Source organism: Stenotrophomonas sp. KH_036_B (genome assembly GCF_057839485.1).
Genome location: NZ_CM174491.1, coordinates 1 through 115,343 on the forward strand (window position 1 = coordinate 1; position 115,343 = coordinate 115,343).

The 115,343-nt window shown below is 67.0% G+C and carries 86 protein-coding genes (1 of these 86 running past the window's edge); 59 read left to right on the forward strand and 27 right to left on the reverse strand.

Annotation, left to right across the window (positions count from 1 at the left end):
- The 17 genes from dnaA (at position 1) to AC3ITN_RS00085 (ending at position 19,767) form a co-directional block, all read left to right on the forward strand.
- On the forward strand, positions 1–1,332 hold the full coding sequence (gene dnaA, locus AC3ITN_RS00005) for a chromosomal replication initiator protein DnaA (RefSeq protein ID WP_313345046.1): 1,332 nt from the start codon (positions 1–3) through the stop codon (positions 1,330–1,332).
- Positions 1,333–1,622: 290 nt separating this feature from the next.
- Entirely contained in the window at positions 1,623–2,723 is a 1,101-nt protein-coding gene (gene dnaN, locus AC3ITN_RS00010) for a DNA polymerase III subunit beta (RefSeq protein ID WP_313345049.1), read from the forward strand.
- 951 nt (positions 2,724–3,674) lie between these two features.
- Positions 3,675–4,772 carry a DNA replication/repair protein RecF gene (gene recF, locus AC3ITN_RS00015; protein ID WP_489391622.1) on the forward strand — a complete coding sequence of 366 codons (1,098 nt, stop codon included), beginning with the start codon at positions 3,675–3,677 and terminating at the stop codon, positions 4,770–4,772.
- A gap of 112 nt (positions 4,773–4,884) precedes the next feature.
- Positions 4,885–7,344 (forward strand): DNA topoisomerase (ATP-hydrolyzing) subunit B, encoded by a 2,460-nt coding sequence (gyrB, locus tag AC3ITN_RS00020; protein WP_313345055.1) that lies wholly within the window; start codon positions 4,885–4,887, stop codon positions 7,342–7,344.
- Between the two features lie 73 nt (positions 7,345–7,417).
- Entirely contained in the window at positions 7,418–8,257 is an 840-nt protein-coding gene (locus AC3ITN_RS00025; protein WP_313345058.1) for a CPBP family intramembrane glutamic endopeptidase, read from the forward strand.
- 69 nt (positions 8,258–8,326) lie between these two features.
- A complete protein-coding gene (locus AC3ITN_RS00030) occupies positions 8,327–9,133 on the forward strand; it encodes a M48 family metallopeptidase (protein ID WP_313345061.1) in 807 nt (268 codons plus the stop codon).
- 132 nt (positions 9,134–9,265) lie between these two features.
- Positions 9,266–10,462, forward strand: a complete 1,197-nt coding sequence (locus tag AC3ITN_RS00035; protein WP_489391623.1) for a tetratricopeptide repeat protein — start codon at positions 9,266–9,268, stop codon at positions 10,460–10,462.
- A 145-nt stretch (positions 10,463–10,607) separates the two neighbouring features.
- On the forward strand, positions 10,608–11,276 hold the full coding sequence (locus AC3ITN_RS00040; RefSeq protein WP_489391624.1) for an energy transducer TonB: 669 nt from the start codon (positions 10,608–10,610) through the stop codon (positions 11,274–11,276).
- 86 nt (positions 11,277–11,362) lie between these two features.
- Positions 11,363–12,124, forward strand: a complete 762-nt coding sequence (gene exbB / locus AC3ITN_RS00045; RefSeq protein ID WP_313345067.1) for a TonB-system energizer ExbB — start codon at positions 11,363–11,365, stop codon at positions 12,122–12,124.
- A gap of 57 nt (positions 12,125–12,181) precedes the next feature.
- The gene (locus AC3ITN_RS00050; RefSeq protein ID WP_313345070.1) at positions 12,182–12,607 is read left to right on the forward strand and encodes an ExbD/TolR family protein; all 426 of its coding nucleotides are present in this window, start codon (positions 12,182–12,184) and stop codon (positions 12,605–12,607) included.
- Between the two features lie 3 nt (positions 12,608–12,610).
- Complete coding sequence (locus tag AC3ITN_RS00055; protein WP_313345073.1) at positions 12,611–13,027, forward strand: ExbD/TolR family protein; 417 nt, start codon at positions 12,611–12,613, stop codon at positions 13,025–13,027.
- Positions 13,028–13,126: 99 nt separating this feature from the next.
- Entirely contained in the window at positions 13,127–14,596 is a 1,470-nt protein-coding gene (gene cls / locus AC3ITN_RS00060) for a cardiolipin synthase (RefSeq protein ID WP_313345076.1), read from the forward strand.
- A gap of 69 nt (positions 14,597–14,665) precedes the next feature.
- Positions 14,666–14,935, forward strand: coding sequence for a hypothetical protein (locus AC3ITN_RS00065; RefSeq protein ID WP_489392972.1), 270 nt, complete (start codon positions 14,666–14,668; stop codon positions 14,933–14,935).
- A gap of 4 nt (positions 14,936–14,939) precedes the next feature.
- Entirely contained in the window at positions 14,940–15,683 is a 744-nt protein-coding gene (locus tag AC3ITN_RS00070) for a pyridoxine 5'-phosphate synthase (RefSeq protein ID WP_489391625.1), read from the forward strand.
- Between the two features lie 447 nt (positions 15,684–16,130).
- Entirely contained in the window at positions 16,131–17,222 is a 1,092-nt protein-coding gene (locus tag AC3ITN_RS00075; RefSeq protein WP_489391626.1) for a PA0069 family radical SAM protein, read from the forward strand.
- A gap of 345 nt (positions 17,223–17,567) precedes the next feature.
- A complete protein-coding gene (locus AC3ITN_RS00080; RefSeq protein ID WP_489391627.1) occupies positions 17,568–18,086 on the forward strand; it encodes a hypothetical protein in 519 nt (172 codons plus the stop codon).
- Positions 18,087–19,425: 1,339 nt separating this feature from the next.
- Positions 19,426–19,767 (forward strand): hypothetical protein, encoded by a 342-nt coding sequence (locus AC3ITN_RS00085; protein WP_489391628.1) that lies wholly within the window; start codon positions 19,426–19,428, stop codon positions 19,765–19,767.
- A gap of 1,006 nt (positions 19,768–20,773) precedes the next feature.
- Here AC3ITN_RS00085 and AC3ITN_RS00090 read toward each other — a convergent pair.
- Complete coding sequence (locus tag AC3ITN_RS00090; RefSeq protein ID WP_489391629.1) at positions 20,774–22,387, reverse strand: hypothetical protein; 1,614 nt, start codon at positions 22,385–22,387, stop codon at positions 20,774–20,776.
- 91 nt (positions 22,388–22,478) lie between these two features.
- Positions 22,479–23,075, reverse strand: coding sequence for a hypothetical protein (locus AC3ITN_RS00095; RefSeq protein WP_489391630.1), 597 nt, complete (start codon positions 23,073–23,075; stop codon positions 22,479–22,481).
- A 305-nt stretch (positions 23,076–23,380) separates the two neighbouring features.
- Between AC3ITN_RS00095 and AC3ITN_RS00100 the strand changes: the two genes are divergently transcribed.
- Positions 23,381–24,445 (forward strand): hypothetical protein, encoded by a 1,065-nt coding sequence (locus tag AC3ITN_RS00100; RefSeq protein WP_489391631.1) that lies wholly within the window; start codon positions 23,381–23,383, stop codon positions 24,443–24,445.
- 245 nt (positions 24,446–24,690) lie between these two features.
- Positions 24,691–25,182, forward strand: coding sequence for a hypothetical protein (locus tag AC3ITN_RS00105; RefSeq protein WP_489391632.1), 492 nt, complete (start codon positions 24,691–24,693; stop codon positions 25,180–25,182).
- Here the strand turns inward: AC3ITN_RS00105 and AC3ITN_RS00110 are convergent.
- The 5 genes from AC3ITN_RS00110 to AC3ITN_RS00130 all read right to left on the reverse strand — a co-directional run bounded on the left by AC3ITN_RS00110 (position 25,170) and on the right by AC3ITN_RS00130 (position 30,280).
- A complete protein-coding gene (locus AC3ITN_RS00110) occupies positions 25,170–25,355 on the reverse strand; it encodes a hypothetical protein (protein WP_489391633.1) in 186 nt (61 codons plus the stop codon). The two genes, AC3ITN_RS00105 and AC3ITN_RS00110, sit on opposite strands and share 13 nt — an antisense overlap.
- Positions 25,356–25,377: 22 nt before the next feature.
- On the reverse strand, positions 25,378–26,283 hold the full coding sequence (locus AC3ITN_RS00115) for an Abi family protein (protein ID WP_489391634.1): 906 nt from the start codon (positions 26,281–26,283) through the stop codon (positions 25,378–25,380).
- Positions 26,284–26,992: 709 nt separating this feature from the next.
- Positions 26,993–27,703 carry a 2OG-Fe(II) oxygenase gene (locus AC3ITN_RS00120; protein ID WP_489391635.1) on the reverse strand — a complete coding sequence of 237 codons (711 nt, stop codon included), beginning with the start codon at positions 27,701–27,703 and terminating at the stop codon, positions 26,993–26,995.
- 203 nt (positions 27,704–27,906) lie between these two features.
- Complete coding sequence (locus AC3ITN_RS00125) at positions 27,907–28,923, reverse strand: class 1 fructose-bisphosphatase (RefSeq protein ID WP_489391636.1); 1,017 nt, start codon at positions 28,921–28,923, stop codon at positions 27,907–27,909.
- A 154-nt stretch (positions 28,924–29,077) separates the two neighbouring features.
- Positions 29,078–30,280: an amino acid aminotransferase gene (locus AC3ITN_RS00130; protein ID WP_489391637.1), complete on the reverse strand. Its 1,203-nt coding sequence runs from the start codon at positions 30,278–30,280 to the stop codon at positions 29,078–29,080.
- 149 nt (positions 30,281–30,429) lie between these two features.
- Here AC3ITN_RS00130 and AC3ITN_RS00135 point away from each other — a divergent pair, with 149 nt between their 5' ends.
- Positions 30,430–32,565, forward strand: a complete 2,136-nt coding sequence (locus tag AC3ITN_RS00135) for a TonB-dependent receptor family protein (protein ID WP_489391638.1) — start codon at positions 30,430–30,432, stop codon at positions 32,563–32,565.
- Positions 32,566–32,684: 119 nt separating this feature from the next.
- Here AC3ITN_RS00135 and AC3ITN_RS00140 read toward each other — a convergent pair whose 3' ends face one another.
- Positions 32,685–33,029 carry a hypothetical protein gene (locus AC3ITN_RS00140; protein WP_489391639.1) on the reverse strand — a complete coding sequence of 115 codons (345 nt, stop codon included), beginning with the start codon at positions 33,027–33,029 and terminating at the stop codon, positions 32,685–32,687.
- Between the two features lie 164 nt (positions 33,030–33,193).
- On the opposite strand from AC3ITN_RS00140, the gene AC3ITN_RS00145 reads away from it, so the two are divergent.
- From AC3ITN_RS00145 to ligD, 3 genes are all read left to right on the forward strand, one after another.
- Entirely contained in the window at positions 33,194–33,592 is a 399-nt protein-coding gene (locus AC3ITN_RS00145; RefSeq protein WP_313345122.1) for a hypothetical protein, read from the forward strand.
- Positions 33,593–33,698: 106 nt separating this feature from the next.
- Complete coding sequence (gene ku, locus AC3ITN_RS00150) at positions 33,699–34,652, forward strand: non-homologous end joining protein Ku (protein ID WP_489391640.1); 954 nt, start codon at positions 33,699–33,701, stop codon at positions 34,650–34,652.
- A 6-nt stretch (positions 34,653–34,658) separates the two neighbouring features.
- Positions 34,659–37,196, forward strand: coding sequence for a DNA ligase D (gene ligD / locus AC3ITN_RS00155; RefSeq protein WP_489391641.1), 2,538 nt, complete (start codon positions 34,659–34,661; stop codon positions 37,194–37,196).
- A gap of 99 nt (positions 37,197–37,295) precedes the next feature.
- Here the strand turns inward: ligD and AC3ITN_RS00160 are convergent, their stop codons facing one another.
- The 3 genes from AC3ITN_RS00160 to AC3ITN_RS00170 are packed head-to-tail and all read right to left on the reverse strand — an operon-like array spanning position 37,296 to position 39,362.
- Positions 37,296–37,682 carry a hypothetical protein gene (locus tag AC3ITN_RS00160; RefSeq protein ID WP_489391642.1) on the reverse strand — a complete coding sequence of 129 codons (387 nt, stop codon included), beginning with the start codon at positions 37,680–37,682 and terminating at the stop codon, positions 37,296–37,298.
- 38 nt (positions 37,683–37,720) lie between these two features.
- On the reverse strand, positions 37,721–38,359 hold the full coding sequence (gene eda, locus AC3ITN_RS00165) for a bifunctional 4-hydroxy-2-oxoglutarate aldolase/2-dehydro-3-deoxy-phosphogluconate aldolase (protein WP_489391643.1): 639 nt from the start codon (positions 38,357–38,359) through the stop codon (positions 37,721–37,723).
- Positions 38,346–39,362 carry a sugar kinase gene (locus AC3ITN_RS00170; protein ID WP_489391644.1) on the reverse strand — a complete coding sequence of 339 codons (1,017 nt, stop codon included), beginning with the start codon at positions 39,360–39,362 and terminating at the stop codon, positions 38,346–38,348. The genes eda and AC3ITN_RS00170 overlap by 14 nt, the downstream gene beginning before the upstream one ends.
- Positions 39,363–39,632: 270 nt before the next feature.
- Here AC3ITN_RS00170 and AC3ITN_RS00175 point away from each other — a divergent pair, with 270 nt between their 5' ends.
- Together AC3ITN_RS00175 and AC3ITN_RS00180 are read left to right on the forward strand one after the other, a co-directional pair.
- A complete protein-coding gene (locus tag AC3ITN_RS00175) occupies positions 39,633–42,392 on the forward strand; it encodes a TonB-dependent receptor (protein ID WP_489391645.1) in 2,760 nt (919 codons plus the stop codon).
- Positions 42,393–42,597: 205 nt separating this feature from the next.
- Positions 42,598–46,410: a LamG-like jellyroll fold domain-containing protein gene (locus AC3ITN_RS00180; protein ID WP_489391646.1), complete on the forward strand. Its 3,813-nt coding sequence runs from the start codon at positions 42,598–42,600 to the stop codon at positions 46,408–46,410.
- A 25-nt stretch (positions 46,411–46,435) separates the two neighbouring features.
- On the opposite strand, the gene AC3ITN_RS00185 is transcribed toward AC3ITN_RS00180, so the two are convergent.
- From AC3ITN_RS00185 to AC3ITN_RS00205, 5 genes are all read right to left on the reverse strand, one after another.
- On the reverse strand, positions 46,436–47,275 hold the full coding sequence (locus AC3ITN_RS00185; protein ID WP_489391647.1) for a PhzF family phenazine biosynthesis protein: 840 nt from the start codon (positions 47,273–47,275) through the stop codon (positions 46,436–46,438).
- Between the two features lie 35 nt (positions 47,276–47,310).
- Positions 47,311–47,724, reverse strand: a complete 414-nt coding sequence (locus AC3ITN_RS00190) for a hypothetical protein (protein WP_489391648.1) — start codon at positions 47,722–47,724, stop codon at positions 47,311–47,313.
- A gap of 160 nt (positions 47,725–47,884) precedes the next feature.
- The gene (locus AC3ITN_RS00195; RefSeq protein ID WP_489391649.1) at positions 47,885–48,475 is read right to left on the reverse strand and encodes a cysteine dioxygenase family protein; all 591 of its coding nucleotides are present in this window, start codon (positions 48,473–48,475) and stop codon (positions 47,885–47,887) included.
- A 175-nt stretch (positions 48,476–48,650) separates the two neighbouring features.
- Positions 48,651–50,273: a carboxylesterase/lipase family protein gene (locus AC3ITN_RS00200; protein WP_489391650.1), complete on the reverse strand. Its 1,623-nt coding sequence runs from the start codon at positions 50,271–50,273 to the stop codon at positions 48,651–48,653.
- The gene (locus AC3ITN_RS00205) at positions 50,270–51,247 is read right to left on the reverse strand and encodes an alpha/beta hydrolase (RefSeq protein WP_489391651.1); all 978 of its coding nucleotides are present in this window, start codon (positions 51,245–51,247) and stop codon (positions 50,270–50,272) included. Before AC3ITN_RS00205 ends, AC3ITN_RS00200 begins: the two co-directional genes overlap by 4 nt.
- A gap of 165 nt (positions 51,248–51,412) precedes the next feature.
- On the opposite strand from AC3ITN_RS00205, the gene AC3ITN_RS00210 reads away from it, so the two are divergent.
- The 9 genes from AC3ITN_RS00210 (at position 51,413) to AC3ITN_RS00250 (ending at position 61,076) form a co-directional block, all read left to right on the forward strand.
- Positions 51,413–52,234, forward strand: coding sequence for a 2-keto-4-pentenoate hydratase (locus AC3ITN_RS00210; protein WP_313345158.1), 822 nt, complete (start codon positions 51,413–51,415; stop codon positions 52,232–52,234).
- 38 nt (positions 52,235–52,272) lie between these two features.
- Positions 52,273–53,277: a TRAP transporter substrate-binding protein gene (locus AC3ITN_RS00215; protein ID WP_489391652.1), complete on the forward strand. Its 1,005-nt coding sequence runs from the start codon at positions 52,273–52,275 to the stop codon at positions 53,275–53,277.
- A gap of 12 nt (positions 53,278–53,289) precedes the next feature.
- Positions 53,290–53,823: a TRAP transporter small permease gene (locus AC3ITN_RS00220; protein ID WP_313345163.1), complete on the forward strand. Its 534-nt coding sequence runs from the start codon at positions 53,290–53,292 to the stop codon at positions 53,821–53,823.
- Between the two features lie 3 nt (positions 53,824–53,826).
- On the forward strand, positions 53,827–55,110 hold the full coding sequence (locus AC3ITN_RS00225; RefSeq protein ID WP_313345166.1) for a TRAP transporter large permease: 1,284 nt from the start codon (positions 53,827–53,829) through the stop codon (positions 55,108–55,110).
- Between the two features lie 82 nt (positions 55,111–55,192).
- Positions 55,193–56,776, forward strand: coding sequence for a family 43 glycosylhydrolase (locus AC3ITN_RS00230; protein ID WP_489391653.1), 1,584 nt, complete (start codon positions 55,193–55,195; stop codon positions 56,774–56,776).
- A gap of 40 nt (positions 56,777–56,816) precedes the next feature.
- Positions 56,817–57,875 carry a LacI family DNA-binding transcriptional regulator gene (locus AC3ITN_RS00235; RefSeq protein WP_313345168.1) on the forward strand — a complete coding sequence of 353 codons (1,059 nt, stop codon included), beginning with the start codon at positions 56,817–56,819 and terminating at the stop codon, positions 57,873–57,875.
- A gap of 284 nt (positions 57,876–58,159) precedes the next feature.
- Positions 58,160–59,008 carry a 5-dehydro-4-deoxy-D-glucuronate isomerase gene (gene kduI / locus AC3ITN_RS00240; protein WP_313345171.1) on the forward strand — a complete coding sequence of 283 codons (849 nt, stop codon included), beginning with the start codon at positions 58,160–58,162 and terminating at the stop codon, positions 59,006–59,008.
- Between the two features lie 66 nt (positions 59,009–59,074).
- Positions 59,075–59,830: a 2-dehydro-3-deoxy-D-gluconate 5-dehydrogenase KduD gene (kduD, locus tag AC3ITN_RS00245; protein ID WP_313345174.1), complete on the forward strand. Its 756-nt coding sequence runs from the start codon at positions 59,075–59,077 to the stop codon at positions 59,828–59,830.
- Between the two features lie 139 nt (positions 59,831–59,969).
- On the forward strand, positions 59,970–61,076 hold the full coding sequence (locus AC3ITN_RS00250; protein WP_489391654.1) for a GDSL-type esterase/lipase family protein: 1,107 nt from the start codon (positions 59,970–59,972) through the stop codon (positions 61,074–61,076).
- A 117-nt stretch (positions 61,077–61,193) separates the two neighbouring features.
- Here the strand turns inward: AC3ITN_RS00250 and phhA are convergent, their stop codons facing one another.
- On the reverse strand, positions 61,194–62,090 hold the full coding sequence (phhA, locus tag AC3ITN_RS00255; RefSeq protein ID WP_313345180.1) for a phenylalanine 4-monooxygenase: 897 nt from the start codon (positions 62,088–62,090) through the stop codon (positions 61,194–61,196).
- A 127-nt stretch (positions 62,091–62,217) separates the two neighbouring features.
- Here phhA and AC3ITN_RS00260 point away from each other — a divergent pair, with 127 nt between their 5' ends.
- Positions 62,218–62,700, forward strand: coding sequence for an Lrp/AsnC family transcriptional regulator (locus AC3ITN_RS00260; protein ID WP_313345182.1), 483 nt, complete (start codon positions 62,218–62,220; stop codon positions 62,698–62,700).
- Positions 62,701–62,775: 75 nt separating this feature from the next.
- On the opposite strand, the gene AC3ITN_RS00265 is transcribed toward AC3ITN_RS00260, so the two are convergent.
- Positions 62,776–63,774: a patatin-like phospholipase family protein gene (locus AC3ITN_RS00265; protein WP_313345184.1), complete on the reverse strand. Its 999-nt coding sequence runs from the start codon at positions 63,772–63,774 to the stop codon at positions 62,776–62,778.
- Positions 63,775–64,035: 261 nt separating this feature from the next.
- On the opposite strand from AC3ITN_RS00265, the gene AC3ITN_RS00270 reads away from it, so the two are divergent.
- A complete protein-coding gene (locus AC3ITN_RS00270) occupies positions 64,036–66,303 on the forward strand; it encodes a TonB-dependent receptor (RefSeq protein ID WP_489391655.1) in 2,268 nt (755 codons plus the stop codon).
- Positions 66,304–66,393: 90 nt separating this feature from the next.
- Here AC3ITN_RS00270 and AC3ITN_RS00275 read toward each other — a convergent pair whose 3' ends face one another.
- The gene (locus tag AC3ITN_RS00275; RefSeq protein ID WP_489391656.1) at positions 66,394–67,236 is read right to left on the reverse strand and encodes an acid phosphatase; all 843 of its coding nucleotides are present in this window, start codon (positions 67,234–67,236) and stop codon (positions 66,394–66,396) included.
- A 307-nt stretch (positions 67,237–67,543) separates the two neighbouring features.
- Here AC3ITN_RS00275 and AC3ITN_RS00280 point away from each other — a divergent pair, with 307 nt between their 5' ends.
- Both AC3ITN_RS00280 and AC3ITN_RS00285 read left to right on the forward strand, forming a co-directional pair.
- Positions 67,544–68,425 (forward strand): lipase family protein, encoded by an 882-nt coding sequence (locus AC3ITN_RS00280; RefSeq protein ID WP_313345193.1) that lies wholly within the window; start codon positions 67,544–67,546, stop codon positions 68,423–68,425.
- A gap of 10 nt (positions 68,426–68,435) precedes the next feature.
- Positions 68,436–69,644, forward strand: coding sequence for a DUF4785 domain-containing protein (locus AC3ITN_RS00285; protein WP_489391657.1), 1,209 nt, complete (start codon positions 68,436–68,438; stop codon positions 69,642–69,644).
- Positions 69,645–69,680: 36 nt separating this feature from the next.
- On the opposite strand, the gene AC3ITN_RS00290 is transcribed toward AC3ITN_RS00285, so the two are convergent.
- Positions 69,681–70,502 (reverse strand): ABC transporter ATP-binding protein, encoded by an 822-nt coding sequence (locus AC3ITN_RS00290; protein ID WP_489391658.1) that lies wholly within the window; start codon positions 70,500–70,502, stop codon positions 69,681–69,683.
- A 151-nt stretch (positions 70,503–70,653) separates the two neighbouring features.
- On the opposite strand from AC3ITN_RS00290, the gene AC3ITN_RS00295 reads away from it, so the two are divergent.
- The 9 genes from AC3ITN_RS00295 to AC3ITN_RS00335 all read left to right on the forward strand — a co-directional run bounded on the left by AC3ITN_RS00295 (position 70,654) and on the right by AC3ITN_RS00335 (position 91,763).
- Positions 70,654–71,856: a DesA family fatty acid desaturase gene (locus AC3ITN_RS00295; protein WP_313345201.1), complete on the forward strand. Its 1,203-nt coding sequence runs from the start codon at positions 70,654–70,656 to the stop codon at positions 71,854–71,856.
- 42 nt (positions 71,857–71,898) lie between these two features.
- Positions 71,899–72,228, forward strand: coding sequence for an EF-hand domain-containing protein (locus AC3ITN_RS00300; RefSeq protein ID WP_489391659.1), 330 nt, complete (start codon positions 71,899–71,901; stop codon positions 72,226–72,228).
- A 237-nt stretch (positions 72,229–72,465) separates the two neighbouring features.
- Entirely contained in the window at positions 72,466–74,187 is a 1,722-nt protein-coding gene (locus AC3ITN_RS00305) for a ShlB/FhaC/HecB family hemolysin secretion/activation protein (protein WP_489391660.1), read from the forward strand.
- An 84-nt stretch (positions 74,188–74,271) separates the two neighbouring features.
- Complete coding sequence (locus tag AC3ITN_RS00310) at positions 74,272–85,062, forward strand: hemagglutinin repeat-containing protein (RefSeq protein WP_489391661.1); 10,791 nt, start codon at positions 74,272–74,274, stop codon at positions 85,060–85,062.
- A gap of 126 nt (positions 85,063–85,188) precedes the next feature.
- Complete coding sequence (locus AC3ITN_RS00315) at positions 85,189–85,605, forward strand: hypothetical protein (protein ID WP_489391662.1); 417 nt, start codon at positions 85,189–85,191, stop codon at positions 85,603–85,605.
- A 113-nt stretch (positions 85,606–85,718) separates the two neighbouring features.
- Positions 85,719–86,531 (forward strand): bifunctional DNA-formamidopyrimidine glycosylase/DNA-(apurinic or apyrimidinic site) lyase, encoded by an 813-nt coding sequence (mutM, locus tag AC3ITN_RS00320; RefSeq protein ID WP_489391663.1) that lies wholly within the window; start codon positions 85,719–85,721, stop codon positions 86,529–86,531.
- A gap of 66 nt (positions 86,532–86,597) precedes the next feature.
- Complete coding sequence (locus AC3ITN_RS00325) at positions 86,598–87,164, forward strand: ECF-type sigma factor (RefSeq protein ID WP_313345218.1); 567 nt, start codon at positions 86,598–86,600, stop codon at positions 87,162–87,164.
- A 75-nt stretch (positions 87,165–87,239) separates the two neighbouring features.
- Positions 87,240–90,113, forward strand: a complete 2,874-nt coding sequence (locus tag AC3ITN_RS00330) for a protein kinase domain-containing protein (RefSeq protein WP_489391664.1) — start codon at positions 87,240–87,242, stop codon at positions 90,111–90,113.
- 48 nt (positions 90,114–90,161) lie between these two features.
- The gene (locus AC3ITN_RS00335) at positions 90,162–91,763 is read left to right on the forward strand and encodes an OpgD/OpgG family glucan biosynthesis protein (RefSeq protein WP_489391665.1); all 1,602 of its coding nucleotides are present in this window, start codon (positions 90,162–90,164) and stop codon (positions 91,761–91,763) included.
- On the opposite strand, the gene AC3ITN_RS00340 is transcribed toward AC3ITN_RS00335, so the two are convergent.
- Entirely contained in the window at positions 91,764–92,384 is a 621-nt protein-coding gene (locus AC3ITN_RS00340) for a thymidine kinase (RefSeq protein WP_313345228.1), read from the reverse strand.
- Between the two features lie 170 nt (positions 92,385–92,554).
- Here AC3ITN_RS00340 and AC3ITN_RS00345 point away from each other — a divergent pair, with 170 nt between their 5' ends.
- Both AC3ITN_RS00345 and AC3ITN_RS00350 read left to right on the forward strand, forming a co-directional pair.
- A complete protein-coding gene (locus tag AC3ITN_RS00345; RefSeq protein WP_489391666.1) occupies positions 92,555–94,531 on the forward strand; it encodes a UvrD-helicase domain-containing protein in 1,977 nt (658 codons plus the stop codon).
- A gap of 170 nt (positions 94,532–94,701) precedes the next feature.
- Entirely contained in the window at positions 94,702–95,244 is a 543-nt protein-coding gene (locus AC3ITN_RS00350; protein WP_313345234.1) for a GNAT family N-acetyltransferase, read from the forward strand.
- A 153-nt stretch (positions 95,245–95,397) separates the two neighbouring features.
- Here AC3ITN_RS00350 and AC3ITN_RS00355 read toward each other — a convergent pair whose 3' ends face one another.
- Positions 95,398–96,060, reverse strand: coding sequence for a YceH family protein (locus AC3ITN_RS00355; protein WP_489391667.1), 663 nt, complete (start codon positions 96,058–96,060; stop codon positions 95,398–95,400).
- A 112-nt stretch (positions 96,061–96,172) separates the two neighbouring features.
- On the opposite strand from AC3ITN_RS00355, the gene AC3ITN_RS00360 reads away from it, so the two are divergent.
- From AC3ITN_RS00360 to plsB, 5 genes are all read left to right on the forward strand, one after another.
- Positions 96,173–97,096, forward strand: a complete 924-nt coding sequence (locus AC3ITN_RS00360) for a 5'-nucleotidase, lipoprotein e(P4) family (protein ID WP_489391668.1) — start codon at positions 96,173–96,175, stop codon at positions 97,094–97,096.
- Positions 97,093–97,812: an orotidine-5'-phosphate decarboxylase gene (pyrF, locus tag AC3ITN_RS00365; protein WP_489391669.1), complete on the forward strand. Its 720-nt coding sequence runs from the start codon at positions 97,093–97,095 to the stop codon at positions 97,810–97,812. The genes AC3ITN_RS00360 and pyrF overlap by 4 nt, the downstream gene beginning before the upstream one ends.
- A gap of 217 nt (positions 97,813–98,029) precedes the next feature.
- Entirely contained in the window at positions 98,030–98,851 is an 822-nt protein-coding gene (locus AC3ITN_RS00370) for a S1 family peptidase (protein WP_489391670.1), read from the forward strand.
- Positions 98,852–98,977: 126 nt separating this feature from the next.
- On the forward strand, positions 98,978–99,964 hold the full coding sequence (locus AC3ITN_RS00375) for a hypothetical protein (protein WP_489391671.1): 987 nt from the start codon (positions 98,978–98,980) through the stop codon (positions 99,962–99,964).
- Entirely contained in the window at positions 99,964–102,663 is a 2,700-nt protein-coding gene (plsB, locus tag AC3ITN_RS00380) for a glycerol-3-phosphate 1-O-acyltransferase PlsB (protein ID WP_489391672.1), read from the forward strand. The genes AC3ITN_RS00375 and plsB overlap by 1 nt, the downstream gene beginning before the upstream one ends.
- 202 nt (positions 102,664–102,865) lie before the next feature.
- Here the strand turns inward: plsB and AC3ITN_RS00385 are convergent, their stop codons facing one another.
- Complete coding sequence (locus AC3ITN_RS00385) at positions 102,866–103,069, reverse strand: YdcH family protein (protein WP_313342433.1); 204 nt, start codon at positions 103,067–103,069, stop codon at positions 102,866–102,868.
- A gap of 95 nt (positions 103,070–103,164) precedes the next feature.
- Here AC3ITN_RS00385 and ttcA point away from each other — a divergent pair, with 95 nt between their 5' ends.
- The 3 genes from ttcA (at position 103,165) to AC3ITN_RS00400 (ending at position 105,926) form a co-directional block, all read left to right on the forward strand.
- A complete protein-coding gene (gene ttcA, locus AC3ITN_RS00390) occupies positions 103,165–104,064 on the forward strand; it encodes a tRNA 2-thiocytidine(32) synthetase TtcA (protein WP_489391673.1) in 900 nt (299 codons plus the stop codon).
- Between the two features lie 50 nt (positions 104,065–104,114).
- Positions 104,115–105,020: a recombination-associated protein RdgC gene (locus tag AC3ITN_RS00395; RefSeq protein ID WP_489391674.1), complete on the forward strand. Its 906-nt coding sequence runs from the start codon at positions 104,115–104,117 to the stop codon at positions 105,018–105,020.
- A gap of 129 nt (positions 105,021–105,149) precedes the next feature.
- Entirely contained in the window at positions 105,150–105,926 is a 777-nt protein-coding gene (locus AC3ITN_RS00400; RefSeq protein ID WP_313342424.1) for a M48 family metallopeptidase, read from the forward strand.
- 279 nt (positions 105,927–106,205) lie between these two features.
- On the opposite strand, the gene AC3ITN_RS00405 is transcribed toward AC3ITN_RS00400, so the two are convergent.
- Positions 106,206–107,084, reverse strand: a complete 879-nt coding sequence (locus tag AC3ITN_RS00405; protein ID WP_313342421.1) for a methylglyoxal synthase — start codon at positions 107,082–107,084, stop codon at positions 106,206–106,208.
- A 131-nt stretch (positions 107,085–107,215) separates the two neighbouring features.
- On the opposite strand from AC3ITN_RS00405, the gene AC3ITN_RS00410 reads away from it, so the two are divergent.
- Complete coding sequence (locus AC3ITN_RS00410; protein WP_313342419.1) at positions 107,216–107,530, forward strand: hypothetical protein; 315 nt, start codon at positions 107,216–107,218, stop codon at positions 107,528–107,530.
- A 276-nt stretch (positions 107,531–107,806) separates the two neighbouring features.
- Here the strand turns inward: AC3ITN_RS00410 and AC3ITN_RS00415 are convergent, their stop codons facing one another.
- The 3 genes from AC3ITN_RS00415 to AC3ITN_RS00425 all read right to left on the reverse strand — a co-directional run bounded on the left by AC3ITN_RS00415 (position 107,807) and on the right by AC3ITN_RS00425 (position 114,254).
- Positions 107,807–109,252, reverse strand: coding sequence for an FAD-dependent oxidoreductase (locus AC3ITN_RS00415; protein ID WP_489391675.1), 1,446 nt, complete (start codon positions 109,250–109,252; stop codon positions 107,807–107,809).
- A gap of 19 nt (positions 109,253–109,271) precedes the next feature.
- Positions 109,272–113,726, reverse strand: a complete 4,455-nt coding sequence (gene gltB / locus AC3ITN_RS00420; RefSeq protein ID WP_489391676.1) for a glutamate synthase large subunit — start codon at positions 113,724–113,726, stop codon at positions 109,272–109,274.
- Between the two features lie 165 nt (positions 113,727–113,891).
- Complete coding sequence (locus AC3ITN_RS00425; protein WP_489392973.1) at positions 113,892–114,254, reverse strand: I78 family peptidase inhibitor; 363 nt, start codon at positions 114,252–114,254, stop codon at positions 113,892–113,894.
- A 186-nt stretch (positions 114,255–114,440) separates the two neighbouring features.
- Between AC3ITN_RS00425 and AC3ITN_RS00430 the strand changes: the two genes are divergently transcribed.
- Positions 114,441–115,343: the 5' portion of a DNA topoisomerase IB gene (locus tag AC3ITN_RS00430; RefSeq protein ID WP_489391677.1), read on the forward strand. Its footprint extends 159 nt past the window's final position; the window shows 903 of its 1,062 coding nt (coding positions 1–903); its start codon is at positions 114,441–114,443; its stop codon lies off the right edge, out of view.

Sequence of the window (115,343 nt, forward strand, 5' to 3'; positions counted from 1 at the left end):
ATGGATGCCTGGTCCCGTTGTCTCGAACGCCTTGAAGCGGAGTTCCCGCCCGAGGATGTTCACACCTGGTTGAAGCCGCTGCAGGCTGATCTGCGCGCGGACAGCCTGGTGCTTTATGCACCAAACGCCTTCATCGTCGACCAGGTGCGCGAGCTGTACCTGCCGCGCATCAAGGAACTGATGGCGCATTTCGCCGGTTTCGGCGACGTATTCCTTGAAATCGGCTCGCGCCCCCGGGCCGTGGAGGCGCAGATTGCGCCGAATTCGGGCCATTCCGCGCCGGCCGTGGCCGAGCCGCTGGTGCCGTTCGCCGGCAACCTGGATTCCCACTACACCTTCGCCAACTTCGTGGAAGGCCGCAGCAACCAGCTCGGTCTGGCCGCGGCGTTCCAGGCGGCCCAGAAGCCCGGCGACCGTTCGCACAATCCGCTGCTGCTGTACGGCGGCACCGGTCTGGGCAAGACCCACCTGATGTTCGCGGCCGGCAATGCGATGCGCCAGGCCAATCCGGCCGCCAAGGTGCTGTACCTGCGCTCGGAACAGTTCTTCAGCGCCATGATCCGTGCGTTGCAGGAAAAGACCATGGATCAGTTCAAGCGCCAGTTCCAGCAGGTGGACGCGCTGCTGATCGATGACATCCAGTTCTTCGCCGGCAAGGATCGGACCCAGGAAGAGTTCTTCCACACGTTCAATGCCCTGTTCGACGGCAAGCAGCAGATCATCCTGACCTGCGACCGGTACCCGCGCGAAGTGGAGGGCCTGGAAGCACGCCTGAAGTCGCGGCTGGCCTGGGGTCTGTCGGTGGCCATCGAGCCGCCGGACTTCGAGACCCGCGCCGCCATCGTGCTGGCCAAGGCGCGCGAGCGCGGTGCCGAGATTCCCGACGATGTGGCGTTTCTGATTGCCAAGAAGATGCGCTCCAATGTCCGCGACCTCGAGGGCGCGCTGAATACCCTGACCGCGCGGGCCAATTTCACCGGCCGTGCGATCACCACCGACTTCGCCCAGGAAACCCTGCGCGACCTGCTGCGCGCCCAGCAGCAGGCGATCAGCATTCCCAACATCCAGAAAACCGTGGCCGACTACTACGGGCTGCAGATCAAGGATCTGCTGTCCAAGCGCCGGACCCGTTCGCTGGCCCGTCCGCGCCAGGTCGCCATGGCGCTGACCAAGGAACTGACCGAGCACAGCCTGCCGGAGATCGGCGACGCCTTTGCCGGTCGCGACCACACCACGGTGCTGCATGCGTGCCGGCAGATCCGGACGTTGATGGAGACCGACGGCAAGTTGCGGGAAGACTGGGACAAGTTGATCCGGAAGTTGAGTGAGTGAGGTGGAGCGCATGATGCATGCACACCACACGGGCGTCATCGCATAAAACGGTGCAAAATCCCGGTGTAAGCGAGGGACAGCCTGTGGATAAGAACGCCGTTTGAAATCGCGGTAAATTTATCCACAGCTTTCCCCACCCCTTGGGGGGTAGTAGTGCAGAGGGTTTCACGTCTGAAAACCTGTTTGTTTTCAGATGTTTAGCTGAGTTTTCCAGCGAATCTGGCCCTACCATCACCACCAAGCTTTTGATTTATTCCACATCTTTTTAAAGCATAGGGGCACGGAACCACATGCGTTTCACACTGCAGCGCGAAGCCTTTCTCAAGCCGTTGGCACAAGTCGTCAACGTGGTCGAACGCCGCCAGACCCTGCCGGTTCTGGCTAATTTCCTGGTCCAGGTGAAGGACGGCCAGCTCTCGCTGACCGGTACCGACCTGGAAGTGGAGATGGTGTCGCGGATCGCGGTGGAAGATGCCCAAGATGGCGAGACCACCATCCCGGCCCGCAAGCTATTCGAGATCATCCGCGCCCTGCCCGATGGCAGCCGGATCACCGTCTCGCAGAGCGGCGACAAGATCACCGTCCAGGCCGGCCGCAGCCGCTTCACCCTGGCAACGCTGCCGGCGAACGACTTCCCGTCGGTTGACGAAGTCGAAGCCACCGAGCGCGTGGCGATCGGCGAGGCCACCCTGAAGGAGCTGATCGAGCGCACCGCGTTCGCGATGGCCCAGCAGGACGTGCGTTACTACCTCAACGGCCTGCTGTTCGATCTTCGCGGTGATGCCCTGCGTACCGTCGCCACCGACGGCCACCGCCTGGCGCTGTGCGAAACCGAGCTGGAAAAGGCCAGTGGCGCCAAGCGCCAGATCATCGTGCCCCGCAAGGGTGTGACCGAACTGCAGCGTCTGCTGGAAAGCGGCGATCGCGAGATCGAACTGGAAGTGGGCCGAAGCCACGTGCGGGTCAAGCGCGACGATGTGACCTTCACCTCCAAGCTGATCGACGGCCGTTTCCCGGACTACGAGGCCGTGATTCCGATCGGTGCCGACCGCGAAGTGAAGGTGGATCGCGAAGCGCTGCGTGCGTCGCTGCAGCGCGCTGCGATTCTGTCGAACGAGAAGTACCGCGGCATCCGCGTCGAGGTGTCGCCGGGCAACCTCAAGATCAGCGCGCACAACCCGGAGCAGGAAGAAGCCCAGGAAGAGATCGAGGCCGACACCACCGTCAGCGATCTGGCCATCGGCTTCAACGTCAACTACCTGCTGGACGCGCTGTCTGCCCTGCGCGATGAGCACGTGGTAATCCAGCTGCGTGATTCGAACTCCTCCGCCCTGGTCCGTGAGGCCAGCAGCGAGAAGTCGCGCCATGTGGTGATGCCGCTGCGTCTCTGACCTGTACGTCGGTTCCACGTGGAACCTGACCAAAAAGAACCCGGCTTAACCGCCGGGTTTTTTTTTGGTTCCACGTGGAGCATTGGCTGTGTCGGCGCGGTAGAGCCACGCCCTACGTGGCTGGTCTTCGCTCTTGCATCCTGCACACCTGACGAACGGCGTCGGCAGGTGTAAACGTCGGGTGGTTTGCGGATCACCGATGTGATCGCGATCCTGGACGGTTGTGCCGCGCCGTGCGCGGTGTCCAGCCATGGGCAGGACCTACGACCTGCTACGTGGCCATCTGGATTTGGATGAATCAACCTCCTGAAAGCCGGCCGCGGTCGGCTCCTGTTTTTGACGCCCCGCATGCCCCGAATCACAGCTCTAAGCTTTTAAAAACTGTATATAAATCTAAAGCTAGGTGGTGGTGGTAGAGCCAGATTTGGTTGAAAAGTACCTTAAGTGTTTGAATAATAAAGCTTATATGACCTCGAAACCCCCGGTAAAAAGAGCCCTGAGCCTGGGGTTGAACCTGTGGATATCTTTTAGAGGGGTCCAGGTGGCTCTTTTTATCCACAGACTGCACAGAGGTTGTGCATAAGTCATACATGCCCCCTGTGGACAGCAGACGGCGCACCCGTTCAGTCGCTTCAAATCTGCACGGCCCGTACCAAGACGCGGTTTCAGATTTCAAGAAATTCAGCCCGTGCTCTGATCCAGCCCGCTCACCCGGCTACTCGGATCGCGCCAGATTTCTTGAAATCTGCAGGGCTGCAGCCCTGCCCGGCTACCAGATTTGAAGGAATTCACACCGTTCCGCAGTGCGTTTTTCTCCACGTGGAACATCCCGACGCCGTCTCCATGACTGCTCCGCCCGCAGTGCGCTGGGCCACGGCAATCCAGACGATGCAGTAAGCTGATCGACTGGCTCCCCACTGCAAGTGCCTTCGCTGGCCTCGATCGATCTGCATGCACATCCGCCGTCTTTCCCTTCACCAGATCCGCCGCTTCGACCACGTGGAACTGGCACCGCAACCCGGTATCAACCTGATAACCGGTGACAACGGCGCCGGTAAAACGAGTGTGTTGGAGGCATTGCACGTGATGGCCTATGGCCGCAGCTTCCGCGGACGGGTACGGGATGGCCTGGTGCGGCAGGGCGCGGAGGCCCTGGAGGTGTTTGTCGAATGGGATGAGCAGCGCACAGGTGCGGAAAGCCCCACGCGGCGCAAAGCCGGGCTTCGGCATAGCGGCCAGGACTGGAAGGGACGGCTGGACGGGGAAGATGTCGCCCAGTTGGGCAATCTCTGTGCCGCGTTGGCGGTGGTCACGTTCGAGCCGGGCAGCCATGCACTGGTGAGTGGCGGCGGTGAACCCCGTCGGCGCTTCCTTGATTGGGGTTTGTTCCACGTGGAACCAGACTTCCTTGGGCTTTGGCGTCGCTATTCCCGCGCCCTGAAGCAGCGCAACGCGCTCCTCAAGCAAGGCGGGCATCCACATGCGCTGGATGCGTGGGACCGCGAGCTCGCGGAGGCCGGCGAACCCCTGAACAGCCGCCGTCAGCACTATCTGGAGCGGCTGCAGGACCGAACCGTCGCGCTGGCACAGCAATTGGCGCCTACGCTGGGCATCCAATCGCTCACCCTGAGCCCGGGCTGGCGCAAGCAGGAGGTTTCACTGGCGGACGCGCTGCTGCTGGCGCGCGACCGCGACCGGCTGGCCGGCTATACCTCCGTGGGCCCGCACCGGGCGGACTGGAGTGTGGGTTTCGCCGCCATCCCGGGCCGCGACGCTCTCTCGCGTGGCCAGGCCAAGCTCACCGCCCTCGCCTGCCTGCTGGCCCAAGCGGAGGATTACGCCGAACAACGCGGCGAATGGCCGGTGATCGCGCTGGATGACCTGGCCTCCGAGCTGGACCGCACCCACCAGGCCCGCGTACTGGACCGATTGCGGGCTGGCCCGGCGCAGATCTTCATCACTGCAACAGAAACCCCGGCCGCGTTGTGCGACCGCACCGATATCACCCGGTTCCACGTGGAACATGGCCATGTCCAGCTTGTGCCATAGTGGCTTCAGGGCCCAACGCGCCCGGCTGGTATAATTGCTGTTGCAACCCCTTATCCATCGGCGCCCCGCCCCCCGGGCGGCGGCCCGAACTGCGGAGCCTATGGCAAGCGCAATGACTGAAGAACAGAACACCCCGGCAACGAGCGGCAACTACGACGCCAACAGCATCACCGCCCTGGAAGGTTTGGAGGCGGTCCGCAAGCGTCCTGGTATGTACATCGGTGACGTCCATGACGGTACCGGTCTGCACCACATGGTGTTCGAGGTCGTCGACAACTCCATCGATGAGGCCCTGGCCGGTCACGCCGACAACGTTTCGGTGACGATCCACGCCGATGGTTCGGTGTCGGTGTCGGACAACGGCCGTGGCATCCCGACCGGCAAGCATGAGCAGATGAGCGGCAAGCTCGGCCGCGAAGTGTCCGCCGCGGAAGTCGTGATGACGGTCCTGCATGCGGGCGGCAAGTTCGACGACAACAGCTACAAGGTTTCCGGCGGTCTGCACGGCGTCGGCGTCAGCGTGGTCAACGCCCTGTCGCAGAAGCTGGTGCTGGACATCTATCAGGGCGGTTTCCACTACCAGCAGGAATACGGCGACGGTGCGGCGCTGGTCCCGCTGAAGCAGGTCGAGCCCAGCACCAAGCGCGGTACCACCCTGCGCTTCTGGCCGTCGGTGAAGGCATTCCACGACAACGTCGAGTTCCACTACGACATCCTGGCGCGCCGCCTGCGCGAGCTGTCGTTCCTCAACTCCGGCGTCAAGATCGTTCTCAGCGACGAGCGTGGCGATGGCCGTCGCGATGATTTCCACTACGAAGGCGGCATCCGCAGCTTCGTGGAGCATCTGGCGCAGCTGAAGACCCCGCTGCACCCGAACGTCATCTCGGTCACCGGCGAGTCCAACGGCATCACCGTGGACGTGGCGCTGCAGTGGACCGATTCCTACCAGGAAACGATGTACTGCTTCACCAACAACATCCCGCAGAAGGACGGCGGCACCCACCTTGCCGGCTTCCGCGGTGCGTTGACCCGTGTGCTCAACAACTACATCGAGCAGAACGGCATCGCCAAGCAGGCCAAGATCAACCTCACCGGTGATGACATGCGCGAAGGCATGATCGCGGTGCTGTCGGTCAAGGTGCCCGACCCCAGCTTCTCCAGCCAGACCAAGGAAAAGCTGGTCAGCTCGGATGTGCGCCCGGCCGTGGAAAGCGCGTTCGGCCAGCGCCTGGAAGAATTCCTGCAGGAAAACCCCAACGAAGCCAAGGCCATCGCCGGCAAGATCGTCGACGCCGCGCGTGCACGCGAAGCCGCGCGCAAGGCCCGCGACCTGACCCGCCGAAAGGGCGCGCTGGACATTGCCGGCCTGCCCGGCAAGCTGGCCGACTGCCAGGAAAAGGATCCGGCACTGTCCGAGCTGTTCATCGTCGAGGGTGACTCGGCAGGTGGCTCGGCCAAGCAGGGCCGCAACCGCAAGAACCAGGCGGTGCTGCCGCTGCGCGGCAAGATCCTCAATGTGGAACGCGCCCGCTTCGACCGCATGCTGGCGTCGGATCAGGTCGGTACGCTGATCACCGCGCTCGGTACCGGCATTGGTCGCGACGAGTACAACCCGGACAAGCTGCGCTACCACCGCATCATCATCATGACCGACGCCGACGTCGACGGCGCGCACATCCGGACGCTGCTGTTGACCTTCTTCTACCGGCAGATGCCGGAGCTGATCGAGCGTGGCCACGTCTATATCGGCCTGCCGCCGCTGTACAAGATCAAGCAGGGCAAGCAGGAGCTGTACCTCAAGGACGACCCGGCGCTGGATGCCTACCTGGCCAGCAACGCCGTGGAGAACGCCTCGCTGATTCCGGCCGACAACGAGCCGGCCATCGAAGGGGTGGCCCTGGAAAAGCTGCTGCTCGCCTACGCTTCTGCGCAGGAATCGATCGGTCGCAACACCCATCGCTACGATCGCCAGCTGCTCGAAGCGCTGGTCGATTTCACCCCGATGGACCTGGAGCACCTGCGCAAGGCCGGCGCCGATGAAGGCCTGGCCGCACTGGCAACCCGCCTCAACCGGGGCAGCCTGGGTTCGCCGCGTTTCAGCCTGGAGCTGCAGGAACCCAACGACCAGCGTCCGGCCGCCGTGCTGGTGACGCGTCGCCACATGGGCGAAGAGCTGATCCAGGTGCTGCCGCTGTCGGCGTTCGAGACCGGCGAACTGCGTGCCCTGCACCAGTCCTCACTGCTGCTGCATGGCCTGGTTCGCGACGGTGCGAAGATCGTGCGCGGCGCCAAGTCCGCGGAGATCGCCAGCTTCACCGACGCCCGCAACTGGCTGCTCGATGAAGCCAAGAAGGGTCGCCAGATCCAGCGCTTCAAGGGCCTGGGTGAAATGAATCCGGAGCAGCTGTGGGACACCACCGTGAATCCCGATACGCGCCGCCTGCTGCAGGTTCGGATCGAAGATGCCGTGGCCGCCGACCAGATCTTCAGCACCCTGATGGGCGATGTGGTCGAACCGCGCCGTGAGTTCATCGAAGACAACGCGCTGCGGGTCGCCAACCTGGATATCTGACACAATCGGCACAGGGCCGGCCGGTTGCGACCTGCAACCGGCCCGGCCGCCGCCTTTTGCTGCCAGGAACCCGATGTCCGCTATTGCCCCGGCGTCCTCGACGCCTCCGCTGCCTCCCGCCCTGCCGCAGCCTCCGCGCCGCAAGCCCGGCTCTCCGGTGGCCGGTTTCCTGATTGACCTCGGTATCGCAACCCTCACCCTGCTCGCCCTGAGCATGGTCGGTGGGTTGTTCTGGGGCATGTACCGCGCGGTGGTGGTCGCTCGCGAAGGCGGCGTCTCGCTGGACGAAGGCCTGGTCCAGCAGGTGGGCCAGCCCGGTGCACTCGCACAGATCCTGCTGGCCCTGTTCGCCACGGGCGGCGCAGCGCTGCTGCTCTACTTCACGCGTCGGCGCGCCGATGCCGCCGAACGCAGCGCCTCGGTGCAGGCCGCACGGCGGCCGTCCACCTGGGGCTGGACCTTGGTGGTCGCCACCGCCGTGGTGATCGGCAGCAACCTGATCGCGTGGCTGGCCAAACAGGCCGGGGTTGAACCGGTGCCCACCAACCTGGCCCTGATGGAACAGGCCATGGCGCGTTTTCCCTGGTTCCTGGCGCTGTTCGCCGTGGTGCTGGCGCCCGCCTACGAAGAACTCCTGTTCCGCCGCGTGCTGTTCGGCCGCCTGTGGCAGGCCGGCCGCCCTTGGCTGGGCATGCTGCTCAGCAGCCTGGCCTTCGCCCTCGTGCATGAGGTACCTGGTACCAGCGCCAATGGTCCGTGGGAAATTGCCCAGCTGTGGCTGGTCTATGGCGGCATGGGCGCGGCGTTCGCCTGGCTGTACCGGCGCACCGGTACCCTGTGGGCGCCGATCGCCGCGCATGCCCTGAACAACGCCATCGCCTTGGGTGCGCTGGTTTTCCTTGGGGTGCACTGACCATGTCGGCTTGACGAAACCTTACGTCCAACCCCGCCACACTGCAGACATGAACACGGAGTCCCCGCCTTGAAACCCTTGCTGCTCGGACTTGCCATCACGCTGCTGGTCAGCGCCTGCGCCACCACCACCTCGCCCACCGGGCGCCGGCAGATGGTGGGCGGCGTCTCACAGACCGAGCTGGATCAGCTGGGCGCACAGGCGTTCGCGGAGACCAAGCAGAAGGAAAAGATCAGCACCGATGGCCGCCAGAACGGCTACGTGCAATGCGTTGTGAATGCATTGGTGGCCCAGTTGCCATCTCAGTACCGCGGCGTACGGTGGGAGACGGCGGTGTTCGTCGATCCCGAACCGAACGCCTTCGCCCTGCCCGGCGGCAAGGTCGGGGTGAACACCGGCATCTTCACCGTCGCCAAGAACCAGGACCAGCTGGCCGCCGTGATCGGGCATGAGATCGGGCATGTCATCTCGCGCCACCACGAGGAACGCCTGACCCGCCAGATGGGCGCGCAGACCGGGCTGGCCGTGCTGGGGGCGCTCGCGGGCGCCGCCTACGGCGAGGGCGCAGCCAGCACCGTCAGCCAGTTCGGCGGTGCCGGCGCGCAGGCCGCCTTCCTGCTGCCCGGTTCGCGCACCCAGGAGAGCGAGGCCGACGTGGTCGGGCAGCGGCTGATGGCCGAGGCCGGCTTCGACCCCGCCCAGGCGGTCAATCTCTGGCAGAACATGATGGCCGCCAGTGGCGGTCGTTCGCCGCAATGGCTGTCCACCCACCCCGATCCTGCCAACCGGATCCGGGAACTGCAGCGGGATGCTCCCTCTCTTGGCGGTGTATTCCAGCAGGCCCAAGCGGCCGGCAGGCGCCCCAAGTGCGGCTGATTCGACTAAAGGATGCTGTGATGCAGCATCGGAAACGATTTCTCATGCCACCGGTTTCTGATACGTTTGGCGGCTCAGATTTTTCTGACAGTCCGTTTTGACCCCGCCGCGGCGGTTCGATCGAGGTGAAAGATGATTTTCAGCAACCACAAGCAAGCCGTGCTTACCGTTCTCATCGCGACCGCCCTCGGTGGCGTTGTGGTCACTGATGCCGTTGCCCAGACCCGTGAGCGCAGCAGCGAGCGTCGCGGAGGCAAGGAGGCGAAGGCCGAGGTGATGTTCCCGGATGCCACCCGCGCAGAGCCGAACATCAAGGCGTCGCCGAAGCTGGGCAAGCAGCTGCAGAAACTGATCGACAGCTACAACGATCAGAAGTTCCCGGAGACCCGCGCCCTGGCCGATGAAATCCTGGCCAACAGCGCCGCGAACGCCTACGACAAGTCGCTGGCCGCCCAGCTGGCTGCGCAGGCCGCCTACGGCGACGACGACACTGCAGCCGCCAAGAAGTACCTGCAGCAGGTGCTGGAACTGGGCGGCCTGGACAACAACGGCCATTACCAGTCGATGCTGATGCTGGGCCAGCTGCAGATCCAGGACGACCAGACCACCGAAGGCTTGGCGACGCTGGACAAATATTTCGCCGAAACCAAGTCGACCAAGCCGGAACAGCTGATCATCAAGGGCCAGGCCCTGTACCAGCTGGAGCGGTACCAGGACGCGATCCCGGTGTTGAAGCAGGCCATCACTGCTGCCGGCGCCGACGCCAAGGACAGCTGGCGCCAGCTGTTGATGGCCGCCATGTCCGAAGCTGGCCAGACTGGTGAAGCTGTCGCGGAAGCCGAAGCCATCGCCAAGCGCAGCCCGGACGACAAGAAGGCCCAGATGAACCTGGCCAGCATGTACATGCAGGCCGACCAGATGGACAAGGCCGCTGCGGTGATGGACACGCTGTACAAGAGCGGCAAGTTGACCGACGAGCGCGAGTACAAGCAGCTCTACTCGATCTACGCCAACACCGAGAACAAGGAAAAGGAAGTCATTGCCGTTATCAATGACGGGCTGCAGAAGGGCATCCTGAAGCCGGACTACCAGGTGTACCTGGCCCAGGCCCAGGCGTACTACTACTCCGAGCCGCAGCAGGCAGACAAAGCAATTGAAGCGTGGAAGCTCGCTGCCCCGCTTTCCAAGGACGGTGAAACCTACTTGAACCTGGCACGCGTTTTGCATGCCGAGGGTCGGATTCCGGAGGCCAAGGAAGCGGCCCGCCAGGCCAAGGCCAAGGGTGTGAAGAATCCGAAAGATGCGGACAAAATCATCAACCTGAAGTAAGTAGGAATAACGCCTGAACGCCTGCGACAATCGTGCGCAGGCGCTCAGGATTGGTATAAGCTTGGAGGTTCCTGCGGTGTCATGCACCGCTGATCATGGGCTACCTGTCCTCGGGTACCCGGCCCCACTAATGAGCTCTTGGCGCATGACGGAACAACTAGTCGTTCACAGGTACGAACAACGCGATGACACCGGCCTCAGCTGGCCGCGCATCGTGGGTATCGCCTTTGTAATCGCATTGCATCTCGCCGCCCTGATGCTGCTTCTGATCCCGGCCGTGGCCCCCAAGGCCGCTACGGAGAAAGAACGCAACATCATGGTGACCCTGGTCGACGCTCCGCCGCCGCCCCCACCGCCGCCGCCGCCGCCGCCGCCGACTGAAACGCCGCCGCCGCCGGTCAAGAACCTCTCGCCGCCGAAGCCGTCGCCCGTTCCGCCGCCGCCGCAGGCGCCGGTGATCGATGTGCCGGAACCGCGTCCGAACGACATCGTCACGCCGCCGTCTCCGCCGAGTCCGCCGCAGCCGCCGAGTTCGATCGAGGCCAGCGTCGATATCTCGTCGAAGAACATGAACCCCCCGCGTTACCCGCCGGCCGCATTCCGCGCAGGTATCCAGGGTGAAGTCATCCTGATCATTGATGTCGATGCCAACGGCAACGTCACCAATGTGTCGGTCGAACGGTCCAGCCGTAACCGTGACCTCGACCGCGCCGCGATGGAAGCAGCTCGCAAGTGGAGCTTCCGTTCTGCGGAGTCGGGCGGGAAGAAGGTCGCAGGTCGCGTTCGCGTCCCGGTCAACTTTGCGCTGAACTGACAGTGGTCGGTGGCCCGCCGGCCACCTCCCTGCCGGTTATTTACTAGCAACACTAATTATCACCACACACAACAAAGGTAAGCGTCATGCTGCAGGAACTCTTCATCGCCGCTGCTGCCGGGGGCAACTCTGGGAACGCCCTCTCGCAGATGGGCTTCGAACACCTTCTCCACGAAATGACCACCAAGCCGGGTGACTTCGCGGTTTCCTGGGTCGTGCTGCTGACCCTGGTCATCATGTCGGCCATGTCCTGGTACTGGACTGTCATCAACATCTTCCGTGCTACCCGCCTGAAGAGCGCTGCCGACAAGGTCGTGAGCCTGTTCTGGGATACCCCGAACGCCCAGGACGCCATCCGTGCGATGGAAGAACAGCCGGCTTCCGAGCCGTTCTCGAAGATCGCTCTGGACGCTGCCCAGGCGGCTGCCCACCACCAGCGTGCCGAAGGCGGTGCCACCGGTGGCCTGGGTGAGAGCCTGAGCCGTTCGGAATTCGTCGACCGCGCCCTGCGTCAGGCCGTGACCCGCGAAAGCAACAACCTGCAGTCGGGCATGACCCTGCTGGCCACCGTCGGTGCAACCGCTCCGTTCGTCGGTCTGCTCGGTACCGTGTGGGGCATCTACGGCGCGCTGATCAAGATCGGTGCCACCGGTTCCGCCTCGATCGACGCCGTTGCCGGCCCGGTGGGTGAAGCACTGATCATGACCGCCATCGGTCTGTTCGTGGCTATCCCGGCCGTGTTCGCCTTCAACTTCTTCAGCAAGATCAACAGCGCCACGATCAGCAAGTTCGATACGTTCGCTCACGACCTGCACGACTTCTTCGCTACCGGTTCGCGCGTCCGCTAATTGCGACGCGCTGTACCCAGCGAGAACGTAGTCAACACGATCTAGACGGAGCCCGTTATGGCTTTCAGTAGTGGTAACAGCGGCGGCCCCATGGCCGACATCAACGTTACGCCCCTCGTGGACGTGATGCTGGTGCTGCTGATCATCTTCATCATCACGGCGCCCCTGATGTCCCACAAGGTCAAGGTCGATCTGCCCGAGGCCAACCTGGTGCAGAACCCGGAAGATGCGGCCGATCGCAAGGGCCCCATCACCCTCGCGGTGAAGGAAGACGGCTCGATTTACTGGAACGACGAAGAGATCGACAAGCAGACTCTCGAGTCGCGCCTGGCGACCGCCGCCCAGCAGACCCCCCAGCCCCCGCTCAATCTGCGTGGTGACCGCACCACCAAGATGCGTGTCATCAACGAGATGACCAAGATTGCGCAGGAGCAGGGCATGCTCGACGTTGGCTTCGTTGCCACCAAAGAGAAGGGGCAGTAAGCCATGGCATTCAGTTCTGGTGGTGGCAAAGGCCCCATGGCCGACATCAACGTGACGCCCCTCGTGGACGTGATGCTGGTGCTGTTGATCATCTTCATCGTTACCGCGCCGATCATGACGTACCCGATCGCCGTGGACCTGCCGCAGCGCGTGCTCAACCCACCGCCGCAGCTGGTCGAACCGCCGCCGCCGATCGAGCTGCGGATCGACGCCAGCAACCAGGTGACCTGGAACAACAGCCCGATCGCAACGGGCGAACTCCAGCAGCGCATGGAGCAGGAAGTGCAGCGTGACCCGACCAACCAGCCGGAACTGCGCATCGACGCAAGCCCGGACTCCGAGTACGACGTGATGGCCAAGGTACTGGCCGCCGCGAAGAATGCTCAGATGAAGAAGATCGGGTTCCAGCAGCAACAGTAATACGCAAGACCAAGTCATGACGCGACTGGAAAACGCCCCTGGAAACAGGGGCGTTTTTTTTGCACGCAACGGACGCATGTGTCCGGCTATCATCCGCGCATGCTCGCCACTTACCCCGCGCTCGCCGACTGGCTCCACTGGCTGGATGCCGTTCCGCACCTGCGCCCGCTGCTCATTGCCGCCTACGTGCTGTACCTGCTGTGGCTGACCGGCTGGATCATGCTGCAGAAGCGCGAACCGGTGGCCACGCTCAGCTGGATCCTGTCGCTGGCCGCCCTGCCCTACCTGGGGCTCTTCATCTATTACCTGCTGGGCCCGCAGAAGGTGAAACGGCAGCGGCTGCGCCGCGGGCGCGCCCGCTCCGGCATGGAGCACTACAGCAGCGTGTGCCCGCCCGATGCCGACTGCACCGAGCTGGCCAAGATCGCCCAGGCCACCACCGGCCTGTCGCCCAGTTCGGCCACCGAAGTGGAGTGGCTGGTCGACGGGGCGCAGACCTATGCCGCGCTGCTGGCCGCCGTGGCCGAGGCACGCGACCACCTGCACGTGGAGTACTACATCTTCAACCCGGACCATGCGGGCACCGCCTTGCGCGATGCGCTGGTCGAGCGTGCCCGTGCGGGCGTGCGCGTACGCCTGCTGCTGGATGCGGTGGGTTCCTCGGCCATCCGCAAGCGCTTCCTGCAGCCGTTGCTCGACGCCGGTGGCGAAGTCGCGTGGTTCCATCCACGCCAGCTGCTCAAGCCGTTCAAGCGGCCCTGGTTGAACATGCGCACCCACCGCAAGCTGGTGGTCATCGATGGCCGCGTGGCCTTCACCGGCGGCATCAACATTACCGACGAGGAAGACGAGAGCCGCAACGCCGACGCGTACCGCGACCTGCACATGCGGCTCAAAGGCCACGTGGTGCGCAGCCTGCAGCTGGTCTTCATCGAAGACTGGATCTACGCCACCGGCGAGCCGAAGGATCGCTTCGCCATTGCCCAGCTGTGGCCCAACGACATGCCCAGCCGCCAGGACGGTTCGATCAACGCACAGGTGCTGGTATCCGGGCCGGATTCGTCCTGGGAGACCATCCACCGCCTGCAGGTGGCGGCCATCCATGAGGCGCGTGAACGCGTCTGGCTGGTGACGCCCTACTTCGTGCCAGGCGAGGCGGCGCGCATGGCGCTGACCTCGGCCGCGCTGGGCGGGCTGGACGTGCGCCTGCTGGTGCCGAAGATGAGCGACTCGTGGTTCGTCACCCAGGCCGCGCGCTCGTACTTCGACGAGCTGCTCCAATCCGGGGTGAAGATCTACGAATACGGCCCGCGCATGCTGCATACCAAGGCCTTCATCGCCGACGGCGATGTGTGCATCGCCGGCAGCGCCAACTTCGACCACCGCAGCTTCCGGCTCAATTTCGAGTTGTCGATGATGATCAGCGACCCGGGCCGCGTGGCCGCGCTGGAGAAGATCCTGGCCGCCGAGTTCGCCGCTTCCACCCCGGTTCGCAACGACCGCGGGCGCTCGCTCTGGCTGCACCGCGTACCCGAGGCCTTTGCCCGCCTGGCCTCGCCGCTACTGTAGCCACCGCCACGTGGAACCGGAGTGGGTGGCGGCGCTACACTGGCCCGGTCAAAACGGGGAGTCATGACAATGTATTGGCTGTTCCTGCTGCTGGCGATCGGCTGCTTCGCCTTCGCCATCAAAACACCGTCCACCGGCATCATGATGCTCTCGCTGCTGGGCGCCCTGCTGTTCTTCCTGGCCTGGGTGCGTGGCCGCTACGTGGCCCAGTTCGGCGACGCGCAGAGCGGCATGCCGAGTGACATCCACAGCGTCATCGACCCCACCGAACTGCGCCGGCTGCGCGAGCAGGCCCAGGCCCGCCGTGACGCCCAGCGCGATGAGAGCGATATCCCGTAAGGCCATGACCCAGCTCAGCGTCAACGTGAACAAGATCGCCGTCCTGCGCAATTCGCGCGGCGGCAGCGACCCGGACGTCCTGCAGGCCGCGCGCGCCTGCCTGGACGCCGGCGCACACGGCATCACCGTGCACCCGCGCCCGGACCGCCGGCATATCCACGCCGAGGACGTCCTTGCGCTGTCGGCGCTGACCCGCGCACGCGGCGTTGAATTCAATATCGAAGGCAATCCCTTCGCGCCGCCGCGCCCGGGTTACCCCGGCCTGCTGCCGCTGTGCGCGCAGACCCGTCCGGCCCAGGCGACGCTGGTACCGGATGGCGATGGCCAGCTCACCTCCGATCACGGCGTCGACTTCAGCCGGGACGCCGAGCGCCTGCGCCCGCTGATTGCCGAGCTGAAGTCCTACGGCTGCCGCGTGAGCTTGTTCGTCGACGCCGGCAACCCGGACCTGGCCCAGGCCGCCGCCATCGGCGCCGACCGCATCGAGCTCTACACCGGCCCCTACGCCGAGGCGCACGCCGCCGGCGACGCCACGGTCATGCTCGCGCTGTTCGCCGACGCCGCCCGACGCGCCCAAGCCGCCGGCCTGGGCGTCAACGCCGGCCATGACCTCTCGCAGGACAACCTGCGCGACTTCCTGCAGACCGTGCCCGACGTGCTGGAAGTGTCCATCGGCCACGCCCTGATCAGCGAAGCCCTGTACGCCGGCCTGGACACGACGGTCAAGGCCTACCTGGCCCTGCTCTGAAGGGCACATGCCGGTCATCTAAAACCTGTCCCCGAGTACCCCGGTAGTGCCGGCCGCTGGCCGGCTCCCGGACACCGCCAGTCAACCATCCCCCCGACCGTAGTGCCGGCCGCTGGCCGGCTCCCGGATACCGCCAGTCAACCCCATACCGCCATAGTTCCGGTGGATCGAACCGCTTGGCTCTGCCCGGCCCGTCTCCGCGCACATTCCCCTGCCGATCAATGTTCGTGCCTTAAAGGGACCCCCCAACCACGCCCAACCCGCGCCTGTGGATAACCCTGGGGAACAAACCCCAACGATTCAGCCAGAACCTAACAGGGGCGCGCATTCCGCTTCCCTCCCCGCCTGTGGTTAGTAATACTACTAACCCATGCACACCCAGCCCACAGCAATCCTCGCCCCGCCAAGGTCTCAGCCCCTGAGACACCCCAGCGATAGCCTTTGACGATGGGTATCGCGATCAAGGGCCGAGGCTCCACCACACACCTGGCGGGCCGCTTCGAGGTCACCGTCAGCGAAGCCATGGACGACGGCTGGGAACCCGACGACAGCGAAGAATTCGCCACCCCTCGCCTGCGCACCGAGGTGCGCGCCGAAACCGCGCGCAGCATCATCAGCCGCAACAAGTCCCCGGACGTGGGCTTCAGCCAATCGGTCAACCCGTATCGCGGCTGCGAGCACGGCTGCTCGTACTGCTTCGCCCGTCCGTCGCACGCCTACCTCAACCTCTCGCCGGGCCTGGACTTCGAAACCAAGCTGTTCGCCAAGACCAACGCCCCACAGCTCCTGCGCAAGGAATTCTCGCGCCCCGCGTACGTGCCGCTGCCCATCGCGCTCGGTATCAACACCGACGCCTACCAGCCGATCGAGCGCAAGCTCAAACTCACCCGGCAGTTGATCGAAGTGATGCTGGAAACCCAGCACCCGTTCTCCCTGATCACCAAGAACGCCTTGGTCGAGCGCGACATCGACCTGCTCGCCCCGCTGGCGGAAAAGAACCTGGTCAGCGTGCACTTCTCGGTGACCTCGCTGGACCCGCACCTGTCGGCGAAGCTGGAGCCGCGCGCGTCCGCACCACACGCACGCCTGCGCGCCATGCGCCGCCTGCACGACGCCGGCATCCCCGTGGGCGTGATGGTCGCGCCGGTGATTCCCTGGATCAACGACGCCGAACTGGAAGCCGTACTCGAGGCCGCCCACGATTCGGGTGCAACCACCGCCGGCTACGTCCTGCTGAGGCTCCCACTGGAAGTGGCGCCGCTGTTCCGCGACTGGCTCGACACCCACCATCCGGACCGCGCCGCGCATGTCATGAGCACCATCAACCAGCTGCGCGGTGGCAAGGACTACAACAGCGAATTCGGCACCCGCATGCGCGGCGAAGGCGTGTACGCCGACCTGCTCTCCAACCGTTTCAGGCTGGCCCGCAAGCGCATCGGCTTCGACGCGCAGAACAGCCACTGGCCGAAGCTGGATTGCACGAAGTTCCTGCGGCCACTCCCGCCGCGCGAGGATTCGCCGCAGGGGTCGTTGTTCTGAGGGGGGGCGCGCGCGAACGCGTTCAAAGCATGCAACCACGCAACACAAGCAATCACGCAATGACGCAACGCGCGACTGGGTAGAGCGGACTGTTAGTCCGCTGCTCCTCGCGCCCAACCCGCACCCCCCGGCGCTTCGCGCCAGCGGACTAACAGTCCGCTCTACCCCGTCGGGGTGGAGATATCCCAATCACTGGTGAGCGTCCCGGCCCCCATGCAAACGCATGGCCTGACCCTCGATAGCCAGAACAGCCTCTGGACATACAACCGAACTTTCCTCAACAATCCGATTGGGCTTCGATGATCGGTGCCCTGGCCCGGCACTGGCTGCATCAGGAGGATGTACGTGTCTCCAGGAACCGGCAAAGCAAGTTCGACCTTTTTGACCAGCACCGCGCAGTCGAGAACAGTGAACACGCCGTTCCCCCTTGCCGCGCTTGCAGCAATGACTCTATTGGCAACAGCAGGTTGCAATCATCCAACGTCCAAGAGCGATGGCTTCCCCGCCTTCGTGGCCGACGGACACATCAACGTGTTCGCGACGACCTCGAAGCCCGGTGCTCCACTCTGTACATCGAACGATCCTGCCCTGGCCAGAGCGCTCCTGACGTACCTGGAGAAGCGATACCCTTCAGGTTGGCACGCGGCGTCGCCCGTCAGTTACGCGCCTTTGTACCGCATCACGCTTGGTTCCAGCGAGATCCTGATCCTCAAGGGTGGACTGGTAGTTCAGCAGCGCCAAAACGGTCGGTTTCTTCTGATGGCACACGGAGGTGGCCTGCAGGATGCGGAGAGCATCGTGCAACTTGCGTGTGGTGATAAGCAACCCACCGTCAACACCTGGCGCTTCGCGCCAGCGGACTAACAGTCCGCTCTACCCCGTCGTGCGATAGCCGGTGCCTGAGGATTCTCCGATAGACCAGCACGAGCGGACCCTACGGAGCGCATGCCGAACTACCGCCCGCCCCCTGGGCTGGCATCTACAATTGCTGGACACTGTGATTCACGCGGGGCTCCATTTCACGCGGCCACTGGCAAGGCAGGGCGAGAGCAACAACTGGGATCACGCCTGCATGAGCTCGGAGTCGATTCGACGGTCGAGAGAGCAGGTCAACGAGTTCGATAAGGTTCGAAGGTCCAGATGCGAGTGCCCAAAATGAGAAGAAAAGCGCGGAGAGTGGCTTCACTGGTCTTTTTGATCCCTGTTGGAGCTCAAGCCAACCCATCGGCCAAGGAACTCCTTGAGTGCATCACGGTGGATAAGGTGGAAATAGTGACGTCACCCTTGGGAAATTTGACGCAAGTTGAGCACGCCCAATGGGTGGCTACCTCTGGGCATCAGCTTCAACCGGGCCCACATCGTGCACTGATCATTAGACAGTTCTCTGAAGATGAGGGAATCGCCGATTCCCAAGAATTCACAAAGTTGACCCTCTACCTGAATGATGGCGACTTGAGTGGAGCGAGGCCAGTCGTTCTGAATGGAAACTTCTCCAGTGGATGGTCTGGCTTCTCATACAAGGCTGACGCATGGGTGGCAAAGAACATATCCATACGTCTGGAGTCGAACGCAGAATCAAGCAATATTGAGGTAACCGGAACAGTAAACGCCAATAACGCCTTCCGAGGTAACACCCGGTCCTTTCAGGTGCATCTGAAGTGCGAGCCGAGGCAGCTTCCGCTAAAAGAACTCACACCTTGGCAAGGCGGCAGGGGGAGACTGGAACGTGCCTTCTCTCCATGACACCGACGATTCCTGAGGCAAGGAAGGATCACGGCACCCTGCAGTAGGTCCATTACTGGTAGGCAGGTAACGCAGCAGCTTGCGCCAGGCTTCTTCCAACGTGCAGTCTCCGACTTGAGTTCACCTCCGAGAGGCCGTAGATCGCAGGCGGTACCCGCAACCCCAGGCGCTTCGCCCCAGCGGACTAACAGTCCGGTCTACCCGTCGAGGTTGCATTCTTGTGGCGTTGCGCCAGATCGCAGCACGCACTGCGACCCCAGGCGTGTGGGCCTCGATGGCCATCTAAGCCACTGGACATACAGCAGCAAGGTACCCAACAATCCGACTCGGTACCGGTGATCGGTGCGCTGGCCCAGGACGGCCAATATAAGGACATGCAGATGAAAGGGTGCATCTGGAAAAGGCCGCAATGAGGGATCGAGCGCGGGCGGCGACGATCTGTCATCGAATGGTTACGGCTGTGATCGTCATGGTATCGATAGCTGGCTGCGCGCTGCTGGGTGGCGACCGCATGTTCCGCGTGTCTGGCGTGATTCCAGTCGACGCCTCGAATACTGAGCAATGCAGCCTTGAGCAGATGTCCGCCAACGGACATTCCCTTTCCACGCAGCGTGTCGATCGCAGCTTCTCAACCAATACCATGATCGTCGTGGGTCGCCATCCGCATAGCGTCTACTTCATTGCACGATGCACGAACGGCCGCACGTACCAATCGAAAACCGTCGAGGTCAGTAGCGTTGGTAGATCGGCTGGGCCGATTGATCTCGGCACGCTTGCCACTCAGTATGAGCGTCATCCATGAGGTGGGACCACATGGCGGACGTCGCCAAAGCGGTGCTGATCAAAGTTGTGTTCCTGGTCATGTGCATGGGAGGCATAACGGTCATCTGGAACCTGCCAAGTCCGATCTCGGACCTCTCGATCCTTTTCGGCCTTGCTTGGGTCGTCATTACGTCCAAAGTCCTGAGGTGGTTCGTGATCCGCATTGGTTGGTCAACCGCGGAGCGCGAGGGAGGCCGACGTTAGCCATGTTGTAGGCATCCCGGAGACTCACCCGCGGCATGCCATCCCTCGCAGGACAGCAGAACATCCTCCTGGGTCGCAATGCATACCCGCGCGCCGCGAGATGATACGGTGCGTCCAACCTGTTGCGGATGGCCGTCCATGATGAAGCAACACCTCACACGCTACGCCATGCTTCTCCTGTCCATTGTCGCAGTCGCAGGCTGCGCGTCCAGCGGGAGAGAGCGCGCCAGCAGCGCACCATTGCTGACTCGATCACCGACCGCGGAAGGGCATGACGCGATATCCCTGACAGGGCTGCTCCATGGTCGCGTTGTCGACAGCAACGGATGCTTCGTACTGCGAGGCAATGGCGGGGATCGGGCCGTGGTGTTCCCCCCACGGTTCTCCCTTGACCGCACGCGTGGAATCATCAGGGATGAGGCATCTGGTCGATCATTGAAACTCGGCAGGCGTTCTTCGTACGGAGGTGGCAATACCTCGCGCGAGGAGGTCGACGCAGAGGGGCCTGCCATTCCCGCGAGTTGCCCGGGGAGCTGGGTGCGAATTGATGAACTGGAAGGCCGTCCGAGCTAACCGCCCACACAGTCCTTTGTGCGACACCAACACTGGCTTCTGTACGGACCAGCCCCGCCCCGAGCGACGGGGTAGAGCGGACTGTTAGTCCGCTGCTCGCCGCGACCAATCGTCAACATCAGGCGCCACCCCGTCAGCGGACTAACAGTCCACTCTACCGAGTCAGCGGACTAACAGTCCGCTCTACTCCCTTGCCCCCGCCGCAGCGATCACGGATACATCGGGAATATCCACGTCCTGGGCACCGAACTCCACCGGTAGTGCCGCACCTGGAGTCGTGCGATGGGGCGGCCAGTGGCGATCTCCGTACGAATCGGGATCTTGCTGTTCTCCCAGGCCAGCGGCACCTCGGCGAGCCGGGTCGGTTGTGCGGGTTTCAGCGGAGCGACAATGAGCTGCTCCGAGGGCATCTCGTTACCGTCTTCATCCAGCGGAACCACCACGCTGTACAGGCCGGTCTTCTCCTTCCATGTCTGCCTGCCCTGCACGAGCGTGGCACGATGCGCCGCCGGCCACAGTACCGTCGCATCCGGGTTGAGCGTTGAATGCTCACCCGCCGCCAGCGTCTCGGACGTATCGAAGGCGTAGACCTCGGCGTCCACCAACATGCGCACGGCCTCAATCTGACCCAGCAGCGCACGCGGTGCCCCCAGCGGCAGATGGAACGGGAAGTTCAGCTCGTTCTGTGCGGCCGAGTATTTTTCCGGGAAGAACAGCGTCCGCGTCACCGTCTGCGCCTCCAGCCCGGCAATGGGCGCACCGCGCGCATCCAGCAGCTCCACACCGTGCAGGCGGGACATCAGCACAGGCTCATGCTGCACACGCCGCGCACCCGGACGCACCGCTGCGGCGGCGCGGGCGCCGATGGCGAGCCATCGACCGTTGCCGTCCTCTGCGGGAATCCACAGCGAGCCCATGTAAGGCTCCAGTGCGGGCAACGCGCCGGCACCCACCATGTACTGCTCCAGCTCACCCAACGCTGCCGACTGCTGCGTGTACGCTGAAGCGTCTGGCGAAGGGTTGCTGAAAGGAGGGTGTTGCAGCTGGTGGTTGATCTGCTCGACGTACCCCACATAGCTCTGCAGGTCCTCGGCCATGTGCAGCATGAGGTCATGGCGCGTGTCGGCCAGATGTACACGGTGCAGGGACGCCGGCGCCGTCCTGGTCGCCGCGTGGCTTACTTCCATCCGCAGTTCGATCGGCATGCCGTCTGCGCGCTGCACCACCAGCCGTCCTTCGCCTTGGACGCCAGTCGCTGCCATGGTCATGTCCATCAACACCGCCGTGGGCGTTACCTCAAGCACACGCAGCTTCGCCTTGAAGCTCGCGTAAGGCTCGATGCGCTGCCAGCTGTTGATGCTGTCGCCCACGGCGACGGTTCGTGGCAGCGCCACCGGGCGCAGCCCGGGTGCCTGGTAACCGGCCAGCAACATCTCCGCCTCAGCCGGCGTCTTCTTCGCCAAGGCTGACCACGCCTTCTGATCCACGGCCCGCAACGGGCCGGACTCCCCCTCCTGCGTTACCTGCGCGACGAATCCGTCCTGCAGCACATCGAGGAGCCTGTCGTCCTTGCCGGGCTCGAGATCCAGCAGATAGTGCGACTTGCCTGCTGCATCCACCCGCTGCATCCAGAGCGGGGCCAGCAGCACCTGAGCCGCGCCGCGCGGCGATGCTTGCAGCGTGGCGCGATAGTAGCCCGATTGCGAAACTTCATCGCCCGCGTCCAAGCCGCTGCTGATCGCGTGGCGAACGTAGTACACCGACGCATCGTCATGGCCTGATTCCTCCGCTGCCGACACTCCGGCAATCAGGAGCAACGCCATTACGGCGATCGTATGGAAACGTACCGGTAGATCCATCTGCCTTGCCATCCTCACCACATCAACAACCAGGCAGTGTAGCAATGCAGCTTTCCTACGCGTCCTGGTTGCTGGCCGCCATTCTCACATACACATCCGGTACCGCCTTCAGGAACTCGCCCACCCGCCCGAGCTGTATCTCAAGGTCGTCAGGAACGGTGGTGCCAGCTCCCAGCAGTGCCGCCTCGCAGCGTTGCAGGAAGGCCTCATCCAGGCGGCTATCGGACTCCAGCAACACCGTGACCGTCGCTTGCTCGGCCCATGCCAACGGCGCGAGCGCGAACTGCATGCTGCCCAGTGCGGACAGCGGCGCGTAGTCGCCGCCCGGCAACAGCAGCGAGACCTCCTGCGGCTTCACCTCCTTCAACGTCTGCGGACGATGCAGTGCCCACGCCTGCATGCGGTGGCGGCCCGGCACAGGGGCTACAGTTCCATTCACTGCAGCGGCCAGTGTTGCCAGCCCTGCATCCACCTCCATCCCGTAGGGCGCCAACTCGCGCGGGTCCAGCTCCAACCACAGCTGGATCATGCCCACCCCCGGCCCGCTGGCACGCGCTACGCCCGCAGCCGCCAATACGGGAAGCAGGATCGACCGCACCGCGTCTTCCAGCTGCGAAGCGCTGCGTGTGGCGCTGGTGAGGGTAAGGAACACCGTGGGTGCGATGGCGTCTTCCGGCGGTAGCAACGCAGGCGGCGCTGCGGTGATCGGCTCCGCCCTGCTCTGCGTGCAGGCAGAGACCAAGAGAGCGCTGGCAAGGCCTGCAAGCAGGCGACGGCGATTGGGCAGGGGTGTTTCATGCATCGGTAAAGGATACCGGCCCACACGTCTGCTGCCGACGTCATCCGGCCCGCAACGCATACATCAGGTGAAAACGCGTGTCTCACCGATTTCACGCCCGCTCGCGCAGCCTCTCATGGCCAGCTGCAGTTGCAGCGTCCAAGTAGAGCGCATATTCCATGAGCAGCCGAATTGATTACCCCGACCGAGGCCCACTAGGGCCCGACATCGCCGTAGTAACCGAAACCTCCGTCATTGAACCCGCACCGGAGAGCGCGGTGTCGTGGGGCGCGATCCTGGCCGGTGCCGTGGCCGCCGCCGCGCTGTCGCTCATCCTGTTGATTCTGGGGGTCGGGCTGGGCCTGTCCTCGGTGTCGCCGTGGTCCTTCGAGGGCGTCTCCAAAGAAACCTTCGGCTGGGGCAGCATTGTCTGGTTGACGCTTACCGCGTTGGCGGCGTCCGGCCTCGGTGGCTATCTCGCCGGGCGACTGCGCACCAAGTGGACCCGTCTCCATGGCGACGAAACCTACTTCCGCGATACGGCCCACGGGTTCGTGTCGTGGGCAGTGGCCACGCTGCTTACCGCAGGCCTGCTGACGTCGGCCATCGGTGGCGTGCTGGGTACGGGCGTCAAAGCAGCCGGCGCCACCGCAGGCGCGGCGGCAACCACCGCAGGTGCCGCGACGGCAGGTGCAGGGGCAGCCGCCATGGGCACCGAAGAGGGCGATCTGAACTACTGGGTGGATTCGCTGTTCCGCAGCGCCTCCACCCCGGTCGATGCACCGCCGCCGCCGGCCGATCCTGCTGCACCGGTGGATCCCTCGGCGATGGTCGCCGGCGCAGGTCCACGCACCGCGCCGCCGCCGCGGCCGATGCCGCCGCAGGGCCCGATGCCGGGCCGTGGTCCGGGCGGTGATCGTCGCGAAGTGCGCGCCGAGATCAACCGCATCATCGTCACCAGCCTGCAGTCGGAAGGCCTCAATCCGGCCGACAAGCAGTACCTGGCACAGGTGGTCGCCCGTGAGACGGGCATGAGCCAGGCTGAGGCAGAGGCACGCGTCACCGACATCCAGACGCGCATGCGTGCCGCCCTGGAAGACGCGAAGAACAAGGCCAAGCAGGTGGCGGACGATGCCCGCAAGGCCACCGCCTACGCCGCGCTGTGGCTGTTCATCACGCTGCTGATCGGTGCGTTCTTCGCCAGCCTGAGTGCCACCTGGGGCGGCCGTCGCCGTGACCTGTAATTCCACCCACTACCAAGGAGACCAGCCATGAAGACCTTGCTGCTTTGGGCGCTTGGCGTTCCGATTCCGCTGTTGATCCTGTACGCGATCTTCTTCTGAGCATCGCAGCTACGTAAACCATCAGGCCGCCAACAGGCGGCCTGATGCGTTGAGCGTCATACCTGGGCAGTAGACTTGTCCTACCTGGGAGGCGGAGATCGCGCTCCCGGGACGCCGAAGCCCACATGCAAACGGAATGCCCTTCAATGACCATGACCCCACGGATGCCGCATCGTCGCGGCGCTCGAGTGACGACCCTGACCGCTCTGCTGTTTGCCGCACTGGCCGCCCCGGCGGCGCACGCACTTGACGCCGCGCAATGGCAGGCCGTCGCACCTTCGGTCCAGGCTGCGCTGGAGTGCCGGGCCAAGCCTGATACCGCCGCGAAGGCGTGGAAGGTCCTGCCCCGTGACGCGTCCGGTGGAATCAAGACGATTACGCCGCCTGCGCCCTTTGCGGTGTTCGGTTTGCCGGTACGGGAGGTATCCATCTTCATCGACCCGGATGGCGAACTGGGCGAAAGCTACACCGCCGAGATCGGCGCTGGTGCGGCTGCTGTACGCAAGGCAGCGAAGCTCAACGCGGAGGGTGGGCGTACCACCGCGATGGGCGAGCTCATGCTGAGCGACGACGGCGCCGCGAAGCTGACCTGCACGGTCGCGGGCACGTACGATGAAAGTGACTATCAGGAAAACTGATTCTGGAACGAACTGGCGACTGTGCTTTCAGCACCATCATCAAGGTCGCCTTTGCATTGCATCTTGAGCAGGGCTTGGAGCAACTGTCCAGGATCGTTGTGAAGTCCACCGACGAAATGATCGACATGCATCGTGCCAGGGACATCGTTCGCAGGCGTGTAAGGAAGTTGCATACGTGACCAGCCGATTGATCGTCTAGCCTCGCCATAGACGATGGGAATCCCAGCCTTCCGAGGTGCCTAAGCTACTTATGCGCGCACTACTGATCAAACCGGTGCTCAAATGTGTTTCTACGCGATCACGCCAGACCACGTGATCTGCCGTCGTGAGTACCAGGAGCCTGCGAAGGAGCAGCAGAAGGAAGAAGCAGCGGCCCGTTGGGAAAGTTGCCTCTCGCTCGGACCATCCTGCTGAGCGCGGCCGCACTGCACTGACACCGAGTTCCTTGTTCCACAGACGACCATGATGCGCAACTACGTTGCGTGCAACGCTGGTGACGTGAAGCCAGTTCTCAAACACAGGCGGGGCAAGTTCAACGGCGCGGGAAATTGACTTCTGCTCTGCCCCTCGGAGCGCTTTGTAGAACCGCGATAGCGATCCCAGTGACATGACTTCCGTAGCCATCCAGATCGGCACGTTTGGGAATTGTGGCTGGGTGTACTTGTCCTTGTAGTGGCGAATGAAGGTCTCCTTGGACCGTTCCACTTCCTTGCACACGCCTTCAAGCCACTCACGATGCTGTTGTGCAGAGAAAGAAAAATTGTCCTGGTCCAGGTGACCGAACGCGCCATGGGCATGCGAAAAGTGATACGTGAGCAAGGTCCGCGTGGCCACTTCAATGTGCCCCACCGCCTCCATCACCAGGTCTCTAAGTACCCTGTCGAATTCATAAAGACCGACGGCCTCCTCAAAGGTGGCATCGCTCCGAAAGTGATCACTACCGACAAGTCGCTGTGGATAGAGATAGCCCATTAGCCGGTAGTACCCCACTCTCTGGAGAAAGTGATCGGCATGGGCTGGGTCAGCAATGCCAAGGCCGCGGGACTGTAGTTGCTCCAGCTGGGCGTGGAAGGAGAGCGGTTGCTTGCAGTACTTGGTCATCCTGACACACCAGCGAGCGGCCAAAAAAAAACCCGCCAATTTGAGCATGGCGCGAAATTCGCGTCAGAGGCGTGGCGGGTGTGTTGGCCGAAGTGTAATGGGAGCATTACAGACGTGCAAGCAACGATATGTCGGCAATGGAACGTCAGCAACGAAGGGTAGTCTGGCCATGTCATGGGGCGCCTGAAAAGGCACGGAGCACAACGGGCGTGTGTCAATTCACTTACATAAATGGGACCGCACCGATCGGCTCCAAAAAGCCAGAAATGTGGCCTCGCGCGTCTGGCCAGCCAATCAACTTTTGGGGCGGCCGCGAGCTTGGAGCCATGATGTTGCAGCTGTGCATAAACGCTCACATCAATGAAAGCATGCCCTATAAGACGATGGCGGCCACCTATGGCATTGGTCTCAACTTCTGCCAGAAAACAGCATCAGAGACAGTCGCTACCGGGAGGTTGTTGATGATTCGAGGTTAGTCATTTCCAACACGGCTAGCGTTATTGGTCGAGGTGCCAGACATGGGGCATCCAGTAATTTGGCTAAACGGAGTATTTGAGCTCCGTCGACAACCTTGCCGACGAGTCTGGAGCAAGACAAAGCGATTGTTTCTGTTGAGTTTTCGGATTCGGTAGAGCGGGCCTAGTGTTTGTCGTCTACAGCCCCGCACCATCCAGAAATCTGCTCTCAAATGAGCGCTAACCCACACATCTCACCGACCCCCATACAGCTTCTCCGCGCTCTGGAACAGGATCCAACTTGTCGCAATGAACTTGTCCCCACCCTGTGGCCGATTCCCCCGGTGGGTGTGCGTGAATGCGGTGGGGGCGATCAGCAGGCTGCCGGTGCGCGGGGCGATCCTGCGGTCCTGGAACAGGAACTCGGTTTCGCCGGCCTCGAATTCATCATTGAGGTAGAGCGTCCACAGCAGGTGCCGGTGCAGGGTCTCGCCGGCCGGGTCGCGCGGGTACAGCTCGCAGTGCCAGTAGGGATAGCCGCCCTCGCCTGCCGCGTACCACTGCAGGTTGATGGCGCCCGGACGCAGGCAGGTGCGGGCCAGTTCGGACAGGGCGCTGTCGTCCATGCCGGGGAAATCCTCGGCCTTCAGGCGGCGTGCGCTGCCATCGTTGTCTTGTACCTGCAACATCAGCGGGGAGATCAGCGCCTGTGGATAACGGCGTAGATAAGTCAAAACGCCGCTGAATACTGCCTGCTGCAGCTGGATTTCCGCCTGACGCCACTCGGGGCGGCCGCTGATGCGGAGATCCTTGCTGTGCTTGAGTTCCGGGAATACACCGCTGCCTACTTCGCCGGGCTGCAACTGTGCGCTGGCGCGCATCTGGGCCAAGAGGGTGGCGCAGGTTTCGACGGGTAGTGCGTTGTGGATTACTTCTATGAAGTCGAGCGGTGTTTCGGCCGTCATGGGGTCATCCGTGGGCGTTTGAGCCCGATGGTGACCGCTGGGAGGACCGATGTCACCCCGTTGCCATGTGTGGCAACGGGGATGTCTGGAGGTGTGCCGTGCGTTGCGGAACGCGACAGCGGACTAACAGTCCGCTCTACCCAGTCGGCGACGTTCCCAGTCGGCGACGTCCCGGTGGTGGTGCGCCAGTCGCCGACACCCGGCTACGCCTGCGCGGTGTCGTGCTCGCGGTGGTAGCGGGTGGCTTCGGCTACTTCGTTGCGGGAGCCGAGGAAGACCGGTACGCGCTGGTGCAGCTGGTCGGGCTGGATGTCCAGGATGCGCTCGCGGCCGGTGGTGGCGGCGCCGCCGGCCTGTTCCACCAGCAGGCCCATGGGGTTGGCTTCGTACATCAGGCGCAGCTTGCCGGCCTTGGACGGGTCTTTCTTGTCCCACGGGTAGATGAAGATGCCGCCGCGGGTGAGGATGCGGTGCACGTCGGCGACCATGCTGGCGATCCAGCGCATGTTGAAGTTCTTGCCGCGCGCGCCTTCCTTGCCGTCCAGCAGGTCCTGCACGTAACCCTGCATCGGGGCGTCCCAGTGGCGCTGGTTGGACATGTTGATGGCAAATTCCTGGGTGTCCGCCGGGATCTGCATGTTCGGCGTGGTCAGCACGAACTCGCCCTTTTCGCGGTCCAGGGTGAAGGCGTGGGTGCCGTGGCCCACGGTGAGCACCATCTGGGTGCTGGGCCCGTAGATGCAGTAACCGGCAGCCACCTGGCTGGTGCCCGGCTGCAGGAAGCTGGCGTCGTTGGGCTGTTCGGTGCCCGGCGGGCAGCGCAGGACGGAGAAGATGGTGCCGACCGAGACGTTCACGTCGATGTTGGAGCTGCCATCGAGGGGATCGAACAGCAGCAGGAAGTCGCCGCGCGGGTAGGTGTCCGGCACGGGCTGGCAGTGGTCCATTTCCTCGGAGGCGCAGGCGGCGAGGTGGCCGCCCCAGGCGTTGGCTTCGAGCAGGATCTCGTTGCTGATCACGTCCAGCTTCTTCTGCGCTTCGCCCTGCACGTTGCCGGTGCCGGCATCGCCGAGCACGCCGCCCAGTGCGCCCTTGCTGACCGCGATGGAAATGCTGGTGCAGGCGCGGGCGACGACGGCAATCAGCTGGCGCAGGTCGGCGTTGATGCGGCCGGCATGCTGCTCTTCAATCAGGTAACGGGTCAGCGAGGTGGGGGACATGGAGGGCTGCCAACGATATTCGGGGGCCGTATTGTCGCCCGTTCGCCAAGGCAATACGAGGTAACCGGACACGTAACCGGTTTCAGGGTGCGCGCGTGCGGAAAGAAAAACGGCCGCACGAGGCGGCCGTTCTTCATTTCACCGTTGTCGCTGCTCAGCCCTTGGCGATGGTCGCCACGGCCTTGGCCACGTACTCCACGTTGCCCTGGTTCAGCGCGGCCACGCAGATGCGACCGGTGCCGACGGCGTAGATGCCGTACTCGTCACGCAGGCGGTCCACCTGCGGGCGGGTCAGGCCCGAGTACGAGAACATGCCGGCCTGGTCGTTGATGAAGGCGTACTCCGGCGCACCGGCGGCCACCAGCTTGTCCACCAGGCCGTGGCGCAGGGCGTGGATGCGCTCGCGCATCTCGGTCAGCTCCGCTTCCCACAGCTGGCGCAGCTCGGGGCTGGTCAGCACGCCGGCCACCAGCGCGGCGCCGTGGTTGGACGGGCTGGAGTAGATGGTGCGGATGATGCGCTTGACCTGCGACTGCACCGCCTTGGCGGCGTTGGCGTCCGGAGCGACCACCGACAACGCACCGACGCGCTCGCCGTAGAGCGAGAACGACTTCGAGTACGAGTTGGCCACCACGAAGCTGTCAATGCCGGCCTCGGCGATGATGCGCACGGCGGCGCCATCTTCGGTGATGCCCTTGTCGAAGCCCTGGTAGGCCATGTCGATGAACGGGAACAGCTCGCGTTCCTTCAGCAGTTCGGCCACCTGCTTCCACTGCGCGACGGTGAGGTCGGCGCCGGTGGGGTTGTGGCAGCACGCGTGCAGCAGCACCACGGTGCCCGGCTGCAGCTTGCCCAGGTCGGCCAGCATGGCGTCGAAGTCCACGCCGTGGGTAGCCGGGTCGAAGTAGCTGTATTCCACAACGTCGAAGCCGGCCGCGCCGAACACCGCGCGGTGGTTTTCCCAGCTCGGGTTGCTGATGGCGATGGTGGCGTGCGGCAGCAGCTTGTGCAGCAGGTCCGCGCCGACGCGCAGCGCACCGCTGCCGCCGATGGTCTGCGAGGTGGCCACGCGGCCGGCGGCCAGCAGCGGCGAATCCTTGCCGAAGACCAGTTCGCGGGTGGCCTGGTTGTAGGCGGGCAGTCCGTCGATCGGCAGGTAGCCGCGCGGTTTGGCTTCATTGGCCAGCTGCTGCTCGATCTGCTTGACGGCGCGGAGCAGCGGAATGCGGCCGCTTTCGTCGTAGTAGATGCCCACGCCCAGGTTGACCTTGGTCGGACGGCTGTCGGCGTTGTATGCCTCGGTCAGGCCCAGGATCGGGTCGCCTGGGACCAGTTCCACATTTGCAAAGAAGGACACGGCGGTACTCATTCGGATGACGGAAGGGGGAGGTTTGCGCGAAACGAAGTCATCGTAACAAAGCCGTGGCGTGGGCGCGGCAGACGCCGTCACGTCTGGATCCGTACCATGGCGTGCGGACCCCCGGATTCAGGAGAACCCCTCTGCGCATGTTCCGTCCCACCCCGCTGGCGTGCTGCTGCGCGCTGATGTCGGCTGCAACCCTGCCGAACCTGGCACAGGGCCAGACCCCCACCGCATCGGCGCCGCCCATCGAGCGCCTGCCCACGGTTCAGGTCCAGGCGGCACGTGGCCAGCAGGTGGCCGACGTGGACCTGCCGGCGTCGATCAGCACGGTCTGGATGGATGACGACGCCAATGGAAACCTCGTCCAGGTCAGCGAGGCGCTGAACGGCATTCCCGGGGTGGTGGCCCGCGACCGCCAGAACCTGGCGCAGGACACCCAGCTGTCGATCCGCGGCTTCGGCGCGCGGTCCACATTCGGGGTGCGCGGGGTGCGGGTGCTGGTGGACGGCGTGCCGGCCACCATGCCCGACGGCCAGGGCCAGCTCTCGCATGCCAACCTGCTGTCGGCGCAGCGCGTGGAGGTGCTGCGCGGACCGTTCTCGGCCCTGTACGGCAATTCCTCCGGCGGCGTGGTGCAGGTCTGGAGCGCTGACGGTGCGCCGGGCGATCCCTGGCGGCTGCGCCTGGCCACCGGCAGCGACGCCACGCTCAGTGCGGGCGCCCAGCTGCGCGGTCAACAGGGGGGCGTGCGCTACAACGTGGCGGCCAACCACTTCCGTACCGACGGCTGGCGCGACCACAGCGCCGCGCGGCGCGAGTCGGTGAACGCGCGGCTGGGCACGGATGTGGGCGGCGGCCAGCTGGACCTGGTGCTCAACTACTTCGATTCCCCCGACGCGCAGGACCCGCTGGGCCTCACCCGCGAGCAGGTGCGCCAGGACCCCCGCCAGGCTACGGCCGTGGCCCGCCAGTACAACACCCGCAAATCGGTGCGCCAAGGGCAGGCCGGGCTGGTCTTCACCCGTACCGACGGGGGCCGGACCTGGCGCGCGATGGGCTATGCCGGGCAGCGCAGCGTGGAGCAGTACCTGGCCATTCCGCCGGGCCCGCAGGCCAATCCGCTGCATGCCGGCGGGGTGATCGACCTGGACGGCGGCTACGGTGGGCTGGACGCGCGCTGGGCCTGGCAGGGGCAATGGGCCGGCCGGCCGCTGGAGTTCGTGATCGGCGCCAATGCCGACCAGCAGCAGCAGGATCGGCGCGGTTACGAGAACTTCGTGGGCGACCACCTGGGCGTGCGGGGTGCGCTGCGACGCGACCAGCGCGACCGGGTGCGCAACGTGGACCAGTTCGCCCAGGCGTTCTGGCAGTGGGCGCCGCGCTGGTCGCTGCTGCTTGGGCTGCGCCACAGCGAGGTGCGCTTCCGTTCGGACGACCGCTACATCACCGGGCGCAACCCGGACGACAGCGGCAGCCGCGACTATGACGCCACCACGCCGGTGGCGGGCGTGGTGTTCCACCCCACCGACGCCTGGCGGGTGTACGCCTCGGCAGGCCGCGGGTTCGAGACGCCCACGTTCAACGAGCTGGGCTACCGCGCCGATGGGCAGGCTGGGCTGGCGCTGGACCTGTCGGCGGCGCGCAGCCGCAACCTGGAACTGGGCAGCAAGTGGCGCGGTGCCGGGGGCGCGGCGTTCGACGCGGCACTGTTCCGCGCCGACACCGATGACGAACTGGCCGTGGCCAGCAACACCAACGGGCGCAGCACCTACCGCACTATCGGCAAGACCCGCCGCCAGGGCGTGGAAGCCAGCCTGCAGCTGCCGTTGGGCGCGCAGATGGACGCGACGCTGGCCTACACCTACGTGCAGGCCACGGTGCGCGAGCCGTACCTGGTGTGCGCCGGCAGCGGCTGTGCCACCCCGAACACGCCGGTGGCGGCGGGCTCACGACTGCCGGGCGTGCCCGAGCAGCAGTGGTTTGGCCGGGTGGATTACCGCCCCGGCGAGTGGCAGTGGGCGGGCGAGGTGGTGGCCTCCAGCGACACGGTGGTCAATGACCTGGCCACCGACCGCGCACCGGGCTACGCACTGCTGAACCTGGAAGCCGCGCGGCGCTGGACCACGACGCAGGGCGGGCTGCGCGTGTTTGCGCGCATCGACAATGCCCTGGACCAGCGCTACGTGGGGTCGGTGATCGTCAACGACGGCAATCAGCGCTTCTTCGAGCCGGGGCCGGACCGTCGTTACAGCGTGGGCGCGCAATGGACGTGGCGCTGACGCGCGCGAACAGCCACGCAGGGCGTGGCTCTACCGGCAGACGCCGAACGGTCCGTAGAGCCACGCCATGCGTGGCTGAACAACCGGACCCGCGCGACCGCCACGCGCGGCACGCCCATTCAGCGCGGTGGCTTGGCCGGCACGAACGGCGAGGTGGGGTCGCTGGCCGGGAACGTCTCGTCCAACGCCTCATCCTGGTTGTCGCTGGCGTGCTCCTTGCGCTCGCGGCGCTGGTGCTCGTTTTCCTTGATGGCCGGTGCCGGGGCGCCCGTCGGGTCCTTGCGGTCGCGGTAACCGTGCGAGGAACTGGCGGCGATGGGCAGGTGATCGTCCGCACCGGTCGTTTCCGCCTCATCCGGCGTGGACATGCCGGCGCCGCGGTCTTCGGCGTCCTGCAGGTCATGTTTGGCGCGCTGCTCGCCCGGGACCGGGGCAGTGGCTTCGCGCAGAGGGTCGCGTGGCATGGGAGTGTCTCCAGGGAGCGGTAGCCTGCAGCGTACCCACCCGCGGTGGGTATCTGCCGTGAAGCCCGCACGAAGGCAGCGCAGCGGATGCCAACGGATCTGTCACGTCTGGATAACGGCGGCGGGGCTATTCCTGCCTCCCCCACCACCGCCGGAGACGTGCCATGCCCCGCCTGGACCGCCGTGCCGCACCCGTGCTGTTCAACGCCTACCTGCAGCCGGACCGGAACGCACGGCGGGGACGCCGCGCGCGCGCCGAAGATCCGCAGGCAGTGGCGCAGGACTACCTGCAGTACATGCGCAACGACTACGAGCGCCGCCGCGCGCACGGGCGGCGCAGCTGGAAGGACCTGTACCCGGCGTATTCCTTCGCGCTGACCACGCACTACGCGGACTGGCCGCGCGGCAACGACGACGACACCGACGGCGAACTGGCCGAGCACTGGGAACAGATGCGCGGGCAATCGCGGCTGGGCTGGGTGCAGGCACGCGCGATCGTGGAAGACGCCTGGCTGGCGCTGGACCACATGCCCGCTGCAGCCGTGCACGGCCTGGTGCAGTAAACAGGCAGGCACGCGTGCAGCTGGCCTGCACGCACCGGACACAGGCGTTTCACACGCTGCGCGGTACAGCTGTCGTCCCTCTTTTCCGACGTGGAGTGGCGCCGCCATGGCCCGACCGATCTGGACCGGAACCCTCTCGTTCGGGCTGCTGAATGTGCCGGTGTCCCTGATGTCGGGTGAGCGCAAGACCGACCTCAGCTTCCGCATGCTCGATTCGCGCGACCGCAAGCCGATCCGGTTCGAACGGGTCAATGCCGATACCGGCGAAGAAGTGCCGTGGAAGGACATCGTCAAAGCCTACGAGTATGACAAAGGCAGTTACGTCGTCCTGGACGAGAGCGATATCAAATCCGCTGCGCCGGAAAGCCACGAGACGGTGGAAGTGGAAAGCTTCGTCGACGCCAGCCAGATCGACCCGCGCTACTTCGAGAAGCCGTACCTGCTGGTGCCCGGCAAGAAGGCCGAGAAAGGCTACGTGCTCCTGCGCGAAACGCTGCGCAGTACCGGCAAGGTAGGCATCGCCCGCGTGGTGGTGCGTACCCGCGAATACCTCTGCGCGGTGATGCCGCACGAGCATGCTCTGGTGCTGCTGATCCTGCGCTACCCGCAGGAACTGGTGGATCCGGAAGAACACAAGCTGCCTACCGGCTCGCTGTCCGAATACCGCATCAGCAGCAAGGAAACGGAGATGGCCGAGCAGCTTATCGAATCGATGTCCGGCGAATGGAAGCCGGATGAATACCACGATGAGTTCCGCGAACGCCTGCAGGCCGTGCTGACCAAGCGCATCAAGGAGAAGGGCGGCACCACCACGGTGGAAGACGATCCCGTGCCGCGCGAGGATGCCGCCACCAACGTGGTGGACTTCATGTCGCTGCTGCAGAAGAGCCTGGATGCCAAGAAGCGCACGCCGGCGAAGAAGAGCGCGGCGGTGTCCAAGGTGGTGAAGAAGCAAACGCCGGCCAAGAAGGCGGCCAAGGTCGCCAAGGCCGCGACCAAGGTGGCCAAGGCCGCCAGCAAAGCGACCCCCAAGCGCACCAGCACGCGCAAGGCCGGGTAAGCCGCCATGTCGCTGCAGGAATACAGGCGCAAGCGCCGCTTCGGTGAAACGCCCGAGCCCGATGACGAGCGGCGCGGTGCGGCGGCGCGACGGCCGATCTTCGTGGTGCAGCTGCATCATGCCAGTTCCCGCCACTACGACTTCCGCCTGGAGGCCGATGGCGTGCTCAAGAGCTGGGCGGTGCCGAAGGGACCGTCGCTGCGTGTGGGCGAGAAGCGGTTGGCGGTCGAAGTGGAAGACCACCCGCTGTCGTACGCCACCTTCGAGGGCGACATTCCCAAGGGTCACTACGGGGCCGGCCACGTCGATGTCTACGACCACGGCACCTGGGCGTGCGATGGCGATCCGCTGGAAGCGATCGCGACCGGGAAGCTCGACTTCGTGCTGCACGGAAGCAGGCTGAAGGGCGGCTGGAAGCTGGTGCGCACCGCGATGAAGGGCAAGCAGCACCAGTGGCTGCTGATCAAGCGCGATGACGATGAAGCACGTGATGCCGATGCCGACGCATTGCTGGACGCGCCAGCAGCGCCGGCGAAGCGTGCTGCGGCGAAAACGCCCACCGCCACATCCAGATCCAACGCCGCACCCAAGCCCACCACGCGCCGCAACGCCAACGCGCGCTGGAACACGCGCGCGCTGGCGCTTGAGCACGCGCGCGACACGCCCTACCCGCACGACTTCACGCCGCAGCTCACCGACCACCGCGCCACCGCGCCCGATGGCGATGCGTGGCTGCACGAGATCAAGTGGGACGGCTACCGCCTGCTCGCCGACGTGCGCGACGGTGCGGTGGCGTTGCGTTCGCGCAACGGCCTGAACTGGACCGATGATTTTCCGGAAGTAGTGCAGGCCATTGCCGCGCTGCCGGTCACCGACCTGCGCCTGGATGGCGAACTGGTGGTGCTCGACGCGCAGGGCCGCAGCGATTTCACTGCGTTGCAGAAGGTGATCGACGGTAGCGCGAAACAGCCGCTGCGCTATGTGGTGTTCGACATGCCCGGCGTGGCCGGTGTGGATATCAGCCGTTCGCCGCTGCTGGATCGCAAGGCACTGCTGAAGGCGCTGCTGGGCGAGACCCCGGGCACGCTCGCGTACAGCGACCACGTGCTCGACCATGGCCCGGCCGTATTCGAGGCGAGCGGCACGGCCGGGTTTGAAGGGATCATCAGCAAGCGCGTGGATGCGCCCTACGTCAACACGCGCTCGCCGAGCTGGGTGAAGGTGAAGCACGAGAATACCGATGAGTTCGTGGTGGTGGGCTATACCGATCCGAAGGGCTCACGCAGTGGCTTCGGCTCGCTGCTGATGGCCACGCCTGACAAGGCCGGGCTGCGTTACGTGGGCCGCGTGGGGACGGGTTTCGACGACGCCAGTCTGGCCACCATGCATCGCCAGCTGAAGGCGCTGGCCACCGACACCGCAGCGGTTGAACTGCCCTCGCATGTGCCGTTCACCGCACGCAGCGTGCACTGGGTGACACCCACGCTGGTGGCCGAAGTGGCCTTCCGCGGCTGGGCCAAGGAAGGGTTGCTGCGCCAGGCCAGCTTCAAGCGGCTGCGCGAGGACAAGCAGGCGAAGGACCTGGGGGCACCGGATGCTGCAACACCGGCCAAGGCGCGCCGTACCACCGGCATCCCCGCGCGGGCGACATCGCGTTCGGCCGCGAAGGCCTCCGCGGACACGTCGACCGACGTGACCATCAGCCATCCCGAACGGGTGGTGTTCGCCAAAGCCGGGCTCACCAAGGGCGATGTGGCCGACTACTACCGGCAGATGGCGCGCTGGATCCTGCCCGAGGTGGCACGGCGGCCGCTGTCGCTGCTGCGCTGCCCGGATGGCGTGGACAAGCCGTGCTTCTTCCAGAAGCACCACGGCACGGGGCTGGGCGACGCGGTGAAGGCGATTCCGCTCGAACAGAAGAGCGGCCGCGAAGACTACCTGTACATCGAGGACGTGGAAGGCCTGCTGCAGCTGGTGCAGATGAACACGCTGGAGCTGCACCCGTGGGGCGCGACGGTGGCGGACCCCGAACATCCCGACCGCCTGGTGTTCGACCTGGACCCGGGCGAAGGCGTGAGCTGGACGGCGATCAAGGCGGCCGCCCGCGACGTGCGTGCGCGCCTGCAGGAAGTGGGCCTGGAAAGCTTCGTGCGCCTGTCCGGCGGCAAGGGCGTGCACGTGGTGGTGCCGTTGACACCGAAGGCCGACTGGGCGCAGGCCAAAAACTTCTGCGATGCCTTCGCGCAGGCCATGGCCGAACACGCACCGGACCGCTACGTGGCCACCATGAGCAAGGCCAAGCGCAACGGGGTGATCTTCATCGACTGGCTGCGCAATGCGCGCGGGGCGACCAGCGTGAGTTCCTGGTCGCTGCGCGCGCGGCCGTCAGCCGGTGTGGCGGTGCCGTTGCGGTGGGAAGAGCTGGGGCGGGTCACCGCCGCCGATGCATTCCCGTTGCCGAAGGCATTGCAGCGCGCGCAGAAGTTGAAGCAGGACCCGTGGGAAGGCATCGATCAGATCAGGCAGGTGTTGCCGACGCTGTAACCCGGCGACCTATCATGGCGCCCAGCCACGCAGGGCGTTGCGCTACGACGTTACCGTCGAACACCGCCGTAGTGCCACGCCCTGCGTGGCTGCGCACCCTCACCGCGGCCGATACCGCGCCCCCAGCCAGATACCGGCAGCCTGGAACGGCAGCGACACCAGCAAGACGACGACGAACCAGAACGGAAAATCATTGCCCAGGTCCCACGCGGCATACACCGATGCCGCCGCGATCAGCGCCCACACCACGCCGCCGTGCACGTACGGCCAGGCCGGTGCGTAGCGCGCCGCGAAGGCGGTGGCGGCCACGCCACCGAGGAGGGTCCAGGCCAGGTCCCACGCCAGGCGCGGTTCCCCTTCACCCAGCCCGATCCACCCTGCGATCCAGCTCGCCGCGCCGTTGATCATGCCCAGCACGAACAGCGCAACCACCACCGACAGCACGGACAACACAACGGCCTTGGCGAGCGACAGGGCAGAGGACATGGGCATTCAACCGCAACGGAACTGCGGCCATTATGGCCTCAGCCGACCAGCGCCGCCGATTCCCGTGCCAGCTGTTCAATGCCGGCCCAGTCGCGCGCCTGCAGCAGGGCGCGCGTGGTCAGCCACGAGCCGCCCACGCACAGCACATTGGGCAGGTGCAGGAAGTCGCGCGCGGTCTGCGCGCTGATCCCGCCGGTGGGGCAGAACCGCACGTCGCCGAACGGGCCGTTCCATGCCGACAGCATGGCCGCGCCGCCGGCCTGCACTGCGGGGAAGAACTTGAAGGTATCCAGCCCGTGTTCCAGGCCGAGCATCAGTTCGGATGAGGTGGCCACGCCCGGCAGGAACGGCAGGTCGGTATCGCGCGCGGCGGCGTACAGGCGCGCCGTGGCGCCGGGCGACACCGCGAAGCGGCCCCCTACGGCCTTCACCCGCTCCATCTGCGCGGCGGTCAGCACGGTGCCCGCGCCCACCACGGCATCGGGCACGGCCTCGACCATGGCCTGGATCGCGTCCATCGCGATGGGCGTGCGCAGGGTCACCTCGATCACCGGAAGCCCGCCGTTGAACAGCGCCTGGGCGACGTTCACCGCCTCATCAACGCTTTCAGGGGTGTACACCGGAATCACCGGGGCCAGTTTCAGGACTGCGCGTACGCGCGGATCAGCGCCGGACATCGAATCGCTCCTCGCCCGTGAGGGCCAGTACGTCAGCTTCGCTGACGGGGTTGAAATCACCGGGAATCGAGTGCTTGAGGCAGGCCGCAGCCAGGCCGAAACGCACGATCGCTTCCGGTTCGAAGCCACGCATCATGCCATGCAGGATGCCGGCGGCGAACGCGTCGCCACCGCCGATGCGGTCCACGATGCCGATCATCTCGCGCGTCGGCGCCACGGCACGGGTGCCGTCGCGGCCGACCAGCATGGCGCCCAGCGCATGATGGTCCACGCTGTGCGGGGTGCGCTGCGTGCACGCCATGAACTGCAGGCGCGGAAACGCGGCGAATGCCTGGGTGGCGGCGGCATCCACGCGCTCGGCCAGCGTGGCCTGTTCAAACTGCCCGCCCAGCACCACGCCGATATCGCGGTAATCGGCGAAGGCCACGGTGGCGCAGTCGAACAACTCGCGCAGGATGCGCGGTGCGTCGCCTTCCCAGCGCGCCCACAGCGAGGGCCGGAAGTTGCCGTCGAACGACACCCGCACGCCACGTGCGCAGGCCGCACGCGCGGCCACCAGCGTGGCCTCGGCCATGGCCGGGTTCAGCGCCGGGCTGACCCCGGACAGGTGCAGCCACTGCGCGCCCTGCAGCAGCACGTCCCAGTCATAGTCGCTTGCACTGCCCAGCGCGAACGCCGAATCCACGCGGTCGTACACCACCTCGCTCGCGCGCTGCACCGCACCGGTGGTCAGGAAATACAGGCCCATGCGGCCGGGCCGGGTCTGAACGTGGGTGGTGCCCACCCCGTGCCGGCGCAGCTCGCCGGCCACGTACTGGCCCAGCGGGTTGGCCGGCAGCGTGCTGACCATGCTCACCGTGTGGCCGAAGTGGGCCAGCGAGACGCCGACATTGGCTTCCGCACCACCGGCGTGGACCGCCAGCTGCGCGGTCTGCAGCAGCAGTTCACGGCCTGGCGCGCTCATGCGCAGCAACAATTCCCCGAAACAGACAACACGACTCATGGCGATGGATCCTTCGTGGTGGCATGACCCGCGGGTCATGGCCTGGCAGATTGGCTAGCGGTGTCATTCTACGGGTGCGGACCCGTCCGTCCACCGGGACGGAATGTCGGAACCTATGTCCCGCAAGCGTCTACGGGACATTGAAAGTCTGCTGCGGTGCAAGATGCCCGATCTCCAACGGACTGTTAACGTCCGCCCTGACCAGCGGTGTCATTGCACTGACATGTCGCCGGATTGCTGTTTCATGTAGCACCTTGGGAGAGGGAAAACATGCAATATCGAAACAACCAGAAAAAGACACCGGTTACCTTGCTCGCCCTGTCCATCGGCCTGGCGCTGAGCGGTACCGTCCTGGCGCAGGACCCGGCCCCGGCCGCGGCCACCGACCTGGATACCGTCACCGTTACCGGCTACCGCGCCAGCGTCGAAAAAGCGCTGGACATCAAGCGCAGCGAGTCCGGCGTGGTCGATGCCATTGTCGCCGAGGATATCGGCAAGTTCCCCGACCTGAACCTGGCCGAGTCGCTGCAGCGCGTGCCCGGCGTGGTCATCACCCGTGAAGCCGGCGAAGGCCGCAACATCTCGGTGCGTGGCCTGGGCCCGGACTTCACCCGCGTGCGCATCAACGGCATGGAGGCCCTGACCACGGTCGGCGCCGGCGACCAGAGCGGTGGTACCAACCGCGGCCGCGGCTTCGACTTCAACGTGTTCGCCTCGGACCTGTTCTCGCAGCTGATCGTGCGCAAGACCGCCTCGGCCGACGTCGAGGAAGGCTCGCTGGGCGCCACCGTCGACCTGCGCACCGCGCGCCCGTTCGACTATGACGGCTTCACCTTCGCCACCAGCGGCCAGGCCAGCTACAACGCCATGGCGCAGAAGGCCGACCCGCGCATCGCCGCGCTGATCTCCAACACCTGGGCCGATGGCACCTTCGGCGGCCTGCTGTCGGTGGCCTACTCCGAGCGCCAGGCGCTGGAAGAAGGCTCCAACACCGGCCGCTGGGCCAACGGCCCGAGCAATGGCAACTTCAACGCCGCCTCGCCGTTCGCCGCCGCGCGCAGCGCCAACGTCTACCACCCGCGCTTCCCGCGCTACGTGCAGATGGAACACGAGCAGAAGCGCCTGGGCGTGACCGGCACCCTGCAGTGGAAGCCCAGCGACGCCACCGAAATCTCGCTGGACGCGCTGTACTCCAAGATCGATGCCGAGCGCGACGAGCACTACATCGAGGCGATCTCCTTCAGCCGTGGCACCAGCACCACCCCGCGCCTGGTCGGCAAGCCGGCGATGATCGTCAAGAACGGCGTGATCGAGAACAACGCGCTGGTCTACGGTGAGTTCGACAACGTCGACATCCGCACCGAGAACCGCCACGACGAGTGGAGCACCGAGTTCAAGCAGATCGCGTTGAACGGCCAGCACCGCTTTGGCGATGACTTCACCTTGTCCGGCAAGGTCGGCATCTCGCGCTCCAAGCACGAGAACCCGGTCCAGACCACGATCATCATGGACAAGTACGACGTCGACAATTACAGCTACGACTACCGGGGCAACAGCCGGTTCCCGACGCTGAACTACGGCATCGACCCGACCAACCCGGCGGGCTGGGAACTGGCCGAGATCCGCCTGCGTCCGCAGTACGTGGACAACGACTTCGACACCGGCCAGGTCGACTTCAACTGGAACATCAGCCCCGGCTTCCGCCTGAAGGGCGGCATCCTGGCCAAGAACTACACCTTCAGCACCGTGGAACTGCGCCGCGCCAGCGAACTGGCCGTGCCCAACTTCCCCAACGGCACCAAGATCGTGCCGGTGGACATGACCCAGCAGGCCAGCCTGAAGGGCATCACCGGCAGCCCGGACCAGTGGGTGGTGCCGAACCTGGACGCCATCGCCAACCAGTTCGACATCTACAGCAACTCCGGCATCTTCGCCGTCGCCCCGCGCGCCAACAACGTGCGCAGCGTGGACGAGGAAGACCGTGGCGGCTACCTGATGGGCGAGTTCTCCACCGACCTGGGCAGCATCCCGTTCTCGGGCAACTTCGGCGTGCGGTACGTCAAGACCAAGCAGAGCTCCACCGGTCTGTCCACGCTGGCCACCGGTACGGTGTCCACCACCGTTGACCGCAGCTACGACGACACCCTGCCCTCGTTCAACCTGGTGGCCGAAATCAGCCCGGACTTCCTGATCCGTCTTGGCGCCGCCAAGGTGATGAGCCGTCCGGGCCTGGGCAGCCTGACCCCGGGTGCCACGGTGGCCGTGGCCGGTGGTGCGCGCACCATCGCCAGCGGCAACCCGAACCTGGACCCGATCCGCGCGACCAACGTGGACCTGGGCTTCGAGTGGTACTTCTCCGAAGGTGCCATGGCCGGTATCGGCCTGTTCTACAAGGACATCGAAAGCTTCGTGCAGACCACGCGCGAAGTGGCGCCGTACAGCGCCAGTGGCCTGCCGGCCGAACTGCTGATCGGCACGGGCGCCTCGCCCGCCGATGACTTCACCTACACCAAGCCGGTCAACACCCCCGGCGGCGAGCTGCACGGTGTGGAAGCGAACTACATCCAGCCCTTCACCTTCCTGCCGGGCAAGTGGTCCAACCTGGGCGTGCAGTTGAACTACACTTGGGTGGAATCGCAGATCCAGTACATCAACTCCAGCGGCCAGCCGGTGATGAAGGCGGACCTGACCGGTCTGTCCAAGTCGTCCTGGAACGCCACGCTGTTCTACGAAGGCAAGGTGTTCTCCGGCCGCGTCTCGGCCACCAACCGCGATGACTACCTGACCCAGGTGCCGGGCACCGAAGCCGGCTTCAACGTGGACGGTACCCATGGCATGACCGGCACCACCTTCATCGATGCGTCGATCCGCTACGCGATCAACGACAAGCTGGAGCTGAGCCTGGAAGGCATGAACCTGACCAACGAGGCCAGCGACGAGTGGGTGTATTCGCCGGCCACCGGCCGCCTGCCGCTGCAGTACACCGAAACCGGCCGGCAGTTCATGCTGGGCGCGCGCTACAAGTTCTGATCCATCGTAGACCCGGTGGCGGCGTGCCAGGGCACGCCGCCACTGCTGCGACGCAAGATGTTGGGGAACCGTTGTTTTGCTAGCGTGTGCTGCGTGCATGACAGGCGGCGGGGAAGGCCGCGCGTCTGCAGGCAGCGCACGTGCATTGCGTTGTGCCCATCCCCAACGCCACTGCCGTACCGCTGAGTTGTCGAAAGGAACCGCCATGCCGCTGCACGTTGTCCGTTCGCCCCGCCGTACCCTTCTTTCCGCCAGCCTGCTGTTGCTGCTGCTGGGAGGCAGCGCGGGGGCCTGGGCACAGGGCGCACCACAGCTGCTGTTCCACGTCTCGGCCGACCAGGGCTTTACCGCCGACACCGCCCAGGGCGATGCCATTCCGAATTTTCAGGACAAGGTCAAGCGCGTGTCCAACGGCGCGCACGGTGCCGCCATCCAGTGGGACGACGACGGCGTGCTGTCGTGGAACGCACCCGGCAACATCCAGGCGCAACGCGGCACGCTGGGCTTCTACTGGCGCCCGCGCTATGCGGTGGGTGAAGCCCCGTTCGTGATCTTCCGGGTCGGCTATGCCGACCACAGCAGCTGGGACATGGCCTGGCTGCGCATCGACTGGAACGGGCACGGCTTCGACGCCTTCGTGACCGATGCCAACCTGGCGCGCACCCGCGTGTCGTTCAAGCTTGACCAGAATCCCTCGCCCCAGCAGTGGCGGCACATCGCCTTCGGCTGGGATGAAAACCATGGCGTGCGCCTGTATGTGGACGGCCGGGAAGTGGCGCGGCAGGAGACCACCGCCGATTACGATGCCGCGCTGGACCAGCTCGGCCTGGCCGGCCGGGTGATGGCGCCTTACCAGGTGCAGAGCCGTTACAACTTCCTGCGGGGCAGCGACGTCGACGAGATCCGCGTCTACGACCGCCTGCTTGATGCCGCCGGCATGGCGGCGCTGGCGGGCAACAAAACCCCCACCACCGCCGTGGCCGACAGCGGCCCGATGCGCGCCTGGAACCACCGCTTCGGCTGGGACCGTGCGGCACCGCCGGCGCTGGCGGCGTCCACCACCACCATCCGCAAGATCGAGTTCGCCGATACCAAGGACCACAAGCAGTGGATGTGGAAGGCCACCGACGGCATTGCCGAGACCACCTGGCCCGGTGTCTACAACCGCTCGCGCCTGCCCGGGCGCAACGATTACTTCCAGCTGCCCGACTGGAACACCTACGTGGAAGGCGGGCAGCAGCTCGACCTGACCCTGCCGGAGGGCGAGACCGTCAACCGCATTGAAGTGCGCGGTGCGGCATACGGTTCGCTCAGCCACGGCAGCGGTGACGCCGCCGCCACGCCGCTGCTGCAGCGCCCGCAGGGCGTGGTGCGCAGCGTGGACGACATTCCGGCGCAGACCGGCGGCGTGCTGCACGTCCGCAACGTGGCGCAGGAAACCCCGATCCAGGAAATCTGGGCGTACCAGGTCAGCGACGCGGCCGAGCCGGAAGGCACGGTCAAGCAGCGCTACCTGATCGACAGCCAGGCCCTGCCCGACTACCTCAACATCACCGCACTGCGCGAGTACATCGACGGCCGCTACCCGGCGGCCGAGCGCAGCACGGTGATGGCACTGCCCAAGGGCGCCGGCTCCCGTCGGCGCGGCGCGGACACGCTGCCCGCCACCCCGCTGCCCATCGTGCATGTGCTGGTGCCGTCCGGCGTGGGTGACGCACCGGGCGCGCAGCCGCTGATCCGCAGCTGGGCACACAGCTGGGAAAACATGTACGACGGCCTGGATGGCGTGGCCATCGACCTGCCCGCGCTGGACCTACCTGCGGCACGCGACGGACTGATTCCGCTCAACATCCGCATCAAGGATCCGATCTGGCCGGCGCGCGACATGATCGACGTGTCGGTGTCGGTCAAGCCCAACGAAAAGCGCACGCTGTGGCTGGACCTGCGCGACCGCATCCTCACCGCCGACAGCCTGTGGATCAGCATCGCCTCGGGCGCACCGGGCTTCAACGCCGGTTCGCTGGATGGCGCGGAGATCCGCATGGTCTACAAGGCGCGCGACGAAGCGAAGAAGGAGCACCTGGCCGACCGCTTCAACCAGGTCCGTGACAACTGGGGCTTCCTGGTGGAGGAACACACCACCTCCAAGCGCCAGCGCCTGTATGCGCGTGTGTATGCCGACCTGAGCGATCTGCTGCGGGTTGATCCGGACCATGCGCTGGGCCGGCTGTACTGGAACTACATCAGCTACAACAGCCAGGGCAAACCGCCGTTCACCCAGCCGGTGGCGCCGAAGGGCGTGCCGCTGTGGGCGTTCCGGCAGACCGAAGACCTCAGGTACGTGCGCCGGTTCGTGGACTGGTGGATCGACAACCGCCAGATCGACTACGGCGACTTCGGCGGCGGCATCTCCGACGACACCGACCTGACCCAGCAGTGGCCGGGCCTGGCGCTGATGGGCGTGGAGCCGGACCGGCTCAACCGCTCGCTCACCGCGCTGTCCGATGCGGTGTACCGCAACGGCATGTTCTCCAATGGCCTGAGCACCATCGAGACCGATGAACTGCATTCCTACGAGGAAGGCATCAACGCCAACAGCGCCATGCTCTACCTCAACTGGGGCGACCCCCTCACCGTCGAGCGGCTGATGGAGACGGTGAAGGCCTTCGACGAACGCATCATCCTGCCCAACCCACAGGGCCACCTGCTGTTCTCCAGCAACTGGTTCGGCGGCAACAAGGTGTACCGCGAGCCGAACTGGCAATGGCAGAAGCCCTACTCGTTCCCGGCGCTGCACCCGGCGTTCCTGATGGGCCAGTACAACGCCGATCCGACCGGGCGCAAGCTGGTCACCGGCCTGGCCGACAGCTACCTGGCCCATGCCTACACCGACGACAAGGGCCGTTGGGCGCTGCCGAACGAGATCAACTGGGCGACGGGCAAGGTGCGCGGCGGTGAACTCAACAACGGCTCCGGCGGTGGCGATGTCATGCACACCTTCTGGGCCGCGTGGCGCTGGACCGGCGACGACAAGTACCTCAAGGCGCTGGACTACCGGGTGGAACGCGGCGGCCCTGGCGCGCTGGCGAACCTGGGCGAAAACTACGTGGAGGTGCTGGGCAAGGCATCCGCGTGGAATCCGAAGCTCATCGCCGACGCCGATGCCGGCAACACCGGCTTCTCCAGCCTGATGGCCTGGCAGGCAACCGGTGACAAGAAGTACCTGGAGGCACTGCATGCCGACGGCATCCAGGCCAAGGCGCAGCGCGAGTACATGAACACCGAGGGGCACTGGTGGTCCGACCGTGTCGAAGCCCCCAGCGAGTTTCTGCAGCGCGCGCGGCTGGGCGGCATCGCGCTCAAGCGCAACCAGAGCTGGCCGGGCCATACGGTGAGCTGGCGTTTCGCGCAGCCCGACGCGGCCGAGCAGGTGGCGTTGCTGGTGCATGCGCCGTCCACCGCGCGTTTCAAGGTGATCGCGTACAACCTCGGTACGCGCGCCGTGGAGGCGCAGATGAGCACCTGGAACGTCACCGCCGGGCAATGGCGGATGACCAGCGGCGTGGACCGCGACGGCGACGATCGCATCGACGGCAAGGCCACCACGCGCGATGTGCAGCTGGAACGCAGCGCCTCCGTGCCGCTGCGCTTCGCACCGGGCCAGGCACAGGTGTTCGAGTTCGAACTGGTTACCGCCGGTACACCGGTGGAGCAGCGACCGGACCTGGGTGTCGGCCGCGGCGACATACGCGTGGACGGCCGCCAGGTGCATGTGACCGTGCACAGCCTGGGCCATGTGGGGACGCCGGTGGGAACCGCGGTGCTGGAGGACGCGAACGGGCGCGAACTGGCCCGCATCGAGATTCCCGCCATGGGTGCGCCCACCGACCTGGTGCCCAGAACCACCACCGTGGGCCTCCCGTTGCCGGCCGGCAACCGCAGCGGCCTGCGCGTGCGGGTGATGCTGGCCGACGGCGGTGCCGAAGTAACCCAGCTCAACAACAGCGTGAGCCTGTAGAGCCGGGCCCTGCCCGGCTGCACGCCTACAGCGTCACCGAACCCTGGATACACGTCACACACGCCCCACCGATCCACAGCGCATCGCCCACCCGCTCCACCTGCAGCCGCCCCGCACGCCCCAGCACGGTGCCCTGGCTGATCACATACCGATCCGGTGCCTGCCCCTCGTCCAGCAGCCAACGCGCGATGCCGGCGTTGAGGCTGCCGGTGGCCGGGTCTTCCGGCGCGCCGTCACCGGCGATGAAGGCACGTGATTCGAACTGTGCGGCATCGCCATCGCCCTGCAGCCATGGCCCGAACACGCCCACCTTCAGCCCCTCCAGCGCCGCGTAATCCGGCTGCAGCGCCAGCACCGCAGCGCGGTCGCGCAGGCGCAGCGCCAGCCAGCCGGTGCCGTTGTCCACCCAGCGCGCATCGAGCACCGCCGCCGCGTCCAGCCCCAGACCAAGGCGCACCCGCTCGCGCAATGCCGGCTCCAGTGCGTCGCCGCGCAGCAGCGGCGGCGCCAGAAAGGCCAGCCCTGCCCCGGTGCGGCGGATGCGCACCAGGCCGATGCCGCACTGCTGCACGATCTCCTCGCCCTGCGGCACGCCACCGTGCGCCAGCCAGGCATGGCAGCTGCCCAGCGTGGGGTGACCGGCGAACGGCAGCTCTTCCATCGTGGTGAAGATATGCACCCGGTAGTCCGCGCGTGGATCGGTCGGTGGCAGCACGAACGTGGTTTCGCTCAGGTTGGTCCAGCGCGCGAACGCGGCCATGCGCGCCTCGCCCAGTCCGATGGCATCGAGTACCACCGCCAGTGGGTTGCCGAGCAGCGGGTCGGCGCTGAACACGTTGACCTGGTGGAAGGGGTGGGTAGACACGGAATCTCCTGCGGGGGGCGCATGCTGCATGCCCATCATCGCGTGCGGTGCGTAATGGGTCGAGCATCCAGGCCCGGTGCCTCGCGAAGAAACTCGACCGACCACACGGCATCGCCGCCGTGGTCGAACAGCACCAGCGAGAAGTCCGCGCTGCCATACACCTGCGTCGGCAGGGCATCGGCGGGAATGCTGAGGCGCCAGGACGGCAGCGAGACTTTCGCCATCGCGCCGGCGGCGGGAACCGCCCAGAACACACCGCCGGCATTGCCGATGGTCACTTGAACGCGGTCGGTGTCGTCCTTGACCACGAAGTACGCGATGCCTTCCTCCTGCAGTTCGACGACGCGCCAACCGGCCTGGTGGTCCGGCGGCGCCTCCTGCGACGGCGGGCGCACGCGGTCGTCGGCCGTGGGATCGCATTCAACGCCGGAACGATCGTCGCTGTCCAATGTTCAGAATCCGCATGTGGGGGCCTCGACGCAACGCCATGGCGAACAGGGCGCAAGCCTATCGGGGCCGATAGCGCCACGCATTGAACAAACTCCTAGATTTGACCTGGACCTCACCGGGGCAGCCATGCGCGCCCTCGCAGTTACGATGCCCGCGCGGTCAGGCTGCGTCGGTTTCCATCTCTTTGACGCGGCGTTCGTACCAGCCGTTGCCGTCCGGTTCGAAAATCGCGCTGCGGGTCATCTCGCCTTGGTAGACATGCACCGAAATCGCCAGCGCATCGTCGCGGGTGTTGCGGATGGTGTGGTACTCATGGGGCGGAATCAGGCTGCCGGCACTGCCACAGTCGCCGATGATCGACGGCTCGGCCTGGAAGCGGAAGCGTTCGCCGTCGCGTTCCAGCAGCCGGTACTGGGTGATCTCCAGCTGCCCCAGCCACACGCCTTCCACACACCACAGGCCGCTGTGGTCGTGCAGCGGCGTGCCCTGCCCCGGGCCCCAGCTCATGGCCACGATGCTGTAGCCATGGACGGGGCTGCGGTACAGCTCGCGGCGCGCGTAGTGGTCGCTGATCGGGCGGTGCACGCAGGCCGGCAGCTGGATGCGGCTGTCGGCGATGGCTTCGCGCAGCGCGCTGCGCAGGGTTACGGCGATCTGATGGGCATCGTCGTGCTGGACCGCATGATCGACCGCGGCGATCAGTCGATCACGGCCATGGAACGGCGGAAATGGATTGCATTGGTCTTGCATTCCCGCAGTTTAGGCCATCCCGGTGAACAACATGTTTGATCTGAATCACGTCCGTTCGCCGCATGATGGCCGAAATAGCGATCAAATCACGTTTATCCGTTGGCGCTGCCTATCGTGGCGATCCTCCGGGGTGTCGAACGCGGCCGGGCTCCCGAAGGACACGCATGGCGTGTCGCTACAGGGTTCCGCGCTGCACGAACGGGGCCTGACGGTACAGCCGGCGCTCGCCGCCGCGTGGGTCGTCGGCCTGCTGCGGCGTGGTATCGAACAGCAGCGTCTGCCGCCGTGCCAGGGAGTACGTGTCCCAGCGCGGCAGGCCGGCGTGGTTGGGGTCGCCGTGGCGCGCGAAGGCGATCAGGGCGTCGCTCATCAGGTCGGCCAGATGCTGCGCCTCCGGCCCGTTGCCGGTGCGCGAACCGTGCGCGCGCACGGTGTCGAACACCAGCGGGATATCCAGCGTGTGGAACGCGCCCAGCCGGCCGCCCTCCACCGGCGAGCCCCAGTCCAGCTGGTAGGCCCAGGTCGGCGCGCCCTGGCGCGCGCGCGCCTCCAGTTCTTCAACTGCGCCGCGCCAGGATCGCCCGGCGGTGGTGGCGGCGAAGAACACGTCCGACGGGGTGTAGTGCGGATACAGGCGGCGGTATTCGGCGATCACCACCGACGGCAGCAGATCGACGTACTGCTCCTTCTCCAACCGTGCGGGCAGTGTGTCCCAGGTCAGCGTGAAGTTGGCCGGGTCGTTGCCCAGGAACGCGCGCGTTTCATCGTGGGTGTTGCCGATCACCATCGGCACCTGCGCGGACTGTGCCGGTGCCTCCGGCCAGAACGGGTGCACCGGCAGCGCACCGCCGTCCAGCACGGGACCGAAATACAGGCTGGTGCTCTCCACCCGCGACGGATCGCGGGCGCGCGTGGCGGCCAGCAGTGCCTGCGCCGGCAGGGCCAGCAGTGCCTCCACGTCAGCCGCGCCCACCGTCTCCATGGCAATGCGCGCGCGCTGGGTGGCCGCGCGCGGACCGGCCGCGGTCACCTGCTGGCCGCTCATCGTCCACGCCCGCTGGAACAGCCCGCGCGCGGCCGGCATCGCCATCAGCGTGGCGATCTTCGCACCGCCGCCGGACTGGCCGAACACCGTGATGTTGTCCGCATCGCCGCCGAACTCCTGGGCGTGCTCACGCACCCACTGCAGGGCCTGGATCAGATCCAGCTGGCCGACATTGCCCGAATCGGCGAAGCGCGCATCGCCCAGCTGCGCCAGGTACAGGTAACCGAACACGTTGAGCCGGTGATTGACGGTCACCACCACCACGTCGCCACGCCTGCACAACGCACTGCCGTCGTACTGCGGGTCGCTGCCGGACCCGTTGTTGTAGGCACCCCCGTGGATGTAGAACAGAATCGGTCGGCGCACGCCGTCGCGCAGCGCCGGTGTCCACACGTTGAGGTACAGGCAGTCCTCGCTGCCCGGGCCGTCGCTGCCCCCCTGCGGCGCGGAGGGGCCATGGGCGAGCGCATCGCGCACACCGCGCCAGGGCAGTTCCGGCTGCGGCGGCTGGAAGCGCCGCGTGGCGGTGTCCGCGCCGTAGGCCAGCCCGAGGAAGCGATGTACGCCCTGTTCGCAACGGCCGCGCAGCCGTCCGCCGCGCACCCGTGCAAGCGAATCCGTCGGCGCAGGACCGTTCGAGGCACTGGCCAGTGCAGGCAGCAGCGGCAGCGAGCCGGCAGCCAGCATCAGGGCATAGCGCGCGCTGTCGCGCAGGAAGCGGCGGCGCTGCAGATCGGCGGGGGTGGCCGTCATGGTGCGTCTCCCCGGGGCTGTGCCTGCATCCAGCGCAGCGCCAGCGTGGGCCATTGGGCGGCGGTGAGGCCGGGTGGAATGCGCACGCCGAAGCCATGCCCGCCGTGCGGAAACAGGTGCATTTCGGTGGGCACGCCGGCTGCCGTCAACGCTTGGTAGTACAGCAGGCTGTTGTGCACCGACACCACGGTGTCGTCCTGCGCGTGCACCAGGAAGGTGGGCGGCGTAGCGGGCGTGACCTGCAGCTGCAGGGAGAACTGCCGCACCAGTGCCGCTCCCGGATGCGCGCCCAGCAGGCGCTCGCGCGAACCGCTGTGCGCATGCGCGCCCATGTCGATCACCGGGTAGAGCAGCAGGGCGAAGTCCGGCCGTGCGCTGACCGCATCGATTGCATCCCCGATGCCGGGCAGCGCGGTGGCAAAGCCGCTGCTCAGCCGCGCGGCAACGTGGCCACCGGCCGAGAAGCCCATCACCCCGATCCGCTGCGGATCCAGCTTCCACTGTGTGGCACCGGCGCGAATCACCCGCAGGGCGCGCTGTGCATCGGCCAGGGCGGCCTGGCGGTCGTCGCGACCGGCGGGCAGGCGGTAACGCAGCACGAACAGCGTCACCCCGCCCTGCTCGACGAAGGCAGGTACGAGGGCGGTGCCCTCCTTGTCCAGCACGATGCGCTGGTAGCCGCCGCCGGGAACCACCAGCAGTGCGCTGCCATTGGGCCGGGCCGGGCGGTAGACCACCAGGTAGGGCGCGCTGACGGTGTCGATGTAGCGGTCTGGCAGCGCGCCGACGTCGCTGCGCTCGATCACGTTGGGCGTACCGGGGTTCGCCGGCTCCCCGGGGACGCGGCCGGCGGGCCAGAGGTCGATCCGCGAAGGGGCACCGACGGCGGGTTCGGTCTGCGGGACCGCCTGCTCGGCGGCATGGGCGACGTTCAGGGCAGGGGCGGCCAGCAGGCAGGCCGCCAACAAGGGCATCAACACAGCACAACGCATCCGCGGGGTCCTCGAAGGTGGAAACAGAGGCGTGCCGGGCCTGGGCAGGTTCTGATGCGCTGCACATTGCCAATGACACCGGTTTACCATATACAGCTCATCCAAGCGCTGTCGATGGGCAGTGCAACAAATCAACGGGAGACCCGCTTGAGCAACGATCAGGGCAAACAGGACCTGCCAGAACAGGGGTTGGGCGACATCGCCCACGCGTTCGTCTCGGCCCGCCAGCAGGGTCGGTCACTGCCAGATTTCCCGGGAACCATCCCGGATGACCTGGTCACCGCCTACCAGGTGCAGGACCAGGCCATCGCGCTGTGGGACGACCAGGTGGTGGGCTGGAAGGTCGGTTTCATCGCCGCCGAGCGCCGCGACGGGTCCGGGGACGACCGCCTGCTGGGCCCGATCTTCTCGCGTCAGCTCTGGAATGCTACCGGTGGAACACAGGACATTCCGGTCTTCGTCGGCGGCTTCGGCGCGGTCGAGGCCGAGTACGTGATCCAGCTGCAGCAGGACGCCCCGGCCGACAAGCTGCACTGGACCCCGGAAGAGGCTGAAGCCCTGCCCGCCAAGCTGTTCATCGGCGTGGAAGTGGCCAGCAGCCCGCTGGCGACGATCAACAAGCTGGGCCCGCGCGTAGTGGTGTCCGACTTCGGCAACAACAACGGCCTGGTGCTTGGCCCGGAGATCCCGGACTGGACCACGCTGGACGATGCCGAGCTGCGCGCCGAGACCCGCATCGAAGGTGAGGTGGTCGGTACCGGTGGTGCGACCCTGCTGCCGGGCGGCCTGCGTACTGCATTCGCCTTCGCCCTGGGCCGGTCGGCACAGCGCGGACGCCCGCTGAAGGCCGGCGACCTGATCGCCAGTGGCAATGCCACCGGTATTCATGACATCGCCGTAGGCCAACAGGCACTGATCCGATTCGCCGGTTACGGCGACATTACCTGCAAGGCCATTGCCGCCGGGTAACCCGTGCGGACATGGCGAGTACGCTTGGGAGGGCGCAGATGATTACTCGCAGAAGTTTCCTTGCCACCAGTCTGGGCGCGCTCAGCGTGCCCGTGCTGTCGGGCTGTTCACGCGCAGGAAGCGACGTACCCGGCGGTGCGCGGCTGCTGACCGCCACCGATGTGCATGTGGCCGACTACCCCACCGTGACCGCGGTGAAGTGGATCGGCCAGCAGCTGGAAGCAAAGACCGGCGGCCGGCTCCGGCTGCGCCAGTACCACTCCGGCCAGCTGGGTCGCGAGTCAGAAGCGATCGACATGGCCCGCTTCGGCGTCATCGACATCACCCGAGTCTATTCCGGTGCACTCAACAACGCGTTTCCGCTGACCCAGGCGCTGTGCCTGCCGTACGTGTTCGAGTCGGTGGCACACATGCGCCGCGCACTCGACGGCGGCGTGGCCGACGCGGTGCTGCGTGGCTTCGAAAGCCGCGACCTGGTGGGCCTGGCCATCTACGATTCGGGCGCGCGCTGTTTCTACAACACCAAGCACCCCATCGTGGCGCCCAAGGACCTGCACGGCCTGAAGCTGCGCGTGGCGTCGTCGGACATCTTCATCCAGTTGATGCGCCTGCTGGGCGCCAACCCGACGCCGATGTCGCTGGGCGACACCTTCTCGGGCATGGAAACGCACATGATCGACGGCGCGGAAAACAACATGCGCAGCTTCCATTCCAGCCGCCATTTCGAGGCCGCGCGCTACTGGTCGCAGAGCGACCACTCCTACGCGCCGGACGTGCTGCTGATGTCGCGCCGCAGCTTCGAGTCGCTCAGCCCCGAAGATCGCCAGCTGCTGCTGCAGACCGCACGCGAATCGGTGGCGGTGATGCGCCAGCAGTGGGACGCCTCGGAAAGCACCGCCCGCCAGGCGGTGGCCGACTTCGGCATCCAGTTCAACGAGGTCGACATGCCGGCCTTCCGCAAGGCCGCCGACCCGCTGCTGCAGCGTTACCTGCAGCAGCCGCAACTGGCTGCCCTTACCCGTCGCATCCGCGACTTCGCCTGAGGCCACGACGCGATGTCCGACACGACTCCTGAAAACACCGTAGACCTGCGCACGGCACCACAGCGCGCGCTGGACCGGATTGCCGACATTGCCATCCACATCGCCGTTCTTGCCCTGCTCGGGCTGGTGGTGGTGCAGGGCTGGCAGGTGTTCGCCCGCTACGTCATCAACGATTCGCCCAGCTGGACAGAGCCGGTGACGCTGCTGCTGCTGGCCACCGCCATGAGCCTGGGCGCGGCCACCGGCGTGCATACCCGCCGCCACTTCGGCTTCTTCCTGCTCGCCGCGCACATGGGGCCGAACCTGCGCCGTGCGGTGGATGTGTTCGCCGCGCTGGTCGTGGCCGTGCTTGGCGTGGTCATCGCCTGGTGGGCGGCCGTGCTGCTGCTGGATGGGCTGGACATCAAGACCGCCGGCGCCAACCTGCCGCAGAGCATCAACTACCTGCCGCTGTCCATCGGCGGTGCGTTGATGGCGCTGTTCGCGTTGAACCAGATGGTGCAGGCCGCGCAACCGGCGGTTGTTGAAGCAGAGGGAGACCGCTGAGCCATGGGTATTACGATTCTTTTCACTGTCTTTGCAGTGCTGCTGCTGCTCGGCGTGCCGGTGGCCTACGCCCTCGCCGCCGCCGCCCTGGCCACGCTCTGGTATCTGGACCTGCCCACCCTGGTGCTGGTCCAGCAGATCTCGGCCGGCACCGGTTCGGCCTCGTTGATCGCCATTCCATTGTTCATCTTCGCCGGTGAAATCATGATGCGCGGCGGCATCTCCGAACGCCTGATCTCGCTGGCCTCGTCGCTGGTGGGGCGCATGCGCGGCGGCCTGGGCCAGGTGTCGATCCTGTCCTCGCTGTTCTTCGGCGGCGTGTCCGGTTCGGCGATCGCCGACGTGTCGGCGGTCGGCGGCACGATGATTCCGCAGATGGTCAAGCGCGGCTACGACCGCGATTTCGCAGTCAACGTGAGCATCACCGCCGCACTGGTTGCGTTGCTGGTGCCGCCCTCGCACAACCTCATCCTGTTCTCGGCCGCCGCCGGTGGCGGGCTGTCCATCGCCGACCTGTTCGCGGCGGGCATCGTGCCGGCGCTGCTGATGACCGTGGCGCTGATGGTCACCGGCTACGTGGTGGCGCGGCGTCGCGGCTACGGCGTGGAAGTGTTCCCGGGCTGGCGCGCGGTGCTGATGCGCATGGTGTCCGCCCTGCCCGGCCTGGGCCTGGTGGCGTTGATCTTCGTCGGTATCCGTGCGGGCATCTTCACTGCGGTGGAGAGCGCGGCCATCGCCGTGGTGTACGCGTTGCTGGTCACGACGGTGCTGTACCGCCAGCTCAACTGGCGCGAGTTCCTGGCCACGGTGACGCATGCGGCACGCAGCACCGGCGTGATCCTGTTCGTGATCGCCACCGCCGCGGTGTTCGGCTGGCTGCTGGCCTTCCTGCAGGTGCCGACGGCGGCAGTGGACTTCCTGCAGTCGTTCGCGCACAGCCAGTTCATGGTGCTGCTGATGATCGTGATCATGCTGTTGCTGCTGGGCACCTTCATGGACCTGGCGCCGATGATCCTGATCTGCACGCCGATCTTCCTGCCGGTGGCCAAGGCCTACGGCATCGACCCGATCCACTTCGGGCTGGTGCTGGTGCTGACCGGCGGCCTGGGTCTGGTGACCCCGCCGGTGGGCTCGGTGCTGTTCATCGGCACGGCGATCGGCAAGATCAGCGTGGGTGAGAGCATGCGCTCGATCTGGCCGTTCTGGTTCGCGGCGCTGGGTGTGCTGATCATCGTGACCTTCTTCCCGCAGCTGTCGCTGTGGCTGCCGGCGCTGCTGCGCGCCTGACCGCGCGGCGGCCCCGTGCCGCCATCGCTGACGTGGACCCGCCGGCATGGGCGGGTCCTGCACCGAACAAGGGAGACACCGTATGCGAAAGAAGACCCTGCTGGCCGGGCTGGCCACCGCTGGCCTGTTGCTTGCCGGCACGCTGCACGCCGCCGATGCGCCCGCCACCGCCTGGAAGCGCGGCATCGAAAACCAGCGCCAGGCCGACCTGGGCAACGGCACCTTCCTCAACCCGGTGTTCGCCGGTGATCGGCCGGACCCGTCCGTGCTCAAGGACGGCGACGACTACTACCTCACTCTGTCCTCGTTCGATGCCTACCCGGGCCTGCCGATCTGGCATTCACGCGACCTGGTCAACTGGCAGCCGATGGGCCACGCGATCACGAAGAACGTCGGCGCGATCTGGGCACCGGACATCGTCAAGCACGAGGGCCGTTACTACATCTACTTCCCGGCGCGCACCGGCGAGACCCGCAGCAACTTCGTGGTCTGGTCCGACAGCATCCGTGGGCCGTGGAGCGAGCCGATCGACATCGGCCTGGGCGGCTACATCGACCCGGGCCACGCGGTGGGCGAAGACGGCAAGCGCTACCTGTTCCTCAGTGGTGGGGCCTATGTGCAGCTGGCCGACGACGGCCTGAGCGTGGTGGGCAAGCCCAAGCACGTGTACGACGGCTGGAAGTACCCCGAAAGCTGGGACGTGGAGGCGTACGCGCAGGAAGGCCCGAAGATCAATTTCCACAACGGCTGGTACTACATGACCACGGCCGTGGGCGGTACCGCCGGGCCGCCGACCGGGCACATGGTGATCACCGCGCGCTCGCGCTCGATCCATGGGCCGTGGGTGAACGCGCCGAACAACCCGATCACGCGCACGAAATCCGCCGCCGAGCCGTGGTGGTCGCGCGGCCACGCCACCGTGGTGGAAGGCACCGATGGGCGTTGGTGGATGATCTACCACGGCTATGAAAACGGCTATTGGACGCTGGGCCGCCAGGCGCTGCTGGAGCCGATCGAGTGGACCGACGACGGTTGGTTCGTCGCCAAGGGCGGCGACCTGGGGCAGCCGCTGGCCAAACCGTCCGGTGACTCGGTGGGCCCGCACGGCATGGCGCTGTCGGACGATTTCGCGGGGCCGACGCTGGGCGCGCAGTGGTCATTCTTCAATCCGACCCAGGATGAATACCGCCGCCTGGACTTCAGCGGTGAGGGTCTGCTGCTGCAGGGCAAGGGCCAGGCCCCGCGCGACAGTTCGCCGCTGACGGCCATTGCCGGTGACCAGGCGTACCAGTTCGAGGTCGAAATGGACATCGAGCCCGGCGCGGTCGGCGGCGCCCTGCTGTTCTACAGCGACAAGCTGTACGTGGGCGTGGGCAGCAATGGCGAGAAGTTCATCATGCACCGCTACGGCGAGGAGCGCCCCACCCAGCTGGCGCCCAGTGCCAAGGGCGGCAGGCTGTGGCTGCGGGTGACCAATAACCGGCACATCGTCACCATCCACACCAGTACCGACGGCAAAACCTGGCAGAAGTACCCGGTTCAGATGGAAGTCTCCGGCTACCATCACAATGTGGCCGGGAAGTTCCTCGCCCTGAAGCCGGCCCTGTACGCCGCCGGCGACGGCAAGGTGCGCTTCCGCCAGTTCCGCTACCGCGCCCTCGATTGAGCGGCCGGTAGACTCCTTCGACCTATTTCGGTTTGAACACATGTCACTGCGCACCAAGACCGACCCTGCACCGCACGGGTTGACCAAGGGCAAGGCCGCCACGATCAATGACATCGCGCGGCTGTCGGGCGTATCCAAGAAAACGGTGTCGCGGATCATCAACAACTCGCCACTGGTGCGCAAGGACACCCGCGACAAGGTCGAGGCGCTGATGCGCGAGGTGGGCTATACACCCGACCCGCTCGCGCGCGGACTGGCGTTCCGGCGCTCGTTCCTGATCGGCATGGTGTACGACAACCCCACCGCGCAGTACATCGTGGACATGCAGTACGGCGCGCTGGACGCGCTGCGCGGCTCCAGCTTCGAACTGGTGGTGCACCCCTGTGATTCGCGCAGCCCCGGCTACATCGAGGGCGTGCGCCGTTTCGTGCAGCAGCAGAAGCTGCACGGGGTGATCCTGGTGCCGCGTGCATCGGAAGACCAGGCGCTGGTGGACATGCTGGACGAGATCGGCTGCCGCTTCACCCGCATCGCCTCGCTGCCGCTGGATGACACCTCGCAGATGGTGGTCACCCACGACCGCGACGGTGCGGCCGAAGCCGCCGACTACCTGCTGTCGCTGGGCCATCGCGACATCGCGCTGGTCACCGGCCCCAGCGCCTACCGTTCCGCGCACGAGCGCACCGCCGGCTTCATCGACGCCCTCGCCCAGCGCGGCATCGAGCTGCCGCCGGCGCGCATCGTGGAGGCCGGGTACACCTTCGAATCCGGCGTGGCCGCCGCCGAGAAGCTGCTGCTGGGCAAGCAGCGCCCGACCGCCATCTTCACCGGCAACGACGAAATGGCCGCCGGCATCTACAAGGTCGCCCTGCGCGCGGGCATCAACATCCCGCGCCAGCTGTCGATCATCGGCTACGACGACAGCCCGCTGGCCTCGCGCCTGTGGCCGTCGCTCACCTCGGTGCGCCGCCACACCCGCGACACCGGGCGCACGGCGGCAGCGATGCTGATCCAGCCCGATGGCCAGGCCGCGCTGCAGATCGCCAGTGTGCGCCCGCACCTGATCGTGCGCGATTCCTGCCAACCGCCGGAGGACTGACGCCGAAGGCGGCAGTCCTGTAGGTCGCGCCCGCAGGCCGCGACTCCTCTCTCGGGGTTAATCCTGTAGGTCGCGCCCGCAGGCCGCGACTCCTCGCTCGGGGTCAGTCCGGTAGGTCGCGCCCGCAGGCCGCGACGCCTTCGCCCCGAAACCCGACGCCACGTCGTGCCGGGCCCGCCCGCACCACGGTGCACTGCAAAATGACACCGGTTTCCCACTTGGCTAGAATGAGGGGGAATCGCGCCGGGGCCGCCCCGTCGGCCCACCCCTGCTCTGGAGACGCCATGTACTGCAAGACTCATTACGCCACCCATCCCGACGCCATCAAGGGCGCCAGCAATGACGACCTGCGCGAGCTGTACCTGCTCGACGGCCTGTTCAATGCCGACGCGGTGACCCTGAAGTACACCCACTACGAGCGCTTCGTGCTCGGTGGTGCGGCCCCGGTCACCGGTCCGGTGGCGCTGCCGAAGCAGACCGAGCCGGCCTCGGCCGCCGGCCATGCGTTCCTGGAGCGTCGCGAGCTGGGCGTGATCAATGTCGGCGCCGGCAGCGGCACCGTCACCGTCGATGGCACCGTGTACACGCTCGGTCCGAAGGACGGCCTGTACGTGGCCATGGGCAGCACCGATGTGGTGTTCGCTTCCGATGACGCCGCCACCCCGGCGCAGTTCTACCTGGCCTCGACCCCGGCGCATGCGCGCTTCGAGACCAAGGCGCTGTCGATCAAGGATGCCGTGGCCCTGGAGCGCGGCGCGCTGGAAACCAGCAACGAGCGCACCATCTACCAGTACATCGTGCCGGCCACCTGCCAGTCCTCGCAGCTGCTGCTGGGCCTGACCGTGCTCAAGCCGGGCAGCGTCTGGAACACCATGCCGCCGCACCTGCACGACCGCCGCAGCGAAGTCTATTTCTACTTCGACCTGGGCCAGAACGACCGCGTGTACCACTTCATGGGCGAGCCGGACGCGCAGCGCCACATCGTGATCCAGAACAACGAAGCGGTGGTGTCCCCGCCGTGGTCGATCCACATGGGCGCCGGCACCAGCAACTACGCCTTCATCTGGGCGATGGGCGGCGAAAACCTGGATTACACCGACATGCACGTGCTGGACATCTGCCAGCTCAAGTGACCCTCACGCGCCGCCCGCCCCGGGCGGGCGGCGCCTGTTCCGCATTGGATAAGGACCGTACCCGCAATGGCTAATCCGTTCAGTCTGGAAGGCAAGATCGCCCTCGTCACCGGTGGCAACACCGGCCTGGGCCAGGGCATCGCCGTGGCATTGGCGCAGGCCGGTGCCGACGTCGCCGTGGCCGGCATCCAGCCGCCCACCGAGACGATCGCCAAGATCACCTCGCTGGGCCGTCGCTGCCTGGCGATCGAAGCGAACCTGATCAGCATCGAGCCGGTCGAGCGCGTCGTGCGTGAAACCGTGGAAGGCCTCGGTGGCCTGGACATCCTGGTCAACAACGCCGGCCTGATCCGTCGCGCCGACGCGGTGGACTTCAGCGAGCAGGACTGGGATGACGTCATGAACGTCAACATCAAGTCCGCGTTCTTCATCTCGCAGGCCGCCGGCCGCCACTTCATCGCACAGGGCCGCGGCAAGATCATCAACATCGCATCGATGCTGTCCTTCCAGGGCGGTATCCGCGTGCCGTCGTACACCGCGAGCAAGAGCGGCATCGCCGGCATCACCCGCCTGCTGGCCAACGAATGGGCAGGCAAGGGCATCAACGTCAACGCGATCGCCCCGGGCTACATGGCCACCGACAACACCGCCGCGCTGCGCGCCGATGAGGACCGCAACAAGTCCATCCTCGACCGCATTCCGGCCGGCCGTTGGGGCACGCCGGAAGACCTGGCCGGTACGGCGGTGTTCCTGGCGTCCAGCGCGTCGGACTACGTCAACGGCTCGGTCATTCCGGTGGATGGTGGTTGGCTGGCGAGATGACGTGCGGGTATCGACCAACGGTCGATACCTACCGTCCGATGGGAGTGCGGTAGGTACCGACCGGTGGTCGGTACGTGCCGGGAAATGTCCAAACGGTAGCGCCGGCCGTTGGCCGGCCGCCTTCTGCAGGAGCCCGAACATGCACCGCGTCTTGCTCCCGTTTCTGCTGTTGTTTGCGGCCGGCACCGCGCATGCCGCACCGCACCGCGTCTTCATCGCGGGGGACTCCACCGCCGCCGAATACGGCCCGGAACGCGCACCGCAGGCCGGCTGGGGCCAGGCATTGCAGAGCTACCTCGACCCGGCCGTGTGGGAGGTGCGCAACCACGCCAAGGGCGGACGCAGCGCGCGCAGTTTCATCGAGGAAAAGCGCCTCGACGCCATCGCCGCCGAGATACGTCCGGGTGATGTGCTGCTGATCCAGTTCGGCCACAACGACGCCAAGTTCGAAGACCCCACGCGCTACAACGATCCGGCCACGGCCTACCCGCAGTACCTGATGCGCTATGTGCAGCTGGCCCGCGACAAGCGCGCCACGCCGGTATTGATCACGCCGGTGGCGCGGCTGCTGTACGACTTCGGGTCGCTGCTGGACACGCATGGGCTGTATACCCAGACGGTGAAGCAGCTGGCCGGACGCGAACAGGTGGCGCTGATCGATCTCAACGCCAGCTCCACCCGCTGGATCCGCGCGCTGGGCGAGCAGGGCGCCAAGCCCTATTTCCTGTTCGTGCCCGAACAGAACAAGGCCGACGGCACCCACTTCAGCGTGGCCGGTGCCACCGCCGTGGCCTGTCTGGTGGTGCGCGACTGGGTGGCGCTGACGCCCGAACTGAAACCGGCGTTGAAGCGCGACATCGACTGCGACGTGAGCCAGCCCGCAGGGCAGGGCAGCGACCCGGCCAAACCCTCGCGCGTGGTCCACGAACGCGATATCGCCATCCCCCAGCCCGGGCCCCACGGCGGCGCGGGCCCGACCACGGCGTACCCGTTCTTCGCCGACGACAAGGACCTGCCGTTCGTGCTGCGCAAGCGCGTGCTGCACAAGGGCGCGGGCATCGGCCTGCACCCGCAGCACAAGGACGAGATCTACTACATCGTCAGCGGGCGGGGCAGCTACGTGCTGGATGGGAAGCAGTACGACGTAGCCGCCGGCGATGCGCTGCTGACCCGGGTAGGCAGCCTGCATGCGCTGCAGCAGGTGGGGGAGCAGGATCTGGTGGTGCTGCTGGCGTACCCGCGGTGAAGGCGCAGCCGGGCAGGGCCCGGCTCTACTGACGCTAACCTTCAAAAGCGTCTGAGGCTTTTGAAGGTTAGGTGCCTAAACTTCAAAAGGCCCGGTGAATTGCGTCAGCGAACGACGTCAAACGTCGCCGCCGTCCGCCCAGCCTTCTCCGGTGCCCTTCTGGAACACGCGGTCGCCGTCCTGCACGTCACCGGCGGGGAGGTGGTCCTTCGCTTCCAGCGCGGCGTAGATCGGGGTGAAGTCCGGCGCGGTCGATTCCATCAACTGCTCGTAGCTGTCGATGACGAAGTAGGTCTTCTGGAAGGTGTCGATGCGGTAGCGGGTACGCATGATCCGCTCCAGGTCGAAGCCGATCCGGTTGGGTGCCGCCGATTCCAGCGAGTACAGCGATTCGCCCTTGGACGAGACGATGCCCGCGCCGTAGATGCGCAGCCCTTCCGGCGTGTTGATCAGGCCGAACTCCACCGTGTACCAGTACAGGCGGGTGAGGTGCTGCAGCGCCTCCGGGCCAATCGCATGCGCCTTGACGCCACCGCGGCCGTACGCGGCCATGTAGTCGGCGAACACCGGGTTCATCAGCAGCGGTACGTGCCCGAACAGGTCGTGGAACATGTCCGGCTCGGCGATGTAGTCGATCTGGTCGGGGCGGCGGATCCACCAGGTCACTGGGAAGCGGCGGTTGGCCAGGTGGTCGAAGAAGTCCAGCTCCGGCAGCAGCCCTTCCACGCCCACGAGGGTCCAGCCGGTGGCCGCGCCCAGTACTTCGTTGAGCTGGTCGAAGCGCGGAATCATGTGCGCGCTCATGCCCATCTCGTCCTGCGCCTGCAGGAACTCCCTGCTGGCCCGACCTTCCAGCAGCTCGCGCTGGCGCTGGTACAGCGTGCTCCAGGTGGCGTGGTCGTCGGCGGTGTAGCTGGCCCAGGGTTGTTCCACCACGGCGGTGGTATACACCGGCACGTAGCCCTTGTCGGTCTGCTGGTGTTCGACGCGGCGGGGGGCGGTGGCGGTATCCATCGAGGCGGGCTCCTGGGAAGTCATCCCTTGATGCTAGGGCAGGGCGCGCGCAAGAGGATTGCAAAGTTGCACGGATATGCTGGATTGGCGCAATATCGTTGCGTCCAATCAATGTTGCGGAGCAGCAATGTCCGGAGATGCCCAGTTCGACCGCACGGATCTGCGTCTTCTGGCGGAGATCCAGCAACATGGCCGCGCGACCAATGCGGAATTGGCGGCGCGGGTGAACCTGTCACCGTCGGCCTGCCTGCGGCGGGTACAGCGGCTGGAGAGCGAGGGCGTGATTGCCGGCTACGGCGCCCGGCTGGAGCCGCGCCGGATCGGCCTGGGCCTGCAGGCGTTCGTCCGCGTGCAGCTGGAAAAGCACGACCAGCACGCCATCGGCGTATTCGCCGACAGCGTGGTGGAGTGGGATGAAGTAGTGGCCTGCCATGCGCTTACCGGCGACATGGATTACCTGTTGCACATCTATGTGCGCGACCTGGAGCATTTCTCCAGCTTCCTGCTCGACAAGCTGCTCAACGCGGCCGGCGTGGCGGATGTGAATTCCAGCTTCGTGCTGCGCACGGTGAAGGATTTCAGGGCGTTGCCGTTGAAGCAGCTCGAGTAGCGGCGCAGCGCTGACGGGGCGGGGCGGCTGGCCGACTGGGAGGGTCAGCCATCCCGTCGGCCATCGCCCGGGCGCTCAGCCCTCGCACTTTTCCTTGCGGCCCATCAGCTTGCCTACGCGCGAGGGTTCATCGCACTTCGGCTTCGGCGGCGGCGGGGCCACGGCGGCGGCGCGGGCGCGCTGCAGCTGCTGGATCTTCGCGCGGATCTGCGGCATGGCCGCCATCGCGGCCTTCTCGCCCTCCAGGATCGCGTATCCACGCTGGCTGAAATCAGCCGCGCCGATGTCCAGCACCTTGGGGCGGATGATGATGTCCGCGCGCGCCAGTTCCTGCTCGCCCAGGCGCTGGCCCATGATCGAGATCGACTGGTTGACGATGCCCAGCATGCCGGTCGGCGACTTGCCGCTGGCCTTGCTGGAGATATCCACGGCAATGACGAAGTCGGCGCCCAGCTGGCGCGCCGCGTCCACCGGCACTGGGCTCACCACGCCGCCATCGACGAACAGGTTGCTGCCGATCTTCACCGGCTCGAACACGCCGGGAATGCTGCTGGAGGCGCGCACGGCCTGGCCGACATTGCCGCGCACGAAGACCGCACGGTCGCCAGTGTCCAGGTTGGTGGCCACGGCGGCAAAGGGCTTGCTGAGCTTCTCGGCCGGCCGGTTGCCGACCTGTGCGTTGACGTAGTCCTGCAGCTTCTGGCCCTGCACCAGGCCGCCGGAGAACAGCCGCACGTCGCGGATGCTCGCCTCGTCCAGCGCCACCGCCTTGGTCTGCATCTGGAAGGCGTCCATGCCGCTGGCATAGAGGGCCCCAACCACGCTGCCGGCGCTGGTGCCGGACACCACCACCGGCTCGAAGCCGTTGGCTTCCAGCATCTTGATCACGCCGATATGGGCAAAGCCCTTGGCCGCACCGCCGCCGAGCGCGATGCCGATCTTCACCGGCTTGGCCGCCGCCACGGGTGTGGCCACCGGCGGCGGGGTCGGGCGGACGGGATCACCGCCGCAGCCAGCCAGCAGGCCGAGCAGGGCAACGGACAGCGTAAGACGGGTGCGGCGGAAGGCGGTCATGGGATTGGCGGAAAGTGAATGGGCGATAGCATACCGGGTAGTGCCGGCCGCTGGCCGGCAACCACGAGCGGGTCGGTTATGCGAGGTTGCCGGCCAGCGGCCGGCACTACCGGATACGTCAACCGGCGCCGATGCTCTTCCTTCACATCTGCGGGCCCGGATCTTGGTAATGAAGGATCCGTATTTGCGACGCTGTTGTTGTACTGCAACAATTGTCTGGTAGCGCCGGTCCACCACCCCTCCCAACACAGCCTAATCGCCATGTTCCCGAACCGCACTGCCCACGGCCGTCACCCGTCCGTGCATCCCCTCGTTCTCGCTCTTGCCGCCCTGCTGCCATTGACGGCCGCAGCCCAGGACGCCCCCGCCGCCAAGGACCCGGTTGCGCTCGATACCCTGCAGGTGACCGCACAGCGTCGCGTCGAGAACGCCAAGGACGTGCCCGTGTCGATCTCGGCCATCCAGGGCGAGAAGCTCGATGTGCTTGGTTCGGCCGGCGACGACATCCGGTTCCTGTCCGCGCGCGTGCCCAGCCTGAACATTGAATCGTCGTACGGCCGAGCCTTCCCGCGCTTCTACATCCGCGGCCTGGGCAACACCGACTTCGACCTCAATGCCTCGCAGCCGGTATCGCTGGTGTATGACGATGTGGTGCAGGAAAGCCCGCTGCTGAAGGGCTTCCCGCTGTTCGACCTGGCCGGCGTGGAAGTGCTGCGCGGCCCGCAGGGAACGCTGTTTGGCCGCAACACCCCGGCCGGCGTGGTGAAGTTCGATTCGGCCCGTCCGTCGCAGGACGCCGATGGCTACGTCAAGGTGTCCTACGGCACCTACGACACCTGGAACACGCAGGCCGCCTACGGTGGTCCGTTGACCGACCGCTGGTCGGCACGCGTGTCGGCGCTGTACCAGCGCCGCGACAACTACGTCGACAACACCCGCCCGAATGCGCCGGCGGAAGGCTTTGAAGGCTACGACGAAGCCGCTGGCCGCGTGCAGTTCCTGTACGAAGGCGATGCGTTCGAAGCGCTGTTCAACCTGCACAAGCGCAAGCTCAACGGCACCGCGCGCCTGTTCCGCGCCAACATCATCCAGCCGGGCAGCAATGCCCTGGTGGAGAACTTCGACCGCGATTCGGTCTCCAACGATGGCGTGAACTTCTCCGAACTGGAGACCTGGGGCGGCAGCGCGCGGCTGCAGTGGAACCTGGGCAGCGTCACCCTGCATTCGATCACCGGCTATGAGACCGCCGAATCGCTCAACCACGGCGACATCGACGGTGGCTACGGCGCCAGCTTCCTGGGTGCCGGCAACTACGGCCCGGGCTTCATTCCGTTCCCGTCCGAGTCCGCCGATGGCCTGCCCAACCACCGCCAGTGGACCCAGGAATTCCGCGTGGAATCCAACGAATGGGGTCGCTTCGACTGGCAGGCCGGCGTGTTCTACTTCGATGAAGACGTCACCATCGACAGCTTCAACTACGACTCGCTGACCCCCGGCAATCCGCAGACCGGCCATGCCGTGCAGAGCCAGCGCAACAAGGCCTGGGCGGCGTTCGCCTCGGGTGACTTCGACGTCACCGAAAAGTTCAAGCTGCGCGGCGGCCTGCGCTACACGCAGGACAAGAAGGACTTCACCGCCAGTGTCCTGCAGGCCGTACCGGGTGGTACGCCGGTCAGCGGTCCGTACGTGGCCAACACCGATGTCAACGACGTCAGCTGGGATCTGAGCGGCGTTTACCAGATCACCGACAACGTCAACACGTATGCACGCGTGGCCAAGGGCTTCCGCGCGCCGTCGATCCAGGGCCGCCTGGCCTTCGGTGGCGTGTCGCAGGCCGATTCGGAGAAGGTGATCTCGTATGAAATCGGCATCAAGGCCGACCTGTTCGATCGCCGCGCGCGCCTGGGCTTCAACATCTTCCGTTACAACGTCGACGGCCAGCAGCTGATCGCGGTGGGCGGCAGCAACAATACCGCCACGCTGCTCAATGCCGACAAGACCATCGGCCAGGGCGCGGAGCTGGACTTCGAGGCCTACCTGACCGACCACGTCCTGCTGACCCTGGGCAGCAGCTACAACGACACCGAGATCAAGGACCGCGACCTGGCGGTGGCGATCTGCGGTGGCGGCTGCACCATCACCGACCCGACCACGGTCATCAACGGCGGCACCTACGCGCTGGTCAACGGCAACCCGCTGCCGCAGGCGCCGAAGTGGATCCACAACCTGACCCTGCGCGCCGGCTTCCCGCTCAACGATGCCAGCGAGCTGTACGTCTACACCGATTGGGCGTATCGCGGCCCGGTCAACTTCTTCCTGTACGAGTCGCCGGAGTTCCGCAGCCGCTCGTCGCTGGAAGGCGGCCTGCGCCTGGGCTACAACTGGGACTACGGCCAGTACGACGTGGCGGTGTTTGGTCGCAACCTGACCAACCAGACCCGCGTGGTCGGCGCGATCGACTTCAACAACCTGACCGGCTTCCTCAACGAGCCGCGTACGGTTGGCGTGGAGTTCACCGCGAAGTTCTGATGTCGCGTGCAATGGGTTGAAACGAAAACGGCGCGGAGACATCCGCGCCGTTTTTTGTGTGTGATGTCATGAACACCGGACGTCCCTGCATCAGAGCGCGCTGGCGGGTCGGGTCTTCAGTACCGTTTCCTCGGCCGCGCAATCGCGGTTGACCGTTGCGCCCGCCTTCCGGGCTGCCGCGATTTCCCTGCGTGCGGCCAGCAGGTCGCGGTTGAACGCCGCATTGTCGTGCAACCGCGCCACCGCCGCCGCGCCCATGAAGCGGCCTTCCAGGATGTCGCTCTGCCAGTGCACGTTGCACACCAGCCGGCTTTCGCCGTAGTTGCGGCCGCGGGCCTGGATGGCATCGGCACGGTCCGGCGCGATCTCCGACAGGATCAGCGCCCATGCCCAGCCGATCGAGGTGTGACCGGACGGATACGAGCCGTTCTTGCGCAGGTCCTCCTCGTCGTCGGGCGTGCAGGTGGGTTCGTCATTGACCATGAACGGCCGCGCGCGCTGGTACTGGTGCTTGGCGCTGCGCGTGGCGGCGCTGGCGTCGATGCGGCTGCGTTCCAGCAGGCGGTACAGCACCGGGGTCTTCTGCGCGTCGACATCCAGCCCGATCGCACAGGAAAACTGCCTGGCGCCTTCCGGGAAGCCCAGCTCCGCATCGCGCTGCGCCTGGGCGAACCGCGGGGTGCCGCGCAGCGCGCGTGCCTCGCGGCTCACCTGCTCGTCCAGCGCGAAACCGGCCGAGCCTGCCGCCGGCGGGGCCGGCACCAGCGCCAGGCTGTCCGGAACGGCGTCTGCCGGCAGGTAGCCCACCGCCTTCGTCACCACCGATGCCTCCACCGGCGTGGCCAGCGGTGCCACTGTCGTACAGCCGGCCAGGGCCGCCACCAGGGCGGCGGTCAGCAGGGGGCGCATCAGGCAGGGGGCGGGGGCATGCATCGGCGGGTCTCGAAAGCGGTAAGCCCTGCATGATCGCAGCTTCGCATGGGCCTGCCAGCCGCCACAGGTCATTCCGCCAGACCCGGCATGACGCACTGCAGCGCGCGACTGGGAGTCCTTTCAAATGACAGGAACCCTCTACTGGTTCACGGAATGCGATGTCCAGCCGGCATAGCTTCTCCTTCGGCGCGATCACTTGTCACACGGATCTGGATAGATGAGGCCCATGGCACGAGGAAGCGCCGGCAATCAGGGGGATCACCGGTAGAGCGGGGCCACGCCCGGCTGACCAAAGGGAGACACAAGGATGCAAAGCAACTTAGTGGGGAGGGGCGCTGCCCTGGCCTTGGGCGTGATGCTGGCCTGTGGCAACGCGCACGCCGCCGATGTGGTGGGGGTGGCGTTCGTACACGGCACCGGCAAGCAGACCGATGCCCGCACCGATTACTGGCAGCCCGCGATCATCGACACGGTGCGCCAGGGGCTGCCCAACAGCGCCAACTACACCGTGATCAATTGCGATTTCGAGCAGTACATGTGGAAGCCCGAGGCGGCCGGTTGCCTGGCCGGGCAGCTCACCACCTTCATCAACAGCAAGGGCATCACCAAGCTGGTGGTCATCACCCATTCCAACGGCGGCAACGTGGTGCGCTGGATTCTGTCCAATCCCACCTACGACAGCCGCTACCCGACGCTGATCCAGACCATCAGCAAGGTCACCGCACTGGCCCCGTCCTCCGCAGGGACGCCGCTCGCCGATGCAGTGCTCAACGGCAATGCGTTCGAGGCGTCGGTGGGTTGGCTGCTGGGTTACCAGAACGATGCGGTGCGCATGCAGCAGGTGGGCTGGATGGCCACCTACAACGCGCAGAACCTGTACGGCACCGCCGGCCGCCCGGCACTTCCGAAGCCGTTCCGCGCGGTGGTGGGCTCGGATGTGGAATCGGCGGTGTGGGACAGCAACAGCTACTGCGGTGGCTATGCGCAGAACGTCGGCCTGGAACTGACCCAGAACTGGTTGAACAGCTGTTCCGATGGTTTTCTGGAATGCAGCAGCCAGAAGGCGGCCGGCAGCGTGCTGTTCACCGACAAGGCGCGCACGAAGGGTGCCGAGCCGCTCAGCCACAACCAGAGCCGCCGCGAATGCTTCGGCCTGGGCGCGATCCTGCGCAATGACCTGACCCTCTGAGGACTCCGCCATGACTTCGAGAATGACGATTGCACTGGCCGTGGCCTCGGCGTTGTTCGCGCTGCCGCTGCAGGCTGCACAACCCTTGTTGGCGGCGAAGAGCACCGACCAGGTGGCCCCCCGCGTGGAACGCGCCCCGATGCCGGATGCGGCGATCGAACGGGCGCCGCTGAGCTTCGCCTGGGCGCTGGAACCGGGCGAGGCGCTGGCCGCGCCGGCGCCGTTCACCGCGTTGAGCCGCAGCTACTGGGACACCGTGGACGCGGCCAGCCTGCAGCGCGGCATCGACCTGCCGCTGACCGCGCCGGACGCGGTGATCCAGGTCAGCCCGGTGCAGGGTGCACGCGTGCTGGACGTGGAACAGCTGCAGGTGCGCGACCCGGCCGGCGTCCTGGCGCTGGACAAGGTGGTCGACGCGCAGCAGCTGCGCGCGGCCGGCATGACCGTGGGCGAGGGCACCGCCATGGCGCGTACCGGGGCCAGCGCGGCGGTGGGTACCTACCGCCTGCAGGCGGCCCAGGCGCAGGGCCGGTATGTGGTGCAGGTGCTCGAGCCCAACAGCCCGATCGCGCTGCAGTTGCAGGCCGATCGCCAGCAGGTACTGGCCGGCGGCAGCGTGCAGCTCAGCGCACGGTTGCAGGACGACGGCGGCCGCGCCGCGGTGGCCGGCGGTCGTTCGGTGGCGCGCACCCTGCCGGCGGGCGGCGAGGCGTTGCTGGTCGCGCCCGACGGACGCAGCTGGCCGGTGCCGCTGGTGGCCGGCAAGGAGGGGCTGCGGGCACGCGTCACCCTGCCCGAGGACATCGGGCAGGCGCAGGGGCTGTGGGAGCTGCAGGCGTTCGTGAGCGCCAATGGTGTGCAGCGCGATGCCAAGGTGGCCTTCGCGGTGGCACGGCCGACCGCCCGTTTCAGCGGGCAGGCGCAGGCCGACGCCGCACAGCGCGAGGTACGCCTGCCGCTGCAGATCGGCGCGCCGGGACGCTATGAGGCGCGCGGCACGCTGTATGCCACCGGCCCGGACGGCCAGCTGCGTCCGGTGGCGCTGGCGCACAGCGCGGCGTGGTTCGGCGCGGCGGGCAGCGGTGAGCTGCTGCTGCCCTTCGACAGCGTGGCGCTGCCGCGTGGCTACGCCGCACCGTTCGAACTGCGCGACCTGCAGCTGCAGGACCAGAGCCGGATGGCACCGATCGAAAGCCGGGCGGTCGCGTTGCGGTTCTGAGCAGGGCCGGGAGCGGGCACCCGCCCGCTCCCGGCGTCATCCCGCGAACGCGCTCAGGCGCCCATCCTGTTCCACCACCTGGATCGGGCCGCCGAACACGTCCGACAACGGGGCATCACGCAGCAGCTCGGCCCGCGTCCCGTCGGCAACGATCCTGCCGCCGCGCAGCAGCACCACGCGCTCGATCTCCGGAATCACTTCCTCGATGTGGTGGGTCACCAGCACCAGGGTGATGCCCTGTGCCGCCAGCGCACGCATGGTCGCGATCAGGTGCTGGCGTGCCACCAGGTCCAGCCCGGTCGAGGGTTCGTCCAGCAGCAGCGCCTGCGGGCGGTTCACCAGCGCCCGGGCGATCAGCACCCGTCGCGTTTCGCCAGCCGACAGCTCGGCGTACCCGCGTTGCAGCAACGGCAATGCGCCGGTCATGGCCAGCGTTTCACGCACCCGCGCGCGCATGTCGTCGGTGACTTCGCGGAACGCCGGCACCACGAAGCTGGCGAAGAAGCCTGACAGCACCGCCTCTTCCACGGTCAGCCCGGGCATGTCCGCCAGGTTGCTGCTCAGGTCACCGGTGACGATGCCCAGCTGCGACCGCAGCCGGTCCACCTGCCAGCGGTTCTGTCCCAGCACACGCACCGCCACGGTGCCGTCGGCATGCGCCAGCGGGTACAGCTCGCGCGTGATGAGTTTGATGAACGAGGACTTGCCGCAGCCGTTGGGGCCCAACAGGGCGGTGTGCTGGCCCTGGGCGATGCGCAGGCTGAGGTCGTGCAGCACCCGCACCTGGCCGCGGACCACGCAGGCACGGTCCAGCTCGATCAAGGGGGCGGGCGGGGAAAGAGACGGGGCGACGGTCATGAATGCGGGGGCAACGCTCACGAAGGGAGAAAAGAACTGAATGACTGCGCAAAAATCGCATCAGACGGATGAAGTTTGCAACGTCTGGCCGCATCATGTCCGAACCTTTATCCCGTTTCCCTGCTGGCCGCCCTGGCCCGGAGTCTCCGCGATGCTCGATACGCTCCTCAACTTCCTGACCGGCGGTGTCGTCGGCCTCGGCTGGTGGGGCATGGGCCTGGTGCTGCTGGTCTTCACCCAGCTGACCATCTTTGCCGTCACCCTGTACCTGCATCGCAGCCAGGCGCACCGCGGCGTCGACTTCCACCCGGTCATCGCACACGTCTTCCGCTTCTGGACCTGGCTCACCACCTCCATGATCACCCGGGAGTGGGTGGCCATCCATCGCAAGCACCACGCCAAGGTGGAAACCGAGGAGGACCCGCACAGCCCGGTCACCAAGGGCATCGGCACCGTGTTCTGGCGCGGCGTGGAGCTGTACCGCGAGGCCCGTGGCATGCGGGCGGACATCGAGCAGTACGGTCGCGGCGCCCCGGAGGACTGGATCGAGCGGCACCTCTACACCCCGCACGCCAACCTGGGTCCGGTCGCGCTGTTCGCCATGAACCTGCTCCTGTTCGGCCTGCCCGGCGTGGCCCTGTGGGCCATCCAGATGGCGTGGATCCCGTTCTGGGCCGCCGGCGTGGTCAACGGCCTGGGCCACTGGTGGGGTTACCGCAACTTCGAGTCGGCCGACACCTCCACCAACCTCACCCCGTGGGCGTTCTGGATCGGCGGTGAAGAACTGCACAACAACCACCATGCCTTCCCGAGCTCGGCCCGCTTCTCCATGCGCCGCTGGGAGTTCGACATCGGCTGGGCCGCCATCCGCGGCCTGCAGGCCGTGGGGCTGGCCAAGGTGCTGCGCGTGGCGCCGAGCATGGACGTGCGTCCCAACATCGCCGTGCCCGATGCCGAAACCCTGAAGGCGCTGCTCTCGCATCGCTTCCAGGCCATGACCGACTACCAGCGCAACGTGTTCGTGCCGGCACTGCGCGAAGAGGCTGCCATGGCCGGTGCCAAGCTGCGCAAGCTGCTGCCGCGCCGCATGCGCCGCGGCCTGGTCAACGACGGCCGCTGGCTCAAGCCCGACTGCCGTGCGGAGCTCAGCACCTGGGTCGAACAGCGTCCGCGCATCCGCGTGCTGGTGGAACACCGCGCCCGTCTGGCCGCCCTGCTCGAGGCCCGTGGCAACGACGCGGCCGAGCGCCTGAAACTGCTCCAGGCCTGGTGCCACGAGGCCGAGGCCAGCGGCATTGCCGCGCTGCAGAACTATGCCGCGCGCCTCAAGGGCTACGCGCTGACGGCGCACTGACCGGTGCGTGACACGCACCGTGCATCTGGAAAGCGCCGCCTCGTGCGGCGTTTTTCCTGCGGGGCTCTGCTGTTGTTTGCCACGGCCGCCCACGCCCAGGTCACCGATACCGGCAGCTACCTGCAGCGCATGGACGCCGACGGCGACGGCAGGGTCAGCGTCGAGGAATACGTGCAGTGGATGCTGTACGCCTTCGATCGCATGGACCGCAACGGAGATGGTGTCCTGAGCCCCGATGAGCTGCCCGGCGGGAAGGGCAAGCCGATCACCCGCGAGCAGCAGCGCCAGACCATCGTCGAGCGGTTCCACAAGCAGGACGCCAACGGCGATGGGTTCCTGAGCGCGAAGGAACTGTCCGCGCCGCCGCGTTGAGCTGACCGCTGCGCCGGGCTCAAGTTTGCCGGCCTGCCGCCGCTATCCCTGTGTGATGCCTTTTCTGGCCCGATGCGGCCGGGGAGGGTTTACATATTCTTAACTTTCGCTACAGTGTGGGCCGTTACCACGGTTCCGACCGCGTTCGGTCGGGAAAGTGGCATCGCACTTGGTTCGTGCGGTGAGGTACACGCCATGGCCAGGAAGGTCGGGATCTGACAGGGACGAGCAGAACGAATGGATTCAGTACTACGTGTGTCCTGGCGCCGGTTGAGCGCCCCATTGATCATGATCGGCGCCTGCCTTGCCGCGCCGGGCACCGCATGGGCCCAACAGGGCCAGCCCACGCTCGCCGACCAGCAGGAACTGCGCGATCGCGCCGAGCGCGAAGCGCGTGAGCGTGCCGAACGGCAGGCCATTCCCGAGGTTGCAGGTCCCGCAGCGCCGGCGGCGGCCGACCATCGTTCGACCGACCTGCCTGACGAATCCCCCTGCTTCCGCATCGACGCCATCGTGCTCGATGGCGCGCACCGCGACAGATTCGATTTTGCCCAGCGCTACCTGGACAGGTACCAGGGACGCTGCATCGGCCAGGAAGGCATCGCGCTCATGGTGCGGCGGACCTCGGACCTGGTCCTGGCCAAGGGCTACGTGACCACCCGCATCGGCCTGCCCGAGCAGAACCTTGGCGCGGGCACCCTGCGGCTGCAGTTGGTGCCGGGCACCATTCGCCAGATCCGATTCGCCGAGGAAGGTCCTTCCGATGCCATGTGGAAGAGCGCGTTCCCGGCGCGTCCCGGTGATGTGCTCAACCTGCGCGCGCTGGAGCAGGGCCTGGAGCAGCTCAAGCGCGTGCCGTCGCAGGACGTGGAGATGGAACTCGTTCCGGGCGCACAGCCCGGCGAATCGGACGTGGTGATCACCCTCAAGGCCGCACGCCGCTGGCGGGGTGCCGTGTCGCTGGACGATGCCGGCAGTGACGGCACCGGCAAGCAGCAGGCCGGGGCCACGGTGTGGGCCGACAATCTGCTGGGCATCAATGACCTGCTCAGCGTCGGCGTCAACAGCGATGGCAGCGCCGAGCGCGGCAAGGGCACGCATGGCTACAACGCATCGTGGACCGCACCCCTGGGCAACTGGCGGTTCTCGACCAGTACCTACGGGTCGCGCTATGCCCAGCTCATCCAGGGCAACAACGAAGACTTCAGCAGCACCGGTCGCTCGCGCAGCGTGGACATGACCGTTGAACGTCTGCTCATGCGCGGCCAGAGCTACCGCACCGCACTGGAAATGCGCCTTGCGCAACGTCACTCACGCAGCTTCGTCGAGGGCGTGGAACTGCGCGGCCAGCGTCGCCGCACCACCTCGGCCGAACTCGCCCTGCTGCACCGCCAGTACCTGGGCAGCCTGCAGGCCGACCTGCGCCTGGCACACCGGCGCGGCCTGCCCTGGCTGGGCGGCGATGACGACGCCCCCGGCCGCGACGACGAAGCACCCACCTTCCGCTACGGCATCACCACGCTGGATATCGGCGTGGGCGCACCTGTGCTCACAGGGCCTCGCCCGATCTACTGGAACAGCGCGCTGCGCTACCAGTGGAGTTCCGATCCGCTGTACGGCTCGGAGTTCATCAGCATCGGCGGGCGCTACACCGTCAACGGCTTCGACGGCGAAGTGATGATGGGCGGCGCGACCGGTGGCTACTGGCGCAACAGCCTGAACTTCAGCCTGCATCGGCGCTTCTCGCCTTACGTCGGCATCGACGTCGGCCATATCGCCAGCAACGCCGTGCAGGGGATTGCCGGTGGCGACATGGTCGGCGCCCATGTGGGCGCGCGGGGGCAGGCGCTCAGTCTGGATTGGGACGCCTTTGTCGGCGTCCCGCTGGAAGCCCCGCGCGCGATCCGCGCACAGAGCGACGCGCGCGTGGTCGGGTTCCGGCTCGCCACGCAGTTCTGATCGGCTGTACCGCAGTACGACATCGGGCGCCATCGACGCCCGCTGAAAAACGACGTACCACGCCTCACACATGGATGACCTGTCATGAAGACCCGCCTCGTTGACGTCCGTCGCACTGTTGCCCGTCCCATCTCCAGCTCGCGCTGGCGGATCGGCCTGCTGGCCGCCGTAGTGACCGCTGTTTTCGGCGGGCCCTTCAGCTCGTTCGCACAGGTGCAGCCGCAGGCGGGCGGCCAGACCCGGACCGAAGCATCGGGCAACGGCGTGCCGGTGGTCCAGATTGCCGCGCCCAACCCGGGCGGCGTATCGCACAACCGGTTCGACAACTACAACGTCGGACGGGAAGGCCAGGTACTCAACAACAGTTCGACCACCACCCAGACCCAGCTGGCCGGCTACATCCAGGGCAACAGCAACCTGCAGCCGGGGCAATCGGCGCGCCTGATCCTCAACGAAGTCACCTCCAGCAACCGCTCCCTGCTGCAGGGCCATGTGGAAGTGGCCGGTGCGGCGGCGCAGGTGATCATCGCCAACCCGAACGGCATCACCTGCGATGGCTGCGGCTTCATCAACACCACCCGTGGCGTACTGACCACCGGCACCCCGCTGTTTGGCGGCGACGGCAGCCTGTCGGCGTTCCAGGTCGGCCGCGGCAGCATCCGCATCGAAGGCGCGGGCCTGGATGCGGACAACCTGCAGCGTATCGACCTGCTCGCGCGCGCGGTCGAAATCAATGCGGGGCTGTGGGCCAAGGAAGCCAACGTGGTGGTGGGTGCCAACCACATCGACTACGACAGCCTTGCCGCGCGAGCGATCCAGGGGGAGGGGGCTGCCCAGGGGTACGGCCTGGACGTTGCCGCCCTCGGCGGCATGTATGCCGGCAAGATCCGCCTGGTCGGTACCGAGGCCGGTGTGGGCGTCCGCAGTGCGGGCGCGCTGGTCGCCACTGGTGGCGACTTCGTGCTCACCAGTGCCGGTGACGTGCAGCTGACCGGTCGCACGGCGGCGGCAGGCAACATCGTCGTCGACAGCGCCGGCACCCTCGCCGCTACGGGCGCGACGCAGGCCGGCGCGGACCTGCGCCTGAGTGGTCGCGACGTGCAACTTGCGGGGACCGCATACGCGGCAGGCGTGCTTGATGCCCGCGCGTCGCAGACGCTGGACGCCTCGGGCAACCTGCTTGCGGGGCGCCTGCAACTGGCTGCCGATGGCAACCTGCGTCTGGCCGGGCAGGCCGAAAGCCGCGCCGACATCGACCTGCGTGCGGGTCAGCAGCTGGAAAACACCGGGCAGGTGATTGCCGCGAACCAGTTGCAGGCGCGTGCCGGCAGCATCGTGCAGCAGCAGGGCGCGCGACTGGCGGCGCAGGGCGCGCTGCAACTGCAGGCGAACGGCCACATCGACAACGCCGGCGTGGTGATCGGCAGCACCGGCACCCGCGTCGAGGCCGGCAGCCTGGCCAACCGTGGCCAGCTCTACGGCCAACGCGACACCGTGCTGGCGGTCAGTGGTCGGATCGACAACAGCGGGCTGATCGGCGCCGCGCAGACCCTGGCCGTCACTGCCGGTGAGCTGCAGCAGACCGCATCGGCCGAACTTTCCGCCGGCACCGACGTTACCCTGGATGTCACCGGCGAGCTGGCCAACGCCGGCCAGCTCATCGCGGAGCACACGTTGACCGCGCGGGCAGACCGCCTGACCAACACCGGCACCACGGCCGCCAGCGACACCCGCCTCACCGTGGGCGCACTCGACAACCGTGGCCTCGTGCTGGCCTCCGGCACGCTGGACATCGACGCCTCGCGCCGCATCGACAACGCCGCCGCCGCGCGCCTGCGTGCCGGCCAGACGATCAACCTGCATGTCGCGCAGCTCGACAACGCTGGCGAGATCATCAGCGACGGCGACCTGCGCATCCACGCCGACAGCATCGCCAACCGGCAGCGGCTGGAAGCAGCGCAGCAGCTCCAGCTCGATGCGCGCACCTTCACCCAGACCCGGGAGGGCCTGGCGCTCGGCCGCCAGCTGACGGCCACCACCACCGGCCAACTCGACAACGCCGGGCGCCTGCACGCCACCGAGCGCATGACGCTCAGCGCGGGCACCCTGGACAACACCGGCACCGTCTACAGCACCCGTGACCTGCGCCTGGACAGCAGCGGCACCCTGCGCAACGCGGGCATCATCGCCAGCGATGCGGCGGTCACGCTGCGCGCGCAGGCGCTGGAGAATCTTGCCAACGGCGACATCTCCAGTGCGGACCTGCTCGACATCGAGGTACTGCAGGCGGCCAGCAACGCCGGCAACCTGTTCGCACGGCGCGCGCTGGAACTGCGTGCCGCGCGCATCAGCAACAGCGGCGCCGCGTACAGCGCGGGCAATGCCCGCCTGGAGGCCAGCGACGTGCTGAGCAACCAGGGCAGCCTGGTGTCCGTGCACGCGCTGGACGTGCAGGCCGCCTCGCTGGACAGCAGCGGCGACCTCGGCAGCGAGCAGTCCGACGTGCGCCTGACCACCACCGGTGACCTGGTCCTGACCGGCAAGACCATTGCCGCCGGGCAGCTTGACGCCGAGGCGGGCGGTACGTTGCGCCAGAGTGGCAAGGCTTACGCTGCCACCGGCGTGACCCTACGCGCCCAGCGTGACCTGCAGTTGGCGGGCAACCTGGACAGCAACGCGGACATCACCCTGCATGCCGGCCAGGCGCTGACCAGCGACGGCGACGTATACGCCAGCGGTGGGATCACCGCAGATGCAGGCGCCGTGCTGCGCAACACCGGCAGCATGCAGGCCGCCGCAGTCACCCTGCAGTCCGCGGCGGTTGAGAACCGTGGGCGCCTGCTCGCCAGCGGCAACGTCACCGTCAGCGGCGACACCGTCGACAACAGCGGCCAGATCGTGGGCGGCCTGGCGGCCAACGGCGCCTTGGGCAGCACCGGCCAGGTCACCCTGACCGCGAACACCCTGCTGCTGCAATCGGGCAAGGTGCACGCCGGCCAGCGCGTGGCGCTGCAAGGCGGTGGGTTGGACCTGCGCAACGGCCTGGTGTGGTCGGGCGGCGAGCTGGTGGCACGCGCCACCGGCGGCGCGCTGGACAACAGCAACGGCACGTTGGTCGCTACCGGCACGCTGCAGCTGGACACCACTGGCGAACTGATCAACCAGGGCGGCTCGCTGCAGGCGGCGCGCCTTGGCATCCTGGCCGCAGCGCTGGACAACCGCGCCGGCGAGCTGATCCAGACCGGCAACGATGCGTTGGCGCTCAGCTTCAGCGGTGCGCTGCGCAACGACGGCGGCCGCATTGCCGCCAACGCCACCGACCTCACCGTGGACGTGGCGACGCTCCTCAACAACGGCGGGCGCATCGAGCACGCCGGTACCGGCACCGCCACCGTACGCACGGGCAAGCTCGACAACACCAGCGCCGGCCTGATCGTCGGCAACGGCGCGCTCGTGGTCGACGTCACCGACCGCCTCTCCAACACCACCGGCAGCCAGATCAGTGCCGGCCGCGGCGCCGACATCCGCGCGCGCCAGATTGACAACAGCGGCGGCCGCATCGATGCCGTCGGCACCCTGCAGGTGCGCGCCACCGAAGCGCTTCAGAACGTGGCCGGCACGCTGGCCCAGCGCCAGGCAGGCACCCTGCAGATCCAGGCGGCCAGCGTGGACAACCGCACCGGCCTGATCGGTGCCGAGGGCAATGCGAGCATCATCACGGCCAGCCTGGGCAACCAGGGCGGCAACCTGTACGCCAAGCAGAACCTGACCCTCGACATCAACGGCGACCTGCGCAATGGCGGCGGCCTGCTGTATGCCGGCGGCCAGTTGCAGCTGGACGCCGAGGGCGTGCTCGACAACCAGAGCGGCAGCATCGAAGCCTACGCCGCGGCCGGCATCACGGCGGGTGCGGTGGACAACCGCAGCGGTCGCCTGGTGGTGGATGGCAGCAACACGCTGACCGTCACCACCGGCGGTGCGCTCGACAACAGCGATGGCGTGCTCGGCAGCACCCAGGGCAACATCGCGCTCAGCGCCGCCACCGTCAACAACCAGCGCGGCAAGCTGGTCGCGGGCCAGAGCGCCACCCTGCAGACCACCCAGCTGGACAACCGCAGCGGCCGCGTCTACGCCGGCACCAACCTGACGCTGGACAACGCATCGGCCACCGTCCTCAACGGCGCGGGCGAACTCTCCGCAGGCAATCTGTTCACCCTGCGCGCCGCCAGCCTGGACAACACCGGGGGCCGGCTGATTACCCGCAGCAGTACCCTGTACCTTGGGGCACTGAACAACGGCAATGGCGAAATCAGTGCCTACCAGCAGCTGTGGGCGCAGCTGCAGACCTTCCAGGGCAGCAATGGCCGCCTGTTCGGCGGCGCCGACCTGGAACTGCACCTGGCCGGGGACTACCTGCACCAGAACGCACAGCAGCTGCAGAGCAACGGGCGCCTGGCGCTGAACGTTGCGGGCACGCTGACCAACCAGGGCCGTATCGAGACCAGCGGCACCCTGGAGCTCAATGCCGCGCAGATCGACAACACCGCGACGGGCACCATCAGCGCCGGCAACGGTGCCGGTACCGCAAGCGCGTCGCTCACCGCCAGCCAGGGCATCAACAATGCCGGCCGCATCGACGGCGACGGTGTGCAGACCAGCAGCAGCTGGTTCACCAACACCGGCACGGTGATGGGCGACCAGGTCACGCTGAGCGCCGGCACCGTCACCAACGGGCGCGAACTGGGCACTGCCGTGCCCGTGCGCGACTACAACGAAGGCCTGCTGGCCACCACCGGTACGCTGGCCATCAACGCCGACGTCTTCAACAACCTCGACGGCGAGCTGTACAGCATCGGTGACATCCGCATCGGCGGCCGCTGGGGCGGCAACGCGCAGCAGATCGTGAACCGCTCGGGCCGTATCCAGGCCGAGAACAATCTGGTGCTGCTCGCACTGGGTGTGCGCAATGAACGGCGTGTGCTGCAGTACGAGCAGAAGACGTACACCGCCGAGGATCAGGCGGGGGATCCGGACGCTGGTGTGTTCTGGGAGGACGGCGTTCCCAGCGAGCTCCGGGACAGATACTGCGTGATCTCCGGGTCGCGCTGCTACATCTGGCGCCAGCACGGCACCACCCATACCGACACCGTGCTGGAAGGCACGCGCGTTACCGCCTTTACCGCGGCCAGCCAGCTGCTGTCGGGCCGCGAGATGCTGATCAGCGGCGGCAGCGTCGACAACATCTATTCCGCCATTGCGGCGGGCACCAACCTGACCATCAACGGCCGAGGTTCGAACAACAGCGACAACCCGGCCGATTGGGCCGGCGTGGTGAACAACGTTGGCCTGACCGCGACGAAGACCATCCGGCGCGTGTCCACCGCCGAAATCGAATACCAGACCTGTCCGGACCGTGTGGGTATGGAATGTCAGGAAGAGCCAACCTGGGCGGTAGTGCAGATCGGCACCAGTACCGTCACCAAGGAAGTCGCGGTGCCGGGCGGCAATGCCAGCATCACCGCCGGCCGCAACGTCACCATCGACGCGCGCGACGTCAACAACACCGTGGTCAACGCCGGTAACGGCGGCGCACCGACCGACATTGGCGGCTGGAATGGCGTGGGCGCCTATGTGCCCACCCTCGGCAACGGCAGCCAGGCCGGCGCGGCCACCGGAAACACCGGCGCGCCGGACCCGGTGACCGGCATTGCCAATGGCCCTGCCACCGGCACCGTCGGCGGCAACGGCCAGGGCCCGAATGTCGGCGTCCCCGCACCGGGGACCAGCGGCGTGGTCAAGCCGCCGCAGGTGGTGGGCACCGCGCAGAATCCGCTGCCGGGCCTGCTGGCGCCGGACAGCGGCCTGTACACCGTGAACCCGGGCAACCAGCGCTGGCTGGTGGAAACCGATCCGCGCTTCGCCAATTACGGCCAGTGGTTGGGCTCGGACTACATGTTCGACAAGCTCAACCTCAACCCCGACCAGCGCCTGAAGCGCCTGGGCGATGACTTCTACGAACAGCGCCTGGTGCTGGAGCAGATCACCGGCCTGACCGGCCGCAAGTACCTCGATGCCGACCTCGACAACGGCATGGACCAGTACCGCGCCATGATGGACGGCGGCGTGTCCGAAGCCGGCCGCCTGCAGCTCACCGTGGGCATCGCGCTGTCGGCCGAGCAGATGGCCGCGCTGGACGAAGACATCGTCTGGATGGTGGCGCAGAACGTCGGCGGCCAGCAGGTGCTGGTGCCCGTGGTGTACCTGAGCCAGGCCACCGCCGACCGCCTGCAGCTGGGCGGCGCGGCGATCGCCGGCGAGAGCGTGGATATCCGCGCGAACAACGTGAACAACCAGGGCATGATCGCGGCCGACAGCCGCCTGTCGATCGATGCCGGCAGCCTGCTCAACGATCGCGGTGCGGTCACGTCCGGCGGCAGCCTGCGGGTGTCTGCGGTGGAAGACATCATCAACAAGGACGGCCTGATCCAGGGCGGCAGCATCAGCCTGGTCGCCGGCCGCGACCTGCAGAGCGTGGCCAGCCTGGGCGTGGCGCGAATTGAATCGACGGGGGACATGGCCATGGTCGCCGGCCGCGACCTGTCGCTGGTCGGTGCGCAGACCAGCGCCAAGGGCAACGCTGCGCTGGTTGCCGGGCGTGACCTCAACCTGACGACCCAGCAGAGCGGAGCCTCCGGAGAGACCTTCAACCGGACCACGCTGGACGTGGGCGGCAGTCTGGGCCTGCAGGCCGGCAACGACCTCACCCTGACCGCCGTGCAGGTCAAGGCGGGCAACAACCTGAGCGTCGTGGCTGGCAACGACATCAACCTCAATGCGCTGACCACCACGCAGACCACCGCCACGCGCAACGGCTCGTCGACCCGCCAGACGCTGGAAACCAGCGGGCTGGATGCTGGCGGCAACCTGGCATTGCAGGCGGGTCAGGACATCAATCTGCAGGCGGCGGATCTCCAGGCCGGCAAGAGCATTGCCGCCATCGCCGGGCGCGATATCAACCTGGACCAGATCAGCACCACCGACAGCAGTGAAGAAGACATCCGCCGCAAGCGCTATTCAATGCAGAGCGAAGCGCACAGCGACACCTCGCACGGCACCGTGCTGCAGGCTGGCGAGGGCGTCGCGCTGATTGCCGGTCGTGACGCAACGCTGACGGCGGCGACGGTGTACGCCGAAACGGGTGGCATTAGCATTTCTGCCGGTCGTGACGTCACCTTGACCACGGCCGAGGAAACCAGCGCCTACGAGAAGGACGAGTGGAGCAAGAAGAAGGGAACCTTCTCCAGCAAGACCACCACCAGCCATGACGAGGCCAGCAGCACCCGCAGCGTCGGCACGGTCCTGAGCGGCGAATCGGTCAACATCGTGGCCGGCAACAACGTCGGCATCGTCGGCTCGGCGGTGGTCGCCGACAACGACATCCGTATCGGGGCCGGCAACAACGTCACCATTGAATCGGCGCAGGACACCTTCAGTGAAGACCACAGCTTCAGCCAGAAGAAGTCCGGCTTCTCTGCCGGCTTCTCCGGTGGCGTGGCCAGCGTGGGCTACAACAAGTCGCGCAACAGCAGCCAGAGTTCGACCGACACCACCACCCAAGTGGGGTCGGCCATCGGGTCCATCGACGGCAATGTGGCGATCAGTGCCGGCAACCAGCTGACCATCGCTGCGTCCGACGTCGCGGCAGGCAAGGACATGGCACTGGCCGCCAAGGACATCCAGCTTCTGGCGCGACAGGACACGGTGGATTCGCAGTCGAGCCAATCCAGCAAATCCAGCGGATTCTCCGTGGGCATCACGCTGGATCCCGGTGCCGCCTACCGCGCCGGCCGCGATGCTGAAACGGCCAACCGCGAGGACAGCGGGTCGTTCATCGGTGAAACCACCCGCACTGCGGACGGCATGATCGCCGGTTACCGCGCAGCCACAACCGCCGTGGTGGTACAGGCGGGCAGCCACCGCTCCAACAGCGCCGAGAACGGAAGCACCAGCGACGCGCGCGTCAGCCAGCTGACCGCCGGTGGCAACCTCACCCTGATCGCCACCGACGGCTCCATCACCAGCCAAGGCGCGCAGATGTCGGCCGAGGGCAACGCGGTGCTGGCTGCAAGCAAGGACATCGTCTTCGACGTGGCCCACAACACCGCCGCCAGTGGCAACAACAGCGACGGCAAGGGCTGGGGCATTGCCAACAACACCGCCCACCTTCCGGTCGGCATGCACAACAACAAGGGCAATGGTGCCGGCGTCAGTGACACCATCACCGGCACCCAGCTGTCGGTGGGCGGCAACGCGACCCTCACCACGGCGCAGGGCGACATCAGCCTCACCGGCAGCAACATTGCCGCTGACGGTGACGTCAACGTCCATGCTGCCGGCGACCTGACCATCCGCAGTGGCCAGGACACGCGCAGCAACGCCAACCAGTCCGACAACAAGGCCATCGGAACCGTAGTGGTGTCCGATACCGAGCGCTTCTCGGGATACCACACCGAGCGGCACCGTGATGCCAACGACCAGGTTACCCAGGTGGCAAGCAACGTGGCCAGCCTGGGCGGCAATGTGTCGTTGTCGGCTGGAGGCACCTACACGCAGCAGGCCTCCAACGTACTGGCGGCCAACAACGTGGACGTCACCGCGCGTGACATCCAGCTCCTGACGGCCGAGAACAGCGGCAGCCAGATGAGCCGCGACGACAGCCTGAAGGTGGGCGTCTTTGCCCGCGTCAGCTCGCCACTCATTGATCTGGTGAACAACGTGGACGCCGCACGCCAGGCCGATGGACGCCTGCAGAACATGCAGGCACTCGCCGCTGTCGCCACGGGGTGGAATACCTACAAGGCCGTCACCGGCGGGACCCTGGCCAGTGCCGAGGCCGGGGTTGGCTTTGCCACCAGCAACAGCCAGTACGACGCCAACTACCAGACCTCGCAGGGCTCGACCATCAGCGGCGGCGGCAATGTCAGCATGACCAGCACCGCGGGAGACATCCACGTGGTGCAGGGCAATCTGAAGGCAGGCAACACGCTGAGCCTGGATTCGGCCAACGACATCCTGCTGGAAGCGGCGCGCAATGAAGCGGCCGAGAAGGCGCGCAGCAGCTATTCCGGCGCCGAAGTAGGGGTGGGCGCATCGGTCGGCGCACAGACCGGCGTGTACGTCTATGCACAGGCCAGCGTGGGCAGCAGCCGCAGCGACGGACAGTCTTCCACCTACCAGAACACCCAGCTGACCGCCGACAATCTTCAGCTGACCTCGCGGGGCGACACCACGCTGCGCGGTGCTTCCGCGCAGGCCAACACGATCTCGGCCGACATCGGCGGCGATCTCAACATCGAGTCGCTGCAGGATCGTATTACCCAGGACTCCAAGAGCAGTGAGGTGGGCGGTCGTGTGCAGATCTCCTTCGGCACCGCCTGGAGCGCGGGTGGCAGCGCGAGCTCGTCCAAGGCCAGCAGCGATTACACCGGGGTCAACGGTCAGTCCGGCCTGTTCGCAGGTAATGGTGGTTTCGACATCCGCGTCGGTGGCAACACCGACCTGAAGGGCGCCGTGATTGCCAGCACCGCCGACCCGAGCAGGAATTCCCTGTCCACCGGGAGCCTCACCGCGTCGGACCTGGCCAACGAAGCCAGCGGCAAAGCCAGCAGCGCCAGCTATTCGGTCAGCAACGACATGCTCAGCGGCAGCAAGTACGGCGCTGCCATGGGCATCATCAAAAACGCGATGGGCGAGGGTAGCGACAGCGAGGGCCGTTCAAGCACCACGCGCAGCGATATCGCTGCCGGTACCGTGGTCATCGGCAACGGGAACACCACGGCGCTGGACGGCATGGATCGCACGGCAACCACGCCGGCCGAAGCGCTGCAGCAGATCGATCTGCAGAAGCTGCAGAACAATGCAGCAGCCGAGCAGATCGGCAAGGCGCTGGTGTATGAGCAGGCGCAGAAGCTCACCGATGAAGCCTATCGGACGATGTTCCTCGAGGAAGCCAAGGTGTACGTGGTGGATCGAGACGAGAACGATCTGGTGAAGCGGGATGCCGAGGGAAATGCCGTGTTCCGTGAGTTGACGCTGGAGGAGAAGAAGAATCTCAAGCCTGGCAAAGACGGCGTGATCCACATCACTGATAATGGCATCAACAACGACCGTGCGGGCGCGGAGAAGTACGCCGAGCAGCACTCCACGGCCGATGGTCCGCAGTATTTCATTCATTTCCCGAAGGCAAAGAATGCCGTTTCGGAATTGCTGATCGCCGGGTATCAAAAGTACATGGAGGGTGACCTTCTTGGGTTGGCCAATGCCACCGAGCTGACCAAGCAATACATGCTGGAGTACGGGCAGAGTGGCCTCCACCTTGACGGACACAGCCGTGGGTCGATGACCATCGGAAATGCGATGGAGTCTTTGTTGAACATGGACCATGCTGCAGGAAAGCTCAGTGGCACCACCATCAGCTTCCTGGGGCCGGCATACAACGCAGCTGCAGCCGACCAGATTCTGAGCTATCTGCAGGACCGCGACTCGTGGGCGATCCCGCAGGACGGCGTGATCACTTTACAGAATCATGCCAGCGACACGGTGGGCAGGCTCATCGGCAAAAACCCGGTCACAGGAGGTACGACGCCGGAAGGATCGTTCGGGTTGTGGCAGGGCATTCGCGTACTGTTGGGCGTGCCCAATACGCCCCACAACTGTTATGCACTTGCTCCGTCCGGATGCGGGGACCTTTGGGCGGATTCTCCTGGCAAGCGTTCGTGGCCAGTGCCGATCAATCAGATCGACCGATCCACTCCCGAGAAGGTGATAGATTGGGTCGAAACGTTGCGCGGATCCATTCTCCACCCAACGCCCTGATTCGGCCCTTGGCATCAATTGCCCGGCACGGTTGTGCCGGGCGAAGCCCCCGGATGCGCACGCAACACAACGTGCATCTGAACCTCATGCCCAAGGTGGTCTCAATACGCATCCAGGAAATTTGCTGTGAAGTGGAAGCTTGTTCTCATTGGGGCAACCGTGTTCTTCTGCGTCGGCTGCCTGCCGAAGAATGCCTTCGCTCCTCCACCAGATGACTGGGAGATATGGAGAAAAGCAGACACCGATCAAGCCACCCTCTGGAAGGATATGTTGGAGTGCGGCTATGCAACGCCGTACACGACGAGGAAGATTGGACGGGAAGGCTTCACCATCGAAAAGCACGTCGCTACGCTTAGATGCATGGAGTCGCTTGGTTATGACTACACGCACGACTGGCGCGTGGTACCGGTCTGCATGTCGGCTGGATATCGAACCAATTCGTCCTGCCTGCCTGGAGCCGATGTTCCCACGCCGAGCGCACGTCTCCGCCTGGAGGGGCGGTTCTGCGCCACGTTCCCCACTTCCATTGCGTGTACTCCCTGACTTCAATCGCAGGCGTCGTAGAGCGGGGCTCTGCCCAGCTGCACGTGCGCCCTGCAGCGGGGCAGAGCTCCGCTCTACAGCGGTTCATGGGGGGACCCCTTAGAATCCCCCCCATGCCCGAGCTCCCCGAAGTAGAAACCACCCGCCGCGGCCTTTCCCCGCACCTGGAAGGCCGCAGCATCCACGGCGTGATCCTGCGCAGGCCCGACCTGCGCTGGCCGATTCCGCCGGAGATCAGCACGCTGCTCCCCGGCCAGGCCATCCAGGGCGTGCGCCGCCGCGCCAAGTACCTGCTGCTCGATACCGCCATCGGCAGCGCGCTGCTGCACCTGGGCATGTCCGGCAGCCTGCGTGTACTGCCGGGCGACACCCCCGTGCGGGCGCACGACCACGTGGACATCAGCCTGGACAACGGCCGCCTGCTGCGCTTCAACGACCCGCGCCGCTTCGGCAGCCTGCTCTGGCAGCCCGCCGGTGAAACCCACGACCTGCTGGCCGCGCTCGGCCCGGAGCCGCTGGATGACGACTTCGACGGCGACTACCTGTTCCGTCGCAGCCGCGGCCGCAGTGCCTCGGTGAAGACCTTCCTGATGGACCAGGGCATCGTGGTGGGCGTGGGCAACATCTACGCCGCCGAAAGCCTGTTCATGGCCGGGATCAACCCGCTGCGCGAGGCCGGCAAGATCTCCCGCGAACGCTACCAGCGGCTGGCCACCGCCGTGAAGCAGATCCTCGGCCACGCCATCACCCGCGGCGGCACCACCCTGCGCGACTTCATCAACCCGGACGGCGCGCCGGGCTATTTCGAGCAGGAACTGCTGGTCTACGGGCGTGAAGGCGAGCCCTGCCGCCAGTGTGGGCGACTGCTGCGCCACGCCACCATCGGCCAGCGCGCGAGCGTCTGGTGCGGGTACTGCCAGCGCTGACCGTCACGCAGGGGCCCGGGCGGGCGCTATAGTCGGCCCAACGTCACCGGCGGGGGTGGGTGTGCGATGGACGAAAGCCCGGATATCACCGTATGGCTGGATTCGGCCCGTGCGGGCGACCGCGCGGCGCTGGACCGGGTGCTGACCCTGCTTTACCAGGAGCTGCACAGCATGGCCCGGCGCCAGCTGGCCGGCCAGCAGGGGCGCACCCTGGATGCCACCTCGCTGGTCCATGAGTCCTACCTCAAGCTGCTGGGTGCCCGCGGCGGGGCCCGCTTCGAAGACCGCGCGCACTTCTTCGCCTATGCCGCCTCGGCCATGCGCAGCGTGGTGGTGGATTACGCGCGCAACCGGCTGGCACGCAAGCGCGGCGGCGATCTGAAGCGGGTGGCCGAGATTCCGGAAAACAGCAGCAGCGGCGTGCGGCTGGACGAAGACCTGCTGGCGCTGGACGTAGCCCTGGCGCGGCTGCAGGCGGTGGATGGCCACCTGGCGAAGGTGGTGGAACTGCGCTACTTCGCGGGGCTGTCCGAACAGGAAATCGGCGACCTGTGCCAGCGCTCGGAGCGCAGCATCCGGCGCGACTGGCAGAAGGCGCGCATGTTCCTGCTGGCGTCGGTGCGCGAGGACTGACGGCCACGCGCAGCGGTCCTGCGCGGCTGCGCAGGTGGCAGGCACAACCATTGGGGCGGGGATCGGGAGCGGCGGATGGACGCAGTACGCTGGCGGCAGCTGTCGTCGCTGCTGGATCAGTTGCTGGAAATGCGTCCCGACCAGCGCGCCGCGCGGCTGGCGCATCTGCGCGCGTCCGATCCGGAGGTGGCCGACGACCTGGAGCGCCTGCTCGAACACGAACAGGAAAGCCACGAGTTCATGGCCCAGCCGCTGTGGACGGCCCCGCCGGAAGACAGCCGCGCCGGTACCCACATTGGTCCGTACCGGCTGCTGCGCCAGCTCGGTGAAGGCGGCATGGGCGAGGTCTGGCTGGCCGAACGCGCCGATGGCCTGTACCAGCGCCAGGTCGCGCTGAAACTGCTGCGCAGCGGCTATGCCGACCCGGGGCTGCGGCAACGCTTCAGCCGCGAACGCGAGATTCTGGCGCGCCTGCAGCACCCGCACCTGGCGCAGCTGTTCGACGCCGGCGTGGACCTGCAGGGCCAGCCCTACCTGGCGCTGGCCTACGTGGAAGGCGAACCGATCACCGATTACTGCCAGCGCCTGCAGCTGCCGCTGGAGCGGCGCCTGCAGCTGATGCTGCAGGTATGCGCGGTAGTGAGCCACGCACACGCCAACCTGGTCGTGCACCGCGACCTCAAGCCGTCCAACATCCTGGTCACCGCCGATGGCGAAGTGAAGCTGCTGGATTTCGGCATCGCCAAACTGCTCGACGACGACGAGGCGCGCGCCAACGCGGCGCATCCGCCGACCGAGGCGCGCGCCTTCACCCTGCACTACGCGGCGCCGGAACAGGTGCGCGGCGAGGCGGTGACCACGCTGACCGACGTGTATTCGCTGGGCGTGGTGCTGTTCGAGGTGATCACCGGGCGCAAGCCCTACCGCCTGCGCCGGAACAGCGACGCCGAATGGGAACGCTCGATCCTGGAGGTCAACGCCCCGCGCGCCTCCAGCGTGGTGCTGCGCGGCGAGACCGCCGATGCGCCGCCGACAACGGCCGCGCGCCGCCTGTCCCGCCGTCTGCGCGGCGACCTGGACACCCTGCTGCTCAAGGCACTGCAGAAGGAACCTGCGCAGCGCTACGCCTCGGTGGAGGCGCTGGCGCAGGACCTGCAGCGGTACCTGGAGGGGCGCCCGATCCATGCGCGGCCGCAGCGCACGCTGTACCGCCTGCGCAAGTATCTGGGCCGTCATCGCTGGGGCGTGGCGCTGGGCGCGCTGTGCGTGCTGGCCCTGGCCGCGCTGGCGGTGCTGGCGCTGTGGCAGATGCAGCAGGCGCGGCGCGAGATCGCCCGCGCGCAGGCCATGCAGGATTTCACCATCGGCCTGTTCGACCGTGCCGCCAGCGTGCGCCACGGCAGTTTCGACGTGCGCCAGCTGCTGGCGACCGGCCAGCAGCGCGGCGAAGCCGAGCTGGCCGACCAGCCCCTGCCGCTGGCCGACCTGGAGGGCGTGATCGGGCGCCTGCGCATCGGCATGGGCGACTACCAGCTGGCGCTGCAGACCCTGGACCGCCAGCGTGCGCTGCTCGAGCAGGTGGAGGAGGTTCCGCCCGTGCTGCAGCTGGAAGCGGTGACCCAGCGCGGCCGCGCGCTGCGCATGCTCGGTCGGTCGCGTGAGTGCGTGGCGCACATGACCCCGATGCGGGTCCTGGCGGTGGAACAGCGACAGCTGCTGCCCTCGCAGGTAGCCGAATACCACGCGCAGTTGGGCCGCTGCCAGCAGCTGCTTGGCTACCGCGACGAGGCGCGCGATGCCTTCGGGCTGGCCCTGTCGCTGCGCCGTAGCGTGCTCCACGACGCCACCGGAACCGCGGAGAGCCTGGCCGACCTGGCCGCGCTGGATAACGACGAAGGGCATGCGCAGGCGGCGCTGTCCGGGTATCGCCAGGCATTGGCGCTGCTGCAGGCGCGCACCAGCGAACGCCACCCGCAGCGGGTCACGCTGCGCCGCCACCTGGGTGAGACGCTGGCGGCGCAGGGCGACCTGGAGGCCGCCGAACAGACCCTGCACATCGCCTGGTCCGACGCGGTCAGCCTGTATGGCGCCGACCACCCGGAGACGTTGAGCATCCGCCGCCTGCGCGCCAGCCTGGCCCTGCAGCGCGGCGACCTGGCGCAGGCCGAAGCCACGCTGCAGCAGGTGCACCGGTTGACCCTGCGCGCGCTGGGCGACCAGCACCGGGACACCGGCCAGACCTGGCATGCCCTGGGGCGTTCGGCGGTGGAGCGTGGCGACGCCGAGGCGGCGGTGGCCGACTTCGGGCGTGCGGTGGCGATCTGGCGGCAACCGGATTGCGTGGGGCTGCTGCCGCAGGGCCTGTACGACTACGGCAGCGCGCTGGCCGAGGTGGGCCGCTGGCAGGACGCGCTGGCGGCGCTGCGCGAGGGCCGCCAGTGGCAGGCGGCGCAGCGGGGCGACGACGATCCGGAGGTGCAGCGTGCGGACCGCAGGATGGCCGAGATCATTGGCGAGCATGTGGACCCGTGGCAGGCCGGCGACCGCCTGGCTGCCCTGATGCGGCATTCCGCGCGCGGTGGACCGGACGCGGCGTGGCAGCGCAGGACCGTGCAGCTGGCATGGGGCCGCAACCTGGTCCGCATGGGCCAACCGGTGGAGGCGCGGCGTGCGCTGCAGCCGCTCACCCAAGGCGACGCCCAGGACCCGCGCAGCACCCAGCTGCGCTGGCTGGCCCGCGCTGCATTGGGTGAGCTCGCCTGCGCCGACACCCCTGCGCGGGGCCGCGAGACGCTGCTGCGCCTGCAGGCCGAAGTGAAGCAGCAGCGCCCGCAGGGCGGCCGGGTGGCGCGGCAGATCGAGCGCGCGCTGCAGGCGTGCCCGGCCGGGGGAGCGCTGGCCCGGGCGGGCCAGCCTGAACGCCGCGCCGCCGCCACAGCGGCGAATTAACGCAAGCGTGCCTATGATGGCCGGCCCTTTCCTGCCATCGCTGCCTGCATGCAACGACGCGACTTCATCCGCAACGCCTCCCTGGCCCTGGCCGCCATCGGTTTCCCCGCGCTGCCGGCCTGTGCCGCGCAAGGCAGCCAGGTGGGCCTGCGCCGGCTCGGCCAGCCGCAGCCATTCGACTTCGCCACGCTCAAGGGGCAGGCGCGCGCGCTGTCCGAGGCGGCCTACAAGAGCCACCGGCGTACCTTGCCGGGGCCGCTGGAGGCACTGGACTGGGACCAGTACCAGTCGATCAGCTACCGCCAGGACCACGCCCTGTGGGCGGACCAGCCCGGTCGCTTCCAGGCCAAGTTCTTCCATCTGGGCCTGTACTTCCATTCGCCGGTGCGCATGTTCGACATCGTCGACGGCAAGGCGCAGGAACTGGCGTACGACCCGGCCGCGTTCGATTACGGCAAGAGCGGCCTGAAAGGCAGCCACCTGCCGGCGGACCTGGGCTTCGCCGGCTTCCGCCTCAACACCCGCCAGGACACCGACCGCGATTTCGCCGCGTTCCTGGGCGCCAGCTACTTCCGTGCGGTCGGCAAGGAAGGCCAGTACGGCCAGTCCGCGCGTGGCCTGGCGATCGACACGGGCATGGGGCGGCCGGAGGAATTCCCGGACTTCATCGCCTACTTCCTGGAGCAGCCGGCGGCCGACTCCAACACGCTGGTGGTGTACGCGCTGCTGGATTCGCCCAGCGTGGCCGGCGCCTACCGCTTTGCCATCACCAATGGCGACGTGCTGCTGATGGACGTGGACGTGGCGCTGTACCCGCGCAAGGCCATCGAGCGGCTGGGCATCGCGCCCTGCACCAGCATGTACCAGGTGGGCGAGAACGACCGCCGCATGGCCTGGGACTGGCGTCCGGAAATCCACGATACCGATGGCCTGTCGATGTGGACCGGTGCGGGCGAGTGGATCTGGCGGCCGCTGTCCAATCCGCGCCAGCTGCGCTTCAACATGTTCGTGGACAACAACCCGCGCGGCTTCGGCCTGCTCCAGCGCGACCGCAACTTCGACCATTACCAGGACGATGGCGTGTTCTACGAGAAGCGCCCGTGCCTGTGGGTGGAGCCGAAGGGACAGTGGGGCAAGGGCTCGGTGCAGCTGGTGGAAATCCCCACCGTGGACGAGACCTTCGACAACATCGTGGCGTTCTGGAACCCGGAAGCCAAGCCGCAGCCGGGCCAGGAAATGCTGCTGGGCTACCGGCTGTACTGGGGCGCCGAGCCGCCCGCACGGCCGACGCTGGCCCAGGCCGCGGCCACCCGCACCGGCCTGGGCGGCGTGATCGGCAAGAAGCGCGAGTACTTCTCGTGGCGGTTTGCCGTGGACTTCCAGGGCGGCGAACTGGCTGCGCTGATCGACAAGGGCGAGGTGGAAGCCGTGGTGCAGGTCAGCCGTGGCCGCACCGAGACCGTCTCGGCGCGTCCGCTGCGGGAGATCAAGGGCTACCGCGCCATGTTCGACCTGGTCCCGCCGGACGACAGCACCGACCAGATCGACATCCGCCTGTACCTGCGCAGCGGCGGGAAAACCCTGACGGAAACGTGGTTGTACCACTATTCGCCGCCGCCGGCGGGGGCGCCGGAACGAACCCTGTATTGATCAAAGCGGCAATGGGGCCTGCATCGGATCGATGCGGCCCTCGCCGCGGGTGATCTTCTTGAACTCGGCGCGGCTGACCGACACGTAGCGTTCGTTGCCGCCGATCTCCACCTGCGGGCCGTCCTGTACCGCGTGGCCGTGTTCGTCCACGCGCACGGTCATGGTGGCCTTCTTGCCGCTGTGGCAGATGGTCTTGATCTCCTGCATCTCGTCGGCCCAGGCCAGCAGGTACTGGCTGCCCTCGAACAGCTCGCCGCGGAAGTCGGTGCGCAGCCCGTAGCACAGCACCGGAATGCGCAGCTGGTCGACCACTTCGCTGAGCTGCCAGACCTGGCTGCGGCTGAGGAACTGCGCCTCGTCCACCAGCACGCAGCCCAACGGCCCGTGGCGGGCGATGTCGTCGCCGATCAGGCGCTCCAGGTCCGTGTCACGGTCGAAAGCCACGCCGTCGGCCTTGAGCCCGATCCGCGAGGCCACCACGCCACGCCCCGCGCGGTCGTCCAGGCGCGGGGTCAGAATCGCCACCCGCATGCCGCGCTCGCGGTAGTTGTGCGCCGACTGCAGCAGGGTGGTGGTCTTGCCGGCGTTCATCGCCGAATAGTAGAAGTAGAGCTTGGCCATGCCGGAATTCTAAACGTCTGCCCGCCTGCCGTGGCCGGCATGAACCGGTTCATCAGCGGAGCGCTCCGCCCGCACCGGCGGCCGCGCCCGGACCCCGTTACAATGCCGCTCCCTGCGCGCGCGGGTTCCACATCGCGAAGCCACGCAGGGCGTGGCTCTACGGAGAATGCATGCACGGTCTCAATCCTCCCCAACGCGCGGCAGTCCTGCACTGCGAGGGTCCATTGCTGGTGCTCGCGGGCGCGGGCAGCGGCAAGACGCGCGTGATCGTGGAGAAGATCGCCCAGCTGATCGGCACCCGGCGTTACCCGGCGCGGCGGATCGCGGCGATCACCTTCACCAACAAGTCCGCCAAGGAAATGCGCGAGCGTGTGGCCAAGCGGCTGCACGGCACGGATGCGGACGAAGTGACCATCTGCACCTTCCATGCGCTGGGGTTGAAGTTCCTGCAGATCGAACACGCCGCCGTGGGCCTCAAGCGCGGGTTCTCGATCTTCGATGCCGACGATTCGACCTCGCAGATCAAGGACCTGATGTACGGCGCCAAGCCGGACGACATCGAGGACGTGAAGAACCTGATCTCGCGGGCGAAGAACGCCGGCCTGTCGCCCGAGCAGGCGATGGCGGTGGCGCGCAGCAACCGCGAGAAGGAAGCGGCCAGCGTCTACGAGCGTTACCAGCTGCGTCTTTCGGCGTTCAACGCGGTGGACTTCGACGATCTGATCCGGCTGCCGGTGCAGGTGCTGGAAGAGAACCCGGAGATCGCGCTGGCCTGGCGCGAACGCATCGGCTACCTGCTGGTCGATGAGTGCCAGGACACCAACGACGCACAGTACCGGCTGCTCAAGCAGCTGGCCGGCAGCGTGGGCAACTTCACCTGCGTGGGCGACGACGACCAGTCGATCTACGCCTGGCGCGGTGCCAACCCGGAAAACCTGCAGCAGATGGCGCGCGACTATCCGGCGCTGGAAATCATCAAGCTGGAGCAGAACTACCGCTGCTCCAACCGCGTGCTGCGCGCGGCCAACGCGCTGATCGCCAACAATCCGCACGAGCACCTCAAGAAGCTGTGGAGCGACCAGGCCGACGGCGAGCGCATCCGCGTGTGGGAGTGCCGCAACAGCGAGCACGAGGCGGAGAAGGTCGCGGCCGAGATCTCCTACCTCGCAACGTCCAAGCAGATTCCGTGGAGCGATTTCTGCATCCTGTTCCGCGGCAACTTCCAGTCGCGGCCGCTGGAGAAGGCGCTGCAGCTGGTGCGCGCGCCGTACCACATCACCGGCGGCACCGCGTTCCTGGAACGGCAGGAAGTGAAGGACACGCTGTCGTGGCTGCGCCTGCTGGTGAACCCGGACGACGACACCGCCTTCATGCGTGCGGTGCAGTCGCCCAAGCGCGAAGTGGGTGCAGGCACGCTGGCCAAGCTGGCCGAGCTGGCGTCGGACAAGGACCTGCCGATGGCGCATGCCGCCGAGGCCATCGGCGCGTTGTCGCAGCTGCCGCCGCGCGCGGCCAACGGCCTGAGCCGCTTCACCGACATCCTGCGCGACCTGCGCGCGGAAATGCCGAAGCTCAGCTCGGGTGACCTGGTGCGCAAACTGGTCAAGGACTCCGGGCTGGTGTCGGAACTGCGGGGAGCGTGCAAGGAAGAGTCGGTATACCAGCGTCGCCTGGGCAACCTGGAAGAACTGGCGCAATGGTTCGAGGGTGGCCCGCGTGGTGCCACCACCGCCGACCTGGCCGCGCAGCTGGCGTTGTTGTCGCGCAACGACAAGGACGATGGCGGCAACCAGGTACGCATGATGACCATGCATGCCTCCAAGGGCCTCGAGTTCCCGTACGTGTTCATCATCGGCTGCGAAGACGGTGTGCTGCCGCACCAGGTCAGCCTGGATGAAGGCAACCTGCAGGAAGAGCGCCGCCTGCTGTACGTGGGCATCACCCGCGCCAAGGTGCAGCTGTGGATGAGCTACAGCAAGCTCACCCGCAAGTTCGGCGAGCATGTGCGGCTCAAGCCCAGCCGCTTCTTCGACGAGATTCCGGCCGAGGAAATGCAGCGCGACGGCGCCGACCCGGTGGCCGATGCGGCGCGCAAGAAGGAACGCGCCAGCGCGGGCCTGGCGGCGATCGAGGCGCTCTTCGATTAGCCAGCGCCGACCGGGTGACACCGACTGGGTAGAGCCGACTGTTAGTCGGCTGCCGTTCGCGCGGGCGTCCAGGAAGAGCAGCCGACTAACAGTCGGCTCTACCCAGTCGGCTCTACCGTCGTCGCCGAGCAGCCTGCACAATCGGCCTATTCCAGCCTGCGAGGGACGCCATGTCCGCCCTGATCCAGACCGACCGCCTGCATCTTCGCCTGATCGATCCCGATCATGATGCCGCCGACATGCTGGCCCTGCTCAACGAGCCCGGCTTCATCCGGCACATCGCCGACCGCGGTGTACGCACCCTGGCGCAGGCACGCGACTACACCGCCGAACGCGTGCTGGGCAGCTACACGCTCAACGGGTTCGGCATGTACGCCATCATCCGGCGCAGCGATGGCGCCTGGCTCGGCAATGCCGGGCTGGTCCGCCGCGACGGCTTGCCGGCACCGGACGTGGGGTATGCGCTGTTGGCGCAGTACGAGGGCAACGGCTACGCGTTCGAAGCCGCGCGCGGGGTGATGCATTACGCGCGCGATGTGCTCGGCCATCCCGATCTGTACGGCATCGTCGCCCCGGAAAACGCCCGCTCCGCCGCGCTGCTGCGCAAGCTGGGCATGGAAGACCGCGGCGATGTGCGTCTGCCATCACCGCGCGACGAAGACGTGCTGCTGCTGTTCGCCACGCCGGGAGCGCCGGCGGTGGTGGGGGCTTGAACGGCTGACGGGCGGCTTCGGTTGGGTTTCAACGCCGGGTGGTCAATGGATAGCCTCGGGGGCGCGTGCCCGGTGGCTTGTGCCGCGCGTTGCGCGGTTGACACTACGACCCGTTACGTGCGCAGGACGTTCGCGCTGCCGCTCCGTTCGGCATCAACCGCCCAGTTGGGCGCGCAATTCGGCCAGCTGTTCCTGCAGGGCGGTCACCGTGGTTTCCAGCGCCTGTACGCGCGCTTCCAGCGCAGCGTTGCCGCCACCGCCGCTCGCGGGCGCCGACTTGTACTGCTCGGCCAATGCCTGCACGTCCACCGGGCCCGCCAGCAGGTGCATGTAGCGGTCCTCGCGCTGGCCACCGGCGCGCGGCAGCTGCACGGCCAGGCCGCGCTGGATCATGCGCTCCACGTGGTGGCGCAGTTCCTCGGCGTCCTGGAACTGGAACAGGCGGTCGCTGCGCGTCATCAGTTCGTTGACGGTCTGCGGGCCGCGCAGCAGCAGCAGGCCCAGGATGGCCAGCTGCTGGCGGGTCAGGTCCAGCGCGCTGCCGGCACGGTGCTCGTAGCGCTCGGCGCGCGAGGAGAACTGCTGGCGGGCCAGTCCCATCGTCTCCAGCTGGCGCAGCGCATGGTGCACGTCGCCGGTCGACAGCTGCAGCACCGGCTCGCGGGCGGTCTTCTGGTTGGCGGCCACCTGCGCGGCGTTGACCGTGAGCGGGTACGCGTCCGGCGTGGTCGCCTCCTTCTCGATCAGGCAGCCCAGGGCGCGGGCCTGGGCCGCGCTCAGCACGGGCAGGGCGGGGGTCTGGGTGTCGTCGGTCATGGGGCGCTCCGGGGGTGTTCCAGGGGCGTGCAGCATAGCCGAGCCCCGCGCCGGGCATGAACGCCGACGGCCAAGCCGGTAAACTGGCGCGACTCTGTTGCTGGTGATCCCCATGCGTCGTACCGCCGTTTCCCTGTCCGTGCTTGCCTGTGCCGTGCTGGCGCTGGGTGCGTGCAAGCGCACCGAAACCCCCGCCGAAGCTGCCGCCCCGGCTGCTGCGGCCGCCACTGCCGCACCGACCGCCAGCGCTGATGCCGCCGTCGCGGCCAACGACAACCTCAACGCCGTGTTGTGGATGCAGCGTTCGCAGGAGTACCGGGCGATCACCGAGCAGACCTACCGCGCCGCCGCCGACCATCTGGACAAGGCGCTGAAGGAAGCCAACTGGGACGCCCTGGTGCCGGAAGAGCGCGGCAACGCCGCCAAGGGCCTCAAGCCGGCCGTGGTGCTGGACGTGGACGAGACCGTGCTGGACAACTCGCCCTACCAGGCGCGCCTGGTACGCGACGGCAAGGAATACGACGAGATGAGCTGGGACCAGTGGGTCGCCGAGAAGAAGGCCAAGGCGATTCCGGGCGTGGTCGATTTCGCCAAGGCCGCCAACGCCAAGGGCGTGACCCTGCTGTACATCTCCAACCGCGCCGTGCACCTCAAGGACGCCACGCTGGCCAACCTGCGCGCCGAAGGCCTGCCGGTGGCCGATGACAGCGTCTTCCTGGGCCTGGGCACGGTGGTCAAGGACTGCGAGCAGGCCGGCAGCGAGAAGAACTGCCGCCGCCGCCTGGCGGGCCAGCAGTATCGCGTGCTGATGCAGTTCGGTGACCAGCTGGGCGACTTCGTGGAAGTCACGGCCAACACCAACGATGGCCGCGATGCCCTGCTGCAGCAGTACCACGACTGGTTCGGCGAGCGCTGGTGGATGCTGCCCAACCCGACCTACGGCGGTTTCGAGCCGGCCCAGTTCAACAACGATTACAGCCAGTCGCGCCAGGCCCGCCACGATGCCAAGCGCGCCGCGCTGGACTACGCGCCGTGAGCCGCGCCCCGCTGCCGCTGCGCGAGGACGAACGCCTGATCTTCGCGCTCGACGTGCCCGGGCGCGAGGACGCGCTGGCCTGGGTGGACCGGCTCGGCGATGCGGTGTCCTTCTACAAGATCGGCATGGAGCTGCTCGCCTCGGGCGAGTACTTCCAGGTGCTTGATGCCCTGGCCGCGCGCGACAAGCGCGTGTTCGTCGACCTGAAGTTCTTCGATATTCCCGCTACCGCCGCCGCGGTGATCAAGCGGCTGTCGCAGTGGCCGGTCAGCTACGCCACCATCCACGGCTGGCACCCGGCCATGATGGAGGCCTGCGCGGCGGCCAACAGCAGCGACATGCGGCTGCTGGCGGTGACCGTGCTGACCTCGATGGGCCGTGAGGACCTGCGTGGCATGGGCATCGACCGCGAACCGGTGGATGTCGTGGTCGAGCGCGCGCTGGCTGCACAGGCCGCCGGCATCGACGGCGTCATCGCATCGGGCCAGGAAGCGGGGCCGATCCGGGCCGCCACCGGGGCCGGTTTCTCGATCGTGTGCCCGGGCATCCGTCCGGGGGGGCCGGTCGGCGACGACCAGAAGCGCACGGTCGGCGTGGCCCAGGCCTTCGCCGACGGTGCCGACGCCATCGTCGTGGGCCGCCCGATCCGCCTGGCCAGTGACCCGCGCGCCGCCGCCGAGGCGATCCAGGCCGAGATCCGCAGCGCCCTGCGCTGATCGGCGGAGCACGCGCCGCGCATCGGGACGGAACCCCGTCCCGGTGTTGGCATGCGCCCCTACGCAGAAACGAAATCATCAATCGCTGTCGCCGCGCCCGCCCCGTTGAAACGGGATGCACGCCGCAGTCGATCCGCTTCCTTTGCCGTCGAATCAACCTGGCACGCGCCACCGGCTGCGTGCCTGTTGTTTCCACTCACTGCAAAGGAGGTGCTGCATGCGTATCCGTTATCCGTCGGCCTGGTGTGTCGGCCTGATGTTGTCCACCCTGCCGCTGTCCGCCATGGCCACCCCACCGCTGGATGGCCATGCACCGCGCATCATCGGCGGCAGCGATGCCCAGCCGGGGCAGTACCCGTTCGTCGCCAGCCTGCAGCAGCTGGGCCGCGGCGACTCGGACCACGCCCGGCACTGGTGCGGGGGCACCTTGATCTCACCGTCGTGGGTACTCACCGCGGCCCATTGCGTCGATGGCCAGGCACCGGCCGGCTTCAGCGTGCTGGTCGGCCAGACCACGCTGGAGACCACCCCACGCCGCCGCGTGTCCAACGTGAAGGCCATCCACATGCACCCGGCGTTCAACGCGGGCGACCTCACCAACGACGTGGCGCTGATCCAGCTCAAGCGCCCCATCACCCGCGCCGAACCGGCCGATCCGCAGCTGGGCGGCGACAGTTCCTACCTGCGGCCCGGGCGCAGGTTCACCGTGATCGGCTGGGGCGTGACCGGCCAGCCGGACGCCGGGCTGCCGACCGTGCTGCAGACGGTGCAGGTGCCGTTCGTGCCGTTCAACACCTGCCGTGAGGCCTATCCGGGGGTACAGGCCGGTACCGTGATCTGCGCCGGCGCCGAAGGCCTGGACAGCTGCCAGGGCGATTCCGGCGGGCCGCTGATGGTGCAGCGGGCCGGTCGCTGGACCGTGCTGGGCACGGTCAGCTGGGGCGAGGGCTGCGCGCAGGCCGGGGCGCCGGGCGTGTATGCACGCTTGTCCAGCGGCTACGTGCGCGATTTCCTCCAGGCGACGTGGATGCGCGACTGAAAAACCCGTAAAAACAACACCTTGCCGGTCACGCCGGCGAGGTGTTGCCGCGGGCGGTCGCGCCACTGGCTTGCTGCTTCGCAGCGCAGGCCGCAAGATGCGGACCGGTCCGGGGAGTCCGAATTCATGTCCATGCCGTTGATGCCGGGGCGCTACCGACCCTGGGTGCTGTCGCTGTCGCTCTGTGGACTGGTGTTGCTGGCGGGGTGCAAGCGCGACCGGATCGATCCGGATGCGCCCGCCGCCGAGCCGGTGGCTGCCCTGCAGCAGCTGGTGCGCCATGTGGCCGACAACGACCTGCTCGGCTATGCCCGCGCGTCAGTGCCACCGGCGCAGTACGCACTTCTGCAGGCCGCCTGGGCCGAGGGGCACAGCCGTTGGCCACTCACCGATCTGCCCCTGGATGGCCAGTTGCTGCCCATGATGGCGGCGCTGTCCGCCGCCGATGCGCCGAAGCGCCTGCAGCGTTCATTCGACGCGCAGATCGCGGGCCAGGCCACCGGCGTACGCCAGGCCGCCCATTCCATGGGTCTGTTCGGTGTGCAGTACCTGCGCAACCAGACCGACTACAGCGAGGCGGAGCGCGCCCATTACAGCCAGGTCGTGGACGTGCTCAGCCGCTGGGCCGCCGCCGCACCGCTGACCGACAAGCAGCGCGCCAGGACCACCATCACCCTGCTCACCGCGACCGCGCGCACCAGCGGCCTGTCCACCGACGCGCAGCTGCAGGCCGCGGGCATGGAGGACAGCCTGCGCCGCCTGGCGCCGTTCGCCAAGGCGTTCAAGACCGCGCTGGCCAGCTATGGCCTCTCGCTGGATGCGGCCCTCACCGGGCTGCGTGGCGAACTGGTCTCCCAGCAGGGCGACAGCGCCGTGGTGAGGATCCAGTACCCCTTGGCGGGTGAGCAGATCGAGGCCCAGGTGCGCATGACGCGTCGCGATGGGCACTGGTACCTGGCGCGCACCCTGGAGGAGACCGACGCGCTGCTGCAGGCGGCCGACGCCGCCACGGCCGCTGCGGCCGCGCAAGCTGAACATGACGCCCTGCAGGCCGCCGAAGCAGAGGCCGCTGCAGCCGTCAAGGACGGTGCTTCCGCACCGGCTAAGCCATAATGAAGCCGATGCCGAACCAGAATCCCCTGCCTTTCCCCGGCGAAGAGCCGCCCAAGACGCCGGACGCACCGTCCGCGTCGCCCGACAGCGCGCCCGACGCCAGCCCCGCGATGGGCGCCGCGCCCGCGTCCGCCGCGCCGGCGCCGACCGACCCGGCCGCAATCGTGCCGGTCCCGGCGGCCGCGGCCGCGCGTGTCCCCGCCGGCCGCCGCCCGTGGTGGGCGCGCCTGCTGGGCCGCCTGGTCGAGCCGTGGCTGTCGCTGAAGATCGAACCCGAACACCCCGGGCAGTACAACGATGGCCGCCCCGTGGTCTATGTGCTGGAGGACTACGGTCTGTCCAACGCGCTGATCCTGGACAAGGCCTGTCGCGAGGCCGGCCTGCCCTCGCCGCTGGTGCCCATCGCCGGTGACCCGACCGGCCGCAAGCGCGCCTACGTGGCGCTGTCGCGCCGGAGCAGCAGCAACTCGCTGATTCCCGAGCAGCGCGGCGCCAAGACCCATTCCGATTCGCTGGCCAAGGTGCTGCAGGCCCACCGCGCGCGCGATGAGCTGGACGTGCACCTGGTACCGGTGTCGATCTTCGTCGGCCGCGCGCCGGACAAGCAGAGCGGCTGGTTCGCCGTGCTGTTCTCGGAAAACTGGGCGCTGGTGGGCCGCTTCCGGCGCCTGCTGGCGGTGCTGCTCAATGGCCGCAGCACCATCGTGCGCTTCGCCCCACCGATCTCGCTGCGCAGCACGATCAACGAGGGGCTGGACCCCGAGCGCACCGTGCGCAAGCTGCAGCGCGTGCTGCGCACCCATTTCCGCCGGATCCGCGAGTCGGTGATCGGTCCCGACCTGTCCACCCGCCGCCTGCTGGTGGACAAGGTGCTGGAGGCGGACACCGTGCGCGAGGCCATCGCCTCGCAGGCCAAGCGCGACAACTCGAAGCCGGCCGATGCCTGGAAGAAGGCGCACGCCTACGCCTGGGAAATCGCCGCGGACTATTCCAGCCCGGTCGTGCGTTCGGCCAGCTTCATGCTCAGCCACGTGTGGAACCGCATCTACGCCGGCGTGCTGGTGCACCACCTGGACAAGTTCAAGGCCGCCGCGCCGGGCCATGAAGTGGTCTACGTGCCCAGCCACCGCAGCCACATGGATTACCTGCTGCTGTCCTACCTGCTGTACGACCGCGGCATCGTGCCGCCGCACATCGTGGCCGGCATCAACCTGAACCTGCCGGTGGTCGGCACGCTGCTGCGCAAGGGCGGCGCGTTCTTCATCCGCCGGTCCATCCGCGGCAACGCGCTGTATTCGGCGGTGCTGAGCGAATACGTGGCGCAGCTGGTCGCCGGCGGCTACTCGATCGAGTACTTCGTCGAAGGCGGCCGCTCGCGTACGGGGCGTCTGCTGCAGCCCAAGGGCGGCATGATCTCGATGACGCTGCGCGCGTTCCTGCGCCAGCCCCGCAAGCCGGTGCTGTTCCAGCCGGTCTACATCGGCTACGAGAAACTGATGGAAGGCGGCAGCTACCTGGACGAGCTGAGCGGCCGGCCCAAGGAAAAGGAATCGATCTGGTCGCTGCTGTGGTCGATCCCGAAGGTGCTCAAGCAGAATTACGGCCAGGTGGTGGTGAACTTCGGCGAGCCGATCGCGCTCAACGACGTGCTGGCCCGCCAGGCGCCGGAGTGGGATGGCGCGCCGGTCGGCGAGGACGAGAAGCCGTCCTGGCTGTCGGGTACGGTCGACCACCTGGCCGAACGCATCCAGGTCCACATCAATGGCGCGGCCGACGTCAATCCGATCAACCTGCTGGCGCTGGCGCTGCTGTCCACGCCCAAGCACGCCATGGGCGAAGCGGACCTGATCGCGCAGATCGAGCTGTGCAAGACCCTGCTGGTCGAGATGCCGTATTCGGACCGGGTTACGGTCACGCCGCATTCGCCGGAACGGATCATCGCCCACGCCGAGGAAATCAACGTCCTCACCCGCATCAAGCACCCGCTGGGCGATGTGCTCAGTGTCAGCGGCGATACCGCGGTGCTGCTCAGCTATTTCCGCAACAACGTCATCCACCTGTTCACCGCCTCGTCGTGGGTGGCGTGCTGCTTCCAGAACAACCGCCGCATGAGCCGTACCGGCCTGGTCCAGCTGGGCCGCACCGTGTACCCGTTCCTGCAGGCCGAGCTGTTCCTGCCGTGGACCGAGGACGAGTTCGCCCAGCGCATCGAGCAGACCATCAACGTGTTCGTGCGCGAAGGCCTGCTGCAGAACGTCAACGACGACGACGGCGGCATCCTGGCGCGCAACACCGGACAGACCGACGAAGTGTTCCGCCTGCGTGCGATCGGCCATTCGCTGCAGCAGGCGTTCGAGCGCTACTACATCGCCATTTCGGTGCTGGTGAAGAATGGCCCGGGCACGCTTGGCGCGGCCGAGCTGGAAAGCCTGTGCCAGCAGGCCGCACAGCGCCTGAGCCTGCTCTACGCACCGGCTGCGCCGGAGTTCTTCGACCGCACGCTGTTCCGGGGTTTCATCCAGAAGCTGCGCGAGCTGCGCCTGGTGTGGCCCGACGAGAACAGCAAACTGCTGTTCGACGAACGTCTGGATGCGTGGGCCAAGGACGCCAAGTTCATCCTGGGTCGCGAGCTGCGCCACACCATCGAGCGGGTCAGCCCGGAAGCGGCAAAACCGGAAGAGCCGGTCGCCGCGGATTGACCGCAGCGGCGATCATTCGTGGTCGCCGCACTCCCCTCGGACACGCATGGCGTGTCTCTACGGGTGTCGGGTGCATTGACCCTCGCCGCGGACACGCATGGCGTGTCGCTACGGGTTGCTTGCGTCCACCTTCGTGGCGTCTCCCGGGCGGCGCACCGTAGCGACACGCCATGCGTGTCCATGGGAACTCAAGGTCGTCCGGTCAAGCCGGCTCGTCCGGGATCAACATGTCTTCCAGCTTGGCGATGCAGTCCTTGAGCTGCAGCTTGCGCCGCTTCAGGCGCTTGGCTTCCAGCTCGTCTTCACCGTTGGCGGCCATGCGCTGGATGGCCTCGTCCAGCTCACGATGCTCCCGCCGAAGGACGGCGAGGCGGCTGCTGATCTGCTCGGGCGTGAAGGTATCCACAGAGACGAAGCATACACATCCACGATGACGCCCGGGAGTGAACCCAGTCACTTCGTGGTGCCGGTGGGGCCGGTGCGAGCCGGTAGAATGGACGGATGTCCGCCGTCCTGCCGCTGCCCGATCCCGTCCACCGCGCACCCCGCGCGGACGCCGCCGTGCACGACAAACTGGCACGCCGGCTGCGCCGCCAGGTGGGCCAGGCGATCGCCGATTTCGGCATGATCGAAGAGGGCGACCGGGTCATGGTCTGCCTGTCCGGCGGCAAGGACAGCTACACCCTGCTGGACATCCTGCTGCAGCTGCAGAAGAAGGCCCCGGTGGCGTTCGAACTGGTGGCGGTGAACCTGGACCAGAAGCAGCCGGGGTTTCCCGCGCACGTGCTGCCTGACTACCTGGCCGCGATCGGCGTGCCGTACCAGATCATCGAGCAGGACACCTACTCGGTGGTCAGCCGGGTGATCCCGGAAGGGCGCACGATGTGTTCGCTGTGCTCGCGGCTGCGTCGTGGTGCGCTGTACCGGCATGCGGCCGAGAACGGCTTCACCAAGATCGCGCTGGGCCACCACCGCGATGACAGCGTGGCCACGTTTTTCCTCAACCTGTTCCACCATGCCAAGCTGTCGGCGATGCCACCCAAGCTGCGCAGCGACGATGGCCGCCACGTGGTGATACGCCCCCTGGCGTATGTCAGCGAAGCCGACATCCAGGCGCACGCGCAGGTGCGTGGGTTTCCGATCATTCCGTGCACGCTGTGCGGCAGCCAGGACAACCTGCAGCGCCGCCAGGTGGCGCAGATGCTGCAGCAGTGGGAACAGCAGCACCCCGGCCGCATCGACCAGATCGCGCGCGCGCTGGGCAACATCCACCCGTCGCAGCTGGCCGACCCGGCGCTGTTCGACTTCCTGGCGCTGGGCCGTACTGCGGCTCCGCCCCGCCCCCCGACGGCCTGGGCCGACGGGTCATCCGATTCCGGCGGGGATGCCGGCCTGGCCTGAGCCACGCCGTCGCCCTCGCTGTCCCTTTCACGACCTTATTCCGGAATTCCATGTTCTTTCGCAACCTGACGCTGTTCCGCTTCCCGACCGCCACGGACTTCTCCGAAGTCGACACCCTGCTGCCGCAGGTGCTGCTCAAGCCGGTAGGCCCGCTCGAGATGAATTCGCGCGGTTTCATTTCCCCGTTCGGCCGCGAAGAAAAGGCCGTGTTCTCGCACCGTGTCGGCGACGCACTGTGGCTGACCGTGGGCGGCGAGGACAAGATCCTGCCGGGTGCGGTGGTCAACGACCTGTTGGCGCGCAAGCTGGAAGAGATCGAAGAGAAGGAAGGGCGCAAGCCGGGCGGCCGCGAGCGCAAGCGCATGAAGGACGACCTGCTGCATGAGCTGATGCCGCGCGCCTTCGTGAAGAGCTCGCGTACCGACGCGCTGATCGACCTGACCCACGGCTACGTGGCGGTGGACTGCTCGAGCAGCAAGAAGGGCGAGAACATGATGTCCGACATCCGTGGCCTGCTCGGCAGCTTCCCGGCCATGCCGCTGAACGCCGAAGTGGCGCCGCGCTCGATCCTGACCGGCTGGATCGCCGGCGAGCCCCTCCCGACCGGGCTCAGCCTGGGCGAAGAGTGCGAGATGAAGGACCCGGCCGAGGGCGGCGCGGTGGTCAAGTGCCAGCACCAGGAACTGCGCTGCGACGAGATCGACAAGCACCTGGACGCCGGCAAGCAGGTGACCAAGCTGGCGCTGGTGTTCGAGGACAACCTGTCCTTCGTGCTGGGCGACGACCTGATCGTGCGCAAGCTGAAGTTCCTGGACGGCGCGCTGGACCAGCTCGAGCATGCCGACGAGGACGGCCGCCGCGCCGAACTGGACGCACGTTTCGCCCTGCAGAGCGGTGAAGTGCGGCGCCTGTTCCTGCTGCTGGAAGACGCCTTCAAGCTCAGCAAGGCCGACTGACGCACCTGTAGAACGGGGCGTTGTCCCGCGGGCCCGGCGCCCTGTGCCCCGGGCCGGCACCCCGCGCTGCGCGTCCGGCTGAACGGCGCGCAGTCATGTGCGGGCCGCCGTCGGCGCTATGCTGTACCCATGTCCGGATTCCTCCGCCGCCTGATCTCGCCGGCTCCCCCTACCGTGCAGCGCGATACCGTGCGCCTGCGCCTGGAGGATGCCGAGATCGATGTACTGCGCGTGCGCGATCCGCGGGCGCGCCGGATCAAGCTCAGCGTGGACGAGCGTGGCGTGCGCCTGACGCTGCCGCCCCGCGCGAGCCTGGTGATGGGCGAACGTTTCCTGGAGCTGCACCGCGACTGGCTGTCCACGCAGCTGCGCAACTACCAGGCGCAGAACCTGCCGCCGCCGCTGGTGATCGGCGAGCCCGGGCAGTTGCCGTTGCGCGGTGCGCTACTGCCACTGCGCTGGGAAACCGGGCGCTATGCGCACCTGGAACTGGATGCCGATGGCGCGTGCATGCATTGGCCCACGCGCGGCACCGATGCGACCCTGCGGCGGACCCTGCGGGAGTTCTACGAAGCACAGACCCGGGCCGACGTCGGCCAGTGGCTGCCGCGCTACCTGCCCGGCCTGCCGCGCGCACCGGCGCGGTTGCGGCTGAAGGTGATGTCCTCGCAATGGGGCTCGCTGGCGCCGGATGGCAGCATGGCGCTGGACCTGGCGCTGGTGCTGGGGCGACCGTCGGCATTCGAGTACGTGCTGGTGCACGAGCTCTGCCATTTGATCCAGGCCAATCATTCGCCTGCGTTCTGGGAGGAAGTGGAGCAGCGCTTCCCGGCGTGGCGTGCCGAGCGGGATTACTTCCAGCTGGAAGGCCGCCGGTTGAAGGCGATGTTGCGGCAGTTGTTGTGATCGCGCTTGCCACGCAGGGCGTGGCACTACGGTTACGTGCACAGGACGATTGCGCTAGCGCTTGCCACGCAGGGCGTGGCACTACGGTTACGTGCGCAGGACGATTGCGCTAGCGCTTGCCACGCAGGGCGTGGCACTACGGTTACGTGCGCAGGACGATTGCGCTGGTAGAGCCACGCCGCGCCGCGTGACCGGTGGGCGCCATTCCGATGAACGCGTCGCCACGCGCCGAGGAACCTCCGCCGACGCGGGAGAGGATTCTGTTGCGTGGCTGCGCTCCTAGCGCGTTGCCTGCGCGCGCAGCGTGGCCGCCTGCGCCCAGCGTGCGGCCACGCGCGGTGCGGTGATGCACACGGCCTGATCAGTGACGGTGGTGACCGCGCGTTCCAGCAGCTGGATGTCGGCTTCGTGCTGGCGCGCCACGTGCGGGTCCTCGAAGAAGATCGCGCGCTGGCAGCGGCCTTCCAGCACCTGGTCGGCAATCTGCGCATCGCCGCCCATCGGGCCGCTCTGGTAGCGGGTGACCCATTCCTGGTCCTTGGCCCAGCCACGGCTCCAGGCCAGCTCGTTGAGACGCTGGCCGGTGGTGCCGGTGCCGACCCGGCTGCGGAAGCGCGACAGCAGCGCGAAGTGTTCATCGGCGAAGGCCAGCATGGCCGGCTTCATCGCATCGTGTGCGATCAGCGCAAGCGTGTGCTGCTCAAAGGCATGCAGGTCATCCGCACCGGGATCGGCGGCCAGACCGACCTGCACGCGCTCCACCTCCACCCAGTCGCGCGCGGTGGCCACCGTGGAAATGAAGGGTTTGCCGTGGATCACGCACTGGCGCTTGAGCGCCGTCGCCTCCGGAAACACGGAGGAGGGGTCCACCGGATCCATCAGGTAGATGGCGCCATCCAGGGTGCGCTCGGGCGTGCCCATGCCCACCACCTCGGCCACCAGCTTCATCAGGCCGCCCTCGCGCCCGTTCGGATATCTGCGCAGGGGAGCGAAATCGGGCAGGAAGCCCAGCCGCTGGATGGCATCGTAGGTGCGGCCGACCGCATGCAGTTCCACGCCCAGCTCGCGCAGCCCGGTATCGCTGGCCCGCAGCCAGCGGAACAGCGCAGCGTGCTTGTCATGGTGGTGCAGCCGATTGGCGGCCAGGCCGATGCGCATGGAGGTCATCCGGAAAAGGGGCGATAACGACATTACCAGCCCTTCACGCGAATTCGTAAAAGTTGCATAGCCGCAGACAGGGCCATAACTGACATTGACGGCTGTCACCCGTTCAATCAGGACAGACCCCCATGCGCCTCTCCACTTCCCGCAACGATCCGTCGGTACAGACCCTGGCCCGCGACCGCAGCGCCCGCATCCGCGCGCTGGGCCGGCTGCTGCGCCATGCCACCGCCGGCGATGCCGACGTGCTGCTGGTGGGCCTGGCGCGCATGCTCGATGCGCACATTGATCGGGACCATGCCGACGAAGCCAGCAATGCCCGCATCCGCGGCCAGCTGGACGAGATCCAGCTGCTGCTGGCGTTGGAGATCGAACAGGCCGGCGTACGCGCCGCCGCCGTAGTGCCGGCCGCTGGCCGGCTCCAGGGGAACCTTGCATCGTGAGGCGCCGGCCAGCGGCCGGCATTGCAGGGGGAACCTTGCATCTTGAGGAGCCGGCCAGCGGCCGGCACTACGGGGGAACCCTGCATCGTGAGGAGCCGGCCAGCGGCCGGCACTACGGGGGAACCCTGCATCTTGAGGAGCCGGCCAGCGGCCGGCACTACGGGGGGACCCTGCATCTTGAGGAGCCGGCCAGCGGCCGGCACTACGGGGAACCCTGCATCTTGAGGAGCCGGCCAGCGGCCGGCACTACGGTGCACAGCCGGCCAGCGGCCGGCATTACGCGGTAATGGCCTGCACGATGCTTGCGGCGGCGTCACGGCCCTCGGCCACGGCGGTGACCACCAGGTCGGCACCGCGCACCGCGTCGCCGCCGGCGAACAGCTTCGGGTGGGCGGTCTGGAAGGGCAGGCGGCCACTGCCGCCCGCAACGATGCGGCCGTTGTTGCCCGCCTCCACGCCCTGCGCGGTCAGCCAGGCCGGCACACTCGGCGAGAACCCGAACGCGATGATCACCACGTCCGCTTCCAACAGCGATTCGCTGCCCTCGATCGGCACGGCGTTGCGTCGGCCCTGCGCATCCGGCTCGCCCAGATGGGTCTCGACCACGGTCACGCCGATCGCCTCGTCATCGGCGCCGGCCTCGATCGACAGCGGCTGGCGGTTGAACAGGAAGCGCACGCCTTCTTCGCGCGCATTGGCCACCTCGCGTGCCGAGCCCGGCATGCTGGCCTCGTCGCGACGGTAGGCGCAGGTCACGCGGGCGGCACCCAGTCGGACGGCGCTGCGCACGCAATCCATGCCCGTGTCGCCGCCGCCCAGCACCACCACGCGCTTGCCGTCCAGGTCGGGCAGGGCAAGGGTGTCTTCCCAGCCGGCGATGGGCCGGCCGTGCGCGTCGCTGCCGCTGACGATGCGGCTGTTCTGCACCAGGAACGGCAGCGCCGGCAGCACGTTCTTCAGGTCCTGGCCGGGCAGGCCACCGTCGGTATAGCGATAGGCACCGGTGCCCACGAACACCGCGTCGTACTCGGCCAGCAATGCGTCCATCTCGACGTCGCGGCCGATCTCCACGCCCAGCCGGAACTGCACGCCCATGCCCTCCAGCACGTTGCGGCGGCGGCTGATCACCGACTTGTCCAGCTTGAAGCTGGGAATGCCGAACTGCAGCAGCCCACCGATCTGTTCGTAACGGTCGTACACCACGGCCTGCACGCCCGCGTGGGCGAGCCGGTCGGCGCAGGCCAGGCCGGCCGGGCCTGCGCCGATCACCGCCACGCGCTTGCCCGTGCTTTCCACCGCGGCCATGTCCGGCCGCCAGCCGGTGGCCAGCGCGGTATCGACGATGTACTTCTCCACCGCGCCGATGGTGACCGCGCCGAATTCCTCCAGCGTGCAGCTGCCCTCGCACAGGCGATCCTGCGGACACACGCGGCCGCACACTTCGGGCAGAGGATTGGTCGAATGGCACAGCGTGGCCGCTTCATGGATGCGGTTTTCCTGCACCAGCTGCAGCCACTGCGGAATGGCGTTGTGCACCGGGCACTTCCAGCTGCAGTAGGGGTTGCCGCAATCCAGGCAGCGCCCGGCCTGGTACTGGGCGTCTTCCTTGCCGAACTTGCCGTAGAGCTCGCCCCAGTCGCCGGACGTGCGCAGCTCCACCGGAATGCGTTGCGGCATGGTCCGGGGCAGGTCGAGGAACTGGAAAGCTTGCTTGCGGCTCATGGGTGGATTCCAAAAAAGATCAAGCGGCGCGGCGCAGCGATTCGGTGAGCGATTCGATGCTGGCGGCCTTGGGTTTGACCAGCCAGAACTTGCCGACGTAGTCGCGGAACTCGTCGAGGATCTGCTGCGCCCAGATGCTGCCGGTGAGCTCGCGGTGGCGGCTGATCAGCGTGTGCAGGTGCTGGCGATGGTTCTCGAATCCTTCGGCGGAAATCCGGTGGATGTCGATCAGCTCGTGGTTGTACCGGTCCACGAAGTCGCGGTCGATATCCAGCACGTAGGCCAGGCCGCCGGTGAAGCCGGCGCCGAAGTTGAGCCCCACCTTGCCCAGCACCAGCACGATGCCGTCGGTCATGTATTCGCAGCAGTGGTCGCCGGCGCCTTCGATGACCGCCAGCGCGCCGGAGTTGCGCACGCCGAAGCGCTCGCCGGCGCGGCCCGCGGCGAACAGCTCACCGCCGGTGGCGCCGTACAGGCAGGTGTTGCCGATGATGGCGGTGTTGCGCGCCTCGAAGCGTGCGCCACGCGGCGGGCGCACCACCAGCCGGCCACCGGCCATGCCCTTGCCGACGTAATCGTTGGCTTCGCCTTCGACCTCCAGCTGCAGGCCGCCGACATTGAACGCACCGAAACTCTGCCCGGCGGTGCCACGGAAGCGCAGGGTGAGCGGTGCATCGCTCATGCCCTGGTTGCCGTGCACGCGGGCGATCGCGCCGGACAGGCGGGTACCGATCGAGCGGTCGGTGTTGTGGATCAGGAACCGGTGTTCGCCGCCGAGCTTGCCGGCGATGGCCGGGGCCAGCAGGCCATCCATCTGCGTGGCCAGGCTGTCCGGCGATTCGTACAGGCGCTGCGCGGCGCAGTGGCTGCCGCCGTACTCGGCCGGGTTGAGCAGGCGCGACAGATCGACCTTGACACCGGGGCGTGGCGACACGTCCAGCTGCTGCAGCAGGTCGGTGCGGCCGACGATCTCGTCCAGCGAACGCACGCCCAGATAGGACAGCCAGCCGCGCACTTCCTCGGCCAGCAGCCGGAAGAAGTTCTCCACGCGCTCGGGCAGGCCGGTGAAGTACTGCGCGCGCAGGCGCTCGTCCTGGGTGGCCACGCCGGTGGCGCAGTTGTTGAGGTGGCAGATGCGCAGGTACTTGCAGCCCAGCACGATCATCGGCGCGGTGCCGAAGCCGAAGCTGTCCGCACCCAGCAGCGCCGCCTTGATCACGTCCAGGCCGGTCTTCAGGCCACCGTCGGTCTGCAGCAGGGTGCGCCCGCGCAGGTCGTTGGCCACCAGCGCCTGGTGCGATTCGGCCACGCCCAGTTCCCACGGCACGCCCGCATAGCGGATCGAGCTGACCGGGCTGGCACCGGTGCCGCCGTCATGGCCGGACACGGTGATCAGGTCGGCACCGGCCTTGACCACGCCGGCCGCGATGGTGCCCACGCCCGCATGCGAGACCAGCTTCACCGACACCAGCGCATCCGGGTTGACCTGCTTGAGGTCGTAGATGAGCTGGGCCAGGTCTTCGATCGAGTAGATGTCGTGGTGCGGCGGCGGCGAGATCAGGCCGATGCCCGGCTTGGCATAACGCAGCCGCGCGATCAGTTCGTTGACCTTGTGGCCGGGCAGCTGGCCGCCTTCGCCGGGCTTGGCGCCCTGGGCGACCTTGATCTGCAGCACCTCGGCGTTGACCAGGTATTCGGCGGTGACGCCGAAGCGGCCCGAGGCCACCTGCTTGATCTTGCTGCGCTTGTTGGTGCCGTAACGCACCGGGTCTTCGCCGCCCTCACCGGAATTGCTGCGCCCGCCCAGATTGTTCATGGCGATGGCCAGCGCTTCATGCGCTTCGGGCGACAGCGCGCCCAGGCTGATCGCCGCGGTATCGAAGCGGCGGAACAGGTCTTCGGCCGGCGCCACCTCCTCCATCGGGGTGGGCGTGGGCGCGGCCTTGAGCTGCAGCAGGTCGCGCAGCGCCGACACCGGGCGGCCGTGCACCGCCTCGCAGTAGCGCTGCCAATCGGCGGCATCACCGCTGCGCGCGGCGCGCTGCAGGGTCATGACCACGTCGGGGTTGTACATGTGGTATTCGCCACCGTGTACGTACTTGAGCACGCCGCCGACCTCCGGGCGCAGCAGGTCGTTCCAGGCGCGCACGGTGAGTTCGCGCGCCTCGTCGTCGAGCCGTGCGAAGCCCACGCCGGCCACGCGCGAGGGCGTTTCCGGGAAGCACAGGTCCACCACCTCGTCGTCCAGGCCGACGATCTCGAACAGCTGCGCGCCGCGGTAGCTGGCCACGGTACAGATGCCCATCTTGGAGATGATCTTGGACAGGCCCTTGTAGATGCCCTTGCGGTAGCTGCGGCCGATCTGCGACTGCTCGCCGCCCTTCTTCAGCTGCAGGATGCCGCGCCGGCCCAGGTCGAACAGGGTCTGGTAGGCCAGGTACGGGTAGACCGCGGTGGCGCCGAAACCGAGCAGGCACGCCATGTGGTGCGGGTCGCGTGCGGTGCCGGTTTCCAGGATCAGGTTGACGTCGCAGCGCAGCCCGGCATTGGACAGGTGGTGGTGCACGGCACTGGTGGCCAGCAACGCGTGCACCATCGGGCGGTCGGCCACCGGGTAGCGGTCGCTGAGCAGCAGCATGACGATGCCTTCGCGCGCGGCCGCCTCTGCCTCGGCACAGATCCGCTCGATACCGGCCTTCAGCCCTTCGTCCAGGCTGTAGGAGAGGTCGATGAGGCGGTTGCGGTCGACGTACTGCTCCATCTTGATCAGCTGGCGCAGCTTGCGCTGGCTGAGCACAGGCGAGTTGAGGATGACGTGGTTCACCGTCTCCGCGCCGGCATGGAAGATGTTGGTCTCCTTGCCGAGCTGGGTGGACAACGACATCACGCAGTCTTCCCGCAGCGGGTCGATCGGCGGGTTGGTGACCTGCGCGAAGGCCTGGCGGAAGTAGTCGTACAGCGGGCGGCTGTGCTGGCTCAGCACCGCCATCGGGGTGTCGTCGCCCATCGAGCCGGTGGCTTCCTGCTCGGTCTCGGCCAGTGGGCGCAGGATCTGCTCCACTTCCTCGGTGCTGAGCTGGAACAGCTTGTGGTAGCTGCGCAGGGTGCGCTCGTCGAAGGGTTCTTCGACCAGCGAGGGGTCGATCAGCTCGGTCTGCAGGTAGGTCACGCCCTGCTGCAGCCACTGCTTGTACGGGGCGCGGCCGCGGTTGATGCGGTCGATGGCGTCCGAGTCCAGCAGGTCGCCGCGCTTGAGGTCGATGGCCATCATCTCGCCCGGCCCCAGCTTGCCCTTGCGGACCACGCGCTCGGCGGGCACTTCCCACACACCGGCCTCGGAGGCCACCAGGAAATGACGGTCGGAGGTGAGCATCCAGCGCGCCGGGCGCAGGCCGTTGCGGTCCAGGGTACAGGCCGCATAGCGCCCGTCGCAGGCGACGATGCCGGCCGGGCCGTCCCACGGCTCGCTGTTGAGGCCGTAGAACTCGTAGAACGCGGCGAGGTCGGCGTCCTTGAACTCCAGCGACTGGGTCGCCGGCGGCACCAGGATGCGCAGCGCCTGGATCAGCTCCATGCCGGCGCTGACCATCAGCTCCAGCATGTTGTCCAGGCTCTGCGAGTCCGAGCCATGCATGGAGATCACCGGGTCGAATTCGCCGATGTCGAACCGCGGGGTCTTCCACACCTTGCTGCGCGCCTGCGCCCAGCGCCGGTTGCCCTCGATGGTGTTGATCTCGCCGTTGTGGGCGAGCATCCGGAACGGATGCGCCAGCGGCCAGCGCGGCAGCGTGTTGGTGGAGAAGCGCTGGTGGAAGACGATGGCGCTGGAGGCCAGGTCGTTGCGCTGCAGGTCCGGGTAGAAGCGGCTCAGCTTGTCCGGCAGCACCATGCCCTTGTAGCTGATCGCATTCGGGCTGAGCGTGGTGACGTAGTAGTCGGCATGCGCGCGCAGCTGCTGTTCGCTGCGACGGCGCGCCAGGAACAGCGCCAGGGTGAAGGCGGGCTCGTCCTGGCCGGGGCCGGCGTCGACGAACACCTGTTCGATGTGCGGCAGCGTGTCGCGCGCGAGCTGGCCGCACACGCTGGGGTCGGTGGGCACCACGCGCCAGCCAAGCGGACGGCAGCCTGCATCACGCAGCTGCTGCTCGAGGGTGGCACGGCAGGCCTGCGCGGCGTCGGCATCATGCGGGAGGAACACCACGCCGGCGGCAAAATGCGCGCCCAGGGTGATGTCGGCCTCGGCGGCCAGCGCATGCAGGAATGCATCGGGGCGGCGCAGCAGCAGGCCGCAGCCGTCACCGGTGACGCCATCGGCGGCAACGCCGCCACGGTGGGTCATGCGCGACAGCGCGGCAATGGCGGTATCGACCAGCAGCCGTGACGGCTGGTCATCGAGTTGCGCCACCATGCCGAAACCACAGGCATCGCGTTCGTCTTGCGGGTCGTAAAGCCCTTGGCGGTTGCGGGGGGCCATCTCTGCCTCAAAGTCGGGTGAGCGGCGACACTCGTCCCCGCTCAATCCGTTGAGCGCATCTGGAGGCACCGGATGCTTCGACTAGAGCATAGTTGCTGCAACGCCGCAATACACGGTTGCAGGCGCAACCAAACCCCTCAAAAAACCGCTCCCGGTGCCCCCAATTCAGCCGCAGCGCAGGCCGGTGATGACGCTCTTTTCGTCCAGCTCGATGTTCAGGCGCTCGCCGACGAATTCCATGGTGGTCACGTCATCGGGCTTGAGCACGCGCAAGTCGCGGGCACTGGCGTCCTGCTGGGCCTGCGCGCCGATATCGTCGGTGTAGGCCTGACCGATCAGGCTCTGCACCTGGGTGGCGTCGCAGTTGCCGACCGGTGGCGCTTCTGTGGCCTTGCCGGTCGTATCGGCAGGGGCGGCGGCTTCTTCGGCGGCCTTCTGCGCGTGCGTGCCCACGGCTTCCTGCTCGTCCATCGGCGGGGCCTTGCAGGCGCCCAGCAGCAACAGGGTGGGGACCAGGGCGAAGGCCATGACCGTGGGGCCAAACGAACGCCGCATGCGGCGGGACGACAAGGACGACATCGAGACTCCGGAGTTCCAGGCAGGAAAGCAGGGAGGATATCGCCAAGCGGGGCGTGAGGTGTTTGTGTTGCGTTATTGACGCGGCACCGCAGCGCCAGCCACCACACTGCAGGCCCGTTGCCCTCCTGCCCGCCCATGCCCGCACGCATTGCCACCCCCGAAGCCGTTGCCGCCCGTGAGGCCGGCCTGCGTTACGTCACCGACGCGCAACCGGGCATCGCCCGGCGCCGCGCCGGCAAGGGCTTCAGCTATCGCGATGCCGACGGCCACGTGGTCCGCGAGGCGGCGACCCTGGCCCGGATCCGGGCGCTGGCCATTCCGCCGGCCTACAAGGACGTGTGGATCTGCGCCTCGGCCAATGGCCATCTGCAGGCAACCGGGCGCGATGCCCGTGGGCGCAAGCAGTACCGCTACCACCCGGACTGGTCGCGGGTACGCGGCGATGGCAAGTTCGACCGGGTGATCGCCTTCGGCAAGGCGCTGCCCGCGCTGCGCCGGCGCCTGGGGCGCGACCTCAAGCTGCCCGGATTCCCGCAGGACAAAGTGCTGGCCATCGTCGTGGCGCTGCTGGCGGAGACGCTGGTGCGGGTGGGCAACCCCGAATACGCGCGCGACAACCGGAGCTATGGGCTCACCACCCTGCGCAACCGGCACCTGGAGCTGGTCAGGGGAGGCCGTGCGCGCATGCATTTCCGTGGCAAATCCGGGCAGGAGCATGAGGTGGAGATTGACGACCAACGCCTGGTGGAGCTGATCCGGCGCTGCCAGCAGTTGCCGGGACAGGCGCTGTTCCAGTACCGCGATGACGACGGCAAGGTGCAGCCAGTCGATTCCGGGCAGGTCAACGCGTACCTGCGCGATGCGATGGGCACCGACTTCAGCGCCAAGGATTTCCGTACCTGGGGCGGCACCGTGGCGGCGTTGCGCCAGCTGGCGGCCACCGAACTTCCCGAGGCACCGAGCGAGCGCGCACTGGCCGCGTTGCAGAAGGCGGTGGTGTGCGAGGTGGCCACGCTGCTGGGCAATACGCCCTCGGTG

Excerpts from the sequence above, each read along its gene's own strand:
- AC3ITN_RS00335 (WP_489391665.1), top strand. The coding sequence starts at position 90,162 with ATGCAACGACGCGACTTCATCCGCAACGCCTCCCTGGCCCTGGCCGCC.
- ttcA (WP_489391673.1), top strand. The coding sequence starts at position 103,165 with ATGTCCGCCGTCCTGCCGCTGCCCGATCCCGTCCACCGCGCACCCCGC.
- AC3ITN_RS00090 (WP_489391629.1), bottom strand. The coding sequence starts at position 22,387 with ATGGCGTTGCTCCTGATTGCCGGAGTGTCGGCAGCGGAGGAATCAGGC.
- AC3ITN_RS00375 (WP_489391671.1), top strand. The coding sequence starts at position 98,978 with ATGTCCATGCCGTTGATGCCGGGGCGCTACCGACCCTGGGTGCTGTCG.
- gyrB (WP_313345055.1), top strand. The coding sequence starts at position 4,885 with ATGACTGAAGAACAGAACACCCCGGCAACGAGCGGCAACTACGACGCC.
- kduD (WP_313345174.1), top strand. The coding sequence starts at position 59,075 with ATGGCTAATCCGTTCAGTCTGGAAGGCAAGATCGCCCTCGTCACCGGT.
- AC3ITN_RS00035 (WP_489391623.1), top strand. The coding sequence starts at position 9,266 with ATGATTTTCAGCAACCACAAGCAAGCCGTGCTTACCGTTCTCATCGCG.
- AC3ITN_RS00105 (WP_489391632.1), top strand. The coding sequence starts at position 24,691 with ATGACCATGACCCCACGGATGCCGCATCGTCGCGGCGCTCGAGTGACG.
- AC3ITN_RS00360 (WP_489391668.1), top strand. The coding sequence starts at position 96,173 with ATGCGTCGTACCGCCGTTTCCCTGTCCGTGCTTGCCTGTGCCGTGCTG.
- AC3ITN_RS00065 (WP_489392972.1), top strand. The coding sequence starts at position 14,666 with ATGTATTGGCTGTTCCTGCTGCTGGCGATCGGCTGCTTCGCCTTCGCC.
- AC3ITN_RS00120 (WP_489391635.1), bottom strand. The coding sequence starts at position 27,703 with ATGACGGCCGAAACACCGCTCGACTTCATAGAAGTAATCCACAACGCA.
- gltB (WP_489391676.1), bottom strand. The coding sequence starts at position 113,726 with ATGGCCCCCCGCAACCGCCAAGGGCTTTACGACCCGCAAGACGAACGC.
- kduI (WP_313345171.1), top strand. The coding sequence starts at position 58,160 with ATGTACTGCAAGACTCATTACGCCACCCATCCCGACGCCATCAAGGGC.
- AC3ITN_RS00250 (WP_489391654.1), top strand. The coding sequence starts at position 59,970 with ATGCACCGCGTCTTGCTCCCGTTTCTGCTGTTGTTTGCGGCCGGCACC.
- AC3ITN_RS00405 (WP_313342421.1), bottom strand. The coding sequence starts at position 107,084 with ATGCGCATCGGCCTGGCCGCCAATCGGCTGCACCACCATGACAAGCAC.
- AC3ITN_RS00355 (WP_489391667.1), bottom strand. The coding sequence starts at position 96,060 with ATGACCGACGACACCCAGACCCCCGCCCTGCCCGTGCTGAGCGCGGCC.
- AC3ITN_RS00395 (WP_489391674.1), top strand. The coding sequence starts at position 104,115 with ATGTTCTTTCGCAACCTGACGCTGTTCCGCTTCCCGACCGCCACGGAC.
- AC3ITN_RS00340 (WP_313345228.1), bottom strand. The coding sequence starts at position 92,384 with ATGGCCAAGCTCTACTTCTACTATTCGGCGATGAACGCCGGCAAGACC.
- AC3ITN_RS00230 (WP_489391653.1), top strand. The coding sequence starts at position 55,193 with ATGCGAAAGAAGACCCTGCTGGCCGGGCTGGCCACCGCTGGCCTGTTG.
- AC3ITN_RS00290 (WP_489391658.1), bottom strand. The coding sequence starts at position 70,502 with ATGACCGTCGCCCCGTCTCTTTCCCCGCCCGCCCCCTTGATCGAGCTG.
- AC3ITN_RS00410 (WP_313342419.1), top strand. The coding sequence starts at position 107,216 with ATGCGCCTCTCCACTTCCCGCAACGATCCGTCGGTACAGACCCTGGCC.
- AC3ITN_RS00330 (WP_489391664.1), top strand. The coding sequence starts at position 87,240 with ATGGACGCAGTACGCTGGCGGCAGCTGTCGTCGCTGCTGGATCAGTTG.
- AC3ITN_RS00170 (WP_489391644.1), bottom strand. The coding sequence starts at position 39,362 with ATGAGTCGTGTTGTCTGTTTCGGGGAATTGTTGCTGCGCATGAGCGCG.
- AC3ITN_RS00325 (WP_313345218.1), top strand. The coding sequence starts at position 86,598 with ATGGACGAAAGCCCGGATATCACCGTATGGCTGGATTCGGCCCGTGCG.
- eda (WP_489391643.1), bottom strand. The coding sequence starts at position 38,359 with ATGTCCGGCGCTGATCCGCGCGTACGCGCAGTCCTGAAACTGGCCCCG.
- AC3ITN_RS00345 (WP_489391666.1), top strand. The coding sequence starts at position 92,555 with ATGCACGGTCTCAATCCTCCCCAACGCGCGGCAGTCCTGCACTGCGAG.
- AC3ITN_RS00075 (WP_489391626.1), top strand. The coding sequence starts at position 16,131 with ATGGGTATCGCGATCAAGGGCCGAGGCTCCACCACACACCTGGCGGGC.
- AC3ITN_RS00070 (WP_489391625.1), top strand. The coding sequence starts at position 14,940 with ATGACCCAGCTCAGCGTCAACGTGAACAAGATCGCCGTCCTGCGCAAT.
- AC3ITN_RS00370 (WP_489391670.1), top strand. The coding sequence starts at position 98,030 with ATGCGTATCCGTTATCCGTCGGCCTGGTGTGTCGGCCTGATGTTGTCC.
- AC3ITN_RS00270 (WP_489391655.1), top strand. The coding sequence starts at position 64,036 with ATGTTCCCGAACCGCACTGCCCACGGCCGTCACCCGTCCGTGCATCCC.
- AC3ITN_RS00260 (WP_313345182.1), top strand. The coding sequence starts at position 62,218 with ATGTCCGGAGATGCCCAGTTCGACCGCACGGATCTGCGTCTTCTGGCG.
- AC3ITN_RS00205 (WP_489391651.1), bottom strand. The coding sequence starts at position 51,247 with ATGCCCTTGTTGGCGGCCTGCCTGCTGGCCGCCCCTGCCCTGAACGTC.
- AC3ITN_RS00400 (WP_313342424.1), top strand. The coding sequence starts at position 105,150 with ATGTCCGGATTCCTCCGCCGCCTGATCTCGCCGGCTCCCCCTACCGTG.
- dnaN (WP_313345049.1), top strand. The coding sequence starts at position 1,623 with ATGCGTTTCACACTGCAGCGCGAAGCCTTTCTCAAGCCGTTGGCACAA.
- AC3ITN_RS00425 (WP_489392973.1), bottom strand. The coding sequence starts at position 114,254 with ATGGCCTTCGCCCTGGTCCCCACCCTGTTGCTGCTGGGCGCCTGCAAG.
- AC3ITN_RS00295 (WP_313345201.1), top strand. The coding sequence starts at position 70,654 with ATGCTCGATACGCTCCTCAACTTCCTGACCGGCGGTGTCGTCGGCCTC.
- AC3ITN_RS00195 (WP_489391649.1), bottom strand. The coding sequence starts at position 48,475 with ATGCAAGACCAATGCAATCCATTTCCGCCGTTCCATGGCCGTGATCGA.
- AC3ITN_RS00200 (WP_489391650.1), bottom strand. The coding sequence starts at position 50,273 with ATGACGGCCACCCCCGCCGATCTGCAGCGCCGCCGCTTCCTGCGCGAC.
- AC3ITN_RS00145 (WP_313345122.1), top strand. The coding sequence starts at position 33,194 with ATGCCCCGCCTGGACCGCCGTGCCGCACCCGTGCTGTTCAACGCCTAC.
- AC3ITN_RS00025 (WP_313345058.1), top strand. The coding sequence starts at position 7,418 with ATGTCCGCTATTGCCCCGGCGTCCTCGACGCCTCCGCTGCCTCCCGCC.
- AC3ITN_RS00180 (WP_489391646.1), top strand. The coding sequence starts at position 42,598 with ATGCCGCTGCACGTTGTCCGTTCGCCCCGCCGTACCCTTCTTTCCGCC.
- recF (WP_489391622.1), top strand. The coding sequence starts at position 3,675 with ATGCACATCCGCCGTCTTTCCCTTCACCAGATCCGCCGCTTCGACCAC.
- AC3ITN_RS00175 (WP_489391645.1), top strand. The coding sequence starts at position 39,633 with ATGCAATATCGAAACAACCAGAAAAAGACACCGGTTACCTTGCTCGCC.
- AC3ITN_RS00135 (WP_489391638.1), top strand. The coding sequence starts at position 30,430 with ATGTTCCGTCCCACCCCGCTGGCGTGCTGCTGCGCGCTGATGTCGGCT.
- AC3ITN_RS00125 (WP_489391636.1), bottom strand. The coding sequence starts at position 28,923 with ATGTCCCCCACCTCGCTGACCCGTTACCTGATTGAAGAGCAGCATGCC.
- AC3ITN_RS00050 (WP_313345070.1), top strand. The coding sequence starts at position 12,182 with ATGGCTTTCAGTAGTGGTAACAGCGGCGGCCCCATGGCCGACATCAAC.
- dnaA (WP_313345046.1), top strand. The coding sequence starts at position 1 with ATGGATGCCTGGTCCCGTTGTCTCGAACGCCTTGAAGCGGAGTTCCCG.
- AC3ITN_RS00310 (WP_489391661.1), top strand. The coding sequence starts at position 74,272 with ATGAAGACCCGCCTCGTTGACGTCCGTCGCACTGTTGCCCGTCCCATC.
- AC3ITN_RS00265 (WP_313345184.1), bottom strand. The coding sequence starts at position 63,774 with ATGACCGCCTTCCGCCGCACCCGTCTTACGCTGTCCGTTGCCCTGCTC.
- AC3ITN_RS00225 (WP_313345166.1), top strand. The coding sequence starts at position 53,827 with ATGGGTATTACGATTCTTTTCACTGTCTTTGCAGTGCTGCTGCTGCTC.
- plsB (WP_489391672.1), top strand. The coding sequence starts at position 99,964 with ATGAAGCCGATGCCGAACCAGAATCCCCTGCCTTTCCCCGGCGAAGAG.
- AC3ITN_RS00100 (WP_489391631.1), top strand. The coding sequence starts at position 23,381 with ATGAGCAGCCGAATTGATTACCCCGACCGAGGCCCACTAGGGCCCGAC.
- phhA (WP_313345180.1), bottom strand. The coding sequence starts at position 62,090 with ATGGATACCGCCACCGCCCCCCGCCGCGTCGAACACCAGCAGACCGAC.
- mutM (WP_489391663.1), top strand. The coding sequence starts at position 85,719 with ATGCCCGAGCTCCCCGAAGTAGAAACCACCCGCCGCGGCCTTTCCCCG.
- AC3ITN_RS00285 (WP_489391657.1), top strand. The coding sequence starts at position 68,436 with ATGACTTCGAGAATGACGATTGCACTGGCCGTGGCCTCGGCGTTGTTC.
- AC3ITN_RS00040 (WP_489391624.1), top strand. The coding sequence starts at position 10,608 with ATGACGGAACAACTAGTCGTTCACAGGTACGAACAACGCGATGACACC.
- cls (WP_313345076.1), top strand. The coding sequence starts at position 13,127 with ATGCTCGCCACTTACCCCGCGCTCGCCGACTGGCTCCACTGGCTGGAT.
- exbB (WP_313345067.1), top strand. The coding sequence starts at position 11,363 with ATGCTGCAGGAACTCTTCATCGCCGCTGCTGCCGGGGGCAACTCTGGG.
- AC3ITN_RS00140 (WP_489391639.1), bottom strand. The coding sequence starts at position 33,029 with ATGCCACGCGACCCTCTGCGCGAAGCCACTGCCCCGGTCCCGGGCGAG.
- AC3ITN_RS00275 (WP_489391656.1), bottom strand. The coding sequence starts at position 67,236 with ATGCATGCCCCCGCCCCCTGCCTGATGCGCCCCCTGCTGACCGCCGCC.
- AC3ITN_RS00220 (WP_313345163.1), top strand. The coding sequence starts at position 53,290 with ATGTCCGACACGACTCCTGAAAACACCGTAGACCTGCGCACGGCACCA.
- ku (WP_489391640.1), top strand. The coding sequence starts at position 33,699 with ATGGCCCGACCGATCTGGACCGGAACCCTCTCGTTCGGGCTGCTGAAT.
- AC3ITN_RS00235 (WP_313345168.1), top strand. The coding sequence starts at position 56,817 with ATGTCACTGCGCACCAAGACCGACCCTGCACCGCACGGGTTGACCAAG.
- AC3ITN_RS00160 (WP_489391642.1), bottom strand. The coding sequence starts at position 37,682 with ATGTCCTCTGCCCTGTCGCTCGCCAAGGCCGTTGTGTTGTCCGTGCTG.
- AC3ITN_RS00280 (WP_313345193.1), top strand. The coding sequence starts at position 67,544 with ATGCAAAGCAACTTAGTGGGGAGGGGCGCTGCCCTGGCCTTGGGCGTG.
- AC3ITN_RS00215 (WP_489391652.1), top strand. The coding sequence starts at position 52,273 with ATGATTACTCGCAGAAGTTTCCTTGCCACCAGTCTGGGCGCGCTCAGC.
- AC3ITN_RS00110 (WP_489391633.1), bottom strand. The coding sequence starts at position 25,355 with ATGCAACTTCCTTACACGCCTGCGAACGATGTCCCTGGCACGATGCAT.
- AC3ITN_RS00115 (WP_489391634.1), bottom strand. The coding sequence starts at position 26,283 with ATGACCAAGTACTGCAAGCAACCGCTCTCCTTCCACGCCCAGCTGGAG.
- AC3ITN_RS00055 (WP_313345073.1), top strand. The coding sequence starts at position 12,611 with ATGGCATTCAGTTCTGGTGGTGGCAAAGGCCCCATGGCCGACATCAAC.
- AC3ITN_RS00415 (WP_489391675.1), bottom strand. The coding sequence starts at position 109,252 with ATGAGCCGCAAGCAAGCTTTCCAGTTCCTCGACCTGCCCCGGACCATG.
- AC3ITN_RS00350 (WP_313345234.1), top strand. The coding sequence starts at position 94,702 with ATGTCCGCCCTGATCCAGACCGACCGCCTGCATCTTCGCCTGATCGAT.
- ligD (WP_489391641.1), top strand. The coding sequence starts at position 34,659 with ATGTCGCTGCAGGAATACAGGCGCAAGCGCCGCTTCGGTGAAACGCCC.
- AC3ITN_RS00305 (WP_489391660.1), top strand. The coding sequence starts at position 72,466 with ATGGATTCAGTACTACGTGTGTCCTGGCGCCGGTTGAGCGCCCCATTG.